Raw genomic sequence first — 115,343 nt, forward strand, 5'->3', positions numbered from 1 at the left:
CCCTCGGTGAGGCGGCCGGCGCCGACGACGGCTCGGACGGGCAGCCCACAGGGCGCCGGCGCCGAGCCCTGGCGGCGGCGGCCGAGCGCGGCAGCGCGCAGGAGGCGGGCCCACGTCCGGTGTTCGCCCTGCCTCCGGCAGCGGCCGACCGGACGGACGAAAGTGCCGCGGCGCCCGCCGGGCCGGTCGACGACCGGTTCGACGACGGTGGCCGTCATGACGGGCTCATGCACGATCCCGACGACGACCACACCCCGCCCCAGCCTCACCCGACCTCCGCGCCGACCGGTCGCCGCCGTGCGCGCCAGGCTCCGGAGCAGCCGACGGCAGTGCCGCCGGGCGGGATCCCCGGCCAGGCCGTTCCCGTTCAGGCCGTTCCCGTTCAGGCGGCTCCCGCACAGGCGATGGCCGCCCAGGCCGCCGCCGGTCCGCAGGGCGGTGTACCGGGGCAGGGGCAGGGGCAGGGCATGCCCGGTCAGGCTGTTCCCGCCGCACAAAACGCACAGCTCGCGCAGCCCGCCCAAGTCGCACAGGCCATGCCCGGACAGGCAGTTCCCGCGCAGGGGCTTCCCGCGCAACCGATGCTCGGACAGCCGGTCGCGCAGCCCGTCCCCGGTCAGCCTCTCCCCGGTCAGCCCGTCCCGGCACAGGGCATCCAGGGCCAGCAGGTTCCCCAGCAGGTCCCGCAGCAGGCCCCCCAGCCCGTTCCCCAGGCCCATCCGCAGCAGGTCCCGGCGCAGGGTACGGCGTCCCAGCCCGCCCTTGCCCAGGGTCTCGCACCCGGCCAGGCGATCCCCGCCCAGGCCGCCCAGCCTCAGCCCCAGCCCTGGCCCACGACCGACGACGAAACCCCGGACGCCGGCACCGCCGTAGCGCCGAACCCGAACAACCCGGCCGCTGTTCCTGCCGCTGCCCCCGCGCCTCAGGCGGCAGCCGTCCCCCTTCCTCCTGAGCGGGTCGCGCAGCCCCGGGTAGGGCAGGCGCTGCCCGCCGAGGCCGCCGCCGCGCCGGTAGACCCGAACTCGGCGCAGGGGCACGCGATCAGCGTGCGGACGCTCGGGCAGGGGGTGGCGTTCAGTCGGCAGGCGGCGCAGGTCCAGACACCGGGCCGGCCGCAGAACGCGACGCCTCCGCACGGCACCAACGGCTCGAACGGCTCCGGTCGTCGCCGCAAGCTCGGTACGCGCCCCGAGCCTGCCGGCCAGCCTGAGACGACGGGCCGCCCGCACCCGCAGACAGGCCAGGCCGCACCCGCCGCACCGGTGCCGGCCCAGCCTTCCCCGGCCGGCCAGGCACCTTTGCAGGGTCAGGCCTCCCTCGCCGGGCAGGCACCGCCCGCCCAGGTGGCGTCGCCCACGCAGCCCTCGCTCGCCGGGCAGACACAGCTCGCCCCGGGCACTCCGCGGCTGCCCGGGTTCACCGAAGGAGCCGGGCGCTCGTACGCCATAGGAGCACCGGACCAGAACGCCGCCGAGGGCCCGGAGCCGCTCGACGGGCCCGGCGGCGCCGTCGAGGTCTCCGACCAGCCGCAACCACAGCCCATGGACGACGAGCTGCCGCCGGAACCGCTGGACAACCCGCGCCGGCTGCTGGTGTGGCCCGCGCCGGACGTCAGCACGCAGCAGGCGCTCAGCGACCGCGGGTACCGGCCCGTCATCGTGAACTCGCGCGAGGAGGTCAGCGCGCAGATCGCGGCCTTCCCGGCAGCACTGTTCGTCGATCCGCTGACCGGGCCGATCACCCGGACCGCTCTCCAGTCGCTGCGCCAGGCCGCCGTTGCCGCCGAGGTTCCGGTGCTGGTCACGGCCGGGCTCGGGCAGGCGACGCGCGAGGCGGCGTACGGCGCCGACCCCGCCGTACTCCTGAAGGCGCTCGCCCCGCGTGACAGTGAGCAGCATCCGCCGCGGGTACTGCTCATCGAGGAGCACGCGGAGATCGCGCTCGCGCTGACGGCGACGCTGGAGCGGCGCGGGATGCAGGTCGCGCGGGCCGCGAGCGACGCCGACGCGGTCACGCTGGCCTCGCAGCTGCGACCGAACCTGGTGGTCATGGACCTGCTTCAGGTGAAGCGTCGCAGGGCTGGAATCGTGGACTGGTTGCGGGCGAACGGGCAGTTGAACCGCACCCCACTGGTCGTCTACACGGCCGCCGTCGACCAGGCCGACCTGCCGAGGCTCGCCTCCGGCGAGACGGTGTTGTTCCTCGCCGAACGGTCCACCAGCGCCGATGTGCAGAGTCGGATCGTCGATCTGCTCGCCCGCATCGGCACCAATTAGTCAGCGTTGATCGGCACATTCTGCATGTGTGGGGTGGGGCGATGTTTCACGTGAAACATCGCCCCACCCCACACATGTCACGCACGTATATCACCCACACGCGTCAGCCCCGGTCGGCCGTCAGAGCTTGGTGACGTCCAACTCGCCCTCCGCGTACTGCTTGCGCAGGACCTTCTTGTCGAACTTGCCGACGCTCGTCTTCGGGACCGACTCGATGATCGTCCAGCGCTCCGGGAGCTGCCACTTGGCGATCTTGCCCTCGTCGGCGAGGAAGGCGCGCAGTGACGCGAAGTCGGCGATGGAGCCCTCCGACAGAACGACCGTGGCCAGCGGGCGTTCGCCCCACTTGTCGTCGGGGACGGCCACGACGGCCGCCTCCATGACGTCCGGGTGGGCCATGAGGGCGTTCTCCAGGTCGACGGACGAGATCCACTCACCGCCGGACTTGATGACGTCCTTGGCGCGGTCGGTGAGCGTCAGGAAGCCGTCGGCGCTGATGGTGCCGACGTCGCCCGTCTTGAGCCAGCCGTCCTCGCTGAACTTGTCGGCGGGGCGCAGGGGTTCGTTGTCAGGGCCGTTGTAGTAGGAGCCCGCGATCCACGGCCCGCGCACCTCCAGCTCGCCGGCCGATTCGCCGTCCCAGGGGAGCCGTTCGCCACCGGGGCCGCTCAGCCGGGCCTCGACGCTCGCCGGGAAACGGCCCTGCGTGAGGCGGTACGTGAACTCCGCCTCCGTACCCACCGCATGGGCCGGCGGCCGGGCGATCGTGCCGAGCGGGGAGGTCTCCGTCATGCCCCAGGCGTGGCAGACGCGCATGCCCAGCTTGTCGAAGGCCGCCATGAGGGCGGGCGGGCAGGCGGAGCCGCCGATGGTGACCTGGGTGAGGGACGAGACGTCCCGGGGGCGCTCGGTGAGCTCCAGGAGCAGGCCCTGCCAGATGGTGGGGACTGCGGCGGCGTGCGTCGGCCGGATCTTCTCGATCATCTCGGCCAGCGGGACGGGTTGCAGGAACCGGTCCGGCATCAGCATGTTGACGCCGGTCATGAAGGTCGCGTGGGGCAGGCCCCAGGCGTTCACATGAAATTGGGGGACTACGACCAGGGAGGTGTCCTGGTCGGTCAGGCCCATGGACTGGGCCATGTTGACCTGGAGGGAGTGCAGGTAGATGGAGCGGTGCGAGAACACCACGCCCTTGGGGTCGCCCGTCGTCCCCGAGGTGTAGCACATGGCGGCGCCCGTGCGTTCGTCCAGCTCGGGCCAGTCGTAGCCGGTCGGCTTCCCGGCGACGAGGTCCTCGTACTCGTGCACCTGGGCGTGCGACCCGGCGAGGGCGGAACGGTCACCGGGGCCGGAGATCACGACGTGCTCGACCGTCTTGAGGTGCGGGAGCAGCGGGGCGAGCAGCGGGAGCAGCGAGCCGTTCGCGATGATCACCTTGTCGGCGGCGTGGTTGACGATCCAGGCCAACTGTTCAGGAGGCAGACGCAGGTTCAGGGTGTGCAGGACCGCGCCCATGGAGGGGATCGCGAAGTAGGCCTCGACATGCTCGGAGTTGTTCCACATCAGCGTGGCCACACGGTCGTCGCCGTCGACTCCCAGGTCGTCGCGCAGGGCGTGTGCGAGCTGTGCCGACCGGGCCCCGATCTCGGCGAAGGAGCGGCGCTGCGGTTCGGCCTCACCGGTCCAGGTGATGACCTGCGAGTCGCCGTGGATCGTCGACCCATGGGTCAGGATCCTTGAGATCAGCAGCGGTACGTCCTGCATGGTGCTCAGCACGGCGTCCTCCCGGGGCTTCATTGCCTACTCGGTGGTAAATGGTGTGCTGATTCTGCGCACATACCGAGCGGTACGTCACTAGGGGAGAGTGATCGATCAGATCACGTCGTGCCTCGGGAACTATCGGGGGTCACAAGAGGTTCCCATCCGGGAACCAACGGGCCGATTCACCGGTGGTTTCACCGGCGGAGCTACCAGCCGATCCACTGGCGGAGCTATCGGGCCAGCACCAGCTCAGGGTCCTCGCGCAGCTTGCCCAGCGCCCGTGAGACCGCCGACTTGACCGTGCCCACCGACACCCCGAGCACCTCGGCCGTCTGGACCTCGCTCAGATCCTCGTAGTACCGCAGCACCACCATCGCCCGCTGCCGCGCGGGCAGCTTCATGATCGCGCGCCACATCGCGTCGTGCAGCACCTGATGGTCCGCCGGATCACCGACCGGCGTCCCCTCGGGCTCGGGCAGCTCGTCGCAGACGAACTCGTCGACCTTCCGCTTCCGCCACTGCGACGTCCGCGTGTTCAGCAGCGCCCGGCGGACATAGCCGTCCAGCGCACGGTGGTCCTCGATCCGCTCCCACGCGACGTACGTCTTGGTGAGCGCGGTCTGCAGCAGGTCCTCCGCGTCGCTCGGATTCGCGGTGAGCGACCGGGCGGTGCGCAGCAGGACCGGGCGACGGGCCTTCACGTACGACGAGAACGAGGGGTACGTGGGGTACGAGGCCTGCGTGGGGTAGGACGCGAACGACAGGGTCTGCGTCGCCGGCGTAGCCGCGTTCGAAGCGCTGGTGCAGACGAGTGTGGTCATGGCTCTACGCTAGGTTCGCCCCCCGCTCGGGCGGATCGGCCGCAGGTCCCGAAGCCACGTCCGCCTCAGGTTGTAGGAAGGGGGCTGCCTCCACCTCCTGAAGGTGGAGGCCGGGTACGGGACTGTAAGGGTTCAACCCTGAGGGGTCGTACGGCGGTAGTACGGCGGCTGCTCCTCCGGTAGTAGGAGAAGCCGCGGGCCCAGCGGCCGGCCGCACGGTCGCGCTCATCCGGCGGCCTCCAGCACCAGCCCCGACGTAGGCACCCCCGTACCTGCCGTGACCAGCGCTCTTTCCGCGCCCGGCACCTGGTTGACGGAGTTCCCGCGGAGCTGTCGTACCGCCTCCGCGATGCCGTTCATGCCGTGCAGGTACGCCTCCCCGAGCTGACCCCCGTGCGTGTTCAGGGGCAGCCCCTCGGCCGCGACGAAATCCGCCGCCTCACCCGGTGCGCAGAAACCGAACTCCTCCAGCTGCATCAGCACGAACGGCGTGAAGTGGTCGTACAGGATGGCGACGTCGATGTCGGCCGGGCCCACACCGGCGGTCCGCCACAGCTGGCGGGCCACCACGCCCATCTCGGGGAGCCCGGTGAGGTCGTCGCGGTAGAAGCTGGTCATCTGCTCCTGTGCGCGGCCGGCGCCCTGGGCCGCCGCCGCGACGACGACGGGCGACTGCCGCAGCTCGCGCGCCCGTTCGACGGAGGTGACGACGACCGCCTGACCGCCGTCCGTCTCCTGGCAGCAGTCCAGCAGCCGCAGCGGCTCGGCGATCCAGCGCGAGGCCGCGTGGTCGGCGAGGGTGATGGGCCGGCCGTGGAACCAGGCGGCCGGATTGGTCGCCGCGTACTTCCGGCCACGAACGGCGACCTGCCCGAACGCCTCCGCCGACAGCCCGTACGCGTACAGGTAGCGCTGCGCCGCCATCGCCACCCAGGAGGCGGGCGTGAGCAGCCCGAACGGCAGCGACCAGCCGAGCGCCACCCCCTCCGCCGACGGCTCTCGCCGCTGCACCCCCGACCCGAACCGCCGTCCCGACCGCTCGTTGAACGCCCGGTAGCAGACGACTACCTCGGCCACCCCGGCCGCGACGGCGAGCGCGGCCTGCTGCACGGTCGCGCAGGCGGCGCCCCCGCCGTAGTGGACCCGTGAGAAGAAGGACAGCTCCCCGATCCCCGCGGCCTGCGCGACGGTGATCTCCGGGCTGGTGTCCATCGTGAACGTGACCATGCCGTCCACGTCGGCCGGCGTCAGCCCGGCATCGTCGAGCGCGGCCCGCACCGCCTCCACAGCCAGCCGCAGCTCGCTGCGCCCCGAGTCCTTCGAGAACTCGGTGGCCCCGATGCCGGCGATGGCCGCACGGCCGCCGAGGTCGTCACGCGCGTGCAGGGTCACGGGGTGCCTCCCGAGGCCGACGGGGGTACGGATGGGGGTACGGAGACGGTCACCGTTCCGGACACGTGCCGGCCGATCCCGTTCGACCCGAGGACGCGCACGACGGCCGTGTCGCCGTCGACGTCCTCGATACGGCCGGTCAACACCATGGTGTCGCCGGGGTAATTGGGGGCGCCGAGACGGATGGCAAGCTTGCGCAGTACCGCGGCCGGCCCGAAACAGTCGGTGACGTACCGTCCCACCAGCCCGTTCGTGGTGAGGATGTTCATGAAGATGTCGGGGGACCCCTTGGCCCGCGCCGACTCGGCGTCATGGTGCACGTCCTGGAAGTCACGGGACGCGATCGCCCCGGCGACGATCAGCGTGCGCGTGACCGCGATCTCCAGCGGCGGCAGCTCGTCCCCGGCCCTCATCCGCCCACCTCCGCGGGAAGGTCGCCCCGGAACACCGGAAGCGCCGGCTGCCCCTCCTCGTACCGTACGAATTCCAGCCGCACCGGCATCCCGATCCGCACCTTGTCGTACGGCACGCCCACCACGTTGCTGACGATCCGCACGCCCTCCGCGAGCTCGATCAGCCCGACCGCGTAGGGCGGGTCGAAGGCCGGGAAGGGCGGGTGGTGCAGGACGACGTACGAGAAGACGGAGCCGTCGCCGGACGCCTCGACGGTGTCCCACTCTCCGCCGCCGCAGGCGTTGCACCCCGGCAGCCAGGGGAAACGGAGGGTGCGGCACCCGACGCAGCGTTGGATGAGGAGCTGGCGGCGGTCGACACCGTCCCAGAATCCGGCGTTGTCACGGTTGATGACCGGCCGGGGGCGCGTGGGGGTAGGGGTGGGGGTGGGGGTGGGCTTGACCTGGGGTTTCTGCCCCACAGGGGTCTCAGATGTCTCAGGCACCTCAGGGGCGCGCGAGGGGGCGTACGTGCGTACCGGCGCGTACTTGAGGATCCGGAACCGGTGGGTGCCCACCGGATCACCGTCCACTCGCACATCAGTCCGGGTCGTGACGAAGTACCCGGTGCCGAGCTTGGTGGTCTTGGGCCCGGCGACGGACTCGACGACCGAGTCGAAGGTGACCTGGTCCCCCGGCCGCAGAGGCCGCAGATACTCCTGCTCGCAGTCGGTGGCGACGACCGAGGTGCAGCCCGCGCCGTCGAGCAGGGCGAGCAGTTCCTCGTACGCGGCCGAGCGGCCCGGATTCCCGGAGAGGCCGCCCATCGTCCACACCTGGAGCATGGCGGGCGGCGCGACGGCGTCCGGTCCGGCGTACGCCGCACTCGTGTCGCCCAGCGCCTCACACCAGTGCCGGATCATCGGCTCGTTGACCGGATCCTTGCCGACACCGTCGCGGACGGCGGGGCGCCCTTCGAACGCGGCCAGCCGCTCGGCGAGTTGATCGCCGGGCGGATCACCGAGTCGAGGACCGGGCCGGTCCCCGGGCTGATAACTGGGTAGGTGGGTCACGGTTTCTGACTGTCCGTCAGATGCTGGAGAGTGTCAATAGGATGCCGAGGGCTCGCAAAACGTCTGCGCGGCGGCACGAAGTACGTGCCGCCGCGCAGACGCGTTACCACCCCATGAAGCGCTCCCCCCAAGGGAGTTCAGGACCGCCGGGGACCCACACCCCCGTCGGCCCATGGCTCACCAGAGGTTGGTGAAGTTGACGACGGCGTTGGACTGGTCGATGGCCGTGAAGGCGGAGCCGTTCACCTGTGCCGTGTTGTTCTGGTTCGAGGCGCCGGAGCCGACCGCCTGTTGCTGCGAGGTGGACGAGTTGCCGTTGTTGTTTCCGCCCACGCCACTGCCGATGATGCTGGCGACGGCCGAGTTCGATCCGTCGTCCGCGAAGGCGCCGTTGTCCGCCGTGGCGACGCCGCTGAAGAGCGCGGCGGCGAGGGGCAGAGCCGAGACGGCGGCGAGAACGCGGGCGGTACGGATGCTTGCCATGTCTGTTCCTCCAGAACATGTACGCCCCGGCTACGTGCCGGACCGTACGAAGTACGTGTGATGCGTAGTGCATGTGACGCGTAGTACCTGTCATGCGTGAACTACCTCTAGCCCCAAGGCGGTTGGCCACCCGCCCCAGCGCTGCTTCGCCGCTGTGCACTGCGTCGCGAGATCAGGATTGCCCACCGAATCCCCGGCGAACCACCCCGGAACCACTCATTCCCCCTGAAGCGTGATGACAAGTCGATAAACCCTCTTCAAGTAACGGAAGTTGCAGGTCAGGCCAGTGAGGGTGATTCACGCCAACCAGTACGGCTGACACCCAAGGGACGCAAGGGCCGAAGCGTTCCCGCACATTTCCAGCCATTCCGCCAAGACGACTCCGGAGGGCCACATGCCCTTCCCTTTTTCGAACATGAGTACGAACATAGAGGCATGGCCACCACAGACCGGCAGGCCACGACGCTGGCCCTCGCCCACGCCCTGTCAGCCGCCGAACGCGGCCTGGCCGTCATCCCCCTGTCCCGCACGAAACTCCCGGCCCTGCGCTCCCCCCACCACGACGACCCGGCCCCGGCCCCGTGCCACGGCGAGTGCGGAAGCATGGGCCACGGCGTGTACGACGCCACGACCGACCCGTCCCGCATCCGCGAACTCTTCGCCGCCGCCCCCTGGGCCACCGGCTACGGCATCGCCTGCGGCCTGCCCCCGCACCACCTCATCGGCATCGACCTGGACACCAAGTCGGGTACGGACTCCTCCGCCGCCCTACGCGAACTGGCCCTGCGCCACCTCTTCACGATCCCCGAGACGGTCGTCGTCCTGACCCCGTCCGGCGGGCGCCACCTCTGGCTGACCGGCCCCGCGGACGCCGTGGTCCCCAACTCGGCTAGCAGGCTGGCCCCCGGCATCGACATCAGAGGAGCCGGCGGCTACCTCGTCGGCCCCGGCTCCCGAACCGAACACGGCGTCTACGGCACCGCCCCAGGCACCGCCCACCTGACCCCGGCCCTCTGCCCACCGTCCCTCCTGCGCCTACTCCTTCCGCCGCCGCGCACGCCCTACTCCACGTCCCCCACGCCGGGCGAACACGGCCAGGGCCTGGTCCAGTTCGTCCTCGCGGCCCACGAGGGCCAACGCAACACCCGCCTCTTCTGGGCAGCCTGCCGCGCGTACGAGAACGGCCTCGGGCCCGCCCTGCTGGCCCCCTTGGTCGAAGCGGCCGTACAGACGGGGCTGACGGAACGGGAGGCACGGGCGACGATTGCTTCGGCGGCGAGGATGACGGGGCGGCGGGGGTGAACCCCGGGGCGGGGCTGCCAGCCTGAGGGAGCGGACACACAGGAGGGGCGCCCCCGGTGTCGGGGCGCCCCTCCTGATCGGCTCACGCACTGAGCCACTGCGGAAGCGGTGAGATTCGAACTCACGGTGACATCGCTGCCACGGCGGCCCGACCGACCGTTTCAAGGTGAGGCAGTCATGGCCGAGGCAATGGTGTGGAGCGCGCAACGCGGAATCCCACGTCGTCGATCCGGAAGGTCGGGTGGCTGCGCCGCCGCACCGACGCCCGGCAGCTCCAGTGCTCGTCGGCCCATCCACCACCGCGGAGCACCCGGTAGGTGCCGTACACCTCGGCGTCGTAGACGTCCCAGCACCAGTCCCACACATTGCCCAACATGTCGTACAGACCCCATGCGTTGGGTTGCCTGCCGCCGACAGCATGGATCCGCCCATCGGAGTTGCCCTGGTACCAGGCGACCTCGTCGAGCGGGCCGTACCGCGCGCCAGTAGTCCCCGCACGACAGGCGTGCTCCCATTCGGCCTCGGTCGGCAACCGGTATCCGTCCGAGGAGGTGTCCCATTCGGCCGTGCCGGCGTCGACGCGCAGGTCATACGCGGGGGCCAGCCCCTCACGCCGGGACAAGACGTTGCAGAACTGGACGGCGTCCCACCACGAAACACCCTCAACCGGTAGCCGCTCGCCCTGGGTGCTACTCGGCCCTCGGCCTGTGATCAGTGCGTACCAGGACTGAGTGACAGGGAACGCCGACATCTGAAACGGCGCCACCTCGACCGGCCAACTGCTCTGCGTCCGCCGGTCCGACAGCGTCACCCGTCCCGACGGGACGGCGACCATCTCGTTTACTGTCCCCACGTCCACAACGGCCACCCTAGTGGCGCCTTCCCCACTCCGCCGATCTCTCGGAGGCGGCAGCGAAGCCGTTGTCGGACCAGGCCCAGCACCTCCACCCCCTCAACGATGGGGCCAGATCAACTTCGCAAGCTGTGGCGCCACTTCGCAAGCCGGAGCGGCTTCTCGTCCGTGCGGTGAAGCCCAAGGACGCCCTGACGAATGAGCCAGGCGTCCCAGCCCCGTCGACCTGGCCTGTGACGCGATCCGCACACGTGCCATCATCCTGTTCGCCGGGACGACAAGGAGGGGTGATGGCTGGTGTAACAGTGACGGTCTGCCTGCCGGCCGAGGCCGCGGACGATGTCGAAGGGGCGCTCACGAAGGCTCTTGCGCCCTTCGACTCCGATTCAGGAAACAACCCTGTCAGTCGCGGCATGTGGGACTCCCGCCGAATTCGCGGCGGCAGCAACGGCATGGGCTTCGCCGTCGCCTCCGGACACGCGGACGACCCCCGGCTCGTCCATGACAACCCTGCACCCGGCGGCACACCCCGCCCCAGCCCTCCGGGCGTCTGCGCCGGAGGACCACGCGCACTGCTGGATTTCTCCCAACCGCATCTTGCTTCCGAACGTGCCGCCGCCGCGTCGTGGGACCTGTGGCACAGCCTCTCCGCTGTGCACCCTGCGGCCGTTCCCCTCGCGGACTACGTGGACCGCTGGCAAAACGACCCCACCGCATTCGGCGGTGACGGGTACGCAGACGCGATGTTCTCCGCCTACCGGGCCCAGCCGCTGATCAAGGCTTACCTCGACCACCCCTTCAGCCTCGACTCGGGCTTCCTGGGCTTCATCGGCGACAGCGATCCTTCGGAGCACCCGGTCATCGGCTACGCGGGAACCCGTGCCGAGTACATCCGAGAGCACACGTGGACGAGGTCGGCGAACACCGATGTGCTCACTCTGGATGGCTGGTGGCTGGAGGTGTACGAGCACGGCATGCAGGCCATCCACGCCTTCTGCGAACCCGAGCTGTGCCCGCACGACGCCCCGCGTCCCGCCATCTGGCCGGACAGCGAGGCATACCTCGCGGACCTTCCCGGCGACACGATCCTCGTCCGGGTCCACTGCCACTGCTGACGTGACCTATCGGGCCGGCTTCGCATGCGGGGTGGCCGATCCTCAGAACCTCACTCGCCCAAGCACTGAACAGACCCTCATCCAGCAAAAGCGCTCCCCCATCCGACAGAGGGTCCAAGCGCGGCACGGACCGTGGTCCACGTCTGCCCCACACACTGATCAACAATGCGACAGAGCCCGCGTCAAGGTTAGACAAGGTGAACGCAGGTGGGGTGTCCCTCACCGAGAGACACCCCACCTGACCTGCAAACTCTCCGACCTGGCGGAAGCGGTGAGATTCGAACTCACGGTGACATCGCTGCCACGACGGTTTTCAAGACGGTTCGCTTGGGCCGGTCGGGGAACCTGGCTACGGCCCGTTCACCAGGGGCGGAGCTGGTAGAGCGTGCCGGGCGCGGGTGCTACTCGGGGGGCGTGGTCCAGACGGGGTCCACTGGGTCGGTTCCGCTCCCCAGGGATGCCGCTGAACGGTGGTGCCGGCGCCACGACGGCTCCTCGGCCGCCCCGCCTACACCGACCTAGCGCGTCCCACCGGCAGCCGCAGACAGCAACCCGGGACCGGAACCGTCAAGCGTGAAGCGTGAAGCGACGTCAACGCGTAAAGCATCAACCGAAGTATGGCATAAGTCACATATTGAACTATGTACAACTGCATCTACGGGCTCACGGAGATTCGCTCCACTCCCTGCGCGCGGCCCGACCAGCACCGGGCCGACTCATCATCGAGCAGCTGATTTTTGCGGGGAGATGAGCGACAATCCCACACATGACCGATGCGCACTCCACTACCGGCGATCCCACAGACGTGAGAGACAGCGGAAGAGGCCTAATCACTCAAGCCTTCGAATCCGCCAGAAGGAGCGGTCGACCTAACTGGACAGAAATGACCACGGCCGTCCTTAAGAATCGTCTCCTAGATATCACAAACCGCGCCTTCAAAGAAACCGATTACGGGGCCCGCGATATTGCCGCATTCGTCAAGGCATACCCAGACCTGCTAGCTCTCGACAGCTCCACCATTCCACCAAAAGTTAGGTTGATTGACACTTCACTCACCGATAGCAAGAATGCCCCCGCTGCAATCCGAGGGCGAATCCGCCCAGACTTGTGGCGCGCCACGATGGATTACCGTTCAGGGAACATTTACCACTGGGACGGCAAACAGGCGATCGCCGTCCACCCGACCGCTCCCAGCACCGACAGTACTCTTCCCGAAATGCCAACCATTTCCAGCGAGGACATGGACCAATGGCGGCACAATTTCCAAGAAACACTCCCCGAGCAGATCTTGATCGATGAACAAGAAAGTGAGCAGGTTGCAATTTGGGCCGCTAGAGGGCTGGCCACAAACAACCTACCAATTCGCACAAGGAACATTTGGAATGAGTACCTCAACAACCGTGTCGTGAAGCTCCTGGCGGAATGGTTTCGCGATAATTCACTTCCGGTACCTGAAGATCTAGTACAGCATCGAAATCCAATTCGCAGTAACGCTCCTGTGGGAGTGGCTCAACTTCGAGAATTGATTTTGCGCTGCGTTAGGAACATGACGGAGGAAGAGCTTAAGGCGATCAGCCTGCCTCCCTCTGCTGTGCTGCGTGCGTACGGCGGCGGGGAGGCTGGCCTCCGAATCGGCCTCACCAAGCAGGTAGAGCTGTGAACGGGGGAGCACGCCCGCAGTCCGACGAGCAGGTTTCCGTATACTTCTTTTCCCCACCAAACGGTCGCGAGAGCAGAGACCAAATCGAGATTCGAAAAATCGTCGAAAAGAAGTGCAAAGCGGAAAGAGCTGAATTCATTGTCCGCCGCACAGAGTTGGTCAAAGTGGCGGGCGGCCCTAACTCTGGAAGGCCTTTCAATCTAGTTGGAATCGAGCACGCCAGAGATCTATATACACAAATTCACCGGATCCCTGTGCTCGCGATGTCCAATATTGGATGCTTCATCAGACGCGACCCAAGTAGTATCCCTGTGAGAAAAAAGCAACTGATTAGCCTAGAGGGTTTCGTCCGATACAAGGCCTACTTCCGCGTTTTTCGATCACCTGCTGAATGCGCACAATTCGTTGACGAACTCGGGCAATTGAAGGCAAGCTATTGTGCAACTGATGTGCACGATCCGCGCATGCTCCCGCTACATATTTTTGATACAGAGAAGGATTGGGAGCATCTAGAGGAAGAAGCCCAGCTGCGCGATTTTCGCACTCTCTTTGGTGGAAGCTCAACACGTCTTGATCGGTCCCGCCGGGAGTGGGCAAAGGCGAAGGCGATGCATGGGGGAGACGTGCTGTGCGTAAACGGCGTCGAAATACCTAAGGGATACCACTGGGATGTGACGCGCAAAAATGGGGACGAGCGAATCACTACCACCCATGAGGTCTGGAAACTTCCCGGAAGTAGTTCGTACTGCAACATCTACCCCGACGGATATGTCAGGCCTGGCCAGGGAAGCGGCAAGAATAAGAGTAAAAAGGTTTGGCCTTAAGTTTTACTGGCATAAAAATGCCTCACCATAAATTATGATGAGGCATTCACATAAGATTTGAAGTTGTCGAGCGCTCTCACTTAGCACGGCTCGTAAGCAGTGGTACTGGTAGACCGCAACCGAAGTGAACTTCGGGGCTCGACCAAAGTAATCGCGCCACCTAATCACTGCCAGCGCCGAGCGAAGCTGGGTTGATTCGGATGCCTCCGAGCCAACCCCTCCGGTGGGCTTGCGCCCCGCGGATCAAGTACAGGCTACAGCCTTAAAGCCGCCGGGCTCTAGTGCAGCGCATCACGTACGTGCCCACTCAAGCCAGGAACAGCGGCTAGCCATGCTGTGAGCATACGAGACAGACGGTACTTCGCTCCGACGTTCGTCGAGGTCAGCCCCCGAGCTGGCCACAGCCCGAACAGACGCAAATTGATCCAGCCGACGACCCCAGTAGCGTGGCTGTGGCCGGTGGGGGTACAGGGGGAACACCGGGGAACCCATTGACCGCCGACCATGTTCCAACGCAGCGCCGTCGCAGGTCAGGACTGGAAGAAGCCCTGGATACTCTGAGCTCCTCAAGCTGATGGCTCCGTACCTGAAGCCTAGAACTCCCGTGTAGTAGTTGCCCCAGTCGGCCCCCTGCCCGCACAGGCCCTGTCAGACTCAGTTCATGGGGCGTTGTGCTGGTGTGACACGGCAAGGGCGGGCGTGTGGAAACCAGGCCGGATGGAACGGCTACTGCCATGTGCACGGTAGTGGCGGCCCACGACGCCAAGGCCCGCGCGTCTCTGCCCCTCCCCGATTTCCACGTTTGCCGACAAGTCCGGAACCACAAGGCGGGCGCCGAGGCTGGCGGTGGCGGCTGCGGTGGCTTCTCATGAGTTGGTTCGAGACACTGCGCAACGCGGTCAGCCGACACTAATGACGGTGTTGGTTGAGCCGTCCGACGCCGCTCAGCAGTGAACGACGACGACCGCTCGGCCGGTTGATAGTCACCTGTCACCCTCTCCTCCTCCTACCGATTGACCGCTCACTCAGCTGCGGGGCGCGTGAGGAACATCTCGTCAAAGTGACGCGAAAAGAGCCGAACGGGCGCCCCCCTCCACCTCGGTCTGAGATCCTGGAGACCGATCGAGAGGGGCCGAAGGCATGGAGTGGAAGACCCACGGTGAGCGACAGATCTACACGAACAAGTGGGTGAACCTGTGTCTGGTCGACGTCCAGCAGCCTGACGGGCGCAGGTGGGAGTACCACGTCGTTCGGCTCCGGCACCTGGCCGTGGCCGCTGTGGTCAACGACCGCCAGGAGGTGCTGATGATGTGGCGGCACCGCTTCATCACGGACTCGTGGGCCTGGGAGTTGCCCATGGGCCTGGTCGAGGAGAACGAGACACCCGAGGAAGCGGCGGCCCGTGAAGTCCTGGAAGAGACAGGCTGGCGCCCCGGCCCCATCAAGCCCCTGATCTACGCCGAGCCGGCCAACGGGATCACCGACTCGCAGCACCACGTCTTCCGCGCGGACGGCGCGACCTACGACGGGCCGCCCACGGAGAAGAACGAGTCGGACCGCATCGAGTGGATCCCCCTCAGCGAGGTGCGCGGAATGATCGACCGCCGCGAGATCGTGAGCAGCGGATCCCTCGTCGGCCTCCTCTACGTGCTCATGGACGAAGCGATCCGCTGACCGGTGGGAGGAGTTCCCGTAGCCGTGCCTCGAAGGCCAGGGCTACGGGCTCCCGCCTGTGCGGGGCCAACTGCTCGTAGAACTCCCGGAGATGGCCCGACACTCGCTCGGAGGACACTGCCGAGGCGGGCTCCAGCGCTTGTGTGGCGGTGTGGCACGCCTGGGCGAGTTTCCCTTGGTCCAGTTGTGTGCGGGCCAGCCAGAAGGCGTGAAACGCGCGCCCGCGGTGGTTGGTGCTGTTCTCCCGCCGCAGAGCATCCGCGATCAAGGGCTCGGCAGTCGCCGCCTCCCCCAGTCGACCGTGAGCAATGCCGGTGTCCACTATGAGCTTCAGCTCGTCGAAGTAGGTCACCCACGACGGGTCCGGGTCGTTCGCCTCGATCTGCTCGAAGTGGCGGTGCGCTTCTCCGATCGCCCGGTGCGTGGAGTCTCGGTTGCCGAGGGTGGCGTGGGCGAAGGCCTCGCGCATGGACAACATCGACATGACGCGCGGCGTGGTGCCGAGAGCTGGGCGAGCCTGGTCCTGAGCGGCGGTCACGAGTGCCAGAGAGTCCCCCGGCTTGTCCTGGTACGTGGCCTGCAAGCTCATGCAGGCCAGGACGTTGGCCATGAACTGACGGTCGTCGATTTCCTTGGCCAGTTGCAGGGCCTCGGTGAAGTATGCGCGGGCCTGGTTGTACTGGCGGGCGTCGAAGTAGGTCCAGCCGGTGAGGCGCGCCAACTCGGCCGCGATTCCGTACAGGCCGTTCTGGATCGACGGTGGTCGACTCTCCTTCAGCAGGCCCACCACATGCCGCAGCTGACCGACGATGGCCGGCCTCAGAGCCTCGCCGCCATGCTGGTCGTCCCGTCGCCAGTAGTCCTCGATGGAGGATCGGAACGCGTCAAGTGTGGCTGTGCTGAGGCTCGTTCGGGTTGCCAGAGCCAAGATGCTGTCTACGTCCGGCCCTGGCAGAGACGCGGGGGTCGGCTGTGCTGGCTCCGGCTCTTGCGGTGCCTCGCGCTCGGTGACCACGAGAGCCTGGGGCGTCTCCCAGGGGCGACGGGCAAGTCCAAGCATGTGCCCTGGGATGCGCAAGCCGTCCGCGATGCGCTCGACGACGTCCATGTGGAGCAACTGACGTCGCCCAGCGATCACTTCACCGACTCGGCTGGGTGTCAGCGCGCATCGCCGGGCGATCATCGACGGATAGATGCCCGCCCTGGTCTTGAGCAGCCGGAAGACTCTGCCGAAGTCCCGTACCCGGCACGCGTTGATCATCTCGGGATCGGTGAGCAGCCTGGCAGGCAGTTCCTGCGGCCGGTCGGCGTCGGGCATCGGGCAAGCTCCCACACTGCGAGGGCTACGCAACGTCGCTGATTCTCTACTTCCCGCGATGTTACCCAAGTTGGGTAATCAGCCTGACCTTTTGGCGGGGGTACCCGGTTCGCGATGCTCGTGTGCATGGCGAGCAATCAGCAGACCAGACCAGACATCGGTGAACTGGCCAAGGACAGCAACAGGGACCGAATCGGCGTCGTCATGGGCGCGTGCGGGGGCCGTGTGCAGATGCGGCCGATCCGTGGCGGCCTGGAGTGGGATGCCATTCCGGACGACGTGGTGGCGCTCAGTGCGCGAGAGGAACTGAGCGCACGTCTGACCATCAAGAACGGCAACAGTCTGGGTGGGTTGTGATGCGAGCCATCGGACGGTACGCGGGAGTCCTTTTCATCATCTGCATCAGCGGTTCGTGCGGCCTGGTGATCGGCGCGACCCTCGGTATCCGCCAGTAGACCGGCCGCCCCGGACGGGTGCCAGTTCCCGGCTCCCCCGTCCCCGTCCGGGGCTGGCCCTTCCAAACCTGCCCCCTGATCGTCTGCTAGAGCCCAGCTCGGCGATCAGGGCGGCATGTCCGTGCCACGCACCACTTCACACCGGGAGATTGCACATGACGGCAACGGCGAACGATCAGCGGACCGGTCGCGCGGTGGCTGGTGAGGAATTGTTCGAGAGCCTCGCCCACTTCGTGGTCATCCACAATGGGCAGTCTGCCGAGCGCGCGGAGCGGATCGCGGATCAGGCGGTTGCGTTCCTGGTCGCGGCGGCCACCGCCACCGTTCCCATGGTCCCGTCCGATGACGTGGACCTCGGTCTCCATGCGCTCATCCTGCACACGAAGGAGTACGCAGCGCTGTGTGAGCAGTACGCGGGCCGCTTCCTGCACCACAACCCGAAGCTGGGTGGAGGTGCCCGCGACGCGGAGATGGTCGCCGCCTCGGCACGCGCCATGAAGGCGGCCGGGTTCATGGTCTTTGACGACCTGTGGACCGTGAACGGCGTGAATCTCGCGCAGTGCGACTCGGACTGCGGCCGACCGTACGGTCAGGCGTAGCACACGACAACAGCGACGCGGCCGGCCTCAGCTCGTGGTCGGCCGCGCTCGCCTGGAAGGAGAAGAGACGTTGCCCGGCTCAACCCCTGAACTGCCGATCGTGGTGCTCGACGCACTCATGCCCACGACTCAGCGCATGGTCATCAACCGTCGGGGCTCCACGGTGTGGGAGGTGGAGAGCCACCGGGGCCACTACGCCGTGAAGATCGGCTATCCGATCGAGGCTACGGCCGACTGGCCTGCCCAACCTTGGACCGCGCTCGCGCCCGCGCGTGAGGGTGCCGTTCTGCTTCGCCTCGGCATCGAGGGCATCGCGTACGGCGAATGGGAGCACGGCACGTGGAACTACCAGCCGTGGCACGAAGGGCCGGACCTGTACCGGCTGTGGGAGCGCTGCCGTAGGAAGGACTCGTCCATCGCGCCGGACACCAGCGAGGCGCTGGAATGCGTCACCGCACTGGCCGAACTCCACGCCAAAGGCTGGGCACATGGCGACGTGCAGCCCGCCCACTTCATCATCGGGCCGGAACGAACACACCTCATCGACCTCGCCCTTGCCCGTGGCGGCCATGTACCCGAGGGGCACGACTTCCCGTTCCGCGGCTGCCTCGTCCACTACGAAGCACCGGAGATCGCGCGCAGTGTGCTCGACACCGGGGAAGCGGAGCCGACACCGGCAGCCGACGTCTACGCGCTCGGGGCCTCGCTGCTCATCTCCGCCACGGGCTGGCGGGCGGTCGATTACCCGGACGACGCTCCGCGCCCCGTGCAGCGAGAGGCAGTGGCCAACGGCCGACGTCGGCCCGTGAAAGTGCCCGGTGAGCTGGGCGAATTGGTCGACGCGATGCTCAGTCATGCACCAGGGGATCGCCCCACCATCTCCGAGGTGGTCAAAGCCCTGACCTGATCCCGAAAACCCGGTCCGCCTCGCGTCAGCAGAGCGCGCGGACGCCAACAACAAAAGACCGGACCACCCCTCAGCCTGGACAGCATTCCGGGTGGTCCGGTCGTGGAAGCCCTGATCAGGACCCCGGTGCCGATGGTACCGGGGCGGTCGGCGTGCTCGGATTCGGGTGCGGCGACAACCCCCGTCAGCTGTTGTTGAGTTAGAGAGGACGGCGGTTGAACGCGGTCATTGGAAGCGCAGTTCTGACCTGCACCACCGAAAGTGAGCCAAGACGGCGAGTGCGCCGAACAAGCACCCGTCACGTATGTCTCCAGCAACCCCGTACCGGCATCAGCCACGCTTCCCGGTTTCGAAACGACGGTCACCCGGACGGCGAGGTCGTGCGCGCTCGGGCTCGGCCTGGTCCTGGTCGTGGTCCTGGTGCTCGGGCTGGGCGAGTTGCTACCTGGCCTGGCTGTCTGCCTTGGCGTTGCTGCGCGCTGAGTGGCCGGGGGCCGCCGCAGCGGTGGCGGAGACAGGGAGCGGCGGCGGCCCGTGGCCGCCAGCGCGCGCGGCACGCCGTAGGCGGGCCGCCTTGATCCAGTAAAGAAACTCTGAACAGCACGCTGGGCAGCAGTCGATCAACCTGGGAGAGGCACGGATGCCGTGGGCAAGCCCTCGGCGGTTCGAGCAAGTGCGGCACGGAACGACGGCACGTCGGCGAGCGGGGAGCGATGACCGAGCACATACCGGACAACGAAATGGGGTCGACCAGCATTCAGGTCGGGGACACGGATCAAGTAGTCGCGCTGATCGAGGAGATGCGGGCCATGGTCGTTCGCCTCAGTAGGGAGACCAGGGAGTTGCGAGAGGAAGTGGCCCAGCTCAGGACTACGGCTTCGGCTGCTGAGCTGCCTTCAGTTCCTCGACCTCGCGCCGCAGTTCCTGATGATCAGCGCTGAGGGCACGGATCTCGTCACGTAGTGCGGTGAGTACTTCGGTAAGGGTGGTCCCGGCGTCTGCGGCAGCTTCGGTGTCGTCGGGGCCACCCTCGCCCGGCTCGGCCTGGCCTGGCTTCTCGTCCCTGTTCGCCAAGTACCAAACCGGAGCGGTGTAGTTCGCCGAGGGCTCCCCGCCGGCGTTGTGGTCCGCAACGAAGCTGCCCCGACCATGGATCGTGTAGATCAGGCCTTCGTCCCGCAGCACGTTGAGCGCGGACCTCGCGGTCATGTTGGCCACGCCGAAGCGTTCCTGTAGCTCGCGGATGGACGGCATCTGCTCGCCCGGCTTGATCCGCCCCTGCAAAATGTCGCGCCGAATCTCGTCGGCAGCGTGCTGATACGGCGGCCGGCGGTCCTGCTTGCTCTCTGGCGCGGGGCTCATTGCCCAAGAGTAGCGATTTTTAGCACCCCTAGCACACCCCACTGACATAGGTGGCCTATGTCAGCTGACACCTAGCTCACCCGATTCACTTGACACTGCTAGGTCTGCTATGTTCAATGGAGAGCACGCCCCACCGCCCTGGTGGAGCGCAGTCGAGAGGAATCAACTCCCATGGCACGCATCCGTGTTGGCCTGCTCCCCACCTCTTCGTTCATGGTCGGCACCCTGCCGGTGCCGAAGTACGCGGACCAGGAGAAGACGCAGTTCGCCACCGACCGTGAGACCGGCGCGAAGCTCTACACGATCACCCTCTTCTTCATGGAGGAGGACCGCGCCGAGGCTCTGAAGATCACCGTTCCGGAAACCGGTCTGCCCAACGGGCTCCGGCCGGGTGTCCCGGTCATGCCGGTGGAGCTGTTCGCCACTCCGTGGGCGCGCATCTTCAACGGCTCGCTCTCGGACGGCATCGCCTACCGCGCGGGCCGACTGGACCTGGTGGCCCCGGCCGCTGAGGCTGCGTGAGCGGCAGCGCTTTCCGGTTCGGCGCTGAGCGCAGCTACCCGCTGCCTCACGCCGGGCCGGGTGCCCAGTTCACCGAATCACTCGTGACCTCGGTGGCGGCCCTGCTCGTCGCCTACGGCTACCCCCGCCTCGACACGTCGGCGGACCGGGCGGCCCTCGAATCGGCCCTCGCGGCCTTCCTCTACAACCCGCTGGAGAGTCACAGATGAAGGATCCGAACGCCCCTGCGCAAGGGATCTTCGGTCAAGTCCCGCTCGTCGTCGCCCTGGTGCTCGCCGTGTTCGCCGGATGGGCGGTCTGGTGGGTAGTCCGCTACGTTCGCGCCGACGCCATGACCCGGCAGTCCATACGGCAGGCCATACGCGTGCGGTGGGGCTGGAAGCGGCTCGCACCGATGCTCAAGCTGTCGGCCACGGACAAGACCCCAACCGCCCTGGCGTCACTGGCGAACACGAACGGCAAGCCCATCAAGCCGCGTGTCCTCATCCCCACTCTGAAGGTGAAGCACGACGCGTACGGAGTGATCGCGCGGGCACAGTGCCTGCCTGGCGTCGGTCTCCAGCAATTCCAGAAGGCGGCCCCGCACCTCGCGGACGCCTGGCGCTGCACACGAGTGGCGGTCACCCAGGACAAGCCTGGGCAGGTCCTCATCCGGGGTGTGCGACTGGACCCACTGAAGTTCCCCACCGAGCACCACCCGACGGGTGATCCTCCGGAGGAGACAGCCCAGTGGGATCTGGGCCTGGACGAGTACGCGCAACCCGTGTCCGTGAACCTCACGCAGGTCCCCGGTGTCACCGTGGCCGGCCTTCCCGGCTTCGGCAAGACCAGCCTGATCAACCGGCTCCTCTCCGACTGGGCACCCTCGCCCGCAGTGCAGTTCGCCTGCGCGGACGGCAAAGTGTCAGCTGCGTACGAAGGTGACTACGCGGACTGGGTCCAGCGCATGTTCGCCTTCGTGGGCGATGACCTGGAAGAGGCCAACAAGCTGTTCCGGCAACTCGTGGAGCTGCGCCGCGCCCGGTCGGCATCGGTGCGCCGGGTACTCGGGGTGAAGTCCATGTGGGACATCGGCCCTTCCGAGAGCTGGCCCCTGGTCGTGCTGATCGTCGACGAAGCGCACACCTACTTCCGCGACCACAAGGGAAGCGACCAGGAGACGAAGAAGCTGGCCGCACTCGCCGCCGAGAACGCCCGGCTCGTGGAAGACCTGGTGAAGAAGGGCCGGTCCGTAGGACTGCTCGTCATCCTCACCACTCAGAAGTCCACGGGCGACGCGATACCCACCTTCATCCGCGACGTGTGCCCCGTGGGCCTGAGCTTCGCCCAGAAGACCGCCGAAGCCGCCGTGGCCGCTCTCGGTGACGAGATCCGGGAATGGCCGGACGCCAACCCCATCAACCTCCAGGACCCCACCTACGTCGGCGTCGCGTCGATGAACCACCAGTCGCAACCCGGCTTCACTCGCATTCGTACGCCCTACGTACCCGACGCGGAAGCGGCTCGCATCGCCGAAGAGACGGCGAACCTCACCATCGACCCATCGACCCTGCTGGCAGCCTTTATCGGCCCTCGCACGACGGACGTGGATCTCACGAAGCTCGACGCCTGAGCAGGTCGCCCACCGCCTCGCACGTTCCCGACACCTCAGGAGAGGGGGTGAAAACTCATGACAGAAGACCGGATCACCCAGCGCACGATCACCGCCGTCATGATCGTCATTGCCGCGCTGGCGTTCGTCTTCTCCTTCGGCAACGTCTGGTCCCTCGCCCTGCGGCTCGGCGTCCCCGGCCCGATCGCACCGCTCATCGCCCCGATGGTGGACCTCTCCGTGGTCGGCCTTCTGGTCGCCCTGCGGTATCTCTCCCTGCGCGGACTGCCCGCCGAACAAATGACGGCCGCCAACCGACTCATGCACTTCTCCGGACTGCTGACCCTGGCCCTCAACGTCGCGGAACCGATCGTCGCCGGACACTACGGCCGCGCCGCAGTCGACGCGGTGGCCCCGCTGCTGCTCCTCGGCTGGGGTGCCGTCGGCCCGCAGCTCCTCCGCGCCTTCAACACCGTCGCTCACTCGGCCCTACCGGCTTCCATGCCGAACGAGATCGAGTCGGATCCTGAGACGGCTTCTGACGTACTCCGCCCTGCGGTGCCTCTCACCATTCCGGCCCCCGCCCCGGCCTCGGTCGCTCCTCACGTGGCCCCGACTCCTGCCTCGCCTGCGGTCAAGGTGCCTGAGCCGCTGCTGACCGAAGCACGCTCCATCGCCACGTCCCACCACACCGAGCACGGCGAACCGATCACGGCGGCCCAGCTCAAGGTGCGACTCGGGATCGGCATGCCGATGGCCACCGCGCTGCACGCCGCTCTTTAGCACCACCCCCTTCCGCCGGCCGCTCCGCCACTTCCCACCACCGCCCGCCCCTGGGCCCGCCTTGCCATGCCTGCGGGCAGCAGCCCGAGCGCACTGAATCGCTGCTGCCCGCAGGGCCCACCCTCGTGCCAGAAGGGACACCCCGCCACCCATGCGCCGCCCCCTCGACCTGCGCCACGTCATCAGCCCCGGTCTGCGGGACCTGGTCGAACTGGCCAACACCGACAACTTCGACCGAGTCACCGAACAGGTCCGCGACCTGCGGGGCTGCACCAGCCCGGTCAACCTGCACGGCTGGACGATCACCACCGACCAGACCACCAACCAAGTGGTCCGCTCCTACCGCTCCGAGGACGAACCCACCGGTCGTCTCCTCACCACCTGCGGCAACCGCCGTGCCTCCCGCTGCCCTGCCTGCTCCCGCCTCTACGCCGCCGACACCTACCACCTGATCAAGGCCGGACTGTCCGGCGGCAAGAACGTCGCCGAAACCGTCCGCGACCACCCCCGCGCCTTCGTCACCCTCACCGCCCCCTCCTTCGGCCCCGTCCACAACCGCCCCACAACCGACGCGGGCAAGCCCCGCCCCTGCTCATGCGGCGACAGCCACGCCCAGGACGCTCCCGAACTCGGCACCCCACTGCGCCCGGCACGCTACGACTACAGCGGTGCCGTGCTGTGGAACGCCCACGCCGGGGCCCTGTGGGCACGCTTCACAACCTACCTGCGCCGCGCCCTCGCCGAGCACCTCGGCATGACACAGAAGGCACTCAACACGGCCCTCCGTATCTCCTTCGCCAAGGTCGCCGAGTACCAACAGCGGGGCTTGGTCCACTTCCACGCGGTCGTCCGCTTCGACGGTCCCGACGGCCACACCACCGCGCCTCCGGCCTGGGCCACCTTCGACGCCCTCCGAGTCGCCGTCGGCCTGGCGGTCGAACGTGCCCGGCTCATCGTCGATTCGGACGCGGTCGGCGAACGCGTCATCCGGTGGGGCGACCGCTTCAAGGTGGATCAGATCTCGGCCTTGGGAGACGGCGAACTCACGGATGCCAAGGTCGCCGGTTACGTCGCCAAGTACGCCACCAAGAACGCCGAGGGCGCGGGCACCGTGGACCGCACCCTCGTATGCCGCCCCTGCACCGGACGCGGCTACGTACGCGGCCCCGACGGCTTCCGCGACCTGTGCGAGGACTGCGACGGCACCGGCCAAGCCGAACCCCTCACCAACCTCGCCGTCCAGCAACACGCCCGGCAGATGATCCGCACCGCCTGGGCACTCGGCCACCTCCCCGAATTCGCCCACCTCAAGCTCTGGAAGTGGGCCCACATGCTCGGCTTCCGCGGCCACTTCTCCAGCAAATCCCGCGCCTACTCGACCACCCTCGGCGCACTCCGCGACGTACGCCGCGCCTGGCGCACCGCTCAGGCCGCAGCCGCCCGCGTCCGGGCCGGCCTTCCGATCGACGACGAGAACACCACTCTCGTCACCGCCTCCTCGTGGACCTACCTCAGCAGCGGCTACCGCCCCGGCGAGGAACTCCTCGCCGCCCAGGTCCGCCACGACCGGGCCTATACCGAACACCTCAAGTCCGAAGGAGCACCCTGGCTGTGACCACTCCGACCACCGCCGACAAGCGAACGCTGACGCTGGTCGAAGCACTCGCTGAGATCAGGGTCTCCCGCGCCGCCTTCTACCGAATGCGTGCACGCGGCCAGGCACCAAGGCACCTGAAACTCCCCAACGGTCAGATACGTATCCGCCGGGCCGACCTCGACGCCTGGTTCGACGGCTGCGAGGTGCAGGAAGCGTGCTGACCTACGACGTTCAGATCTGGGGCATCCGGAAGCGGCCCAACCGTGCGGCGGCCCACCAACTCCGCTGGCGCGTCGGTCCCCGCCCCTTCTCCAAGAGCTACAAGATCAAGGCCCAGGCCGACGGGCGCCGTGCAGAACTGCTGACCGCCCTGCGCAACCGCGAGCAGTTCGACACTGAAACCGGCCTGCCTGCCTCGGAGGTCCAGGCGCTCAACTCCGCCACCTGGTACGCCCATACCCGCACGTACGCCGAGATGAAGTGGCCGAGCGCCTCGGCCAAGCACCGCGCGAGCATCGCTGACACGCTCGCCACCATCACGCCGAAGCTGGTCAAGGACCAACGCGGGGCTCCGGCTCCGAAGGTGCTCCGGATCGCGCTCTACTCGTGGGTCTATCGGTTCGTCCTCGGCGATGACGGAACACTGAGGCCGCGCCTCGACGTCGAAGAGCCGCCCGCCGACATCGTGGCCGCGCTGGACTGGATCGGCCGGAAGTCCGTGGACATCACCGACCTCAACACGCCCTCGGTGGTCCGTACGGCACTCGACGCGCTGAAGCTGAAGCAGGACGGCACGGCCGCTGCCGAGAACACGGTGAACCGCAAGCGGACGGTCCTCAGCAACTGTCTCCGGTACGCGGTAGAGCGGGAGTTGCTGACGACCCTGCCCCTCGACAAGGTCGACTGGACCCCGCCCCAGACTGACGACGAGATCGACTTCCGGTTCGTCCCCGGCCCCAAGCTGGCGAAGGCACTGATCGACGCTGTTGGCGAGCAGGGCGAACGCGGACGACACCTGATGGCGTTCTTCGGCTGCCTCTACTACGCGGCCAACCGCCCTGGTGAAGCGGCCGGTCTCCGTGCGGACGACTTCAGCCTTCCCGAGGACGGTTGGGGCGAAGTCCTGCTCTCCACAAGCATGGCCCGAGTCGGCTCCGGCTGGACGGACACGGGGGAGTCGTTCGATACGCGCGGCCTGAAGAAGCGGGCCCGCAAGGCGACTCGGCCAGTTCCGATTCCGCCGGTTCTCGTGCGCCTGGTCCGCGAGCACATCAAGGAGTTCGGCACCGCCGAGGACGGCCGGCTCTTCCGCGCCGCCCAGGGTGGCCATCTCCTCTCCAAGGAGTACGGCGAAGCGTGGAAGGCGGCCCGGCTCACAGCGCTGACGGAGTCCGAGGCGGCCTCTCCACTGGCTGGCGTGCCGTACTCCCTGCGCCACGCGGGCGTCTCGCTCTGGCTTGAGTCCGGAGTCTCCCCGGCCGAGGTGGCACGCCGGGCGGGCCACAGCATCGCGGTCCTGTTCCGCTTCTACGCCAAGGCCATTCACCGAAACCAGCAGCGCTCGAACGAACAAATCGAGCGGGCGCTTGAATCTGCGGAGAGGGTTGAAGGGCCGTAACTCTGGCACTCAGTACAAGGGGGCGTCCCATGCGGACGCCCCCTTCGTTGTCGTTCGCTAACCACGTACAGCAGAGATGAGAGCGGCCACAGAACCGATCAATCCCGCTGCTGCTGTCATCAAGACCACCCATCGGTTTCCGCACAGGTGCGGAGTGTCGTTACGCCCACCGGCAGGGGGTGTGTCGGGCTTCATCTAAGTCCTCCGAGTCACAACGATCACTACACAATCAGCTGTGACCGCCTCGTCGTGCGCCGCGCGGCAGGGCGGCCTGCTTGCTCCTTCAAGGAAACCTGTCCGGGTCGATACCACTTGCATTTGTGGCCGTTTCCGGTAAAGCCCGGACACTCGAGCCCCCTTGGACCTAGGCTTCCGAGGCATTGGCCGGACAGCACCGGACGCTTCCGGACAGTCTCAGACGTTGGCGGATAGACAGGAATTAGGCCGTGGATTTGACGTCTCGATTGCAAGATCTACATCACCGCGCCGGCAAGCCTTCCTATCGAACGATCGAGCGTCTGATTGCCCGGCAAGGTAGAGATCAATCAATGGCAAGATCTACCATTCAGGAAAAACTATCCGGGAAGTCGCCCGCCACATTGACTCAAATATTGAGTCTTGTCGAAGCTTTGGCAGAGCATGCCCGCTTGATCGAATCACCCATACCCGCTCAAGCAATCGACAAAGGATCATGGCGGGATGCTTATACGGCATCACTAAAGGGAGGGGAAAAATCAAACCCCAGCGCCACAGCAATCACAGAGCGGGAAGTTATTTCCGATCCCTGGAACGTAGAACCACTACGCCAGGCGCACATGTACGATCTGATCGAAATCATCAGTAGTTCCAGTGATGCTCCCGTATCCTCCTGGCTCCCAAGAGTGATCAGCCCTCTACTTCAAGCAGAAATGTCCTGCACAGATTTTCTCAGGAGAGCCGCCAAAGAGGGGCCGCGGGAGGTAGTCAGGATTACCGAGGCCCTCCGCAAGGCCTTTCCGCCGCTCAAGGATGACCCTTGGGCGGCGCCACAAGACCCCTGGGCGACCAGCGAACATGACAAGACCGTAAGCGTCTTCATCGCTCAAACCGCGCGCATACACGGCACTAGATCCACACCCGCAATTATCGCGGGCCTAAGGCGGGCGAATATCGGCGAATACACTGATCAATATCTACAATCCATCGCAAAAGTGCAGCCCGCATCAAATATCTCACGCATTGTGAGACATCTCCGATCCGCCACACTTTCCAGAGATTCCGACAAACTACTGCATTTCGTTGGCTCCGAACGCCAAGTAGGTCGCGTTCTAGAAGTCGTACATCACTTCACGGAATCCGGAGATGCGAACGATCGAACCAAAATCTTGAAGGGCGCAGCAACCAAGGGTTGGTATCGAATCAAAAACATTGCCGCCGAGATTAAGGATATCCGCTCAAAGGACGACCTACTTAAGGAAGTGCTTTGGGGTATTCCGCATGGTGAGCATCAAGATATCGCGGAGCAGTTGGCGCGCGCCGGCCACAACGAGCTGGCACAGCGAGTTTTAGTATCGGCCGATGAACCACCCTTTTGATGATCGCCGAGAGTCCTGTGCAACCCTTGCTTCCCATGTCCTCTCCCCGTTTCGAGGATGGGCTCTTGGTCCACACCTGGTCCACACACCCTGATCAACAACGCGACACAGCCGCCTCAAGGTGAGACAGCCCCACGCAGATGGGGTGCCCCTCACCGAGGGACACCCCATCTGACCTGCACACTCTCCGACCTGGCGGAAGCGGTGAGATTCGAACTCACGGTGACATCGCTGCCACGACGGTTTTCAAGACCGTTCCCTTAGGCCGCTCGGGCACGCTTCCCCGCGCCGGGCCTGATCAGCTCGGCGCGGGACAAGAGTAACGGGTCCTCACGTGGGCGCGTGGGTCAGCTGTCGCCCTCGCGGGAGCCCAGGGTCAGTTCGACCGTCTTTGACTTGCCGTCGCGTTCGTAGGTGATCTGGACCTTGTCGCCGGGCTTGTGGGTCCAGATCTCGCCGATCAGGGTCGGGCCGCTGTCGATCACGTGGTCGTCGAGCTTGGTGATGACATCGCCGGGCTTGAGGCCGGCCGCGGCGGCCGGGCCGCCCGACTCGACGGGGTCGGCGGCGTCCGTGCCCTTCTGGCTGATCTGCGCGCCGCCCGTGCCCTCGGTCAGGGTGACCGAGGCGCCGATCTTCGCGTAGACCGGCTTGCCGGTCTTGATCAGCTGCTGGGCGACGTACTTGGCCTGGTTGATCGGGATGGCGAAGCCCAGGCCGATCGAGCCGGACTGGCCGGTGCTCAGGCCGCCGCTGCTGGAGGACTGGATCGCCGAGTTGATGCCGATGACGTTGCCCGCCGCGTCGAGCAGCGGGCCGCCGGAGTTGCCCGGGTTGATCGACGCGTCCGTCTGAAGGGCGCTCATGTACGACGCCTTGCTGCTGGCGCTGCCGTCGCTGGAGGCAACCGGGCGGTTCTTGGCGCTGATGATGCCCGTGGTCACCGTGTTGGAGAGACCGAAGGGCGCGCCGATCGCGATCGTCGAGTCGCCCACGGCCACCTTGTCGGAGTCGCCGAGGGCGAGCGGCTGGAGGTCCGACGGGGCGTTCTTGAGCTTGATGACGGCCACGTCGTAGCCCTGTGCGTGGCCGACGATCTCGGCGTCGTACTTCTTGCCGTCGGGGAAGGTGGCCGTCAGCTTGCCGCCGTCCACCGCGTCCGCGACGACGTGGTTGTTGGTGACGATGTGGCCCTGGGTGTCGAAGACGAAGCCCGTACCGGTGCCGCCCTCGCCGCTGGAGCTCTCGGCCTCGATGGTGACCGTGCTCGGCAGCGCCTTGGCCGCCACGCCCGCGACCGTGCCCGCGGCGCGCTTCAGGTCGCCGCCGCTCTGCTGTGCGGCGGAGACCGTCGTGGACGTGGTGGAATCGTCGTTGTCCTTGGCCAGCGTGTAGCCGAGGCCGCCGCCCAGGCCGCCCGCGACCAGCGCGGCCACCAGCACCGCGGCGAACAGCCCGCCGCGCCCGGATTTCGGCTTCGGCGGCTGCTGGTCGTACGTGGCGCCCCAGGGCGTGCCCGTGCCGCCGCCTGCGCCGTCCGCGTAGGACGCGCCGCCTCCGCCGTCCATGTACGACGGCGGCGGGGGCGGCGGCCAGGCGCCTGCCTCGTGGCCCGGTCCGGCGCCCTGTCCTGTCTCCGGCGCTCCCACCGACGCGTACGCCGGTACCTGGTCCGCGTACGCCGGTTCCGGCTCCGGTGTGCCCGGGGCGCTCGAAGGCACCGGCGGGAGCGGAGTCGTCGGGGCCTCGGTGGCGGTGGCCTGCGGGGAGGCAGCAGGAGATTCCACCGGCACAGGAGGTGCGGACGGGGCCGGGGGTACCACAGTGCCCTCGTTCTCGGTGCTCACAGCTCTGTCTCCTCGATCCACGGCTGTCCTGGTCGGTCGCACTTGGTCACGTCCGATCACATATGTGGGTACCCATTTACACGGGTACGCGGTCGGTACGTTTCAGCTGTGCGTGTCCTTTTGTATGCCGCCAGCTTTTCCCACAGGCCGTCAGGGCACCATAAGCGGTGCCTGTGCGTCCGGGATCATCCTTTATATCTGACAAGTCACACAAACATGTATATCTGTTACGCGCGCGGGGTGGCCGCCACGCCACGACAGCCCTCCGACGGTGACACCATGACGCGGTGACCCACGCACGACAGCACCCGATCCAGGTCGTCGCCCACCGCGGAGCCTCCGAAGAGGCGCCCGAGCACACACTGGCCGCGTACAAGAAGGCGATCGAGGCCGGCGCCGACGCCCTGGAGTGCGACGTACGGCTGACCGCGGACGGCCATCTCGTCTGTGTCCACGACCGTCGCGTCAACCGTACGTCCAACGGCCGCGGCGCGGTCTCCGCCCTGGAACTCGCCGACCTCGCCGCTCTGGACTTCGGCTCCTGGAAGAACGGCGACGAGGCACCCGACTGGGAGCACCGCCCGGAGGACCGCGAGGACACCTCCGTACTCACCCTGGAGCGGCTGCTCGAACTCGTCGCGGACGCCGGGCGGCGGGTGGAGCTGGCCATCGAGACCAAGCACCCCACACGCTGGGCGGGCCAGGTCGAGGAGCGGCTCCTGTTCCTGCTCAAGCGGTTCGGGCTGGACGTCCCGGAGTCTCCGGCCGATTCACAGGTACGGGTCATGAGTTTCTCGGCGCGCTCGCTGCACCGGGTCCGCGCCGCCTCGCCGACGCTGCCGACGGTCTACCTGAACCAGTTCCTCTCGCCCCGGCTGCGCGACGGCCGGCTGCCCCTGGGGGTGCGGATCGCGGGCCCCTCGATCCGGATCGTGCGCAGTCACCCGGCGTACATCGAGCGGCTGAAACGCGCCGGCCACCAGGTGCACGTCTGGACCGTGAACGAGCCCGAGGACGTCGACCTCTGCGTCGACCTCGGCATCGACGCCATCATCACCAACCGCCCGGGCGCGGTCCTACGGCAACTGGGCCGCTGACCAGCCGCGCTCACCCCGACGACGAAACCCCTCGGCCACAAGCCGTCTCTTACCCGACTCCGACCCCGGTTCGCGCCAGGACTCTTGACCTGGCGCTCCCGGTGAGGAAACCTCCACCTTCGGCCATACCGTCGAAATCCGGCCACTCGGCTACAGGGAGTGCACCGGCGCGTTCGCTCCGTGTTCGATCACCGTGAGTGCGTCATACAAGGCGGAAGGGACGGTTTCCGGTACAGGCCAAGGGGGCATTCACACCGTGGCGTGGGGCAAAGGAGGTCTCGGGGGTGGCGTTGGTGGTGGCACAGGAGGTGCCCACGTCGTCGAGCATGGCCGTTCCCCATGGCCCTGCGGGCGTGGGCAGAGCAAGACACCGGATGCGCGATCAGTTGCGCACGGGCGGTGTGTCGGAATCGGTCATCGACGACGCGGTGTTGATCCTGTCCGAACTTCTCAGCAATGCGTGCAAACACGGTCGGCCACTGGGCGAGGCCCTGGCCGGTGACGGCGACGTCCGGGCCGCGTGGCGCGTGGACACCGGCGGCAGACTCACCGTCGAGGTGACGGACGGCGGCGGTCCGACCCGCCCGGTTCCGGCGACTCCTTCGGTGACGGCGCACGGTGGTCGCGGACTGAACATCATCACGGCGCTGGCCAACGACTGGGGTGTCCGCGACGACACCCGCGGCGAGGTCACGGTGTGGGTCGTCGTCAACAACGACGTCCACGACCCTGACGCGGGCCACCGGCGTACCGACTTCGCCACCCGCATCACGGCGCGCTCGATGTCCGCGATACCCGAGCTGGACTTCGCGGACGCGTTCGACGACATGGACTGACGGCACACCGGCGGCCGAACATGTCCACAGGTCCGGCCGCCGGTGTACGGTCCGTTGTCCACAGGGTCCCGTCGGCCGTCGTACGAGCGGCTAGGCTCGCGCCAGTACGAGACGAGCCGTAACCGGGAGACACCCACGATGGCCAAGAAGCGACCCCAGACCAAGGCCTCGCGGCCTCAGCTGTCCGACCGGGCCCGCGCCGGAGGCGCTGACGGAGACTTTCCGGTTGTCGGCGCCCGCGAGCCCTGTCCCTGCAACAGTGGCCGGCGCTACAAGGCCTGCCACGGCCGGGCCGCCGCGCACGCGGTGACCGAACTGGTGCACCGGCCCTTCGAGGGCCTGCCCGGCGAGGGCGACTGGGTGGCCCTGCGCGAGCTGGTCCCCGCCGCCACCGTGGAGCTGACCCTGAAGGCCGGCCTTCCCGAGGGGGTTCCCTCGGTCACACTTGCGACGGTCCTGCCAATGGCCTGGCCCGCCCTGCGCCGCGACGACGGCTCGGTCCTGCTCGGTCTGCAGAACGACACGGCGTCCGGCGACATCAGCCGCGACCTCGCCGACACCCTCAGCCGCGCGCTCGCCGCGGAGCCCGGTACGCCCGTCCAGGGCCGCCGCGCCCCGGCCGAGGGCCCGCGACTGCAGGACCTGCTCGACCCCGAAGGCGTGTTCGAGCCAGTTGTGCACACAGGGTTCGAGTTCTGGGTTCCGGACGCGGAGAACGCCACGGCGGACGTCACCGCTTCCCTGGAGCGGGCGAACGACGCCGCCATCCCGACCGTGAAGCTGACGGGCGTCGACGCCGCGTACTGGTGCGAGACCCCGGACAAGAACCATCTGCGCTGGGTGATGCCGCACGGCGAGGAGCAGTTGCTCGACGCCCTCGCACGACTGCACGCGGCCGGGCAGTCCAGCCTGGGCGAGGGGACCCGCCTGGTGGGTTCCTTCCGGGCGCACGGCCTCACCGTGCCTGTCTGGGACCTGCCGACCGGCGTCACCGCGGAGGACATCGAGAAGCCGGCCACCGAGTTCGCCGACCGTCTCGCCACCGCCCTGGCCTCCGACGCCCCGCTCACCCCGGAAGAGCGCCGCGCCCGCGGCGGCCTGACCAACCGACAGGTGACTCTCAGCTGACGCACAGTCGGATCGGCCCGCTCCGACCGGGGTGACTCCAGTCACAACTCCCCGTGAGAACAGCGGAATCGGTGTCCGAATAGCCAAGTTCGAATTTGCGAACTGCCGATCTCTTGTTAGCGTTGCAGTAGCCCGGTTGCTGGTGCATCCCCCGTCGCCAGCAACCGGGTCTTTCTGTGCCCGGAGATCCGCACGGCGTTCTGTACGGAACCGTGCCGTGCGTCAACTCCCTTCAGGCGCCCCGGAGTTGCTCCCCGATCGCAGCAGCAGCGGATTCTCTCCAGCGTCCGTCGCCTCCGGCGCGTCCCCCACCGAATTCCCGGCCGGATTCCCCGCCGCCGCGAACTCCGCGACCGCCGTGTACGCCTCCGGCTCGCCCGCCGTGCGCTCCCTGGGCGTCTCGCACACCCCCGGCTCGTCCTCCGCGCTCACCGCGCACCGCAGCTGAACGGTGCGGGCGTCGGGCCCCATGAGGCTCAGTACGGACGTGAGCGCACGGCCGGTCGCGTTGCGGTAGTAGGCACGCGCCCAGGTCTCCTCCCCCTGCGACAGCACACAGGTCTGCGCCTCGATGCCGTCGGGGGAGGTGAGTTCGGGACCGCAGCGGGCGGCCGTGGCGAGCCCCAGGCCCAGCAGCAGTGGGGAACCGGTGGGATCGGCGGCCTCCCGCGCCTTGCCGTCCACAGGGCCCTCCACAGTGCCCTCCTGAGGGCCCCCCTGGGAGCCTTCCTGCGGCGTCAGGGAAAGGAGGGCGGCGCGGTCCGCGTCACCCACGGGCCCCGCGGACGCCACGGCCAGCGGCAGGGCGACCGTGAGCGCCACGACGCCCGAGAGCGCGAGCAGACGGAGGTTCATGGAGGTGAAGATAACGACAGGGGACGGGCGCCCGGTTGCCCGCGCGCCCGACACCCCTACAACTCGGGCGCGCTCACACCCGTACGAGTGAGCGCCTCGACCACCGCGTCCACCACGGCCTCTACATCGGGCACCCAGGGCGAGGCCGAGCCGGGCAGCGGTGCGCGCTCCCAGCGGATCTGGCCCTGGCCGGTCTCGGACGGGGGCAGCGCGATGTAGCCGCCCTCGCTGTGGAAGCGGAGGGATCCGGGCACGAAGTCCTGCGCGTACAGCAGTTCGCCCAGCTGTTCCATCGTGTACGGCTTCACAAGCAGCGACCAGCGGGTGGGCGCCGCGACGACCGGACCCAGGCGCATGCCCTTGCGGTCCAGTGCCTCGAGGGCACGGGCCGCGGCCAGGGCCGGCAGGCTCACCGCGCACGGGGCCGCGCCGCCGGTGGCGAGGATGATGGGCGCCGTCGGCCGGTTCGTCCACCACCAGCGGACCATGCGCTCGTCGGTGGTGGCCGCGAGCAGACCGGGTTCGAACGGGTGAGCGCCGGGGACCGTGCACTCCGGATCCGGGCAGCCGCAACGGGCGCGCCCCTGTGGATCCGGTGCCACGCCCGGGAGTACTGGCCACTGCCATCCGGTCGCGAACGTCAGAGCCGCGCCGAGCACCTCAGGCTTCCCGCCGTCACGCCGGGACAGGAGCCTGCGTCGCCTTCCGAGCCTTCCGAGGATCTCGCGCATGAGCGCTCGTTCCTTTCCGTTGCACGCCTGGCAACACCGTGGGCCACATCACGTCATGTGCAGATCACTTCACTGTGCGTACCTTCTGGCGCATCCCAACCTGTGGGAGACAAGGGGCAGCCCCCCTGTTGCGCGCCGAGCGCCGAGCGGTGGTTACGTCCGCATCCATACAGCGTTCATCTAAAGCATGGGCATGGCGCGGGGTGGCGGAGTCTGGCGTTTTGCCGTCCCGCGTGTTCTCTCCGCCTCCACCAAGGGAGGATGGGGCACGGTCGTCGATGGTTAAGACGCCCGGGTCCGTCGCCAGGTTCCGGGAGGTTCCACAACCACCCCTGGCCTTCACGCCTTCACCGAGAACGTACCCGCCAAGACCGCTGTGACGCTCCGTCGAACCAGGCCAGTCGACCGCAATAACCCGCTACCCGAGTCAGTTTTAAGCCAACTTCGCATTTCCGCAAGGGGACCCCGGCAAACCCACGGACACCAGGAATCCCGGCAGGACAATGCTGGACATCCCCTCACGAGTGCGTGTACATGTGGAGACACTGCTAGCGGCGCAGAATCACATGGGGGTTTGCGATGCTATTGAGCAATAAGAGCCGGTCGGAAGGCCGGACGCCATGAACGCCCCTCACCTCCCGAAAGTGGCTGGAATCGATGCCACGGTTCCCTCGCCCGCACACACTGTCGCGCCCGCGCCCGTATCCCCGGACGCCCCAGCAGCCACACCCGCGCTGACCTGCCCGAACGGCCCCGGCATCCTCCTTCAGGACCGCCTCGCCGGCTGGGTGTCCGACCTCACAACGCTGCACGAGCTCACCGAACGGCTGGCACGCACGGCATCACTCTCCGACGCGCTCCAGGAGCTGTTGCGCGCCGGAGCCGCTCTCGTGGGCGCCCGGCGTGGTCTCGTCGTCCTGGAACCCGGTGACGGCCTGGGCCCCGACACCACCATTGGCCTGGGGCTTGCCCGCGCGGACCTCGGGCACATCGAGACGATCCCGCGCGGCGCGATGCCGTACGGCCGGCTCCTCGACACGGCCGCCGGGCTGCCCGGCGGGGAGAGCGAAATCACACACCCGGACCTCCTCGCCGAGGACGGTCTCGACCCCCGCCACCGCGAGGTGGCCGCCCGCCTCGGCTACGGGGCGAGCTACTCGCTCCCCCTGTCCACCGAGTCCGCGGGCCGCCTCGGCGCGGCCGTCTGGCTGTACGACGAACCCGCGGAGCCGGTCGAACGCCAGCGCCACCTCGTCGGTCTGTACGCGCGGTTCGCGACCGAGCACCTGGCCCGGCTGGTCGAAGTGGAGCGCACGCGCGCGTGCGTGCGGACGATCTCCGAGGAACTGCTGCCCGCCCGCCTGCCCCGGACGGCCGGCGTCCAGCTCGCCGCCCGGCACCGCACCGGCCCGCGCGGCGGCGGCGACTGGTACGACGCGCTGCCGCTCCCGGACGCGGCCCTCGGCCTGGCCGTGGGCGCGGTGACCGGCTCCGGGCCCAGCGCGATCGCCGCGATGGGCCGGCTGCGGGCCTCCCTGCGCGCGTACGCGGTGATGGAGGGCGAGGACCCGGTGGCGGTCCTCTCCGACCTGGAGCTGCTGCTGAGGCTCACCGAACCCGCCCGCTGCGCCACCGCCCTGTTCGCGTACTGCGAGCCCGCGCTGCGCAAGATCACCCTGGCCGGTGCCGGGCACTGCCCCCCGCTGGTGATCGGCGAGAGGCGCACGGAGTTCGTGGAGACCACCGTGTCGGCGCCGCTCGGGATGCTCGCCTGCTGGGAGGCGCCCAGCGTGGAGTTCCGTACCGAGCCTGGAGAGACGGTTCTGCTCTACACCGACGGGCTGCTGCACCGTACCGGCGCCTCCGTGGACCGGGCCTTCTCCCGGCTGCACGCGGCGGCGGCGAGCGTGCCCAGGCAGCTGCGGGACGATCCGGGCGCGATCGCGGACCACGTCCTGCGGAGCATGCTGCCGGACGAGCTGGACGCGTCGGACGGTCAGGAGGACGTCGTACTGCTGTCGGCTCGGTTCGAGTAAGCGCCCGGACACCCGGCCGGACACCTATCCATCCATCCGGCCGGGTGTCCGGTGGATCGCCTCCGCGCCCCTGGGCCCCGTCCCGTACGACCGTACGATGGACGGGGTCCAGTGCCGTTTCAAGGAGGATGACCGTGGCGGACGAGCTCAATCCGGTGACCCCGGAAACTGAGACCGAGCCCGAAGAGCCGATCAAGCAGCGGAAGAACGGCCTTTACCCGGGCGTCTCCGACGAGCTTGCCGAGAACATGAAGTCCGGCTGGGCCGACACCGAGCTGACGGGCCTGGAGCCCATCGCGCAGGCCGGTCACACCGCCGCCCGCCGCGCCGCGCTCTCCGCCCGCTTCCCGGGCGAGCGCCTGGTGATCCCCGCGGGCAACCTGAAGACACGTTCGAACGACACGGAGTACCCCTTCCGCGCGTCGGTCGAGTACGCCTACCTGACCGGCAACCAGACCGAGGACGGCGTTCTCGTCCTGGAACCGGTCATCGACGGTCACCGGGCGACGATCTATCTCCTCCCGCGCTCCGACCGCGAGAACGGTGAGTTCTGGCTCTCGGGGCAGGGTGAGCTGTGGGTCGGCCGCCGGCACTCGCTCGCCGAAGCCGAACAGGTGTACGGCATTCCGGCCTCGGACGTCCGCGAGCTCGCCGCCACGCTCACGGAGGCCACCGGGCCGGTACGGGTCGTACGCGGGTTCGACGCCGGTATCGAGGCCGCGCTGACCGACAAGGTCACCGCCGAGCGCGACGCCGAACTGCGGGTCTTCCTCTCCGAGGCGCGGCTGGTCAAGGACGAGTTCGAGATCGGTGAGCTGCAGAAGGCCGTCGACTCGACGGTGCGCGGGTTCGAGGACGTGGTGAAGGTCCTCGACAAGGCCGAGGCGACCTCCGAGCGGTACATCGAGGGGACGTTCTTCCTCCGCGCGCGGGTCGAGGGCAACGACGTCGGCTACGGCTCCATCTGCGCCGCCGGCCCGCACGCCTGCACGCTGCACTGGGTGCGCAACGACGGGGCCGTGCGCTCCGGTGAGCTGCTGCTGCTGGACGCGGGCGTCGAGACGCACACGTACTACACGGCCGACGTCACCCGGACGCTGCCGATCAACGGCACGTACACCGAGATCCAGAAGAAGATCTACGACGCGGTGTACGACGCCCAGGAGGCCGGGATCGCCGCGGTGAAGCCTGGCGGCAAGTACCGGGACTTCCACGACGCCGCGCAGCGGGTGCTGGCCGAGCGGATCGTGGAGTGGGGGCTTGTCGAGGGGCCTGTGGAGCGGGTGCTGGAGCTGGGGTTGCAGCGGAGGTGGACGCTGCATGGCACCGGGCACATGCTCGGCATGGACGTTCACGACTGTGCGGCGGCTCGGGTCGAGTCCTACGTCGACGGGACGTTGGAGCCGGGGATGGTGCTGACGGTTGAGCCCGGGCTGTACTTCCAGGCCGATGATCTCACCGTGCCTGTGGAGTACCGGGGTATCGGAGTTCGGATCGAGGACGACATCCTGGTGACGGAGTCGGGGAACCGGAATCTGTCGGATGGGCTTCCTCGGCGTTCTGACGAGGTCGAGGCTTGGATGGCGCGTCTCAAGGTTTGAGTTTCGGCTGCGGGTCCGATGTGGCTTGTCGCGCCCACGCGGCGGTAGCCGCAAATTCAACACAGCCCCGCGCCCCTAGGGGATCGGTGTGGACCTGCATCTGGAAGTGATCGCCGCCGCAGGGCGCCGGGCGGGCCTTGAGCGCACCCTGCGGGATGCCGTGCGGGACGGGCGGCTCGCGCCCGGGGCCCTGCTTCCCGCCACTCGGCGGCTCGCCGACGAGTTGGGGGTCTCTCGGGGGACCGTGAAGGCGGCCTACGACCAGCTTGTCGCCGAGGGGTATCTCCCGCTCGGCAAGGGGCCGGCACACAGGTCGCCGCACTGCCCTCTGTGGACGCCGAACCGCCGGAGGCACACGCACGCGCGCGTGTGCCCCGGTTCGATCTGCGGCCCGGGAGCCCGGACGTGGGGACCTTCCCGGCGGACGCCTGGCTGCGGGCGCTGCGCCGGGCCATCGCGACGGCGCCCTCCCTGGCGTACGACTACGGCGATCCGCGCGGCCGGATCGAGCTGCGGACGGCGCGACGATCGCCATGGAGGACCCGGGGCTGCCCTTCCACCGGGAGGTCGTACGGCGGGCCGGCGGACGGGTCGTACCGGTGGGCGTCGACGAGCGCGGCGCCCGTGTCGAGGAGCTGGCCGCCCGGCAGAGGGTCTCGGCTGTCGTCGTCACGCCTGCCCATCAGTACCCGACCGGCGTCACCCTGCACCCGGAGCGGCGCCGGGCGCTCACCGACTGGGCACGCGCGCGTGACGGGCTGATCGTCGAGGACGACTACGACGGGGAGTTCCGGTACGACAGACAGCCCGTCGGCGCTCTTCAGGGCATGGCTCCGGGGCAGGTCGCCTATGTCGGCACAGCCTCCAAGACGCTCGGGCCCGCCCTGCGCCTGGGCTGGATGGTGCTGCCGCCCCACCTCGTCGACGCGGTCGCCGACGCCAAGCTGCACAGCGACCACCACACCGAGACCATCGGCCAGCTGGCCCTCGCCGAGCTGATCACCAGCCACGCGTACGACCGGCACGTGCGCGCGTGCCGTCTGCGGTACCGGCGCCGCCGGGACCGGCTCGTCGAGCTGCTGGGCGCCCGTCGGAACGTGCGCGGGATCGCGGCGGGGCTGCACGCCCTGGTGGAGGTGACCGACGAGGCGGCGGTCCTGGCGCGGGCCGAGGAGGCCGGGCTCGCGGTCGGGCATCTCGGGGAGCACTGGCACGCCCCAGGGGTGGCAGAAGGCCGGGCGCAGGGGCTCGTCGTGGGGTACGGGACGCCTCGGGAGCGGATGTATCCGGCGGCGCTGGAGGTGCTCGGGCGGGTTCTCGAGGGCGGCTGAGCGCGGTTTGCCCGGAGGGAAATTGGACCACTGAATAGCGCGACTATTGGGCCTGCCTATCGGTCCACCGTGCTTCTAACGTCGTCCGTATGAACAACTCCCTCGTCCCGCCCGCAGGCCCGCAGCGCGTTCTCGCCCTGGCCCAGCTGACCAACTCGGTCGGCGACGGGGCGTACTACGTCACCTCCGCCCTCTACTTCACCCACGTCGTCGGGCTCGCCCCCGCGCGTGTGGGGCTCGGGTTGACGCTCGCCTGGGCGGTCGGGTCGCTGGTCGGGGTGCCGCTGGGGAGGCTCGCCGACCGGCGTGGGGCACGCGGAACCGCCGTACTGCTGGCGCTCGCCACGGGGGCCGCGGTGGCGTCCTTCCTCGTCGTGCGGGGCTTCGTGCCGTTCGTGATCGCGGCCTGTGTCTACGCGTCCGCGCAGTCGGGGCTCGCGGCGGCCCGGCAGGCGCTGCTCGCCGGGCTGGTGACCGCCGGGGACCGGACGCGGCTGCTCGCGCACCTCCAGTCCACGCTCAACGCCGGTCTGGCGGTCGGCGCCGGGCTCGGCGGCCTCGCGCTGAACGCCGGGACGCGGGCCGCGTATCTCGGGGTGTTCGCGCTGGACGCGGTGAGTTTCCTGGTGTGCGCGGGGCTGCTGCTGCGGCTGCCGTCGGTGGCGCCCGTCGCCGTGACCAAGTCCCAGGGGCTCGGTGTGCTGCGCGACCGGCCGTACGTCGTCGTGACGCTGCTCAACACGGTGCTGCTGCTGCGTATGCCGCTGCTCAGCCTCGGTATCCCGCTGTGGATCACCGAGCGGACCGACGCTCCGGCCTGGGTCGTCTCCGCGCTGTTCATGCTCAACACAGGGGCCGTGATGGTGTTCCAGGTGCGGATGGCGCGCGGAGTGTCGGGGCTCGCGTCGGCCACGCGCGCGGTACGGCGCTCCGGGTGGGTCATGCTCGCGGCGTGCGCGGTATTCGCCCTGTCGGCGGGGCTGAGCCCCTGGGTGGCCGTCGGTGTCCTGGTGGTCGGCGCGGTGCTTCAGGTCGTCGCCGAGATGGGGCAGTCGGCGGGGTCCTGGCAGCTGTCGTTCGAGCTGGCCCCGGCCGACCGGGTCGGCGAGTACCAGGGCTTCTTCGGCACCGGCGTCACCGTGGCCCGTACCGCGGGACCCCTCGTCCTCACCACGCTGCTGGTGGGCTGGGGGACCCCCGGGTGGCTGCTGCTGGGCGGGGTCACGCTCGTGGCGTCGTACGCGATGGGGCCGGCGGCCCGGAAGGCAGCCGCCGCCGGCCCGGCGGGCGCGGCTGTCAGGCAGCCCGCGTCAGTGAGCTGACCGGCAGGGAGTCCAGGAACAGAGCCCCCGCGAAGAGGCCGGCGCTGCCGCGGGGGCTCCAGGCGCGCGCGTGGAGGTCGTCGTCGAAGGCGGTCAGGGCCGCGGCACCCGCCTGTGTGGACGTGCCGCCCGCCTCCAGGATTCCGCGGGCACCCGCCTGGACGTGGCGCAGGCCGATCGGGCCCGCCGTGTACAGCAACTCGGTGTCCTGGAGCGTCGACATGACGGTCAGGAGGGCGTCGAGGCGGGCCTGCGCCTCCGTCGCGCCGGTCGAGCGGGCGGTGGCCAGGGCGTCCAACGCGCGCCGTACGTGCGGGAATCCGGCCCTCGCCTCGCCCCGGGCGCCGGCCGCGCCGTACTTCGCGGACACCGAGGAGCCCCGGGATGGTCTGCGCGGGGCGCGTTTGTCGGGGTGGGAGGCGATGCGCTTGGCGGCTGCGGCGACGTCGAGCGCCTTCGCCCGGGGGTCCAGGGCGGCTGCCGCGACCAGCAGGCCGAGCGCCCACAGGGCTCCTCGGTGGCCGCCGCCCGCGAGCGCCACCGAGTGCTCGGTGGACCGGCCGATCGCGCCGAGTTCCGTACGGAGCCCGGGTGTCGGTTCGCCGGTGCGGCGGGCCGCGGCGGCCATCGCCGCGAGGCCGGGCGCGAGCGCCTTGGCCGACCAGCGCAGGGCGAGTTGATCCTTGCGCGTGGCGCGGGCGTCGAGATCGCGTGGGTCGGGCAGGCCCGGCTTGGGAGCCAGGGCCAGCTGCCCGGTCAGCGCGTCCACGGCGGCCAGCGCCAGCACCTCGTCCTCACGGCTGCTCATGGCCGCAGCCTACGAGGATGCCGAGGCGGATGGGGAGGCGCTGTCGGTCGGGGCGTCCGTCGGCGGCTCGCCACTCGGGGGCGTACCACCGCCGCCTCCGCCGCCGCTGCCCGCGCCGGTGTTCTCGGCGTCCGGGTCGATGCCCAGGGTGATGAAGCCCTTGTAGCCCTTGGAGACGTCCTTCTTGTGGACCGGCTTCAGGGTGAGCAGCCCGCTGGAGGAGCCGCCGCCGTCGTACACCATGTCGTTGTCGAGGGTGGTGTAGCTGCCGGAGTGCTTCGAGTAGGGCTCCAGAGCAAAGATGGCCTCGGCCGCGTCGTCGGGGAAGAACAGCTGGCCGGTGTAGTTGACCTTGCCGCCCTCGTAGGTGCCGTCCTCCTTCTGGCCGCCGGTGTGGACCTTGAGGTGGATGTGGCAGGTGCGCGGGGTGTACCAGCCGGGGAAGATCGTCTCGAACTTGACGACCCCGTTGGCGTTGGCGACCTGGTAGCCGCGCAGGCACGTGTTGTCGTCGGCGGTGGAGCCGTCCTCGCTCTCGGCGGGGGCCGAGCCGCCTGGGTTGGCAGTGGTGTAACCGGAGTAGTAGCCCCAGGCGTCGCAGTGCCAGATCTCCACGGCCGCGCCGGCGACCGGGGCGCAGGACTCGGTGGTGTCCTGGACGGTGATGCGCAGGGTCAGCGGGACACCGGACTTGCCCTCGGTGATGTCCTTTCTGACCAGCGCGTTGTCGAGGTAGTACGGCCCCTCGGTCACGCTCGACATGAGCACGCAGGCGCCGCTGCTCCCGCTCGCCGTGGCGGACGCCGTGGCGTCGGCGGTGGCCGTGGTCGTCGCCTCGTCGGCGAAGGCCGACTGGTAGCCCGCGACCACGAGCCCGCCGGCGGCGACCGTGCCTCCGGTCACCGCGAGTGCGCGGCGCCGGCTGATCGATGTGTCCTTGTGGTTTCCCGTCATGATCAGGAAATTAGGGACACCGGCCGTCAGGAATATAGGCAGGGGCTGTGAGCGGCCTGAGAATGCCAAGAAAGCTGAACGCCTGCCTTCGGATGTCCACCTTCGGGTGAAGGGGACGCCGCCTCGCACCGAGGCGACCCCGGACAAGGCGGTCGCGTGTGCCCACTCACCCGCCCGTTGGGCGTAGAAAACCCGGTCGGGGCAGAGGGGAGTGCTGGGCTTCGAAGGCCCGGCCCGAGTACGCCTTAAGTAAAATCCTGACAAAAATCTCCAGGCCGGAAATGACGGCTTCTTCCCACTGGCCTGCGGTGTTGCGCGAGAGGGGTCACCGGACCCTGCCTGCCGGTCTTGCCGACCGAGGCCACAGGATGACGGGACGAGAGACGATCGGATGATCGAATTCGCTTATGTTTAAAGCCAGTTGGTCTTCAGCGAACCGCTGGCTTGCACTGCGCGCGCGCCTGTACGCTGCCGCTCTCGACCACTGGCTGGCGGGACACCCGATGGTCCGCTCGTCGGCCAAGTGGAAGCGCGCGACAAACATTTCGTTTCGGCGTCACGTCACCGAAATGAGCGTATGCAACGCGAGTCAACTCGAATTAATCAGGTGCACGTGAGCCACTGGTGGAGGTTTGCCCACGCCGGGCCCCTATGCGGCCCCATGGACTTATGAAGAGGTTCCCATGAACGCCTCCTTTGACACCGCGGCCGAAGAACCAGGGAAGACCGCGAGCGCGGCCGGCCCGGAGCGGGTGCCCCTGGTGAGACTGGCTCGTGTCTCCGCCGGGTCGTTCGCCCTCACCCGGAACGTGTCGAACGGTAGCAACCAGCGGGGACCGGGCAGGGCCCCGGAAGGGTCCTTCCAGTCCTGCTTGTGACACGGAGACAAGGACCGACAGCACTCTCATGGGCCGCACGCCACAACCGCTGAGTCAGTTCGTTCTGAAGGTGCACAGTCGCTGTGACCTCGCTTGCGATCACTGCTATGTGTACGAGAAGGCTGACAAAAGCTGGCGCGGCAGACCGGCGGTGATTTCCGAGGAAGTCCTGGAAGTCACCGCCCGGCGCATCGCCGAGCATGCCTCCACCCACAGCTTGGACACCGTTTCCGTCGTGCTGCACGGCGGGGAACCGCTGCTCGCCGGCCGCGCCCGCCTGCGCAGGACGGCCGAGGCGTTACGTACAGCCCTGGACGGTGTGTGCGAGCTCGACCTGCGCGTCCACACCAACGGAGTAACGCTCGACCAGAGGTTCTGTGACCTCTTCGCGGAACTCGACATCAAGGTCGGCATCTCCCTGGACGGCGACAAGGCCGCCAACGATCTGCACCGCGTCTACCGCAACGGCCGCAGCAGTCACGACAAGGTCCTGCGCGCCGTGTCCCTGCTCAGCCGGCCCCGCTACCAGCACCTCTTCGCGGGCATCCTGTGCACCATCGACCTCCGCAACGACCCGGTCGCCGTGTACGACGCCCTGGCCGCCCTGGAGCCCCCTCGCATCGATTTCCTCCTGCCCCACTCGACGTGGGAGGACCCCCCGCTGCGGCTGCCCGGCGACACGTCCCCCACTCCCTACGCGGACTGGCTGCTGACCGTCCACGACCGCTGGAGCGCGGATGGCAGACCGATGGACGTGCGGATCTTCGACTCGGTGGTGCGCACCCTGCGCGGCGAGAGCAGCCTGACCGAATCGCTGGGACTGGCTCCCGCGGACCTGGCGGTGATCGAGACCGACGGGACTTTCGAACAGGCGGACTCGCTGAAGACGTCGTACGACGGCGCGCCCGCCACCGGCATGGACGTCTTCCACAACACGCTCGACGACGTGGCCGCGCATCCCGGTGTGGTCGCCCGCCAGCAAGGACTGGACGGGCTCTGCGCGACCTGCCGCACCTGCCCCGTCGTGCAGTCCTGCGGCGGCGGTCTGTACGCCCACCGGTACCGCGTCGACAACGAGTTCGACAACCCGTCCGTCTACTGCGGTGATCTCGAAGGTCTCATCGTCGGAATCCGCGACCGGGACCGGGCCGACCAGGCGACGTCGGTCAGCACCCGGGCAGCCGATCCGGCCCCTGTTCTCGCTGCCAGCCACCTCGACGAGCTGGCCGCCGGCGCCGGTGGCGGCGCGGTCGCAGATCTGTTGGTGCGCCACCAACTCGGCCTGCACCGCGAACTCCTGGCTCTGGTCTGGCAGCAGGCCCACCCCGACGCCGCCGGGGCGCGGGCATGGGAGACGCTGGCCGTCCTGGACGGGACCGCCCCCCACGTCGTGGACTCGGTCCTGGCACACCCCTACGTACGCCCCTGGGGGCTGTACTGCCTCGACGGCGACGCGACACAGGCGCGAGCGCAGGCCGCGATGCGCGGGGTGGCCGAGATCGCCGCGGTCGCGGCGCTCCTCGCCGGACAGCCAGGCACGGTCGCCGTACCGGTCGTCCACGGGGTGCTGCGGCTGCCGACGCTGGGCACGCTCGCGGTCGGCGACGCGACCGAGGCCCACGTGTCCGGCGATGCCGATGGCTTCACCGTCGAGGCCGGTGGCACGGCCTACCGAATGGAGTGGAAGGGCGTCGACGACCCCGCATGGTCCACGCGCCGACGATTCGAACTGGACGGCTGGGCGGTCGCCCTGGAGGATACGGATCCCTGGCGGAACTGCCACGACCACCCGATGCACCCCCGGCTGACCGAGCCCGAGGCCGAGGAGTGGCACACCTGTCTGAAGGCCGCCTGGGAGTGGATCCGGCGGGAACTCCCCGCCTACGCGCCGGCCATCACCGCCGAGCTCGGGGTCGTCACCCCCCTGTCGGCCCCCCCGCACACGGACAGCATCGGCTCCGTCGGCCGGGGCGTCTTCGGTGCGGTGGGCATTGCCCGGCCGGCCACACCGGAAAGCCTGGCCCTTCTCCTCGTACGCGGGTTCCAGTACGGGAGGATGAACGTACTGCTCGACCTGATGGACCTTCAGGATCCGTCCTGTGAAGCCTTGTTGACATCGCCCGGCGGTTCTGGCCCACGCCCGGCGCGAGACGTGCTGCTGGAGTCGTACGAACACATCGCGGTGATCGACTTCTGGCACGCCCGGCGGCGCGGTACGACGGGAGAGGTTGCCCGTACCGCGGACGCCTCACTCCGGCGACATCTGGACCACGCGACCGGGGCGATCGCCTGCCTGATGGCCTCCGGCACGCTCACTCCCGTCGGCTCACGGTTCGTCGCGGGGCTGCGGGAGGCGGTGCGGACGCGCGGCGGCGCGGTGCGAACGGCCGGCTGAACCGACGCGCGCGGCGCGAACCATCGAGACGGTGCCCTTCGCCCTGCTTCCGCGCGGCAGGAGCAGTTCCTACACTGGGTATCCGGTCGCGGCACACTCCGGGGGGCATGCGTGCGTGGTGACGCGAACAGTTCTAAGGGTGAACGCCCTTATTTCTTCCTCAGCTACGCGCACACTCCGAAGAACAGTTTCAGTGACGCGGACCCGAACACCTGGGTGAAGAAGCTCTACGACGGTCTGTGCGCGGACATCATGCAGATGACCTCGCTGCGGCCCGGCGCCAAGGCAGGTTTCCTGGACCAGGGCATGGCGGTCGGCGCCAAGTGGACCGACGAACTCTCCGAGAACCTGGCGCGCTGCCAGGTTTTCGTCCCGCTCTATTCACCCCGTTACTTCCTCTCTGAGCAGTGCGGTAGGGAATGGTGGGCGTTTTCCCAACGGCAGATCAACCACCGGGCGCACCACGGCGAGAACGGCGAGGGTGGGATCATCCCGGCGTTATGGGTGCCGGTGGAACCGGCACAACTCCCGCGGGCGGCACAGGACCTGCAGTTCAACCACGCGGACTTCGGCAACGACTATGCGGCCGAGGGCTTCTACGGGCTGACCAAGCTCAACTACCTCAAGTACGACTACCAGAAGGCGGTCTACCGACTTGCGCAGCGCATTGTCCGGGCCGCGCAGACCACGCAGTTGGAGGAGGGCCAGGTCTACAAACAGTACGAGTCGCTGCCGAGCGCGTTCGGGTCCGGCGGGCATGCGGCAGAGTTCGACATCTCGGTACTCGCCTGCTCCCGCACCAGCCTGCCCAACGGCCGTGTGCCGGACTACTACGGGGAGACGCCCCAGGACTGGAACCCATATCACCCGGTGTCGACCCGCCCCCTGAGCGAGCATGCCGCCGACCTCATCCGAACCATGAACTACCGGGTCAGCATCGGCGACTTCGAGAGCGACGCCGACCAGTTGCTGAGCCAGGAATCGCCGAGAGCGCCGGGCCTGGTGCTGCTGGACCGCTGGGCGCTGGACACTCCACGAGGCCAGGAGCTCATGAGACGGCTGTGCGACCGAAAGCGTCCCTGGATCAGCGTGATGGTGCCGCAGTACACAGGCGACATCCTTCCGCACGAGCGCGAGCGGCAGTTGCAGCAGCTCACCGAGCACATCCTGGCGCCCCGTCGTCACGAGAACGCGGGCCACCGGTCGCCCCGTGACGGCATCCGCTCCCTCGATGCCTTCGGCGCCGACCTGCAGAAGGCCGTCGGAATGTCCGTCGCCCACTACGAGACCCACGCGAGGACCTACCCACCGGAGGGGCCGCCGGTTCAACGCCCACGGCTGGGAGGGCCCGCGTATCCCGGCTAAGCGCGGGCCCTAGGACTCCCGGGGCCCGGACCTGTGGCCCCCCGGCACGAACTGAACGCAGGAAGAGCAAGGCCGACTAAGCGGAGGGTTTCCGATGACCGAGAACCGCAACGGCACTGTGATCACGTTCTATTCATACAAAGGTGGCACCGGCCGGACCATGGCGCTGGCGAACGTGGCCTGGATCCTGGCCGCGAACGGCCATCGGGTGCTCACCATCGACTGGGACCTCGAAGCACCGGGGCTGCACAGGTTCTTCCACCCATTTCTGAAACCCGCTCTGCTCCGGGCGACCCCGGGTCTGATCAACATCATCGACGAGTACCGCCGGGAGGCGCTGCGCGATCTGCCCGACCGGGAGCCTGACTGGCACCGCCACTACGCCCGGGTCAGGCCGCACGCCATCTCCCTCGACTGGTCCTTCCCCGAACCCGGCAGCCTCGACTTCCTCTCCGCGGGCATGCGGCACCGCGACTACCCGATCGTCGGCAACATGGACTGGGACCGCTTCTACACCAGTTACGGCGGCGGCCAGTTCTTCGACGCCATGCGCGCCGACATGCAGCGCTACTACGACTACACCCTGATCGACAGCCGCACCGGTCTGAGCGACCTGGCCGACATCTGCACCGTCCAGATGCCGAGCACCCTCGTCGTCTGTTACACCCTCAGCGACCAGAGCATCGAAGGCGCGGCCGGCGTCGCCCAGGACATCGAGGACCGGTACGGCAGCAAGGGCATCCGCATCCTGCCGGTCGCCATGCGCATCGACGACGGCGAGAAGGACAAGGTCGACGCCGGGCGCGCGCTGGCCCGGGAGCGTTTTGCCGGCCTGCCCGGCGACATGGACACCGAGCAGATGGTCGAGTACTGGGGCTCGGTGGAGATCCCGTACCGCCCCTACTACGCCTACGAGGAGATCCTTGCCGCCTTCGGAGACCCCCCGCCCAGGGTGGCCAGTTCCCTGCTGGCCGCCTGCGAGCGGCTCACCTCCGTCATCACCGACGGCCGGGCCACCACGCTGCCGCCCATCGACGACCTGAAACGCGGCGAGTATCTCGCCGTCTACACCCGGCGCCGCCCGGTACCCGCGTCCAAACTGCTGCTCTACTACGTCTCCGAGGACCGGATGTGGGTGGACTGGCTGGAAGCGGTGCTGCGCGACGCCGGTTTCGAGGTCGAGTGCCAGGACGTCCGGTCGATGACGGCAACCGAACTGGGCGCCGAGGCGGTGTCGGGCCGTAAGCACCAGGTGCTCGCCGTGGTCTCCCCGGCGTTCGACAACTCCCGCCGGGCCAGGGCCATCTGGGAGACAGCCGTGCACTCGGGCGCCACGGAGGACACCACCAAGGCGGTGTCGGTGCGGGTGGGCGACGTACAGCTCGGTCTCCCCTACGCCGGCAGGGGGGTGATCGACCTGGTCAGGCTGGACGAGGTTTCGGCCAGGCGAGTGCTCCTGACCGGTCTGGACCGGCCCGAGGCTGTCGCGTCGGTCACACACACCCATGGACAGGTTCGCTACCCCAACACCGGCACGCCCGTGTCCAACATCCAACCCCGCTATCCCTGGTTCACCGGCCGCGCCCCGATTTTGGACACCCTTCGGCGGCAACTCGTCAGCAGCGTCTCCGGGCAGCGGCTGCCGCAGGTGCTGCACGGTCTCGGCGGGGTGGGAAAGACCCAGCTGGTTCGTGAGTACGCCCACCGTTTCAAGGCGGACTACGACCTGGTGTGGTGGGTCGACGCCGAACAACCGGACCTGGTCGCCCCGAAGCTCGCCGATCTCGCCCGCCGGCTCGACCTCAACGTGGGCGACGACGTCGCCGATTCGGCCTGGGAGGCCGTCCAAGCACTCCGGGACGCGGCGCCGTACGCACGCTGGCTGCTGATCTTCGACAACGTCGAGAACCTGGACCGGATTCTGGAGAACTTTCCCGAGCAGACCGCCCCCGTCCCGGACAGCCTCTACGGCCACCTCCTGGTCACCTGCCGGGCCAAGCCCACCTCGACCCGGGTCCAGTCGGTGGAGGTGGAGGTCTTCACCAGGGACGAGAGTGTCGAGCACCTGTGCCGCCGCGTGCCCGGACTGAGTGTCGAGGACGCGGGCGAAGTCGCCGACGCGGTCGGTGACCTGCCGCTCGCCATCGAGGTCGCGGCCGCCTGGCTGGAGGCGACGGCCACACCCGTGCGGGAGTACGTCGAACAGCTCCGCGAGCAGTCCACCCAGGTGCTGTCGGTCCCGGCAGCCGCAGGCGCGGTGGAGTATCCCTCTTCCGTGGGCGCCACATGGAACATCTCCGTCGCCCGCCTGCGCGAGGAGTCCCCGGCCGCAGCCCGCCTGCTCGAACTGTGCAGCTTCTTCGCGGCGGAGCCCATCTCTATGAACCTGATCAGCAGCGATGCGATGATCAGGGCGCTGCTCCCGCACGACCAGGACCTGCGCGCCCGCTACATGCTGGGCAAGGTCACCCAGGCGCTGAACCGTTTTGCCCTGGCCAAGGTCGACGCCACCGACAACACCATCCAGGTGCACCGGCTGGTGCAGGCCGCGGTCCGCGAAAGTCTGGACGCGCAGAAGCACGAGGACACGATCCACGAGGTGCACCGGATCCTGGCGACGGCCCGGCCCGCCAAGGACACCGAGGACGCCGTGGACGACCCCGCCGAGTGGCCCAAGTTCGAGGCGATCTGGCCGCATCTGGTCCCCTCCAACGTCCGTGAGTGCTCGGAGGAGGAGCCTCGGCAGTTGATGGTCGACCGAGTCCGCTATCTGTCGAAACGCGGTGACCTGCACGCCGCCCGTCTGCTGGGCACCCAACTCAACGAGTTCTGGACCACCGAGTTCCCGGACGCCAACGACGAGCAAATCCTCAACCTACGATTCGAACTCGCCAACACGCTGCGGTTGCAGGGCGAATACCAGGACGCCTGGTCGATGGACGAGAGCACCCTCGCCCGGCAACGGGAACTGCTCTACGAGGGACACCCCAGCCTCCTCATCACCTCCGGAAGCCTGGCCGCCGACCTACGCGCGCTGGGCCGCTTCAAGGAAGCGCTCGAATTGGACCTGCGGGTCTACAACGGGTTCCGGCAGACCTTCGGCGAAGACCACAGGCGGACTCTGATCTCCGCCAACAACCTCGCCATCGACCACCGGCTCGCCGGTGACAGCGAGGCCGCCCGCCGACTCGACGACGACACCGTCCGGCGCCGCACCGTACTCCTTGGGCCGCTCCACCCGTACACCCTGACCACCAAGGCCCACTACGCCCGCGACCTGCGGGAACTGGGCGACTACAAAGCATCGGTCCAGATCCTGCGCGAGGCGCGCGAAGGCTTCGAGCAGATCCTCAACCTCTATGTGCCCCAGGTGCTCCAGGTCGACAAGAGCCTGGCGGTGTCCCTGCGCAAGGCCGGCAGCCTGACCGAGGCGCTACGGATCAGCGAGGCGACGTGGGAGACGTACGCGCGCTACCGCGACCGGTACGGCAGCACCATCCCCGACGCGCTGGCCTGCGGCCTCAACCTCGCCGCGGACCTCTTCGCGAACGACCCCGACCGCCGGGGCGCTGAACGAGCCGTCACGCTGCTCTCCGAGGTGCTGGAGGGATACAAGGAATCCTTCGGCGCCGAGCATCCCTTCACCATGCAGTGCATCAACAATCTCGCCATCTACCAACGAGGGCTGGGTGACCTGGACAAGGCGGCCGAACTCAGCGCGCAGGCCCACGCGGCCCTCACCAACGCCTTGGGCGAGACTCATCCGGCCACCCTGTGCGCCGGGATCAACCTCGCCAACGTCCACGGCGACCTAGGCCGCTACGAGGCGGCCGAGCACCTGGAACGGATGGCCGTTGCGGGACTGCGCGAGCGGTTCGGGGCCGGCCATCCGGACACACTGGTCAGCATGGCCAACCTGGCCATCACCCTGCGGGACTCGGGACGGCAGGCGGAGGCGGCCCGGCTCCGGGAAGAGGCGGAGGCCCAATTGGTGGATCACCTCGGTGAACTGCACCATGTCACCGAGTCGGTCCGTTCCTGGCACCGGGTCACCCGGGATCTGGAGCCACAACAGCTCTGACGACGGAGGGGCGGCCCTCTTCCGGGTCGCCCCGGACCACCTCACTGATGACCCGGGTCATCACCCGCAGCGCGCCGAAGTGGGCGGCGCCCGGCTCGACATCGACCCGGGCGCCAGGAATGTTCCGGCCCAGCCAGCGGGTGTGCCCGACCGGTGCGAAAATGTCGTCCTCCCCATGCCAGAGCAGCACCGGAGTGGTGATCCCTGCCACCTCGAATCCCCACCCGGTGCTGAACGCCATCACGTCGTCCACCCAGCCGTCGGCCGAGGTACGCAGACCCTCGGTGAAGTTCCGCTCCAGCATGTCCTGGATCCCGGCGTCCGCGACGATCCAACGGTCGGACTCGGGCAGTTCGGCGCGCATCTCGTCGATGGAGGCGGCGGGGTCGGCGAGGATCGACATCGAGCGGCGTCCCAGGGCCGCGGTCACGCGATGCCTGCTGATCGCTGCGTTGACGTACTCCCTCACGTTTGAATCGATCATGCCCTCGAACCAGTCGAGATCGGGAGCGTCCTGAGGGGCGAGTCCCACCAGGGCCGCCGCCCGCGTCGTCCGCTCCGGCAGCAGTGCCGCGCAGGCCAGCGCGTGCGGAGCGCCCCCCGAGCGGCCGACGACCGCGAAGCGGCCGATCCCCAGGGCGTCGGCAATGACCCTGACGTCGTCCGCTGCGGCACTCACCGTGCGTCCGGGCATGCGGTCCGAGTCCCCGTATCCCGGCCGGTCGAAGGTGATCAGACGAACGCCCATCCGGTACAGGAGCGAGGGACGAGGTGCGGGTCCCAGACGGCTGCCCGGAGTGCCGTGCAGCAGGAAGACCGGTCTGCCGTCAGGGTGCCCTCGCTGTTCCACCGACAGCCGCCGACCGTCCGCGGCACTCACCGTTCGCGGCACTGGCAGTCCCCCCTGTCACTCGCGACCGGCGCCCGGCTCGTCCGCACCCGGCGCCCCGATGGGAGCTGCGAAGACTCGACACCTCGTGTCCCGCGCATTTCCGGGTGCCTCGCGATCGGACCGTCGCCACCGGCCAGTGCCCGTCGGAGCCGTCGGGGCTCCCCTCCCGCATGTACGTGCCGTGCCGCTCGGGTACAGGGGGAGTCCGGCGAGCGCGACACAGCCGTGAAGACGCGGAGGGACACCCCTCCGGCGCCCCTGGACGGTCGGCAGTCGCCGGTGTCCCGTCACCGGCGGCGGCTGTCCTCGATGTGCTCCGGCTCCCCCATCCGGCAAGTATGCAGGCGGACGGCCGCCCCGCCCAGACCGTTTCTGGCAGAGGTTGGGACCACGGAATCACACCGCCATCAGCGGAGCGTCCTTCTGCCACTTGAGGATCTTGTCGAAGCTGACCACCGCACCGCCCCGGCCCGGCTTGTTGCCGATGGTGACGTGATCGGCGAGTTCCTCGATCAACGACAGACCCCGGCCGCTCTCCGCGTCGTACGGGACGGCGGCCACGGGCACCGGCCGGCGCGAGACCTCCGGGGCCTCGGGGACCGCCGGGCTCGCCGAGTTCGCCGGGAAGCCGGGCCCCGAGTCGGTGACCTCGATGCGGCACTTCTCCCCGTCGAGGTACGCGGTGACGCGATAGGCCCCGCGGGAGTCGTCGCCGTGCCCGGTGTGCCCGCCGTGCTCGACGGCGTTCGCACAGGCCTCGCTGAGCGCGATGGAGAGGTCGAAACAGATGTCGGGGTCGACCCCCGCGGTCTCCATGGTGCCCAGCAGCAGGCGCCGGGCGAGCGGAACGCTCGCGGCCTCACGCCGAAGATGGAGTGACCACCAGATGCTCATGCTCCAGCCTCCAGGCCGCGGCTCGACATACCTGTACGTATTGCCGCCAGTGGCGGTGTGTAAGCACGCAGTTGACGTGATGCCGCCCATACGGGGGATGCGCCTCGGGCTCCAACCGGTGTATGTAGTGCATCAACTGACAGAAGCGATCTTCCGGTTGTACATGGTTTTACCTGGCGGTAACCGGCCGTAATCCACCTTGTGGACCTGCCGTACGGGTGACGTGGGGCCAGTGCGATGATGAGCCCGCCATGACTGCCCGCCGCCGGCGCACAGCGCCCTCCGGAAGCGCCTTCCGGATGCTGAGGGCCGCGGTGTTCTCCGCGGTCTGTGTCGTGCTGGCCGGGGCCGGTCACACCCTCGCCTCCTGCGCCTCCGTTCCGCTGTGGACACTGGGCGCCGGTTTCCTCGGGGTCCTCGCGTGCGCGGCACCGCTCGCCGGACGGACCCGCTCGCTGCCGGGCATCGTCGCCCTGCTGGCCGTCGGCCAGACCGTCCTGCACACACTGTTCGGGCTGGGGCAGCACACCGCGTCGTCGGCGGTGGCCTCCACGGCGGCCACGACAGCCGTGACGGACACAGCCCTGGTCGCCCGGGCCGCCCGGCTGCTGTGCGGTGTGCCGCTCGCGGCGATCAGTCCGGCCCAGGCCCAGCGGATCCTCGCCGACGCGCGGATCGGTACGGGCGGTACAGGGGCGGGCACCGGTAGCGGTAGCGGTATGGACATGGGGTCCATGAGCCATTCGGCTGACGCCCTCGCGTCCGGCGGGTCCGTCACCTTCCCCTCCTCCCTCGTCTCCCTTCTGCCGACGCTGCCCATGCTGCTCGGTCACGTCCTCGCGGCCGTCGCCACCGGCTGGCTGCTGCGCCGAGGGGACCTGGCTCTGCTGCGGCTGATGCGGCTGTCGGCGCACGGGGTGGCCGAGGGGGCGCTCGTACGATCCCTGCGCGGGGCGCTCGCGCTGGCGCGCGCACTGCGTACTGGCCTTCCGGGTACGCCCGGTACGGCACCGCACGCACCGCGCGCGTGGACCCTCGTACCCCTCGGGCCGTCCGCCACGGAGCTCCAGCACACGGTGATCCGGCGCGGTCCGCCGGCCGCCCCGCTCGTGCTCGCCGCCTGACACGACGCGACCGCTCCCCATCGGGTGACCAGGGTCTTCGGATCCGAGGGTCCGAGTCCGAGGAAGGACCGCCGTCGTGCGGCACACGCGCGTGTGCGCCGTTTCGCACCCGCGTCCCTCTTTCCTCTTTCCTCCCCGGTCTGCCGGATCCTCTCCGGCCCGTCGGGTCGGAGCTCACTCGAAGTGGAGCGCCTTCCGCATGAAGGTTTCCCGTATCGCCGCCACCGGCGTCCTCGCCGGTGCCACCGTCCTCGTCCTGTCCGGCCCCGCCTTCGCGCACGTCAGCGTGTCGGCCGAGGGCACCGCCGCCAAGGGCGGCTACGCGACCGTCAACTTCAAGGTGCCGAACGAGCGCGACAACGCCTCGACCACCAAGCTCGAGGTCAGCTTCCCGACCGAGCACCCGCTCGCCTCGGTGATGCCGGAAGTGATCCCCGGGTGGACCGCCAAGGTCACCAAGGCGAAGTTGGCCAAGCCCCTCGAAATGCACGGCGAGAAGATCACCGAGGCCGTCTCCAAGGTCACCTGGACCGCCGACGCCGGCAAGGGCATCCAGGCAGGCTTCTTCCAGAAGTTCCCGCTGTCCCTCGGCCAGCTGCCCGAGGACACCGACGAGCTCGTCTTCAAGGCGCTCCAGACGTACTCCAACAAGGAGGTCGTCCGCTGGATCGAGGTCCAGAAGGACGGCGCCGAGGAGCCCGACAACCCCGCCCCGGTGCTCGCGCTCTCCGCCGCCACCGAGGACCACCACGGCGGCTCGGCGGCCTCTGCGGAGCCCACCGACCAGGCCGAGCAGGCTGCCGCGAAGACCACGACCACCGTCGCCGAGCCCGCCGACAGCAGCGACACCACCGCGCGCGTGCTGGGCGTCGTGGGCATCGTCGTCGGTGTCGCGGGCGTGGCGTACGGCGTGGCCGGCCGTCGCCGCACCACCGTCTGACACCCGCTCACCTCAGGTGCGCGCCGGGGCGTGCGGTTGTGCCGTACGCCCCCGGTGTCCCTTACACCCTTGGGTGCGCGCCTGACCTTCCACGAACAACACCTTCGGGAACTCTCCTTATGCGCAAGAAGCTGTTCGCCGCGTCCGCCCTGCTCGTCGCGGCCACCCTGACCCTCTCCGCCTGCGGCAGCGGCGACGACTCCAACCAGTCCGTCGCCGATGTCTCCGTCGAGGCCGGCTCCGACAAGGCAGCCACGATCCTCGACCAGCCGTTCGAGAAGCCCGACCTCGTCCTCACCGACACCCAGGGCAAGCCGTACGACCTCCGCGCGGAGACCAAGGGCCGGCCGACGCTCATCTACTTCGGCTACACCAACTGCCCCGACGTCTGCCCGCTGACGATGAGCAACATCGCCGTCGCCAAGAAGCAGCTGTCCAGGGCCGACCAGGACAAGCTCCGCATCGTGTTCGTCACCACCGACCCGAAGCGGGACACCCCGGCCGCGCTCGGCAAGTGGCTCAAGGGCATCGACCCCCAGGTGGTCGGCCTGACCGGCGACTTCGCCACGATCCAGGCGGGCGCCCGCACCCTCGGCATCTCCATCGAGCCGACGTCGAAGGACAAGAACGGCAAGACGATCTCGATGCACGGCACCCAGGTCATCGCGTTCTCCCCGAAGACCGACGGCGGCTATGTCCTGTACGGCGAGGACGCCACCGTCGACGACTACATCAAGGACCTCCCCAAGATCATCAAGGGGCAGAACCCGTGAGGCGCCTCCCCATGGTGACGGCCGCGCTGCTCACGGGGGCGCTCGCCCTCACCGCGTGCGGCGGTTCGGAATCCGGGTCCGGCGACGACAGCGACGCCGGTCTGTCCGTCGGCTCCGCCTACATGCCGCAGCCGGTCTCGGACTCCATGGCCGCCGGGTTCCTCGTCATCACCAACAAGGGCGCCGCCGGTGACGTACTCACCCGCGTCACCAGCGATGTCGCGGGCGATGTCACCGTGCACAAGACCGTCGGGCAGACCATGGAGGAGGCCGAGCGCCTAGACATCCCGGCCCACGGCGAACTGGTCCTGCAGAGCGGCGGCGACCATCTGATGTTCGAGCGGCTCAAGCGCAAGCCGCGAGAGGGCGAGAAGATCTCCGTCCAGCTGCACTTTGCCAAAACCTCGCCGATCACCGTCGAGATGCCGGTGAAGTCCGCGACGTACAACCCGAAGACCGGACACTGAGACCGAGGGAGGGATCACCGTGACACAGACCATCACCCCGCGCGTGCGGCCCCTGGTGCTGCTGTTCCTCGCGGTCGCCGCCGCGCTGCTCACCGGGCTGGCCGGCGCCGCGCCGGCCTCCGCACACGCCGCGCTCACCGGCAGCGCCCCGCAGCAGGGTGTGGTGGTCGACAAGGCCCCGACCCAGGTGACGCTGACCTTCTCCGAGAAGGTCGCGCTGTCCGACGGCGCGTTCCGCGTGCTCGACCCCAAGGGCAAGCGCGTCGACACCGGCAAGGCGACCGAGTTGAGCGGCACGACATACGGCGTCCCGCTCCACTCCGGGCTGCCCGACGGCACGTTCACCGTCGCCTACCAGGTCGTCTCGGCGGACAGCCACCCCGTCGCCGGCGCCTTCACCTTCTCCATCGGCGCCCCCTCCGTCACCTCCGTCTCGGTCTCCGACCAGACGGCGGGCGGCGGGATCGTCGGCGCCCTCTACGGCTTCGGCCGGTACGTCTCGTACGCGGGCTTCATCGTCATGGTCGGCGGCGCCGCCTTCGTCCTCGCCTGCTGGCAGCGCGGCTCCGGCGTACGGGCGCTCCAGCGGCTCGTCGTCTCCGGGTGGCTCGCGATGACCGCGGCCACACTCTCGCTGCTGCTGATGCGCGGCTCGTACACCGGCTCCGGCAAGGTCGGCGACATCTTCGACCTGGGCCTGCTCGCAGACGTCCTCCAGACCAAGACGGGCGCCGCCCTCGTCTCCCGGCTGCTGCTCCTCGCGGCCGGCGCGCTGTTCATCGCGGTCCTCTTCGGGGCGTACGCCCGGCCCGAGACGGAGTCCACAGAGGAACACGACGCCGGGGACGGAGACGGAGAGGAGCTGGACGACAGTTCCGCGAGGCGGGACCTCACCTTCGGGCTCGGCATCGGCGGCGGTGTCGTGGCGATCGGACTCGCGGCCACCTGGGCGCTGGCCGAGCACGCCTCGACCGGTCTCCAGCCCAACATCGCGATGCCGGTCGACGTGCTCCACCTGATCGCTGTCGCCGTCTGGCTCGGCGGACTCGCGGCGCTCCTGGTCGCACTGTTCCGGGCGCCCGCCGACGCCCCGATCGAGGGTTCGGCCGTACGCCGTTTCTCGCGCGTCGCCTTCGGCAGTGTGCTGACGCTGGTCGCGACCGGCGTCTACCAGTCCTGGCGCCAGCTCGGCTCCTGGTCGGCGCTCACCGACACCTGGTACGGACAGCTACTGCTCATCAAGATCGGGCTGGTGGTCGTCCTCGTCGGCATCGCCTACATCTCGCGCCGCTGGACCAGCCAGCTGCCGGAGACCGCCGCGGCCGAGGCGGCGGCGGGTACGGAGGGTACGGAGAGTGCTGAGGACCAGGCCGACGATCCCGAGAAGGAACCGGTCGCCGCAGCCGCCAAGGGCGGGGGTGCCAAGCGGGCCGCCCAGCTCGCCCGGCAGCGCGCCGCCGTCGACACCGCGCGGCTGAAGCGGCTGCGCAACGCCGACCCTCTGCGCTCGGGGCTGCGCCGCTCGGTGCTCGCCGAGGCGGGCGTCGCCGTCGTACTGCTCGCCGTCACAACCGTGCTGACGTCCACCGAGCCGGGCCGTACGGAGGAGGAGGCCAAGGCCGCCACCTCGACGTCGTCCTCCTCGTCGTCCTCTTCCTCCTCGGACTCGGACGGGACAGGCGCGCTGACCCTGGACATGCCCTTCGACACCGGCGGCCAGGACGGCAAGGGCCTCGTGCGGCTCGACATCAACCCCGCCCGCGTCGGCGGCAACGTCATGCACGTGTACGTGGAGCGGCCCAACGGCAGGGCGTTCGACGTGCCCGAGGTGAAGGTCGCCTTCACCCTCACCGCCAAGAGCATCGGGCCGCTGCCCGTGAACCCGGACCGCGTCGCCACCGGACACTGGACGGCGAACGAGGTCCAGATCCCCATGGCCGGCGACTGGAAGATCGCCGTGACCGTGCGGACCTCCGACATCGACCAAGTGACCGTCGACAAGAACGCGCAGATCGGCTGAATCGCACCATGGCTGACCAGTCCACCAAGGAAAACAAGAAGGAAAAGGCCGTGGGAAGCGACCAGGAGAACGGCGAGCACGGCATCTCGCGTCGACGGCTGCTTGGCACCGCCGGCGCCACCGGGCTCGCGCTCGGTGCGGCGGGCGGGGCCACCGGCTATGCCGTCGGCTCCTCCGACGACTCCGGCTCCTCCTCCGGCGCCTCCAGCCCGTCCCCGGCGCTCACTTCGGTGGGCGCGGACATGGCAATGTTTCACGGGAAACATCAGCCGGGCATCACCGAGGGCCTCCAGGCCAGCGGCCATCTCGTCGCCTTCGACCTGGCGGCCGGCGCCGGCCGCACCCAGGCCGCCGCGCTGCTGCGCCGCTGGTCCGACACCGCCCAGCGGCTCATGGCGGGCGAAGCCGCCGCGCACGACGACACAGATGTCGCCCGGGACGCGGGCCCCTCGTCCCTGACCGTCACCTTCGGCTTCGGATACGGCTTCTTCGCCCGCACCGGCCTGGAGAAGCAGCGCCCGGTCGCGCTCGATCCGCTGCCCGAGTTCTCCTCCGACCACCTCGACAAGGCCCGCAGCAACGGCGATCTGTGGGTGCAGATCGGCGCCAACGACGCCCTGGTCGCCTTCCACGCCCTTCGCGCGATCCAGCAGGACGCGGGCAGCGCAGCCAGGGTCCGCTGGCAGATGAACGGCTTCAACCGGTCGCCGGGCGTCACCGGCCGGCCGATGACCGCCCGCAACCTGATGGGCCAGATGGACGGCACCCGCAACCCGAAGCCGTCCGAGGCCGACTTCGACAAGCGCATCTTCGTGCCCGCCTCCGGCGAACCGTCCTGGATGGCGAACGGCTCCTACGCCGTCGTACGCCGTATCCGCATGCTTCTCGACGACTGGGAGCAGCTGTCGGTCAAGCAGCAGGAGGACGTCGTCGGGCGGAAGAAGTCGAACGGGGCGCCGCTCAGCGGCGGTTCCGAGACGACCGCGATGGACCTGGAGAAGGTCGACGCCAACGGCGATCTGGTGGTCCCCATCAACGCGCACTCCCGGATCACCCGCCCCGACGAGAACGGGGGCGCGGCCATCCTGCGGCGCCCGTTCTCCTTCCACGACGGGATCGGAGCGGACGGGACGCCCGACGCGGGACTCCTCTTCGTCTGCTGGCAGGCCGACCCGCTGCGCGGTTTCGTCCCCGTCCAGCGCAAGCTCGACCGGGGCGACGCGCTGTCGCAGTTCATCCGCCACGAGTCGAGCGGCCTGTTCGCGGTACCGGGCGGGGCGGGCGAGGGGGAGTACGTGGGGCAGCGGCTGCTTGAGGGGTGACGCGCGGCCGGTTCCCAGGCGGTGTCCGGGGCCACAAGCACGCTTGCTGGGCCCCTGTCACCCCTTGGAGCGGCAGGGCCGGGAAGCGCGCACCGGGTTCTGCAAGGGCCATTAGGGTGAGGTCATGCCAGCCAGCTACGCGTATCTCGGCCCCGAGGGCACCTTCACCGAGGTTGCCCTGCGCACGCTTCCGGAGACGGCCACCCGAGAGCTGATTCCGATGGTGTCCGTGCCCGCCACGCTCGACGCGGTGCGCAGCGGTGAGGTCGAGGCCGCGTTCGTGCCGATCGAGAACTCCGTCGAGGGCGGTATCACCACCACGCTCGACGAACTGGTCGCGGGCTCCCCGCTGATGATCTACCGCGAGGTGCTGCTGTCGATCACCTTCGCGCTGCTGGTCAGACCGGGCACCAAGCTGTCGGAGATCAAGACCGTCACCGCCCATCCGGCCGCGCAGTCCCAGATCCGCAACTGGATGAAGGTCAACCTCCCGGACGTGGTCTGGGAGTCGTCCGCCTCGAACGCGGACGGTGCCCGGCTGGTGCAGGAAGGCCGCTACGACGCCGCCTTCGCGGGTGAGTTCGCCGCCGCCCGGTACGGCCTCACCGCGCTGGAGACGGGCATCCACGACGCGGAGAACGCGCAGACGCGGTTCGTCCTGGTGGGCAGGCCCGCCCGGCCCGCCGCACCGACCGGCGCCGACAAGACGTCCGTCGTCATCTGGCAGCGCGACGACCACCCCGGTGGACTGCGTGATCTGCTGGGCGAGTTCGCGGTGCGGGGCGTCAACCTGATGCTGCTCCAGTCCCGGCCGACCGGGCAGGGCATCGGCAACTACTGCTTCGCCATTGACGCCGAGGGCCACATCTCCGACCGGAAGGTCGCCGAGGCGCTCATGGGGCTGAGGCGGATCTGTCTCAAGGTGCGGTACCTGGGTTCGTACCCGCGTGCGGACATCGGCGTCGAGGACGTGCGGGCGCCCCTGCCGGGGACGTCCGACGAGGAGTTCGTGACGGCCGCCGACTGGGTGGCCCGTTGCCAGGACGGCCGCTTCTAGCCGGTCCGTCAGCCCTTCCGCTGGCCTTCCGGCCGGTCTGCGGTCCGGTGCTACCAGCCGATTTCCGTTATCCACAGAAGTTATCCACAGGCTGGCTTCTCGACCTGGGGACAAGTCGACAACGGAACACCGGCCTGTCGACAAATCGCCCTACGGGCCGTCGACTCGTCCACAGCCCGGCATGCCACCCTTCGTCCACTCGTTTCCCTGGCGTAACCCCCGGGGGTTACGCATTTCCACTCGAAAGTGGGCGTTAGGGTGGTTTGCTTCGGGAATTGGCCATCTCGCGGACACCTTTCGAAACGATCACTTCAGTAATCCACAGATCTTTCGCACAGCCTGTGGATAACTTTCCCCGGGTGTGGATTACTGTGGACGACCCCGCCCCCAAGTCCCCTTCACCGCAAGGGATTCGAGTCAACCAGGCACTGCCGCCCGACTCGTTCAGGGAAACCGGCCACCTTTCTTTGACGCCCGTCCGATACATCAACATTTCGGGCAAATGGCTACACAAGGTGTGTATGGAAATACCGAGTAGTGAGCGTCGACCCGGCACCGGTAGCCTTGGAGGGTGATTGACCTTCGCCTGCTCCGTGAGGACCCCGACCGTGTGCGCGCTTCGCAGCGCGCCCGTGGAGAGGACGTCGCGCTCGTCGACGCTCTCCTGTCCGCCGACGAGCGGCGCAGGTCGTCCGGCGCCCGCTTCGACGAGCTGCGTTCCGAGCAGAGGGCGCTCGGCAAGCTGATCCCCAGGGCCTCGGGCGACGAGAAGGCCGAGCTGCTGGCGAAGGCCGGGCAGCTCTCCGCCGACGTCAAGGCGGCCGACGCCGAGCAGCACGAGGCGGACGAGGAGGCCAAGAAGCTGCTCGTCCAGCTCGGCAACCTGGTCCACCCGGACGTCCCCGTAGGCGGCGAGGAGGACTTCGTCGTCCTGGAGACGCACGGCACGATCCGCGACTTCGGCGCCGAGGGCTTCGAGCCCAAGGACCACCTGGAGCTGGGCGAGGCGCTGGGCGCCATCGACGTCGAACGTGGCGCGAAGGTCTCCGGCTCGCGCTTCTACTACCTCACCGGTGTCGGCGCGCTCCTCGAGCTCGCCCTCGTCAACGCGGCGATCGCGCAGGCCACGGAGGCCGGCTTCATCCCGATGCTGACCCCGGCGCTGGTCCGCCCGCGCGCGATGGAGGGCACCGGCTTCCTCGGCCAGGCCGCGGAGAACGTGTACCACCTGGAGAAGGACGACTACTACCTGGTCGGCACCTCCGAGGTCCCCCTCGCCGCGTACCACATGGACGAGATCCTCGACGCCGACAAGCTGCCGCTGCGCTACGCCGGCTTCTCGCCGTGCTTCCGCCGCGAGGCCGGCACCTACGGCAAGGACACCCGGGGCATCTTCCGCGTGCACCAGTTCGACAAGGTCGAGATGTTCTCGTACGTCAACCCCGAGGACGCCGAGAACGAGCACCAGCGTCTCCTGGACTGGGAGAAGCAGTGGCTGACCGCCCTCGAACTGCCCTTCCAGGTCATCGACGTGGCCTCGGGCGACCTGGGCGCCTCCGCCTCGCGCAAGTTCGACTGCGAGGCGTGGATCCCGACCCAGGGCAAGTACCGCGAGCTGACGTCGGCCTCCAACTGCGACAGCTTCCAGGCCCGGCGCCTGTCCGTGCGGATGCGCGACACCAGCGACGGCAAGAACAGGGTCCAGCCGCTCTCGACGCTGAACGGCACGCTGTGCGCCGTACCGCGCACGATCGTGGCGATCCTGGAGAACCACCAGCTGGCCGACGGCTCGGTGCGCGTACCCGAGATGCTGCGCCCGTATCTCGGCGGCCGGGAGCTGCTGGAGCCGGTCGCCAAGTGACCGACGCCGCTGGGTCGTTCCCGTACCGGCTCGTCGCGACCGATCTCGACGGAACGCTCCTGCGCTCCGACGACTCGGTCTCGGCGCGCACCCGCGAGGCACTCGCCGCAGCCACCGCGGCGGGCGCCGCGCACATCGTCGTCACCGGCCGGGGGGTGCGCTGGACGCGGCACGTCCTCGATGAACTGGGCTACGAGGGACTCGCGGTCTGCGGCCAGGGCGCACAGGTCTACGACGTAGGGGCGCATCGCCTGCTGACGTCGATCACCCTGGACCGGCAGCTGGCCTCGCTCGCGCTGGCGAAGATCGAGGCGGAGGTCGGCCCGCTGTTCCTCGCGGCGAGCCGGGCGGGCCTCGACGGCGAGGTGTTGATCGGGCCGGGCTACGAGAGCGTGGGCTCGCTGCCCTTCGTCCCGCTCACGGAACCGTCGGACCTCTGGACCGAGCCGCTGGGCAAGATCTACATCCAGCATCCGACCCTGTCCACCGACGAGCTCACCGAGGTCGCCGCCCGGACCGCGGGCGGCTTCGTCACGGTCACCATGGCCGGCGAGGGGATCGTCGAACTCCTCCCCCTGGGCCTGACCAAGGCGAAGGGGCTGTCCCTGGCGGCCCGCCGGCTCGGCCTGAAGTCCGCGGACACGATCGCCTTCGGCGACATGCCCAACGACATCCCGATGCTCAACTGGGCGGCACGCGGGGTGGCGATGGCCAACGCCCACGCCGAACTGCGGGCGGTGGCGGACGAGGTGACGTCGTCGAACGACGAGGACGGCATCGCGGTGGTGCTGGAGCGGTTGCTGGCGTAGGCCCCTGCGGGGCTGGGCCGGGGGTCTGGGAGGACGGCCCGCGCGGAGTGAATCGCGCGCTCGAAGTGGCCGCCCCGGGCAGCTCCCCCCGCAAGGCGGGCCCGCCGGAGGTAGTGACTGCTCCGGAACCCGCCGCGGGCTGCCCTGAAGGAAGCCGCGCGGACCGCCGTGCATCGGCGTCGCCCGGCTCCACTCCCAGTACCCGACCCAGAACACCGGACAGATCCGGCGTACTGGACACAACTACTGTGCCTGTACGCCGAGTCGGGCGCCACCGAATAAACCGGCGAACGGGTTCCGGGGCGGTGGACCGGAACGTCCACCGCCTGCCCTACTTGCGGCGCCACCTGCGGCGACGCGACTTGCTGAAGAACCAGCCCGCCGGGGGTTCGTCCGACCGCCAGGGCTGCGGCTCAGGTGTCTCGTTCCGCCACCGCGCTGTCAGCATCCGGGCACGGGCGGACGGTTCGGCGGTTTCGGCAGAGCGTATGAAGTCCTCGTCGAGGACCAACTCGTCCCAGGTCTCCTCGGAGACCTTCCCATAGGCCTCCCCGGACTCTGCCGGTCCGTCACCCTGGCCCCGGCCGTGCCCCTGGCCCCGTACTGCCTTGCCTGCCATCCCCGTCCTCCTCGCCCAGCGTCCCGCGTCCCCGTTTGTCCAGTGTGCCCGGGCACGTGTGAAGTCCCTGTCAGAAATCCCTGTCAAGAGCGGGCCGCGCGCCCGGGGTCGGTCCGCCTACTCGTCGCCGGTGGGTGTCAGCGTGCGCAGCTTCTGGCCGGCGTACCAGGTGGCGAGGACGGTGACCGCGATCAGCAGGACTGTCGCCGTGGTCAGGCCGACGTCCGAGGTGATCAGCTCGCCGCCGGTGACCTTGTGGCCGACGGCGAGGGCCCACTGCTGGACGCTCAGTGTGCGCGCCCCGGGCACCAGGGAGCCGAACAGTGCCTCCCAGACCAGGGCGTAGACGAGCCCGAAGACCACGGCGTGCCGGGACACCGTGCCGAGCAGCAGGAAGAGCGCGGCATAGGCGATGGAGGCGACCAGTGCGGCGACCGTGTAGGAGACGGCGACCTGCTGGCCGTTGCCGTTGAGGATGAGGCCGGCGATGAACGTCGGCACCGCCGAGAACGCCATGGTGACGCCGATCGCGACGATCAGCTTGGTGTAGATGATCTTGTTTCGCTTGAGCGGCTTCGCGAGCAGGTAGACGACGGAGCCGTCGTCGATCTCCGGGCCGATCGCGCCGGTGCCCGCGATGACGCCGATGAGCGGCACCATCGTGGCGAGGGCGAGGCCGCCCAGCACGTCGGCCGCCGTCTGGTCGTCGGCGCCGACAAGGAGGCGTACGACGACGGCGATCACGATGAGCAGCAGGGGCAGCGCGCCCAGGATGAGGGCCCGGCGGCGGCCGAGCAGGGCCCGGTAGGTGAGCCGGGCGACTGTGGGGTCGTACATTTTCGGCCTCCTACGCGGCGACGAGATACGAGAACACGGATTCGAGGGACTCGTCGGACGGCGAGACCGTGAGCAGCCGGATGCCGTGATCCCTGGCAACGCGGGGCAGCAGGGCGGTGAAGCGGCCGAAGTCGACGGCCTGGATGCGCAGCGCGCCCTCCGCGAGGTCCACCTCGATGCCGGAGGTCGACGGGTCGGCGATCAGCGCGGCGGCGAGGGCCCGGTCGTCGCTGGAGCGGATGAGGTAGCGGTGCGGGCGGTCGGTCATCAGACGGCGGATCCGGCGGAAGTCACCGCTGGCCGCGTGCCGTCCGGCGACGACGACCTCGATGTGGGCCGCCAACTGCTCGACCTCTTCGAGGATGTGCGAGGAGAACAGGACCGTGCGGCCCTCGGCGCCCATGCGGCGCAGCAGGTCCATGAGCTGCATGCGCTGGCGCGGGTCCATGCCGTTGAAGGGCTCGTCGAGCAGGAGCAGCGACGGGTCGTGGACGAGCGCGCTCGCCATCTTCACGCGCTGGCGCATGCCCTTGGAGTACGTCGAGATCTTGCGGTCCTGCGCGTACTCCATCTCGACCGTGGCGAGCGCCCGCTGTGCCGCCTTGGCACCGAGGCCGTGCAACTCGGCGTTGGCTACGACGAATTCCTTGCCGGTGAGGAAGTCGTACATCGCCTCGCGCTCGGGGACGATGCCGATGTGCTTGTAGATCTGCTCGTTGCGCCACACGGGCTGTCCGTCGAGGGTGACGGTGCCGGTGGAGGGGGGCAGGAAGCCGCCCATCATGTTGATGAGGGTGGACTTCCCGGCGCCGTTGGGGCCGAGGAGGCCGGTGACGCCGGGGCCGATCGTCATGGTGATGTCGTTGACCGCCACCACGTTGCCGAACCAGCGCGAGACATGGTCGATGTTGAGCGTGGTCACAGTCCGACCTTTCGGTAGCGGCGCATCAGAAGGCCGTAGCAGCCGGCGATGAGACCCAGGACGGCGAGCAGGAAGACCACGCCTTCGCCGGCGCTGGGGCCCACCCCTCCGGGGTAGGAGGACGTGGCCCCCAGGAAGGCCGTCTGCACCCCGTCGATGAGCGTGATGGGCGAGAAGAGGCCGATCCAGGAGGCGGCGCTCGAACTGCCCTGCCCGTCTCCCATGGTCTGCGCGTCGGCGATGGCCTGGAGCGTGGACACCGCCCCGTAGGAAATGGTCAGTACGGCGATGACCGCCGCGATACCGAAGCCCCGGCGCGGGGTGACCGCCGAGATGACGAGGCCGATACCGGCGAACAGCAGCGAGAGCAGTGCCACGGAGACGAGCCCCTGAAGGAAACCCTTGGTCTGGTCGGTGAAGTCGAGCTTGGCCAGCAGGGCGCCCGCGTAGAGCACGATCAGCGGCACCGCGGTGATGAGGAACAGGGCCGAGGCCAGCGCCGCGAACTTCGCCCGGACGTAGTCCGCGGTCTCGATCGGGCGCGAGAAGTACAGGGGTACGGTCTTGAAGCGCAGGTCGCGGGAGACGGCCTGGGGTGCCTGCGAGGCGACGTACAGGCCGATGACCGCCTGCATGATGATCGCGTAGTTCGTGTACTCGACGGGCAGTTTGGTGGCCTTGGTGGCGACCGCGACCGCCACCATGATGGCCGCCGGGACGCACATCACCGCGAAGAGCACCATCGGCAGCACCTTGGACTTGGCCGAGCGGCCAAGTCCGTAGGAGCCGCGCAGTGACTGCGAGTAGAGCGAGCGCCGGGCGTACGCACGGCCCAGGCGCTGGCCGTCGTACGAGCGGTAGCCGATGTTGTGGATGCGGGACTGGGCGCCCGTCTGTGCCGGGGTCTGCTCAACCGCCATGGCCGACCGCCTCCTTTCCCGCGCTGTGCTGTGCGGTGTTCTGTTGTGCGGTGCTCTGCTGTTCGTCGCTGTCGGTGAAGACCTCGGAGATGTGGTGCCTGCGCTGTTCCATGCGCACCAGACCGAGGCCGAGGTCGGCGACCGTGTCCCGCACGAGGTCGTAGGTGTCCTCGCCCTGGGCGGTGAGCAGCAGGATGTGTCCGGCGCCGGGCAGGCCGCTGCCGTCGTGGGTGTCCACCCCGCGCGCGTGGAGCGCGTCTCGCACCGCGGCGGTGCCGTCCGGGTGTTCGTCTGTGTCGGTCACCTCGATGGCGAGGATGGCCGTGGACTGGGTGAAGTCCGTGGTGGAGCTGGACCGCAGGAGCTTCCCGCCGTCGACGACCACCACGTGGTCGCAGGTCCGCTCCAGCTCACCGAGCAGGTGCGAGGTGACCAGCACCGAGATGCCGAAGTCGGTGTGGATCCGGCGGATCAGGCCGAGCATCTCGTCGCGGCCTACCGGGTCGAGGCCGTTGGTCGGCTCGTCCAGGAAGACCAGCTGCGGGTCGTGGACCAGCGCCTGGGCGAGCTTGACGCGCTGCTTCATGCCGGTCGAGTAGCCGCCGATGGGACGGTAGCGCTCCTCGTACAGTCCGACGTGGCGCAGGGTGTCCGCGGTGCGCTCGCGGGCGGCGGCAGGCGGGAGCCCGGACATGCGCGCCATGTGCACGACGAACTCGGTGGCCGAGACGTCGGGTGGCAGGCAGTCGTGCTCCGGCATGTAGCCGACGCGCTCACGGATGGCGCCGCCCTCGGTGGCGACGTCGAGTCCGAGCACGGCGGCCCGGCCCTCCGTGGCGGGAGACAGACCCAACAGGATCTTGATCAGGGTGGATTTGCCGGCGCCATTGGCGCCGACGAGTCCGGTCACACCGGGTCCGATGTCCATGGAGAGCCGGTCGAGCGCGGTCACCCGGGGGAACCGCTTGCTCAGGCTTTCGGTCGCGATCACAGTCACATCCATGACGGTAGTGGCGCACACCACATCGGTCGTCAACCCGAAGAGCTGTCTCGGCATCCACCTTCAGTCGTACGGGCCCGTAGGGGTCCCCCTCAGGTCGAACAACCGACGGCGGGCCGTCCGCATCGGCGCCGTTGTCCACAGACAGGCGTTCGACTGTTGACGCGGGCTCTAACAAGTGTCAGATTCGCGAGGGTCAAGTTACGGGCGCGTAGCGCGGTCGATGGGGACGGTGGGCGGCGGCAATGACGACGGCGGAGGCAGGCGGACTCACCAGCGAGTCGGCCGGGGAACTGGCCGGGTTCAGACGGGTGCAACGGCTGGCGTACGAGTGCGCGGAGGCCGTCGCGGATCGGCTGGAGCCGGGGATCACCGAGCGCGAGGCGGCCCGGATGCTGCGGGAGTGGCTGCGCGAGCGGGGCGTGCGGGACTGGTTCCATCTGCCCTTCGCCTGGTTCGGGGACCGCACGGCGTTCGTGAACTTCCGCCTCCCGCTCCAGTTCTTTCCGACCGGCCGCCGGCTGGAGCCGGGGATGCCGTTCATCCTGGACCTGGCCCCGGTCCACCGGGGTTTCGCGGCTGACATCGGCTACTCCGGCTCGCTCGGCGCCAACCCGGTGCAGGACCGGCTGATGGCCGACCTGGAGGCGCACCGCGAGCTGATCCTGCGCGAGGTGCGCGAGCGGCGCCCACTGCGCGAGATCTACGAGGACGTGGACCGCCTCATGGTCCGCCAGGGCTATGCCAACCGGCATCGCGCGTATCCCTTCGGGGTGATCGCGCACAAGATCGACCGGGTACGCGAACGGCCGTGGTCGCCCCGGCTGTTCGGGTTCGGTACGCAGTCCCTGAAGGGGCTGGCCGGCGACGCGCTGCGCGGCCACCGCGAGGGCTGGTCGCCCCTGTGGTCGCCGTACCGCTTCTCCGACCACCCGCCGCAGCCTGGTCTGTGGGCGGTGGAACCGCATCTCGGATTTTGGGGCACAGGGGCTAAGTTCGAGGAGATCCTGGTCGTCACGGACTCCGCGGACCCGCGGGAGAGCGCGTTCTGGCTGGACGACGATCTGCCGCACGTGCGGCGCTGGGCGGACGCGAAGTGACGATCGTGACCCTTGAGACGGAGGACGAGTGACTCTCGACGGGGCGCGTGAGCGCCGGGTACGGACGGGCGGGATCGAGCTGTGCGTCGCCGAGTTGGGGGACCCCGCGGACCCCACGGTGATCCTCGTGCACGGCTATCCGGACACCAAGGAGGTGTGGTCGGAGGTCGCCGCGCGGCTCGCGGACCGCTTCCATGTCGTGCTGTACGACGTGCGGGGCCACGGTGGTTCGACGACGCCGCGTCCGTTGCGGGGCGGCTTCACCCTGGAGAAGCTGACGGACGACTTCCTGGCGGTCGCGGACGCGGTCAGCCCGGAGCGGCCGGTGCACCTGGTGGGGCACGACTGGGGCTCGGTGCAGTCCTGGGAGTTCGTCACCGTCGCGCGTGCCGAGGGCCGGATCGCGTCCTTCACGTCGATGTCCGGGCCGTCCCTCGACCACCTCGGCCACTGGACGAAGGGGCGCCTGAAGCGGCCCACCCCGCGCGCGGTCGCCCAACTCCTGGGCCAGGGACGCCGGTCCTGGTACGTGTACGCGCTGCACACGCCCGTGCTGCCCGAACTCGCCTGGCGCGGCCCGCTCGGCAAACGCTGGCCGAAGCTGCTGGCCCGCCTGGAGAAGGTCTCCGGGGACGGCTACCCGACCGCCTCCCTGCCCACGGACGCGGCCAACGGCGCCTGGCTGTACCGGGACAACGTCCGGTCCCGGCTTCGCAGGCCGCGCCCGGACGCGCACGCGCACGCGCCCGTGCAGCTCATCACGCCCCTGGGTGACGCGTTCCTCTCCGAGCGGCTGTACGACGGACTGGAGCGGTGGGCGCCCCGGCTGGTGCGCCGCACCCTCGACGCCAAGCACTGGATCCCGCGCACCCGGCCCGACCAGGTGGCCGCCTGGATCGGGGAGTTCGTGACCGCCAACGAGGGCGGGCGGCTTTCCGCGGCGCCAACGGGCGCGTACGCGCAGCGTTTCGGCGGTCGGCTGGTCCTGGTCACCGGGGCGGGCAGCGGCATCGGACGGGCCACGGCCTTCGCGTTCGCCGAGGCGGGCGCCCGCGTGGTGGCCGTCGACCGGGACGCCGAAAGTGCCGCCCGCACAGCCGAGTTGGCCCGCCTTGTCGGCGCCCCCCAAGCCTGGGCGGAGCCTGTCGACGTCACGGACGAGCAGGCGATGGAGAAGCTCGCCGAGAAGGTCGCCACCGAGTACGGCGTGGTGGACGTGCTGGTGAACAACGCGGGGATCGGGCTCTCCGGTTCCTTCTTCGACACGACCCCGGAGGACTGGAAGAAGGTCCTGGACGTCAACCTGTGGGGTGTGATCCACGGTTGCCGGCTCTTCGGGAAGCAGATGGCCGAGCGCGGGCAGGGCGGCCACATCGTGAACATCGCGTCCGCCGCCGCGTTCCAGCCCTCAAAGGTGCTGGCCGCGTACGGCACTTCGAAGGCCGCGGTGCTGATGCTCAGCGAGTGTCTGCGTGCCGAGCTGGCGGGCCAGGGCATCGGTGTCTCGGCGATCTGCCCAGGGATCGTCAACACGAACATCACAACGACCGCGCGCTTCGCGGGAGTCGACGCCGAGGAGCAGGCCCGCCGGCAGAGGCGGACGGCTCGGCTCTACGGGTTGCGCAACTACCCGCCGGAGAAGGTGGCTTCGGCGATCCTGCGCGCGGTGGTGCGCAACGAGGCGGTCGCACCGGTGACACCGGAGGCCCGGGGCGCGCATCTCATGTCCCGTTTCCTGCCGGGGGCGTTGAGGGCGCTGGCGCGGATGGACCCGCCACTGTGACCAGCCCCTCCAAACAGCAGTAAATCTACCCAAGTTGACCAAAAGCCTTAAAATGCCGACCGGTTGTCCACAGTTTCTTCAATTCCCCTGTGGATAACCGCACTTGGCTGTGGATCAAACCTCCGCACCAAAATCAAATGCGTGATCACCGTCTCACCCGGCACCCTTACGGGATGACCGACGAAAGAGATGGATGAAAGAGATGGATGAAAGACGCACCGTGAAGGTGTCGAAGTACCTGTCGAAGCATCTGCGGCACCAGCCGGAGCGGATCGGGCTCGCACTCGACGAGGCCGGCTGGGTCGAGATCGACACCCTGATCACGGCTGCCACGGCCCACGGCTTCCGGTTCACCCGGGACGAGCTGGACCATGTGGTCGCCGCCAACGACAAGAAGCGCTTCGCGATCGACGGAACCCGCATCCGCGCCAGCCAGGGCCACAGCGTCGAGGTCGACCTTGGGCTGCCCCCGGCGACCCCGCCGCCGTACCTCTACCACGGTACGGTGGACCGCTTCCTGGACGCGATCCGCGCCGAGGGCCTGCGGCCCATGAACCGGCACGCCGTGCACCTCTCGGCCGACCGTGAGACCGCGACCCGGGTCGGCGCCCGCCGAGGCCGGCCCGTCGTGCTCCCGGTCGACTCGGCCGCCATGCACCGCGACGGCCACCTCTTCCACGTCAGCGCGAACGGCGTGTGGCTCACTGAGACCGTACCGCCGCGCTATCTGCGGTTCTCCGGGCCGCACTGACACCGCACGGCACTGACACCCCACGGCACTGACCATGCACTGACCGCCCGGTGACTGTTTCACGTGAAACATGAACGGCGCCTAGGCTCTGGAGCATGAGTCTGCATCTGAGCACCGCGATCCTGCCGTACCGCCGTTGGCACGAGGGCGGCCGTTCGACCTGGCAGCGCGCGGAGCAGCTCGGGTTCCACACCGCGTTCACGTACGACCACCTGTCCTGGCGCACCTTCCGGGACGGCCCGTGGTTCGGCGCCGTGCCCACGCTCACGGCCGCCGCCGCTGTCACCGACCGGCTGCGCCTGGGCACCCTGGTGACCTCGCCGAACTTCCGGCACCCGGTGACGCTGGCCAAGGACCTGATCTCCCTCGACGACGTGTCGAACGGCCGGATCACCCTCGGTATCGGCGCGGGTGGCACCGGCTTCGACGCCACCGCGCTGGGCCAGGACCCGTGGACACCCCGGGAGCGCGCCGACCGGTTCGGCGAGTTCGTGGCCCTCCTCGACAAGCTGCTGACCGAGGACGGCAAGGACGGCGTCTCGTACCAGGGCGACCACTACTCGGCCCACGAGGTGCGCAACATCCCGGGCTGTGTGCAGCGCCCCCGGCTGCCCTTCGCGGTGGCCGCCACCGGGCCGCGTGGGCTGAAGCTCGCGGCGCGGTACGGGCAGGCGTGGGTGACGACAGGTGACCCCCGGCTGTTCGAGAGCGGGACGCCCGAGCAGTCGGTCCAGGCCCTGCGCGGGCAGACCGAGAAGCTGGCCGACGCCTGCGCCGCGATCGGCCGGGACGTGAGCGGGCTCGACAGGATCCTGCTCACCGGGTTCACCCCGGATCGGGGGCGTCCGCTGGAGTCCGTGGACGCCTTCGTCGACTTCGCGGGCCGGCACCAGGAGCTGGGCTTCACCGAGATCGTGATCCACTGGCCCATCCCCGACTCCGACTTCGCGGCCGACGAGCGGGTCTTCGAGCGCATCGCCCAGGAGGCGCCGGCACAGCTGCGCTGACCCGGCACCGGTCAGGGCGGCCACTCACCTGGGCGGACCGCCGCACGGGCGTGCGCGGACATACGCGAGAATGGGCGGGTGACCTCAGCGACCAGAGAGCCCGAGACCCCCGCCGCCGCCCTCCCGATCCGGCTGATCGCCACCGACCTCGACGGAACGCTGCTGCGCGACGACAAGTCGGTGTCCCCGCGCACGGTCGCCGCCCTGGCCGCTGCCGAGGCCGCGGGCGTCGAGGTCTTCTTCGTCACGGGCCGCCCGGCTCGCTGGATGGACGTCGTCAGCGAGCACGTCCACGGTCACGGACTGGCGATCTGCGGCAACGGCGCCGCCGTGGTCGACCTGCACGGCGGCCCCGGCGCCCACCGCTTCGTGAAGGTGCGGGAGCTGGCCAGGGAGAACGCGCTGGACGCCGTACGGCTGCTGCGCGAGGCCGCGCCCGGGACCGTGTACGCCGTGGAACAGACCTACGGCTTCCACCAGGAGCCGGAGTATCCGAAGCTGCACATGGAGCTGCCGGACAATCTGGCGCCCGCCGAGAAGCTGCTGGCCCCGGGCGGGCCGAGCGACGGTGAGCCCGTGCTCAAGATCCTCGCCTTCCACCACACGATGGACCCCGACGCGTTCCTCACCACCGCCCGGCTCGCGATCGGCGACCGTGCCACCGTGACCCGCTCCAGCCCCAGCGCCCTGCTGGAGATCAGCGGCCCCGACGTCTCCAAGGCGAGCACCCTGGCCCTGTGCTGTGCCGAGCGGGGCATCTCGGCCGAGGAGGTCGTCGCCTTCGGGGACATGCCGAACGACGTCGAGATGCTCACCTGGGCGGGCCGGTCGTACGCCATGGGCAACGCGCATCCCGACGTCCTCGCGGCGGCCTCGGGGCACACAGCGCCCAACAACGAGGACGGGGTGGCCGTCGTGATCGAGCGGCTGCTCGCGGAACGCCTCTGAGCAAGCCGCCGTACGGGGACCGCGTCCTACAACCGCACCCCGCGCGCCGTCAGCCACGCCGCCGGGTCCACCCCCGACCCCAGTTCCGGTGTGACGCGTACCTCGAAGTGCAGGTGCGGGCCGGTCGAGTTGCCGGTCGTGCCGGTCTGACCGATCCACTGGCCCGGAGTGACCTGCTGCCCCTGGTCGACGGTGACGGCGGCGAGGTGCGCGTACTGCGTGTAGTAGCCCCCGGGGTGCTCGATCACGATCTCGATGCCGAAGGCGCCCCCGCACGACACCGACACCACCGTGCCCGCACCGACCGCGCGCACCGGAGTGCCGATCGGTACCGCGAAGTCCTGCCCGGTGTGCCCGTTCGCCCACCGGTCGCCGCCGCTGCCGAAACTCGCGGACAGCTCGTACGTCTCCACCGGCGTGACGTACTCCGGCATGGTCCCGGGATCCGGCTGGTCCAGCCGGACGGCGCCCCGGCACGAGCCCGCCGCGACCGAGGCGTCGGCCCGGCCCTGGAGCGTCCAGCGGGCCTCTTCGAGCTTCGCCTCGATGGACCGCTTCAGCTCGGCGAGTTCACTGTTCCGTCGCTCCAGCTTCTGCCACTGGGCAGCTGCGTTCGCCTCGTCGGCGGCGAGCCGGGCCTCCGCGCGCCGGCTCTTGTCGATCGCGTTGTTGACGGCGAGATCGGCCTGCCACACGGCCCGCTGACCGCGCATCAGCTCCTCGGGGTTGTCCGCGAGCAGCATCTGCGCGGTGAGCGGCAGGCCGCCTCCGCTGCGGTACTGGCCGCGTGCGATCCGGCCCAGGTCCTCGTGCAGGACGGCGATATCGCGCCTTTCGCGGACGAGGAGTTCCTCGTACCGCCGGGCCCTGGCCCCCTCCACCGCGGACTCGCGCCGTCCGGCCTCGTACTGCTGCGTCACCACGGCGGCATCCGCGTACAGCCGGGTCACCTGGGTGCTGAGGCCCGAGTCCGTACCGGTGTCCGATCCGGGGTCCGTGTCCTCGCCCGAGGCTGCCGTGGGCCGGGCTACCAGGACCGCGAGCGCGCACAGCAGTGCCGGAACGAACAGCGGATGACGGCGATGTGAGCCCATGTCAGCGATCGTGTACCGCAAACCGGTCCGGTGGCCTGTTCAAGTCGTACGCCTGGGGGACGCCTTGCCACGAACGGCTCAGCAGCGGGGTCCGCGGCAGTCTCAGTACGGGGCCTGCCACACGACCGTCGTTCCACCGCCGTCCGGGCCGCTGCCGGGTCCGTGGCGACTGTCGCCGCCCAGCGACTCGGCGCGCCGTTTCAGGTTCCTGAGGCCGCTGCGCCGGCCGCCCTCGGGGATGCCGACACCGTCGTCGGCGACGGTCAGCCGTACACCCGGCCGGCCGTCCGCCAGGGTCACGTCCGCGTCGACCACCACATCGATCCGGGACGCCCCGGCATGGCGGAAGGCGTTGGACAGACCTTCGCGCAGAGCGGCGACGAGGTTCTTGCCAGTCAGTTCGCCGACGTCCGTGTCAACCGGGCCGACCACCCGAAGGGAGGGCTCGAAGCCGAGGGCCACGGCGGCCATGTGGATCTCCCGCCGCACCCGCGTGGACAGTTCGGACGGGATCTCGCCGGGGTCGTCCTGGAGCGCGAAGATCGCGGTGCGGATCTCCTGGATGGTGACGTCGAGTTCGTCGACGGCCCTGCCGACGCCGTCCCGCACCTCGGGCGCGACCGGTCCGCGCTGGGCGCTCTCCAGCATCATCCCGGTGGCGAACAGCCGTTGGATGACGAGATCGTGCAGGTCACGGGCGATCCGGTCGCGGTCCTCGTACACCGCGAGCCGTTCCCGGTCGCGCTGTGCCTCGGCCATCATCAGCGCGAGCGCGGCCTGCGCGGCGAACTGGACGGCGAGCGCGCGCTCCGTCTCCGTGAACGCGCGCTCCCCCCGCGCGCGGGGCATGGCGAGGCTGCCGACGAACCGGCCGTCGCTCTGCAGGGGCAGCAGCATGGTGGGCCCGTAGTCGCGGGTGAGGCCGTCGCCGAGGGCCAGCCGGGGGTCGGTGGCCGCGTCCGCGACGAACACCGGCTCGCCGTCGAGGAGTTCGGCGACGACCTCGCTCTCCGGCGGGATGACGAAACCGAGCGCGTCGGAGGGGCGTTCAGCGTCCACGGCGACGATCTCCAGGCCGCCCTCGTCGGCGGGCAGCAGCACGATCCCGGCTACGGCTCCGGAGAGCCGGCGGGCCTGTTCGGCGACGATCCGGAGGGAGTCGCCGATGTCGCCGCCCGAGAGCAGCGCGGTGGTCACGGCCACGGACCCGTCGATCCAGCGCTCGCGCTGTCTGGCGGCCTCGTACAGGCGGGCGTTGCCGATGGCGATGCCCGCCTCGGTGGCCAGCACACGGACCAGGGTCAGGTCGTGCTCGGTGAAGGGGCCGCCGCCGCGCTTGTCACCCAGGTACAGGTTCCCGAAGACCTCGCCGTGCACCCGGATCGGCTCGACCCACCGGACGGTCTCCTCGTCGACACCGTGGTGGACGAAGTCGGCGAAGCCGATGCCGTCCTCGGCGAGGACCCCGATGGCGACGCGCCCGGCGTCCACCAGGGCGGTCGCCGTCGCACAGATCCGCTCCAGCGTGGCATGCGGTCCGAGCCCGCTCCCGACAGCCCGCATCGCCTCCAGCAACTGCGGCACACACGGCTCAGGACGAAGCGGCAGGTCGGACATCCCACGAGCCTAATTACTCCCGTTTGTCCCCGAAAGCCGAGCGGCGACGACTCCCCTGACGAACAGAGGACTGAGGAACAGAGAACTAACGCACCGCCGCCGCCGACGCCGACTGCTCGGACGCCGCCTCCCGTTCCGCCATCCGTCGCAGTGGTCCCTCGACGGCGACCAGCTCCGTGTACGTCCCCCGCTGCACGACCTGCCCCCCGTCCAGCACGATCACCTCGTCCACGGCGTCGAGTCCGGCCAGCCGGTGGGTGATGAGCAGCGTCGTACGGTCCTCGGTCGCGGCCAGCAGATCGGCGGTGAGCGCGTCGGCGGTCGGCAGGTCCAGGTGTTCGGCGGGCTCGTCGAGCACGAGCACCGGGAAGTCCGCGAGCAGTGCCCGGGCGAGCGCCAGCCGTTGGCGCTGTCCGCCGGACAGCCGCGCCCCGTGCTCGCCGACAAGCGTGTCGAGCCCGTCGGGCAGCGACTCGGCCCAGTCCAGCAGCCTCGCCCGCGCGAGGGCTCCCCGAAGATCGTCCTCGGTCGCGTCCTTCTTCGCCAGCAGCAGGTTCTCGCGCACGGAGCTGTCGAAGAGGTGCGCGTCCTGGGCGCACAGCCCGACCAGCCGCCGTACGTCGTCGCCGTCCAGCGCGTACGCGTCCACGCCGCCCAGCGTGTAGGAACCGGCGTCCGCGTCCAGGAACCGCAGGAGCACCTGCGCCAGCGTCGTCTTGCCGGACCCGGACGGGCCGACGACGGCGATCCGGCGCCCTTCGTCCAGGGTGAGATCGAGTCGGGTGAGCGCGTCCCGGTCCTGTCCGGCGTGGCGGGCGGCCAGGCCGTTGACGACGACCGGGAACGGCGACAGAGGCGCGGGTAGCGGCTCTTCGGGTTCGCGTACGGGCTCGGGCGCGTCCAGGACCTCGTACACGCGCTCGGCGCTCCTGAGCACCCGCTGCCGGTACCGCACGGCGAGCGGCAGCCCGAGGACGGCCTCGAAGGCGGCCAGGGGTGTGAGGACGACCACGGCCATCACCACTCCGCCGAGCCGCCCGTCGGCGACTCCTTGGGCGCCCACGAGAGCGGTGGCCGCCACGGTCAGCCCGGACACCAGCGCGGTGAGTCCGTCGCCGAGCGCGGTGGCGGTGGCGGCGCGCGAGGCGATCCGGGTGAGCGCGGAGTCTGCTCGCCGTACCTGCTCGGTACGTCCGTTCAGAGCGCCCGCGACCGTCGACTCGGCGGTGCCGGTGAGCAGGTCGGTCACATGCGTGGCGAGTGTCCCGCGGGCCGGGGCGAGCCGGCGTTCCGCGCGCCGCGCCACGGCACTGGTCACGAGGGGGACGCCGACGCCGGCCGCGAACAGTCCGGCCGCGAGGACAGCCCCGGCCTCCGGCAGCAGCCACGCCGTGAACCCGACGGAGGCGGCGGAGACGACGAGGGCGGCCCCGGCGGGCAGCAGCCAGCGCAGCCAGTAGTCCTGGAGGGCGTCCACATCGGCGACGAGCCGCGACAGCAGGTCCCCGCGCCTGGTTGTCCGCAGTCCGGCGGGCGCCAGCCGCTCCAGGCGCCGGTAGACGGCGACACGGGTGTCGGCCAGCATCCGCAGCACGGCGTCGTGCGACACCAGCCGCTCGGCGTACCGGAAGACGGCCCGTCCGATCCCGAAGGCGCGTGTGGCCGTCACGGCGACCATCAGATACAGCACGGGCGGCTGCTGCGAGGCCCGCGAGATGAGCCACCCGGAGGTCGCCATGAGCCCGACGGCACTGCCCAGCGCGAGACTCCCGAGCAGCAGCGCGAGTCCGAGCCGCCCGCGCCGGGCCCCGGACATGGCCCTCACCCGCGCGAGCACACCAAATCGTCCCGCAGACGCGCCGGGCACGCTTACTTCCTCGTCGGGCACAGGGAACCGCGCACTCTGCGGACCGCCCACGACAAGCCCGTCGCCGCCGAAGGACCCGTCGGCCTGCTCGGCCCCAGGCAGGTGAGCGGGGCGGACAGCCTCCGCCAACCGCACCACCCGGTCCGCCACCGCCAGCAGCGCCGGCCGGTGCACGACCAGGAGCACCGTCCGTCCGACGGCGAGGCGCCGTACGGCGGCCACGACCTCGGCCTCGGTCTCCCCGTCCAGCGCGGCCGTCGGCTCGTCGAGCAGCAGCACAGGCCGGTCCGCGAGGAACGCCCTGGCCAGCGCGAGCCGTTGCCGCTGCCCGGCGGAGAGCCCGGCCCCGTCCTCACCGAGCACCGTGTGGACACCGTCCGGCAGCGCGTCCACGAACTCCAGCGCACCGGCGTCGGCCAGTGCCCTCCGTACGGCCGTGTCGTCGGCGTCGGGCCGGGCCAGCCGTACGTTCTCGGCGATCGACCCGGCGAACAGATGGGGCCGCTGCGGCACCCAGGCCACCCGGGAACGCCACTCCTCCAGGTCGATGTCGACAAGATCGGTGCCCCCGACCGACACCCGCCCTTCTGTCAGCCGTACGAACCCGAGCAGCGCGTGCAGCAGCGTCGACTTGCCCACGCCGCTCGGCCCGACGAGCGCGACCGTCTCGCCGGCCTCGACAGCGAAGGACGCGTCCGACACCGCGTCCACCGACCGCCCGGGATACCGGACGGTCACGCCCTCGAAGGCCAACCCACCCTCCGGCACCGGCCCGGTCCCGGATTCCGGCACCGGCGTCTCCAGTACGGCGAAGATCTCCTCGGCCGCGGCCAGTCCCTCCGCCGCCGCGTGGAACTGGGCGCCCACCTGCCTGAGCGGCAGGTAAGCCTCAGGCGCGAGGACGAGAATGACGAGCCCGGTGTACAGGTCCATCTCGCCGTGCACGAGCCGCATACCGATGGTCACCGCGACCAGCGCCACGGACAGCGTCGCCAGCAGCTCCAGCGCGAAGGACGAGATGAAGGCGATCCGCAGAGTCCCCATCGTCGCCTGGCGGTACTCGCCGGTGATCCGCCGGATCGACTCGGCCTGCGCCTTGGCCCGTCCGAACACCTTCAGCGTCGGCAGGCCCGCCACGACATCGAGGAAGTGGCCCGACAGCCGGGACAGCAACCGCCACTGACGGTCCATGTGGGACTGCGTGGCCCAGCCGATCAGCACCATGAAGACCGGAATGAGCGGCAGGGTGCCGACGATGATCGCGGCAGACACCCAGTCCTCGGTGACGATCCGCGCCAGCACGGCCACGGGCACCACCACAGCGAGCCCCAGCTGCGGCAGATAGCGCGAGAAGTAGTCGTCGAGCGCGTCGACCCCCCGCGTGGCGAGGGCGACCAGCGACCCGGTCCGCTGCCCGCTCAGCCACCCGGGCCCGAGCGCGACGGCCCGCTCCAGCAACCGCCCGCGCAGCTCCGACTTCACCGCCGCGCTCGTCCGGTGGGCGGCCAGCTCGGTGAGCCAGGAGACCACCGCCCGGCCACCGGCGACGGCCACCAACAACAACAGGGGCGTACGGAGGTCAGTGACCGGCAACCCGTGCTGGAAGGCGCCGACGACCACCTCGGCAATGAGCATGGCCTGCGCGATGACCAGCCCCGCGCCGACGGCACCGAGGCCGACGACCGCCAACAGGAAACGGCGGGTGGCGCCGGCGTACCGGAGGAGCCGCGGATCGATTGGTTTCACGTGAAACATGCCCTTCGGTCCAGCGAGGTGGTTTCGCGATGTTTCACGTGAAACATCGCGAAACCACCTCCCACAGACAGAGATGACGCAGACAGCGACAGCGCGGACAAGGACGACTCAGTGCGAGGCCTCGGCGAGATGCTGCGTGCCGATCCGCTTGCGGAACACCCAGTACGTCCAGCCCTGGTAGAGCAGGACCATGGGGGTGGCGATCCCCGCACACCACGTCATGATCTTCAGCGTGTACGGGCTCGACGAGGCATTGGTGACCGTGAGGTTCCAGTCCGGGTTGAGCGAGGACGGCATGACGTTCGGGAAGAGCGTCAGGAAGAGCATCGCGACGGCGGCCACAATGGTGACCCCGGAGAACGCGAACGCCCAGCCCTCACGCCCCTTCCGCGCCGCCCCCAGTGCGGCGACGAGCGCGAGCACGGCCACGACCGCCGCGACCAGCGAGCCACTGTCGCCCTTGTCGGCCTGGGTCCAGCTCAGGAACACGAGCGCGACGACGGCTGTCACCAGCCCGACGCGGACCGCCAGCTTCCGCGCCCGTTCCCTGATGTCTCCGACGGTCTTGAGGCCGACGAACACCGTGCCGTGGAAGGTGAACAGCGACAGGGTGACCAGGCCGCCGAGCAGGGCGTACGGGTTGAGCAGATCGGAGAGATTCCCGACGTACTCGAAGTCCGCGTCGATCTTCACCCCGCGCACGATGTTGGCGAAGGCCACACCCCAGAGGAACGCCGGGAGCAGCGAGGTCCAGAAGATCGCGGTCTCCCAGTTGCGCTGCCAGTTCTCCTCGGGTCGCTTCACGCGGTACTCGAAGGCGACGCCCCGCACGATCAGGCACACCAGGATGAGCAGCAGCGGCAGATAGAAGCCGGAGAAGAGGGTGGCGTACCACTCGGGGAAGGCAGCGAAGGTCGCACCGCCCGCGGAGAGCAGCCACACCTCGTTGCCGTCCCAGACGGGTCCGATGGTGTTGATGAGGACCCGCTTCTCGGCCCGGTCGCGGGCGAGCAGCTTGGTGAGGACACCGACCCCGAAGTCGAAGCCCTCCAGGAAGAAGTAGCCGGTCCACAGGACGGCGATGAGAACGAACCAGACGTCGTGAAGTTGCATGGCGATTCCAGCTCCCTGGGCCTAGTAGGAGAAGGCCATCGGCTTGTCGGCGTCCTGTGGGTCGCCGCCGATCTTCGTGGGCGGGTTGAGGTCGGCCTCGGTCAGTTCGGGCGGCCCGGCCTTGACGTACTTCACGAGGAGTTTGACCTCGATGACGGCGAGGATCGCGTAGAGCGAGGTGAAGACGATCATCGAGGTGAGGATCTCCCACTGCGAGACCCCGGGGGAGACCGCGTCCCGGGTCTGGAAGATGCCGTAGACGACCCACGGCTGACGGCCCATCTCGGTGAAGATCCAACCCCAGGAGCTGGCGATCAGCGGGAAGCCCAGAGTGAGGATCGCGATGCGCCAGTACCACTTGGTGAGCGTCGGGCCGAGCGCCTTCCCGGGGAGCAGCGAGAGGTGCGGCACCTCGTCGTCGCCGACCCGCAGATGCTGCGGCAGCATGAACTTCTTGCGGGTCAGCCAGAGTCCGGCGAGCCCGATCGCGAAGGACGTCATGCCGAAGCCGATCATCCAGCGGAAGCCCCAGTAAGCGACCGGGATGTTGGGCCGGTAGTCGCCGGGCCCGAACTTCTCCTGCTCAGCCTTGTTGACGTCGTTGATACCCGGGACGTAGGAGCTGAAGTCGTCGTTGGCGAGGAAGGACAGCAGGCCGGGGATCTCGATGGCGACCTTGTTGTGGCCGGCCTCGACGTCGCCGTAGGCGAAGACGGAGAAGGGCGCGGGCGCCTCGCCGTCCCAGAGGGCCTCGGCGGCGGCCATCTTCATCGGCTGCTGCTTGAACATGACCTTGCCGAGGAGGTCACCGCTGACCGCGGTGAGCAGGCCGCCGATGACGACGGTGACCAGGCCGAGCCGCAGCGAGGTCTTCATCACGTCGATGTGCTTCTTGCGCGTCAGATGGAAGGCGGCGATGCCGACCATGAAGGCGCCGCCCGTGAGGAAGGCCGCGGTGAGGGTGTGGAAGACCTGGGTCAGCGCGGTGTCCTGGGTGAGGACCAGCCAGAAGTCGGTGAGCTCGGCGCGGCCCTTCTGCTCGTTGATCCGGTAGCCGACGGGGTGCTGCATCCAGGAGTTGGCCGCCAGGATGAAGTACGCCGACAGGATCGTGCCGATCGAGACCATCCAGATGCAGGCCAGGTGGATCCTCTTCGGCAGCTTGTCCCAGCCGAAGATCCACAGCCCGATGAAGGTGGACTCGAAGAAGAAGGCGATCAGCGCCTCGAAGGCGAGCGGGGCGCCGAAGACATCGCCGACGAAGCGCGAGTAGTCGGACCAGTTCATGCCGAACTGGAACTCCTGCACGATGCCGGTGACCACACCCATCGCGATGTTGATCAGGAAGAGCTTGCCCCAGAACTTGGTGGCCTTGAGGTACTTCTCCTTCTCCGTGCGCACCCAGGCGGTCTGCAGGCCGGCGGTGAGCGCGGCGAGGGAGATCGTCAGCGGGACGAACAGGAAGTGGTAGACGGTGGTGATGCCGAACTGCCATCGAGCCAGAGTCTCGGGCGCCAGAGCGACGTCCACATCTCCTCCTAACGTGCATGGCCATTGCGACGGTCTGTCCCGGTTGCCGCGCTTCACGAGAGGGACAAACAGGATGCGCTTGTGAACGCGTTCACATTCACAAGCAATTATGGCGCATGCTCGTTCGAACTTGGAGGGGTGGGGGGTCCCTAAACGAGGCCTGACCGGCCCTTGACGGAAAAGGGCCGGTCAGGCGGAGGTACGGACATCCATGGGCGGGTCTGGTGCCAAGACTCGGGAGCTCGGACTACAGCTCCTTGCGGAACACCTCCGCCGCCTTCAGAAAGACGTCGTTCGCCTCGGTCTCACCGACCGTCACCCGGACCCCCTCGCCCGGGAACGGCCGGACGACCACCCCGGCCCGCTCGCACACCGCCGCGAAGTCGACCGTGCGCTCCCCCAGCCGCAGCCACACGAAGTTCGCCTGGGTCTCGGGCACCGTCCAGCCCTGCCCGCGCAGCCCGTCGACCACCCGCGTGCGCTCGGACACCAGCGAACCGACCCGGCCGAGCAGCGCGTCCTCGGCCCGCAGCGAGGCCACCGCCGCGTCCTGGGCGAGCTGGCTCACCCCGAACGGCACCGCCGTCTTGCGCAGCGCCGCCGCCACCGGCTCATGGGCGATCGCGAACCCCACCCGGAGTCCGGCGAGGCCGTACGCCTTGGAGAAGGTCCGCAGCACACAGACGTTCGGCCGGTCACGGTAGAGCACGACCCCGTCCGGCACCTCGATGTCGCGGACGAACTCCTTGTACGCCTCGTCGAGCACCACCAGCACATCACCGGGCACCCGGTCCAGGAACCGCTCCAGCTCGGCCCGCCGTACGACGGTCCCCGTCGGGTTGTTGGGGTTGCAGACGAAGATCAGCCGGGTCCGGTCGGTGATCGCGTCCGCCATCGCGTCCAGGTCGTGCACGTCCCCGGGCGTCAGCGGGACCTTGACCGACGTGGCGCCGCTGATCTGCGTGATGATCGGATAGGCCTCGAAGGAGCGCCAGGCGTAGATCACCTCGTCGCCGGGCCCGCTGGTGGACTGGATCAGCTGCTGTGCGACGCCGACCGAGCCGGTTCCGGTGGCGACATGGGAGACCGGCACGGCGAAACGTTCTGCCAGCTCGCTCATGAGCTCCGTGCAGGCCATGTCCGGGTAGCGGTTGAAGGCCCCCGCCGCGGCCGTCACGGTCTCCAGCACACCGGGCAGCGGCGGGTACGGGTTCTCGTTCGAGGACAGCTTGTAGGCCACCGGACCGCCGGCCGCGGCCGGCCTGCCCGGCTTGTAGGTGGGGATCCCCTCCAGCTCGGCGCGCAGCCTCGGGCTCGTCTCGCTCACCGCAGTCCTCCTCGTGACCACCACCGGCTCAGCACGGCCATCCGCTGCCGGTTACCGGGTACCAATGCTTCACACCTTATGAGGATTCGGCGCCGCCGCGTACGGGTCGGTCGTGCCCGAGTGCCTCCGACGCGCTCCGTGCGTCCACCTCACCTGTCCCATGGGCATCAGGGGTATCACCGTACAAAGTTGTACGAATCGGGGGGCGCACTGCACTTCTCAGCACGCGCCGGTGGCTCACGCCGTGGCGCGCATCCCCCGTAGAGGTGAGTTGAGACCTCTTCGAAACATCGGTCACTTGGCAGGCCTGCGCGTGCCGACAAGTCAGGTAGGGCAGTAATATCGTTCAACTGACTTCTTTTCTAAGGCAGTTGGCAACTTTTGACCATGCAGAAACGTGCCTGTCAACGACTGCATATGCGTCCGCACTACCCCACCGCATGAGCCCTACTATCGGCTCGCCATGACAGCAGCAGGGAAGCACCAGGTGAGCCGAGCGGAGACAACCCGACGAGCCAGCCGGCCAGGCCGAGCAGGCATCAGAGACGTGGCCGCCGCCGCCGGCGTCTCGATCACGACCGTCTCCGACGCCCTCAACGGAAAAGGCAGGCTCCCGGACGTCACCCGACGCCATGTCCGTGAGGTCGCGGACCGGCTGGGCTACCGCCCGTCGGCCGCGGCCCGAACCCTCCGTACCGGCAAGTCCGGGCTGATCGGTCTGACCGTGACGACATACGGGGATGAACCTTTCACCTTCACCGAGTTCGCGTACTTCGCGGAGATGGCGAGGGCCGCCACCTCGGCCGCGCTCGCCCGGGGCTACGCCCTGGTCATCCTCCCCGCGACCTCTCGCCACGACGTGTGGTCGAACGTCGCCCTGGACGGCACGGTCGTCATCGACCCGTCCGACCAGGACCCGGTGGTCACCGAACTCGTCCGGCAGGGGCTGCCCGTCGTCTCCGACGGCCGCCCGGCCGGCTCGCTCCCGGTCACCGCGTGGGTCGACAACGACCACGAGGCGGCGGTCCTGGGCATCCTCGACCACCTGGCCGCCGCCGGCGCCCGCCGCATCGGCCTGCTGACGGGGACGACCACCGACACCTACACCCATCTCTCGACCACGGCGTACCTGAACTGGTGCGAGCGGGTCGGCCAGGACCCGGTGTACGAGTCCTACCCGGCCCACGACCCGTGCGCGGGCGCCGTGGCCGCCGACCGGCTGCTGGCCCGCCCGGACCGTCCGGACGCCGTCTACGGCCTCTTCGACCCGAACGGCACCGACCTGCTGGCCGCGGCCCGGCGCTACGGTCTGCGCGTCCCGGAGGACCTCCTGCTGGTCTGCTGCAGCGAGTCCACGGTGTACGCGACCACGGAGCCGCCGATCACCACCCTCTCGCTGAAGCCGCGCCGCATCGGCACGGCGGTGGTCCAGCTCCTGATCGACGCGATCGAGAACCTCGACTCGGACCTGCCGTTCGAGCAGGTGATACCGACCGAACTGATCGTGCGGACGTCCTCGCAGCGCCGTCCGCCGCGCACGACGGTCAGTCCTCCGAGGTCGCCCGAGGAAGGGTGATCCGGGGGCGATGGTGAGGGCGGGGAAATCGGGCTTGTGCGGGGCCGGTTCCCGGAGAGCGGGGCCGTACGAGGGGTCGGCCCCGTAGGGGGAAGCGGGAATCCGGCCCCGTTCAGGAAAACGCGGGACACCGGCGTCCGGTCAGTTCACGGGCGCCGGTGTCATGATCGTACGAAGCATCGGTGTCCGAGGTTCGGGGCAAGGTACGAAGCGGGCAAGTCCGGGGCGGGACGATACGGGAAATCCCCTCTGAATCGGGGTGAAAGCCGCGCGGAACCGGGCTCCTTCGCCGATTCACCACCCCTGGGTCATCACATGGCGCGATCCGCATTCCTATGATGGGCCCACGACACCGCGGGCCGCTGCGACCAGGCAGTCCGATGCGGTGCAGATGCGGCGCGATGGTGGAGGGGTCGATGACTCAGGGGGCCGGTCAGGTACCCGAGGTGACGCGGACGGCGACGTTGCGCGACTTCCGGGTGCCCGCTTACGTCCATGAGGCCGGTCCGCACACCGACGGCACGGCCCCCGGGGACGTCACCGCCGGGGCGGCCGACACCGAGGTCCAGGAGCCCGCCGAGGGCTCGCAGACCCTGTCCGACCTGGAGGAATACCCCGACGGGTACACGCCGACGCAACGGGACCTGCCCGTCATCAACCGCGGTGACACTCTTCAGGTGACCGTCGATCCCGAGGCCCTGGCCGCCGACGGCCCGGGACCTCTGTTCGTCGTCGGCGACGTCCACGGCTACCTCGACGAACTGGTGGGCGCCCTCCAGGAACAGGGCCTGATCGACAGCGCGGGCGACTGGTCCGCGGGCACCGCCCGGCTCTGGTTCCTCGGTGACTTCACCGACCGCGGCCCGGACGGCATCGGCGTCATCGACCTGGTCATGCGGCTGTCCGCCGAGGCAGCCGCGGCCGGCGGCTACTGCAAGGCCCTCATGGGCAACCACGAGCTGCTGCTGCTGGGCGCCAAGAGGTTCGGCGACACCCCCGTCAACTCGGGCGCGGGCACGGCCACCTTCCAGGCGGCCTGGTTGCTGAACGGCGGCCAGAAGACCGACATGGACCGGCTCCAGGACCACCACCTCCAGTGGATGGCCCGCCTCGACGCGATCGAGGAGGTCGACGGCCACCTGCTCGTGCACTCGGACACCACCGCCTACCTCGACTACGGCGACTCGATCGAGGCGGTCAACGACACCGTCCGCGAGACGATCACGCGCAACGACGCGGACGAGGTGTGGGATCTGTTCCGCAAGTTCACCAAGCGCTTCTCCTTCCGCGACGAGGGCGGTGCCGAGGCCGTACGCTCCCTCCTCGACACGTACGGCGGCAGCCGCATCGTTCACGGCCACAGCCCCATCCCGTATCTGGTGGGCGACGTGGGCACCGAGGACGACGGCGAGGACAACTCCCGGCCGAACATCGAACATCCGCATGTCTACGCCGACGGACTGGCCATCGCGATGGACGGCGGCGTGACCATGGCCGGAAAACTGCTGGTCCAGGAACTTCCACTGGAACTCTGACGGATATCCGCGCGTTTCCCGGGCAGGCGTCCTCCGACTGTGAACCGCGTCGGACGGGGGACAGTCGCACGGCGAATTCTTCAAACCCCCTGTCACCGCGCGCCGTCGCCGCTCTACCATCGGCTTATCCGTAGCAGGCTCCCCTCCGTTTCTGCCCGACGGCTCGTCAGCATGCCGAGCCCCAAGCCCTACGGAGCATCGGGGGATGCACATGAACAGCGTTCCGCAGCACCTGTTGAACGAGGACCGCCAGGAATACGAGCGGATCCTCGATGAGGCGCTGCGCTCCGCCCCACACCGCCCGGAACTGGCCGCCGCCGGTCAGCGTCTGAACCCCGAACAACTGCGCACCATGGCACTCAACGCCACCGCGCTCATCACGGTCGCCGCGGCGGCCGAATACCAGCACTACGTGAAGGTCCGCGACGAACTGCGCCACCCGGCGCCGGCCGCTCCGTCCTCATTCCACGAATCCGGCTCCACCGAGCCGGGCACGGGCGGGATGGGGCTCGCCGGCCTGGGCGAGGTCGCCGCCGAGACCGCCGGGGCGGGCGCCGTCGCCGTCGTCGCGGTCCTGGCTCCCGTCCTCGCGGGCACGGCCGCGGCGATCTTCCTGCTCGTGGGCTACATCCTCAAGATGCTCGACCCCGAGCCGGCGTTCGCCCGGACCATGCTCACCACCGGATGGGTGTTCGGTGCGGTGACCGCGGCAGCGATACTCGTCGCTGCGGTCGGCCTGCTCCTCACCGCCCTGCGCAACAGCCCGGATGCGGAGGAGACCGGGGCGTACGGCGAACTGACCGGGGAGGTCGCGCAGGCCAGGGACGCCTGGCGCGAGGCCCTGCTGGAGCGCGGCATCATGCCGTTCCTCCGCGACGCCCTTGCCGATCCCGGTACGGCGGCCATGAACCGCAAACCGGCCCCGGAACCCACCACCAGTCGCATGCCCCGACTCGGCTACAACCGACCCGGCTTCAGCAGTCCCGATGACGGCGCGACGACGGGCCACCGCCCCAGCTTCTCGAGCCCGGACTTCAGCAGCCCGGACTTCGGAGGCCCGGACCACCCGCCGGAGTGACCGGCCGGTCCGGACGCGGGGCCCATGACTCAGGTGGAGCGGGCGGCTACTGGAGCCGCCTGACCACCTGGGCTTCCACACGCTCCACCGGCGTACGGCCATGCACATGGACCAGGGCCAGGTGGTACAGGGCCGGGGCGACCGGTGCCCACCGGTGGATCCGGTCGGCGTGCAGCATGTACCGGACGACGTCGGCCGACCGGAACGGCACATAGTCGATCGTCCGGTGCTCCCGGCGGTCGGCCGCACCTCGGCTCATCCGAGCCTGCAGACCCTCGCGGGTGATGTCCTTGAGCCGGGCGTGGAAGTGCGCACTCCACTGCCGCCGTTCCACGTCGACGACGAAGGCCGGCAGCACGAGGGAGTACTCGTGGGGCTCCGGCGAGAGCTCCTCGCGCATACCGCGGCGGGCCACCGCGTGCAGCTCCGGCGCGCTTCGGCCGGCGGAGTCGACGTGGCGTGACATCCCTTCGTTGACGGACGAGTTCCACAACCCCTGGCCCGTCCGGACCCGGTTGCTGCGCCGGCTGACGACCAGCATGTCGTCGGCCGTCACCACAGCGATGTTCATCCCGACGCCGCACTGGAGGAACGCGGGCGCGACCAGTGGATCGTCCGGGTCGAGGTGGCGGCTGCGAGGTGTCGTGCCGTCCGGCAGCCGGCGGTCGAGCTGCTGGGTGGCGAGGAACGTGTAGGAGCGGTGGGACGCAGGCGTATGTGGACCTCCGGATGCTCGGCCAGGGGCGTGCGGGAGATGTCGAACGACTCGACGTGTAGCGGGGGCCGTTCCACACAGGTGTCCGCCCCTCCGCCCGCAGCCGCTCGTTCTCCACCTCGATCTCGTCCCGCCAGCCGGCCATCTCCGCGGGGAGCGTGACCTCCTTGTCGAGCACATGCACGTGCACGTCCTCGGGGGCGATCGCCACATCACCGTCCCCCTTCGGCGATCAGCGCGGAGGTGTGCAGCGGCCCGAGGGAGAACGTCTGCCCCGCCCATGGCACGGAGTTAGACAGAACGATCAAGGAACGGAGGTTCTTGTCCCTGCCGTTACCGCTCGTCCCGGGAAAATCGGATCACATGATGCCCGCCTGGCCGGCGGCAGTGATCCAGGTCGGGAACTCGGAGAGGAGCCGGTCGTACAGCTCCTGGTCAGGGACGGTGCTGACGTCGTCCACGGCGAAGAATCCGACGTTGTCCACGCGCCGGCCGGGCAGGGTGTCGAAGCGTTCCAGCACTCCGTAGTTGGCCCGTCCCAGCCCCACGAACTGCCAGAAGATCGGTTCCTCGACGGCTTCCCGCAGCTCTCGCTCGATCACGGCGTCGCGATAGACGCCCCCATCGGAGAAGAACAGCACCAGGGTGGGGGCGGCAGCGGGATTTTCCCGGACATACGTACGAACTTGAGCGATCGCCTTCTGTTCTTCGTTCTGGATGCCGACCGTCCGCATGTCGACCTGACCGGATTCCAGGCCCCTGGCGGGCTTCTTGCTGCGACGGAAGAGGCTGATCTGTCCCACCCGGACGTGCAGTCGCAGCCATTCCGGAAGATCCCCGAGTCGCAGATCAGGGAGGCGTGCCGCGTTCGAAGCGAACGTCCAGGCCTGCATGTCACCGTCGTCGTCCAGCTGCGCGGCAACCGCTGCCATACGCTCCACGACATCGGCGACGACGCCCTTGGAGTAGAGAAAGGACATGGATCCGGAGGCGTCGAGGACCAGGATGACGCGCGCGGTCACCCCGGTTGCTCCATGCTTCCTCAGACTGACCGCCACCTGTTCCTTGCGCAGAGACAGCCGCTTGCGCATGTCTACGGGCAACTGCTCTTCGCCCTTACGGAGGCGCGGGCCGGCAGATTCTGCGGCCGGGGCCGGGGCCGGCGATGCCGGAACCGGTGTCGCCGGGAACGCGGACGGATCCGAGGGCGCATCGTCAACGGTGATGCCGAAGTCGGTGGCCAGCCCGGCGAGCCCGGAGGCATAGCCCTGACCGATTGCGCGGAACTTCCACTGCCCTGCCCGTAGATACAGTTCGCCACCGATGAACGCGGTCTCCGGCCCGGCCTCCATGGGAAACCGTGCGATCTCGGTCCGCGTCCCGGCGTCCAGTAGCTGCAGAGTCAGCCCGGGCACCTGCCCGAACGTTCCCCCGTCGGCCGAAGCGCACAGCACGACCCGCTCGACGGCGGGGTCGAGCAAGCGCAGATCCACCTCGACCGTGTCGGTGAGGACACCGCCGACATTCTGCTTTCCCAGGTGGGTGACCGCGTTCGACGCATGGTGCGGCTGGTTGTAGAAGACGAAGTCACCGTCGTCGCGCACGCGTCCGGCACCGGTGAGCAGCAAGGCCGAGGCATCGACGTCGGGCACGTCAGGCTTTTCCTGCCAGACGAACTCGACGCGTACCGCAGGAGAATCGACGGGAAGGTTCGCGCCCTTGCTCAGTGCTCTCGCTGTCATGGGGGCAGTCTGCCCGCCTGGGGAGCAGGAGGGCAGCCTTGCCGTGGTCCCGAGGGGAGCGATGCCCGTGAGCGCCGGGGCATCGCTCCCCGGTTCTCATTCCGCGAGCGGGAGGTAGACCCGGTTTCCACTCGCCGCGAACTCCTTCGACTTCTGGAGCATCCCCTCGGCGACCTCCTCGGCCGTCGCTCCCGCAGCCGCCGTACCGCCGAACCGCTCCGTGATGCTCTGGCTGATCTTCATCGAGCAGAACTTCGGCCCGCACATCGAGCAGAAGTGGGCCGTCTTGGCGGGCTCGGCCGGCAGGGTCTCGTCGTGGAACTCCCGCGCCGTGTCCGGGTCGAGAGCCAGGTTGAACTGGTCCTCCCACCGGAACTCGAAGCGGGCGTCGGAGAGCGCGTCATCCCAGTCCTGCGCACCTGGGTGCCCCTTGGCGAGGTCGGCTGCGTGGGCGGCGATCTTGTAGGTGATGACGCCGGTCTTGACGTCGTCACGATTGGGCAGACCCAAGTGCTCCTTGGGTGTGACGTAGCAGAGCATGGCCGTGCCCCACCAGGCGATCATCGCGGCACCGATGCCGGAAGTGATGTGGTCGTACGCCGGCGCGACGTCCGTCGTCAGCGGGCCGAGCGTATAGAACGGAGCTTCATCACAGATCTCCTGCTGCAGGTCGATGTTCTCCTTGATCTTGTGCATCGGAACATGTCCCGGGCCTTCGATCATCGTCTGTACATGGAAACGCTTCGCGATCTTGTTGAGTTCCCCGAGCGTCCGCAGCTCCGCGAACTGTGCCTGGTCATTGGCGTCCGCGATCGATCCGGGCCGCAGACCGTCACCGAGGGAGTAGGTGACGTCGTATGCGGCGAGAATCTCGCACAGTTCTTCGAAGTTCTCGTACAGGAAAGACTCCTTGTGGTGCGCCAGGCACCATGCCGCCATGATCGATCCACCGCGCGAGACGATGCCGGTCTTGCGGTTCGCGGTGAGCGGTACGTACGCGAGGCGGACGCCCGCGTGCACCGTCATGTAGTCCACGCCCTGCTCGGCCTGTTCGAGGACCGTGTCCTTGTAGATCTCCCAGGTCAGTTCCTCGGCCCTGCCGTCCACCTTCTCCAACGCCTGGTAGAGCGGCACCGTGCCGATGGGAACGGGGGAGTTGCGCAGGACCCATTCACGGGTGGTGTGGATATTGCGGCCGGTGGACAGGTCCATGACCGTGTCGGCGCCCCACCGCGTCGCCCAGGTCATCTTCTCGACCTCTTCCTCGATGGAGGAAGTGACCGCGGAGTTGCCGATGTTGGCGTTGACCTTCACCAGGAACCGCTTGCCGATGATCATCGGCTCGATCTCCGGGTGGTTGACGTTCGCGGGCAGTACCGCACGTCCGGCGGCGATCTCCTCACGGACCACCTCGGCGTCCACATGCTCCCGGATGGCGACGAACTCCATCTCGGGCGTGATCTCCCCGCGGCGGGCGTACGCGAGTTGCGTCACCGCCTGCCCGTTCCGGCTCCGGCGTGGCTGCCGGGGCCTCCCCGGGAACACCGCGTCGAGGTTCCTGAGCCCGCCGCGCGGCGAGGTGTGCTTGATCCCGTCGTCCTCCGGACGGATGGGGCGGCCCGCATACTCCTCGGTGTCGCCTCGGGCGATGATCCAGTTGTCACGCAGCGGCGCGAGCCCCCTGCGGACGTCGGTGTCGGTCTGCGGATCGGTGTACGGACCCGATGTGTCGTAGAGGGTGACCGACTTCCCGTTGGTGAGGTGCACCTGACGGACCGGCACTCGCAGGTCGGGGCGTGAGCCGCCGACATACCCCTTGTGCCAGCCGACGGACTTCCCGGCCTCCTGGGACCGGTCGCCCTGGATGGGCTGTTCGTCCTGGTTGGAGGCAGGCGTGCGTGTGTCCTTGTTGGTCATGAGACCTACTCCCTACGCCGGCATTACCCGGTAACAGGTTCAGCGGTCGACGCAGCGGATTCCGTCTGTCGATGTTTCATGTGAAACATCACTCGTTCCACATGTTCCACGTGAAACATCGCTAAGACGGAGGTCAGCGCCCTCTCAGCCCGGTGCTCCGAGCTCCCGCGTGTGCAAAGGTGCCTCCACGCTAGCGTCAATTTGGGCGAGGTGAACAGAGGGCCCCTGACGTTCTTGCGATGATCGGGCGGTGACCACGACGCAAGGACCCCCATACCCGTCCTCCGAGCCACCGCGCGGAAGCGGTACCGGGCCGGGCAGCGGAACCGGCGACAGCACCGGCCCGCAGCGCAGGTTCCGGCTGGGCGACGGCCCTGGCGGTCCCGGTGGACCCGGCGGTGTGCTCGGAGCCAGAACGGGAGGCGCCGGCGGAGCAACCGGACCGAGTGACGGTCCCGGATACGGACCCGGTCAGAGGGTCGAGCGCAGCTATGGGCCGGGGGTCGGTCAGGGCGGGCGAACAGGCCCGGGCGGCCAAGACCCTGGGTTCGGTGCCGAGGGGCCCGGGACCGGCCAGTTCGGCCCGATTCCCGTATCCGAAGGCGGGCGGGGTCCCGGCCCCGGAGCGGGCGGCGGGCACGATCACGGCTCCGGTCCGGGGCACGGCACGGGCCCTGGGCACGGAAACGGACCCGGTGGGAGGTCTCGCGGCGGTCCCGGTGGCAGTGGCGGGCATGGCCCCGGACCGGGGGGCGGGCAGGGGGGCGGACACGGACCTGGGCCCGATGACGCCCACGGACCCGATGACCACAGCGGTCACTCGCACGGCCACAGTCACAGCCATGGCCCGGCGGCCCCTGTCTCCGTCCACCTGCGGAAGATCATCGGGGCGATTCTGATCCCCTTCGCCGTTGCGGTCGTGGTCGGGCTCGCGGTGCTGTGGCCCGGAGGCGCCCCGGCGCACCAGCGCACCGGCGTCGGCTTCGACCGGCAGACCCAGGAGGCCACAGTCACCAAGGTCGTCGCGGTGGACTGCAAGTCCGTCAACGCCTCGGGGGAGACCCCGACCGGCGACACGTCCACCGCCGAGGGTTCCTCGGCACAGCAACAGGCGACCGGCGACTGCAAGCGGGCGACGATCCGGGTCGACACCGGTGACGACAAGGGCCGTACGTTCACGGAGATCGTCCAGCCGGACCAGTCACGGCAGTTGCACCAGGACGAGAAGGTCGTCGTGGCCTACGAGCCCTCGGCACCGAAGGACCTGCAGTACTCGGTCGCCGACGTCAACCGCAGGTTCCCCATGGCCCTGCTGGCCGGCATCTTCGCACTCGCCGTCGTGGTCGTCGGACGCATGCGCGGTGTGATGGCGCTGATCGCACTGGCCGTCAGCTTCATGATCCTGACCTTCTTCATCCTGCCGGCGGTCCTCCAGGGCTCGAATCCGCTGGTCGTGGCGGTGGTCGGGGCCAGCGCCATCATGCTGATCGCGCTCTACATGTGCCACGGCCTCTCGGCCCGTACGTCCGTGGCGGTGCTCGGCACCCTGATCTCGTTGGTGCTGATCGGCATCCTCGGCTCGCTGTTCATCGGCTGGGCCGCACTGACCGGCAACACCGACGACAGCACGGGCCTGATTCATGGCCTGTATCCGTCCATCGACATGAGTGGTCTGCTGCTCGCGGGCGTCATCATCGGTTCGCTCGGCGTCCTGGACGATGTGACGGTGACGCAGACATCGGCGGTCTGGGAACTCCACGAGGCGAATCCGACGATGGGATGGCGCGGGCTGTACCGGGCCGGCATCCGCATCGGCCGCGACCACATCGCGTCCGTCGTCAACACTCTCGTCCTCGCCTACGCGGGCGCCGCGTTGCCGCTACTGCTGCTCTTCTCGATCGCGCAGAGCAGCGTCGGGGCCGTCGCCAACAGTGAACTCGTCGCGGAGGAGATCCTGCGGACCCTGGTGGGCTCGATCGGTCTGGTCGCGTCCGTGCCGGTGACCACGCTCCTGGCCGCTCTGATGGTCTCGGCCGACCGCCCGGGCACGGCACCGCCGGCCGCAGGAGCGGCAGCGGGGGCTGGACCGGGAACAGGCACTGCGGCAGCAGGGACAGGGGCGGAGGCGGCGACCCAGGCAGCCCCGGCCCGTGCCGGGAAGGGCCGTCGCCGCAAGCACTGACGGAGGCTGGGCACTGGCTCCGTCAGCGCTTGCGGCGAAGCAGGGCTGCGCGCGAAGTACGGCTGTAAGGCTTCTCCTCACGCCGAGGAGAAGCGTTACAGCACTGTCGGGAGCTCCGGCATGATTCCGCTCACCCCGCGCTCTGTTCCTCCGCCAGAATGCGGTCCAGCGCCTCATCGAGGTGAGCGTCGAAGTCGGCGAGGGAACGCTCCTGCCCCAGCGGCACGAGCTTGTCCGTGCGGTCGAGGAAGGCCACCAGCGGCGCCGCACCGGAGCGGAACAGCGCCTGATCGGCGCCGACCTGCAGCCGGATCAGCACCTCGCCCAGGACATCGCTGTCGGCGGGCGAGATCCGCACATCCCCGTCCCCGCAGGGCCGTCCCACGCCGTCGATCAGCAGCTCGCGTCCGAAGGCCCAGGTCACCGGTGCGTCGCCGGGAAGATGGAAGGTCAGCCGGACGGCATACGGATCACGGGTCTCGTAGCGCAGCTCCACCGGAATGCGGAAGGAGAGCTCCTCCGAGACAAGAAAGCTCATCATGACTTCTGCCTGCACCGACTCGCGCATCGCCTAACCCCGTCAGTTGCCGTGGACTGGCCTGTAATCATCGCTCTGATACTGCTCGAATCTTGCTGAAAGTACACGGTGAATCACAAGGAGTGAGTTTTCAGATACTGATAGAGATCGCGAGGGACCCCAGCAGTCTTCCGACCTCTGCCTGCAACTGCTGTGCTGCAACTAGCAGTCGATCGGCCTGATGAGAAGGGAGAGAAATGGCCAATGTGGCAGCGGTGGAGCCGATGGTGATCGGAACCGCCGCACAGACCGTCCCCAGCGCGTACTCCTGCCGCTCCACGACCAGTTCCATCCGCCGCATCCGGTCAAGACGGCGCAGCAGTGTGTGGCTGTCACGCACCGTGTAGGGGGTGACAGCCTGTACGGGGTGCCGGTCGAGGTGGTCCCGGCGGCACTGCTCGTCCAACTGGGAGAGCAGGCACTGTCCGATGGCGTGCGCGTGGCCGGTCTCCCGGAAGTCCGCCCACTCCTCGACCGCCGGGTTGCCGGGGGTGTCGGAGACGCACATGACCTCGATCTCACCGTCGCGGTACACCGCGTAGTACACGGGCACGCCAATCGCGTCCCGCCAGTGCGCGAGCGCGTCCACCACCGTGCTGCGACGTTTCTGCCTCGCACCGCTGCTGCCCAGCCGCTCGGCCGCCTCACCGAGGAAGAACAGCCCTTTCTCGCGCCGCAGATAGCCCTCGAAGACGAGCGTCCGCAGCAGGTGGTAGGCGGTCGGGAGGGCGAGGCCGGTCTCGCGGGCCAGTTGCTTGGCCGGTGCGCCGTGCTCGTGCGCGGCGACGGATTCCAGCAGACGCATCGCTCGTTGTACGGAGCCGATGAGGGTCGCCGTCGGATGCGATTCGCCGGGCGGCACGGTGACGAGGGCGGGCACGGGGGCCGACACGGATCTCTCGGTGAGTCGGTCGCGATTCCTCGGGGAGGGCGCGGTCCGCTGTTCGGGCCGGCGCTGTACGGGTGGAGCCTGTGGTTCCGCTGGTGCGGTGTCGACCATGGCGAGGGTCACTCTCGAGGGCGAGGGAGGGCTGCCCGTACGGAAGCGCACGGGAGGAGGGGGTACGCCGTCCGCGAGGGTTGTCCCCGCGTCGAATTCCGGACTCTAACCGCCTGTCACCGCGTGCAGACGGCCCGTACGGGAAACTTCCCCCGCCCGAGGGAACCGGTGTTTTCTGTTACCGGCGCCCGCGCCGTCGCGCCCACCGGCTCCCGTGCCCCCCTCGCCCCACAGCTCTCACCAGTCGCTGCGCGACGACGAACTCGACATGAACTTCCGTACGACGTAGATGAGTCCGCCGACCAGGGCGACGAAGACCAGCGCCTTGAAGAGCAGGCCGATGACGAACCCGACGACGGTCGCTATCAGCCCACCGAACACGACGAGGGCGATGACCGGCACCGCGACCCACTTCACCCACCACGGCATTCCCGCGAAGATCTCTCGCATCGCCCTTTTCCTTACTTCTCGGCCCGTCGCATCCGCCGGGGCCTGTGCCCTTCGCTCGTGCCGGGACATTCGATGTTCCGCCTTCGATGCTAGGGCCGACAGGAGGCCCGGCGGGGGCCTCGCATCCCTTGTCCTCCCCTGATCCATCCCCTAGGGAACCCTGAGGCAGCGGGTCAGCTCTCAGGCGGAGAGAAGACCACCATGACCCGCAGATCCTCGCTGATGTGGTGGAACTTGTGGGCCACCCCGGCCGGCACGTACACGACGCTGCCGCGTGCCACCTGGGTCGTCTCCATGCCGACCGTGATCGCGGCCCGCCCGCTCACCACGAAGTACACCTCGTCCTGACGATGAGGCTGCTGCGGGTCCTGCTCGCCCGCGTCCAGTGCGTACAGGCCGACCGACATGTTCCGTTCGCGCAGGAACTGCAGGTAGGCACCGTCGTTGGCGGCACGTTCCGCCTCCAGTTCATCCAACCGGAATGCCTTCATCGCCCTCGCCCACGCTCGTAACCGATCTCTTCTGCCACGATCAGACACATGAAGAATTTCGTAGTCAAGACACTCGCCAACGCGGGTGCCCTCGGCGTGGCCGTGTGGGTCCTCGACAAGATCACCCTGACCGGTGACAGCACGGGCAAGAAGATCGGCACGCTGATCGTCGTCGCCCTCCTGTTCGGTCTGGTGAACTTTCTGGTCAAGCCACTCGTGCAGGTGCTCACCTTCCCGCTGTTCCTCCTCACGCTCGGCCTGATCACCCTCGTGGTCAACGCCCTGATGCTGCTGCTCACCTCGTGGCTGGCCGACAAGTTCGACCTGAGCTTCCACGTCGAGGGCTTCTGGACGGCCGTCCTGGGCGGCCTGATCATCTCGGTCGTCTCCTGGGCGCTGCACATCGTCCTTCCCGACGAGGACTGAGGACGCCCGATGCCTTACCGCGTCTGTTTCGTCTGCACGGGCAACATCTGCCGCTCCCCGATGGCGGAGTCCGTCTTCCGCGCGCGCGTGGAGGAGGCCGGGCTGGCCGGCCTGGTCGAGGTCGACAGTGCGGGCACAGGCGGCTGGCACGAGGGCGACGCCGCCGACCCGCGCACGGTCTCCGTGCTGGAGGCGGCCGGTTACGAAGGCGATCACGCGGCCCGCCAGTTCCGGGCCGCGTGGTTCGCCCGCCTCGACCTCGTCGTCGCCCTGGACGCAGGCCATCTGAAGGCCCTGCGCCGTCTGGCGCCCACTCCGCAGGACACGGAGAAGGTCCGCCTGCTGCGCTCGTACGATCTCGCCGCGGGCACCGATCTGGACGTCCCTGACCCGTACTACGGAGGTATGGACGGCTTCGAGGAGTGCCTTGAGATGGTGGAGGCGGCAAGCGTGGGCCTGCTCGCCGCGGTACGGACAGAATGGGAAGGACGAGCGGCATGACTGATTCGGCTGCGAACGAGAGTTCGAGCGTTCACGCGAACCCGGCTATGGGCGACGGCACGCGCGCGGTACGGGCAGGACTGCCCGAGCCGGTCAAGCACGCGCCCGCCCTCCCCGGCCCGGTGTTCGCGGCCCACTACCACCTGCCGGGTGACCCCACCGGCCCGTACACCTACGGCCGTGACGAGAACCCGACCTGGACGCTGCTGGAGCGCGCCATCGGTGAGCTGGAGGCGCCGGAGCGGGAAGGCGTCGAGACGCTCGTCTTCGCCTCCGGAATGGCAGCCGTCTCGTCGGTGCTCTTCTCCCAGCTGCGCACCGGGGATTCCGTCGTCCTGCCCGTCGACGGCTACCAGGCGCTGCCCCTGGTGCGGGCCCAGCTGGAGGCGTACGGCATCGAGGTGCGCACCGCTCCGACCGGTGGCAACGCTCAGCTCGACGTTCTCGACGGCGCGCGGCTGCTGTGGATCGAGACCCCGTCGAACCCCGGGCTCGACGTGTGCGACGTACGACGGCTCGCCGAAGCGGCACACGCGCGTGGCTGTCTCGTGGCCGTCGACAACACCCTGGCGACACCGCTCGGCCAGCGCCCGCTGGAGCTGGGCGCCGACTTCTCCGTGGCCAGTGGAACCAAGCAGCTCACCGGGCACGGCGACGTACTGCTCGGTTACGTCACCGGTGCGGACGCCTCCGCGATGGCCGCCGTACGTCGGTGGCGCAAGATCGCCGGGGCAGTTCCCGGGCCCATGGAGGCCTGGCTCGCGCATCGGTCGATCGCCACCCTCCCCTTGCGTGTCGACCGGCAGGACACCACCGCGCTGGCTCTCGCCGAGTCTCTGCGCGGGCGGCCCGAGGTAACCGGGCTGCGTTATCCGGGGCTGCCGGAGGATCCCTCGCACAAGATCGCTTCGCGGCAGATGCGGCGCTATGGGTGTGTGGTTTCCTTCGTGCTGCCCACGCGCGCGCGTGCCGACCGTTTTCTCGACGCGCTGCGGCTCGTGGACGACGCCACGAGCTTCGGTGGGGTCCGGTCCACGGCCGAACGGCGCGGCCGGTGGGGCGGGGACGCCGTGCCGGAGGGCTTCATTCGCTTCTCGGTCGGCGCCGAGGACCCGGAAGACCTGGTCGCGGATGTGCTGCGCGCGCTGGAGGAGTCGACGGATTGACCGGTGCGCAGGGGCCAAGAGGTACTCCGCCACGCCTGGTGGCGGTCCGAGCCTCCCCCCTCGTGGCTCGGACCGCCGCGGTTCCATGCGCGAAGAACCGCGCGCACAAGGCTAGTTGACTCTGTGTCAGTGTCCAATCACCGTAGCGACAGGGTCCTATCGACTTATTTATAGTTGGACAGGGCCGGGAGGTCGAAAGAAGGGCACAGAAGGGGGAGCGCGTAATGGACCTGGCCCTGCTGCGCACCTTCGTGACCGTCCACCGAGCCGGCTCCTTCACTCGTGCCGCCGCCCTGCTCGGCCTCTCGCAGCCTGCTGTCACCTCGCAGATCCGCACCCTGGAACGACAGCTGGGGCGCCCTCTGTTCCTGCGTCAGGCCCGTGGAGTGACCCCCACGACCATCGGCGACGAGCTCGCACACAAGGCCGCACCGCATCTCGACGCGCTCGTGGAGATCACCGAGACCGGGCTGGACGAGGACTCCTCCGTACGCACGCTGCACCTCGCCGGGCCACCGGAGTTCACCGCGGAACGCGCGCTGCCCGCGCTTACCGAGCTGACCGGGGACGACAGCCAGGGCTTCGCCCTTCGCGTCTCGTTCGGCAGTGCCGAGGAAACCCTGGAGGGCCTGTCCGCCGGGCATCATGATCTGGCCATCACGACGACCCGTCCGCGCGGCACCCTGCTCACGGCGACTGCGCTCTGCGACGAGGAGCACGTCCTGGTCGCCGCTCCACGCTGGGCCGCCGAAATCGACACCGAAAAACTGCGCCACCAGGGGACGTCCGCCCTGCAGAACCTCCCCCTGCTGGAGGTCCACGAGTCGCTGCCACTCGTCGCCCGCTACTGGGCCTCCGTCTTCGGCTCCCACCCCGCCGCCTCGGGCACCGTCATCGTGCCCGACCTGCGCGCGGTACTCGCTTGCGCCGCCGCGGGTGCGGGACTCGCGGTACTACCCCGGTATCTGTGCGCGCCCGCGCTGGAGCACGGTGAGGTGGTTGCTCTGCTCGATCCGGCTGTGCCTCCGCTGCGGACGTATTTCCTGGTGGTTCGCACCGGCACGCTGGCGATGCCGCACATCACACGGGCGCACGAATGGCTCCAGCACGCGGCGGCCGACTGGGGCTGAGCATCCGTAGGGCCTGGGACCCCTCTGCGGCCCTCTCCGATGTTTCACGTGAAACAGGCATTTCACCTCGTGCGATCCACCCTCTTTGCTTCAACGAGAACACTTCGTGGAGGTCCGACATGTTTCACGTGGAACCAGCCGGGCCACATTCCTCCCATGACCGTCCGACCCGTGGTCAAGCGCACCGCACGCGCCATCCTGCTCGATGGCGACGATCTGATCCTCATCAAGCGGACCAAGCCGAGCGTCGATCCCTACTGGCTCACTCCAGGTGGCGGCGTCGAACCGGACGACACGACCGTCGTCGACGCCCTGCACCGTGAAGTACACGAAGAGCTGGGAGCCAAGATCACCGACGTGGTGCCCTGCTTCGTGGACACCGTCGAGCACATCGGCGCGGACGGCGGCGCTACGGGCGTGAAAGTGCAGCACTTCTTCGTGTGCCGTCTGGAGACCATGGACCCCGCGCTGCGACACGGCCCCGAAGTCGACGAGCCCTGCGGCGAGTACGAGATCGTGCGCATCCCCTTCACCCGGGTCGGCATCGCATCCGTCCATCTCGTGCCGCTGTCGCTGCGCCACTATCTGGACGGGAACATCGAGGGCGTGCGGGCGATGCACGCGCCCGACCTGGGCTGACACCACACAGTGGGTCAGTTCCCGGTGACGGCCAGTTCCTCCACCGAGTCGTGGCGGATCCGCTCCGCGGGGAAACCGGTGCGCAGCAGCGCGTCCACACCGCTGCGGATCATCCCGGGCGGGCCCGACAGATAGGCGTCGTACTCGTACCAGGGCCCGTACTCCCGTACGGCGTCGGGGAGCTGCAGATGCGTCTGCTGGTCTATGACCGCGCGGACCGCCAGCCAGGAGTGGCTCTGCTGGAGCCGCAGCATGGCGTCGATGTCGTACAGGTCGAGATCGGTACGGGCGCCGTAGAAGACCTCGACCCGCCGCCGGTCACCGTGCTCGGCGACGTCCTCGACCAGTGCCTTGATGGGCGCGATGCCGGTGCCGCCGCCCAGACAGAGCAGCCCGCCGTCGGTGGTGTGGTCGACGGTCATCGTGCCGGCTGGCGGGCCGAGCCGGACGATGTCGCCGGGCCGGGCACGGTGCACCAGTGCGTTGGAGACCCAGCCCGCGGGCACCGCCTTCACATGGAACGACAGCAGACCGTCGGAGCGGGGCGCCGAGGCGAAGGAGTAGTGCCGCCAGATGCGGGGCCACCACGGCGTCTCCAGGCTCGTGTACTGCCCGGCGAGGAACGGGTACGGCTGGTCGGGCCGGACGGTGATGACGGCGATGTCCGGGGTTCTGAGGTCGTGCGAGACCACCTCCGCGTACCACCAGGCAGGAGCGCGCAGTTCGTCGACGGCCGCAGCGTCGATCATCACCTGCGACATCGTCGTGTACGCCCGTATCCACGCCGCCTCGGTCTCCTGGTTCCAGATCGCGGCGGCGTAGCGGCTCAGCGAGCCGATGAGGCACTCGCCGACGGCCGGGTAGTGCTCGGGCCGGGTGCCGTACTTGCGGTGGCCGCGGCCGAGGTTCTTCAGATACGCGACGAGGACCTCGGTGTTGTCGATGTGCTCGGCTGCGGTGAGCAGCGCCTTGAGCAGCCGGTCCCGCTGGGTGTCCATCGCGGCCGGGAAAAGTGAGCGCAGTTCGGGATGACGAACGAAGAGGAGCGCGTAGAAGTACGAGGTGGCCTTGTCGGCGACAGGACCGACCACTTCCATGGTCCGCCGGATGAGCACTGCGTCCGGAGACGCCTGCTGGAGCGGTTCGGAGTACGACACGGGAGGTGTGCGGGGAGCCTCGGAGGTGGTGGCCGCGCGGGCCGGCACAGGGTGGAGGGGTGGCGCGGGGGGAGCAGAGGGAGCGGGCTCGGGTGCCCCCGCCGACGTGTCGGAAGCCGGCGGTACGGAAGCCGGGGTCACCGGGGCGAAGGGCGGGCGAACCGGGGCCTCGGAGACCGAGGGCGCGGGAGTGAAGGGCGCGGGAAGCGGTGACGCGGGAGCGAGGGGCAGGGGAGGCAAGGGCGCAGGAGTGGGCGCCGGAGGGGTCGCCGAGGGCTCAGGGGGCGGGGGCGCGGGTATTCGTTCTCGCGCCGTCGGAGGCTCGGCCCCAGCCGGACGGGCATCGGCATCCGGCGAGAAGCCCGGGGCGGCGCCCGGAGTAGGCCTGCCCACGGGACGCAGCGCGGCCAGCCGATTGCCTTCCGTTGCCTCCTGCTCGCCGCCCGGGGGTGCCTCCGGCTGCTTGTGCGGCTTGAACCAGCCGCCTCCGCCGCTGCCGCCGGTAGTGCCGTTGTCGGCCGACGTGGTGGTCGGAGCGTCCATGGTCTGCCTCGCCTCGAACATCTTTCGGTCGGTCTGCGCATTTCCTGGGTCGGAATATGCTCGCGTTCCCCCGCTGACGGCTGGTTTCCCCGTTCGCCCCCCTGTCCAATGCGGCCACATCCAACCCGGACCTCCGTCGTGTAACCGGAAATGTGAGTCTTCGATCTCTCCGTCCCGTTAGGCTGCATTGCCCTGCTCTTGCCTCGTGCGCGGGATACGCACCCCCGCTCGGACAGGAACCGGAGTCGACCATACCGGCCGTTGCCGAGCGCACAAGTCCCGCCCTTATTCACCGCTGACGAGCAAGGGGGCGAACCATCGATTCCCTCAACTACCGGGCGCCGCACACCAATTCATAGGCATCCCACAAATCCTGCCCCGCGTAGGTGTGCGTCGCGAGGCCCGCCAGATGACGATCGGCGTTGACCGCGACGGAGACCGGTACCGCCGCGAAGAGCTCCGCGTCGGAGAGCGAATCGCCGTACGCGACACAGTCCGCCCGGGTCAGCCCGAACTGCCCGCAGAGCCGGTCCGCGATCTCCACCTTGGCCGCGGGTGTCAGGATTCCGGTGGGATCCAGCGGTTCCGTGAAGGGCACCGCCGGGAAGCGCGAGCCAAGCGCCGCATGCGCGCCCCACCCCTCAGCCGTTCGACGAAGAACGAGGGCGACAGAGAGACAACGGCGCAGTACTCCCCTCGGTCCCGGATCGCATCCCATGTCTCCCTGATCCGGCGCAGCCAGGGCGCTTCCGCGAAGGCCGCGTCGACATGGGCCACAGTCAGCTCCGCCCATAGGAGGTGCACGCGCCGCGCGTACTCCGCAGGCTCGACACGCCGTGTCACGAAGTCCCGCTCCAGCTCGGCGATTTCGCGGTCGAGGCCGAGTTGCCGGGATATCTCGACAGGGGCGGCAGAGCCGTGCAGCAGTGTTCCGTCGAGGTCGAAGAGATGCAGACGCGTCATGAGTGCCGACGCTAGGGCCTGTCGCCCGACGACCGTTGCTCGACGTTTCACGTGAAACATCTGTCCACGCGCTGTACGGACCGGCGCGACATGGCCAAAAGAGCATGTGGCCGACCACAAACAGGTGGACGCAGGGGGTGCCGGTCGGACAGCCTGACCTGCGTGCCGATTCCTTCCCCCGCTGATCTGCCCATCCGCCGTCTGACGCATCGCGATCTCACTGCCTGCGCCGACTTGTCCGAGGACCGGGCTTGGCCCCGCGAGGAGCACAAGTGGGGTCTCCTGCTCACAGCCGGGAAGGGCTACGGGATCGACGACCCCGGCGGCGGACTCGTCGCCGCATGCGTCGTCACCGAGTACGGACCGTATGGCAACCCCGAGTTGGGGGCCATCGGCATGGTGCTGGTCGCCGAGCGGCATGCCCGCCAGGGCCTCGGGCGGCGGCTGATGCGGCACGTCGTCGCCGCGATGGGCACCACGCCACTGACGCTGTACGCGACCCCGAACGGCCGCCCGCTCTACGAAGAACTCGGCTTCAAGGTCATCGGCAGGTCCGAGACGTTGCGCGGTCACTTCACGTTTGACGAACCGGAGCCCGAAGTCGGCACGCGCGCGGCCACGGCCGAGGATCTCGCCGGAATCATCCGGCTCGACGAGGAGGTGTTCGGCATCGACCGCACCCCCGTCATCACCCGGCTGCCCGCTTTCTCCGACCAGTTGCGCGTCGCCGAGGAGAACGGCCGGATCATCGGCTACGCGGCGGCCTGGCCCAACATGGACACCCATGTCGTCGGCCCGTTGATCGCCCGCGACACGGAGACGGCGAAAGCCCTTCTCGCCTCCCTCGCCGTGCGCACCGACCGTCCGCTGCGCACGGACATCGACGTGAGACACGAGAAACTGCTGGCCTGGGTGAAGGAGCGCGGGCTGGCGGCGGTGGGCCTCAACGCGGTGATGACGTACGGAATCCCCGAACTGCCGGGTGACTGGACGCGGCGGTTCGCGCCTCTGACGGTGGCCGCGGGCTGAGGGTCTGCGGCAATCGACGCACACGCGGCTCTCGGCAGACGCGGCGGCGACTCCGACCCCGTGTCTCCTTTGCCCGGGTCACCTGCGGAGGGCTGCCTGCTGCCTGACAGGCGTGCCGCCGGCGACGACTGGACCGGGTGTCCCGGCGCGGCGCTCCAGAGCAGCCGGCAGAAAGGCCAGGAGCAGGGCGCCAGTGGCGAGGGCGGCGCCGACCCAGTTGGGGGCGGTGTAGCCGAGACCCGCCGCGATCACCATGCCCCCGAGCCAGGCGGAGAGTGCGTTGCCGAGGTTGAAGGCCCCGATGTTGACGGCCGAGGCCAGTATCGGCGCACCGTGCGCCTGGTCGAGGACCCGCTTCTGCAGGGGCGGGACGGTGGCGAAGCCCAGTGCACCGATCAGCGCGATCGTGACGGCCGCGAGGACCTTGTGGTGGGCGGTGACCGTGAAGAGGCCGAGTACGACAGCCAGGGCGCCCAGGGAGACGTACAGCAGGGGCATCAGGGCGCGGTCCACGTACCTGCCGCCGACCAGCTTCCCCCCGACCATGCCGAGGCCGAAGAGGACCAGCAGCCAGGTGGCAGAGCAAGCACGGGCTGAGCGTGCGCGAGTACTCGCTGCTGGACGTTCCTCAGCCGACAGCACGACGGCGCGGGCGGCCATCTGCAGATGAAGGCGGTCGCCGACACGGTCGTCCTCAGCCAGAGCGCGACGACACGACTGGTCACCAGACTCGAGGACCGCGGACTGCCGGCCCGCTATCTGTGCCCCACCGATCGCCGCGGGATCTACACGAACGTCAGCGAGGCGGGACTCGAGCTCCTTGACGAGGCACGTCCCACCAATGACATCGCCCTCCGCGAGGCCCTCGACGAGGCGGCCAGGAATCCGGAGCTGGCTCCGCTGGTCCGGGTCGTGGAGTCGGTGAACCTCCCCGCATAGGGTGCGGCCATGGGAGATTTTGAGATACGGCCCGCGACCACGGAGGACGTTCCCACGATCGTCGGCATGCTCGCCGACGACCCGCTGGGCGCGCAGCGCGAGTCACCGGACGACCTGACCCCGTACCTGACCGCACTGGCCCGTCTGACCGCCGACCCGAACCAGCACCTGGTCGTCGCGGTCCGCGAAGGTCGCGTGGTCGGCACGCTCCAGCTCACGGTCGTTCCCGGGCTGTCCCGCAGAGGCGCGACCCGGTCGATCATCGAGGGTGTGCGTGTTCACGCCGCCGAACGCGGCAGTGGCCTCGGCGGCCGGCTCATCGAGTGGGCGATCGACACGTCACGCCGGGAGAACTGCCAGTTGGTTCAGCTGACCTCGGACGTCACGCGCACGGACGCCCACCGTTTCTATGAGCGGCTCGGCTTCACGCCTTCACACGTGGGCTTCAAACTCCAGCTCTGAACACCCGGAAGAAGCGTCATGTTTCACGTGAAACATGACGCTTCTTCGCAGCCGGCGCCTACCTGATCCCGCGCCACCCTTCCGGATCCACCCCACCCGGCACGGATGCCCCCTCCTCGTACGGCTGACGCACGAAGACGAACGACCCGAGGTCCAGGTGGCCCGCTACTCCGTTCGGCCGCCGTACGGCCCGCAGAAGCTCTCCCGCGAAGTAACCGTCGAGACCCGTCCAGGTGCCGTCACCGTTGGACCTGAAGCGCGAGCGGCGGCCAACGCCCGCCAAAGGCCCCAGCGAGACACCCCCATCAGCCGCCAGCCGCAGGGCATAAGGCGTGGTCCCCCAGTACCACTGGCCCGCCAACTCCAGTACGTCCCTGTCGACTTCGGGCAACGGGCGCCAAGGCTCGGGAATCCGCGGCTCAGCCTCCGCGACGATCTTCACGAGGTCGGCGGCGGTCGCGGACACCAGCGGACCAGAGGTGCAGTTGGCCAGGACGACAGCCGCAAGGTCGTCCGCCACGCTGATGGCGAGGCTCGCAAGGAACCCGGGCAGCGAACCTCCGTGCCCCACCAGCAGTCGGCCGTCCCGGTACTGGACCTGCATACCGAGGCCGTACGCCGCACCCGCGGCCACATCCTCAGGCTCGGCCGGAGCTGCCGGCGTACGCATCTCCGCGACGGACGCGGCGCTCAGCACCCGGTCGTCCCCCTGTGCGAGGAAGGCGGCGAAGCGCGCCAGGTCTCCCGTGGTGGACCAGAGCTGACCGGCCGGCGCCATCCGCCCGAGGTCCTCCGTCGGCTCCGGCAGCAGGACATCGGCCCAGGGATGCACCGCCCAGCCCCCGGCATGCGGTGCCTGCGGCTGCCCGCTGGTCCGCTCCAGCCCCAAAGGCTCGAGCACCTCGCGCCGCAGCACGTCCTCCCACGGAGCACCGCGCAACTCCTCGACCAGCGCGCCGAGAACGCTGTAGCCAGGGTTCGAGTAGTGGTGGCGTCGCCCCACGGGATGCAGCAACGGCCGCTTCCCGAGTACGTCGGCCAGCTCGGGCCGCAGGGATCCAGGTGTCCGCTCCCACCAGGGCGCGGGCGACTCGGCCGCCAACCCACCGGTGTGCGCGAGCAGTTCGGCGACGGTCGCCTCCCCCGCGCCGGTACCCGGCAGATGTTTCTCCAGCGGATCGACGAGATCGAGAAGCCCCTCGTCACGCAACCGCATCACCAGTACGGCGGTGAAGGTCTTGGTGATCGAACCGATCCGGTACTGCACATTGGCATCGGGCGCATGACCGTCCACCGAGCTCCGCGCCCCCGTCCACACTGTCTCCCCGCCGCGCACCACCGCCGCGACCAAGGACGGCGCCCGCCCTTCACTCTGGGCAACAGCGATCCGGTGCAGCAAAGCCCGCCGCGTGCCGGGAAGAAGCTCGTCCTGAGGTGTTGTCATGGGGCAAGTTCATCGGTCGTGCCGCGTTGCGTCGAGCCCATTTCCTCTCGGCCGAGGAGCACACGTCACGTCTGGGCCATGTCCACGAACCGCGAATAGTGCCCCTGGAAGGCGACCGTGATGGTCGCCGTCGGGCCGTTTCGGTGCTTGCCGACGATGATGTCCGCCTCGCCCGCGCGCGGAGACTCCTTCTCGTACGCGTCCTCGCGGTGCAGCAGGATCACCATGTCCGCGTCCTGCTCGATCGAGCCGGACTCACGCAGGTCGGAGACCATGGGCTTCTTGTCCGTACGCTGCTCGGGGCCACGGTTCAGCTGCGACAGCGCGATCACCGGCAGCTCCAGCTCCTTGGCCAGGAGCTTCAGGTTTCGCGACATGTCGGAGACCTCTTGCTGACGGCTCTCGGAACGCTTGCCGCCGGACTGCATCAGCTGGAGGTAGTCGATGATCACGAGCTTCAGGTCCGCGCGCTGTTTGAGGCGGCGGCACTTGGCACGGATCTCCATCATCGACAGGTTCGGGGAGTCGTCGATGTACAGCGGCGCGGCCGAGACGTCCGGCATACGGCGGGCGAGCCGGGTCCAGTCCTCGTCGGTCATCGTGCCGGAGCGCATGTGGTGAAGGGCCACGCGCGCCTCGGCGGACAGCAGACGCATGGCGATCTCGTTGCGGCCCATTTCGAGGGAGAAGATCACGCTCGGCATGTTGTGCTTGATCGAGCAGGCGCGAGCGAAGTCCAGCGCGAGCGTCGACTTACCCATGGCGGGGCGGGCCGCGATGATGATCATCTGACCTGGGTGCAGACCGTTGGTGAGCTGGTCCAGGTCGGTGAACCCGGTCGGCACACCGGTCATTTCCCCCGAACGTGAGCCGATCGCCTCGATCTCGTCGAGAGCGCCCTCCATGATGTCGCCGAGCGGAAGGTAGTCCTCCGTGGTGCGCTGCTCGGTGACCGCGAAGATCTCGGCCTGGGCGCTGTTGACGATCTCGTCGACGTCACCGTCGGCCGCGTATCCCATCTGGGTGATGCGTGTTCCGGCCTCGACCAGACGGCGCAGGACCGCGCGCTCGTGCACGATCTCCGCGTAGTACTCGGCGTTCGCCGCCGTCGGCACCGTCTGCACCAGCGCGTGCAGATACGGAGCGCCGCCGACCTTGGTGATCTCACCCCGTCTGGTGAGTTCGGCCGCGACCGTGATGGGGTCGGCCGGCTCGCCCTTCGCGTAGAGATCGAGGATCGCCGTGTAGACGATCTCGTGCGCGGGCCGGTAGAAGTCATGGCCTTTGAGTACCTCGACGACGTCGGCGATCGCGTCCTTGGACAGCAGCATGCCGCCGAGGACGGACTGTTCGGCGTCCAGGTCCTGGGGCGGTACACGCTCGAAAGACGTGCTCTCCCTTTCCCACTCGCCGTTCTCGCGACCGCGGTCGTGCTGTTCGTCGCGGCCCCGGCCTCCTTCGCGGCGTTGTCGGGAGGGGGGCAGACGATCGCTGGGACCGCTGTCGGCCCACGGATCGTCCAAGGGTTCGGAAATACTCACCGAGCCACCTCCTCCCGTCCGTCGAGCGGACCTCGCCGTGCCCCTCTTTTCTACGGCACGGCACTGACAAATAAGACGCCCAACTCCGGTTCCGGCGCGTCGGTTTTGTGACGTTTCCGAGGCTGGGAGAAGGAGCGGGCGCCGCACCACCGTAGGCCTGTCGGCACCGTCAGCCAATCTGGTTATCCACAGGCCATGTGGACGACGGCCCGGATGCTGTGGAGAACTCCGCAAAACCTGTGCACGACCCGGTGGACAGCCCTGTGAACAAGCTTTCGCGACTTTCGACACACCGCCTCTGACCAGCGCGTTTCCCATCCACCGGCTGTGCAGAAGAAAAACTTTCCACATCGGGCCAAGATCTCCACGAGCAGCAGCCCGTGACGTGCACCTCAAGAGGGCAGGTAATAGTCCCAAGCGGATTGTGTCTCTTACCTGTGGAAGATTAGATTGGTGGTCATGACACAGGCTCCCGCTGAACCCAGGGCGACCCGTCGCCGGCACGACCGAGAGATCGTCGCACTGGCTGTCCCCGCCTTCGGCGCACTCATCGCCGAGCCTCTCTTCGTCATCGCCGACAGCGCCATCGTCGGCCACCTCGGTACAGCGCAACTCGCCGGACTCGGCATCGCCTCTGTCCTGCTCACCACAGCGGTCAGCGTCTTCGTCTTCCTCGCCTACGCCACCACGGCCGCCGTCGCCCGGCGCGTCGGCGGGGGCGATCTCCAGGCCGCCATCCGCCAGGGGGTGGACGGCATCTGGCTCGCCCTACTGCTCGGCGCCGCGGTCATCGCTATCGTCCTGCCCTCGGCTCCCGCGCTCGTGGACCTCGTCGGCGCCTCGAACACTGCGGCCCCGTACGCGGTGACCTATCTGCGGATCTCCGCGCTCGGAATTCCGGCCATGCTCGTTGTCCTCGCCTCCACCGGCGTTCTGCGCGGCCTCCAGGACACCAGAACGCCGTTGTACGTCGCCGTCGCGGGCTTCGTCGCCAACGCCGCCCTGAACGTGAGCCTCGTCTACGGCGCGGACCTCGGCATCGCGGGTTCCGCCTGGGGCACCGTCATCGCCCAGTGGGGCATGGCGGCGGCCTACCTCACGGTCGTCGTCCGGGGCGCCCGCCGACACGGCGCCTCACTACGCCCCGACACCGCGGGGATACGGGCCTCCGCCCAGGCGGGCGCGCCGCTTCTCGTGCGTACCCTCTCCCTGCGCGCGATCCTCATGATCGCCACGGCCGTGGCCGCAAGGCTCGGCGACGCCGACGTCGCCGCACACCAGATCATCCTGTCCTTGTGGAGCCTGCTAGCTTTCGCGCTCGACGCAATCGCCATCGCAGGACAGGCCATCATCGGGCGCTATCTCGGCGCGAACGACACCAAGGGCGCCCGCGAAGCCTGCCGCCGCATGGTCGAGTGGGGTATCGCCACCGGAATCGTGCTCGGCCTGCTGGTGATCGTCAGCCGTCCGCTGTTCCTGCCGCTGTTCACCAGCGACGCCGTGGTCAGGGACACGGCGTTGCCGGCCCTGCTCATGGTCGCGCTGTCGCAACCGATCTGCGGGATCGTCTTTGTCCTGGACGGCGTACTGATGGGCGCGGGCGACGGCCCTTACCTGGCCGGGGCGATGTTGATCACACTGGCCGCCTTTGCACCGGTGGCCCTGCTCGTGCCGACTCTCGGCGGCGGCCTCACCGCCCTCTGGGGAGCGATGACGCTCATGATGACCGTCCGCATGCTGACTCTGTGGCTGCGAGCCCGTTCAGGCCGCTGGATGGTCACAGGCGCCACCCGCTGAAGGCACTGAGAGCGCCGTACTGCCCTGCTGCGCGTCCCTCTGTTTCACGTGAAACATCGACACGATTTCTGCCGTTTCACGTGAAACATCGGCGTGCTCAGTTCCGCTCACACAGAAGGGCCGCACCCCGGAGGATGCGGCCCCACAACTGCTTCAGTGAGCGCAGCGCTTAGGCGGCGACGACCTCGATGTTGACCTTGGCGGCAACCTCGGGGTGCAGACGCACCGACGTCTCGTGGGCGCCGAGCGTCTTGATCGGCGCGCCCAGCTCGATGCGGCGCTTGTCGACGTCCGGGCCACCGGAAGCCTTGATCGCCGTGGCGATGTCGGCCGGGGTGACGGAACCGAAAAGACGACCGGCGTCGCCGGAGCGGACGGCCAGACGGACCTTGACGCCTTCGAGGCGGGCCTTGATGTCGTTGGCCTGCTCGATGGTCTGGATCTCGTGGATCTTGCGAGCACGACGAATCTGCTCGACGTCCTTCTCGCCACCCTTGGTCCAGCGGATCGCGAAGTTCCGCGGGATCAGGTAGTTGCGAGCGTAGCCGTCCTTGACGTCGACGACGTCGCCCGCGGCACCGAGGCCGGAGACCTCGTGGGTGAGGATGATCTTCATTAGTCGGTCACCCTTCCCTTATCGTGCGGTGGACGTGTAGGGCAGCAGCGCCATCTCACGGCTGTTCTTGACAGCCGTGGCGACGTCACGCTGGTGCTGCGTGCAGTTGCCGGTCACCCGGCGGGCACGGATCTTGCCGCGGTCGGAAATGAACTTCCGCAGCATGTTCGTGTCCTTGTAGTCCACGTACTGGACCTTGTCCTTGCAGAAAGCGCAGACCTTCTTCTTAGGCTTGCGCACAGGCGGCTTCGCCATGGTGTCTCTCCTGTGTGATCAAGAAGTGTGGGTACGGCCCACCCCTCGGCCCGAAGGCCTAGAAGGGGGGCTCGTCCGAGTAGCCGCCACCGGAACCGCCGGAACCACCGGAGCCGCCGGAGTTTCCACCCCAGCCGCCACCACCAGCGCCACCCTGGTTGCCACCAGCGGGAGCGCCCGTTGCCCAGGGGTCCTCAGCCGGAGCGCTGCCGCCCTGCGGAGCGCCGCCGGAGTTTCCACCCCAGCCGCCGCCCTGCTGACCGCCACCACCCTGCTGGCCGCCACCGCCACCGCTGTAACCGCCCTGGCCACCTCGGCCGGCGGCCTTGGTGACCTTGGCGGTGGCACTGCGCAGGCTGGCGCCGACCTCGTCGACGTCCAGCTCGTAGACCGTGCGCTTCTCGCCCTGCGTGGTCTCGTAGGACCGCTGCTTCAGCCGGCCCTGCACGATGACGCGCATGCCTCGCTGGAGCGACTCGGCCACGTTCTCCGCCGCCTGACGCCAGACCGAGCAGGTCAGGAACAGGCTTTCGCCGTCCTTCCACTCGTTCGTCTGCCGGTCGAAGGTGCGGGGGGTGGACGCGACACGGAACTTCGCGACCGCCGCACCCGAGGGGGTGAAGCGCAGCTCGGGGTCATCGACAAGATTGCCGACGACCGTGATGACGGTCTCGCCTGCCATAGGGGAACCTCTCGGCGGGTTTGCTGCTGGCTGCTTTTGGTGCTGCTACTCGGATTCCCGAGATCAGCTGAGCGGGAGGCTCAGTGGGTCTCGGGGCGGAGGACCTTGGTCCGGAGGACCGACTCGTTCAGGTTCATCTGGCGGTCGAGCTCCTTGACGACCGCAGGCTCGGCCTGCAGGTCGATGACCGAGTAGATGCCCTCGGGCTTCTTCTTGATCTCGTACGAGAGACGACGACGGCCCCAGGTGTCGACCTTCTCGACCTTTCCGTTGCCCTCACGGACGACGGAGAGGAAGTTCTCGATCAGAGGGGCGACAGCGCGCTCCTCCAGCTCGGGGTCGAGGATGACCATCACTTCGTAGTGACGCATGTGGAACCCACCTCCTTTGGACTCAGCGGCCACGGTCGTTCCGTGGCAGGAGGGTTGTTATGCGTACGCCACGGTATCGGCAGCCACTGACAGTCGGAGGTCTCCGAAGGGATTCCTCGTCACGGCGTGGGCAGACACCGGTGCAGACGGTACAGAGTACCCGCACTGCGCTTCCGGTTGAAATCAGGCCCCGGTGACCGTCAATCTGTACACATCGGGTGTGTATGGCGCTACGATGCGCCGCCTTCCGCAGGAGGTGCCACATGGCACAGGCATTGCGACCCAACACCGCCGGATCTCTCTTCGCCACCGACGGCAAGCCCCATCCGCTCCAGGACAGCCTGCTCGCTGTGACACTGGTGCTCGGACTGACGGCCTTCGTCACGGCGATGTTCCACAGTCTGCATCTGCTCAGTTCCTGGACCGGTCTGGTGGGGATCCTCACCGGCGCGTACGGACAGTTCGTCTCGGAGACGACCCGCGAACGCTTCGGGCTGATCCTGGGCCTCGGCGCCGCCGCGGTCGGCTTCTTCCTCGGCATGGCGCACGGCGGTCTCTTCGGCGGCGTGATCGGCTGACGCGGACCACCCCTGGTGCCCCGGCCGAGGCAAGGCCGGGGCACAGGTGCCGTACGGCCAGTCGAGGCGCTCGCAGGGCGCAGTAGGCTTCGGCGCGAGAGCCGGAGCCCCTGTACCCATGGGGACACACCAGCCCGAGGAGCGCCCGGAATGAGCCTGACCCTGAGGACGATCAGCCGTGAGCAGCATCTGGCGTACATCCAGAGCCTGCCGTCGGCGAGCCACATGCAGGTTCCGGCCTGGGCAGACGTCAAGGCGGAGTGGCGCTCCGAGAACCTCGGGTGGTTCGACGACCGGACGGGCGAGATCGTCGGCGCCGGTCTCGTGCTGTACCGCCAGCTGCCCAAGATCAAGCGGTATCTGGCCTATCTGCCCGAGGGCCCGGTCATCAACTGGTTCGCGCCGAATCTCGACGACTGGATCCAGCCGATGCTGGCGCATCTCAAGCAGCAGGGCGCCTTCTCCGTGAAGATGGGCCCGCCGGTGATCATCCGGCGCTGGGAGGCCACGTCCATCAAGGCGGGCATCCAGAGCCCGGACGTGAAGCGGCTGCGCGACATCGAGGCCGACTTCATCGAACCGCGCGCCTTCGAGGTCGCCGACAAGCTGCGTCGTATGGGCTGGCAGCAGGGCGAGGACGGCGGGGCCGGCTTCGGCGACGTACAGCCTCGCTACGTCTACCAGGTACCGCTCGCGAACCGTTCGCTGGAAGAGGTCCACCAGAACTTCAACCAGCTGTGGCGCCGCAACATCAAGAAGGCCGAGAAGGCCGGTGTCGAGGTGGTCCAGGGCGGTTACCAGGACCTGGAGGAGTGGCAGCGGCTGTACGAGATCACAGCGTTGCGTGACCACTTCCGGCCCCGCCCGCTGGCGTACTTCCAACGCATGTGGACGGCCCTCAACACCGAGGACCCCAACCGCATGCGGCTCTACTTCGCCCGTCACAACGGGGTGAACCTGGCTGCCGCGACGATGCTGATCGTCGGCGGGCACGTCTGGTACTCCTACGGCGCCTCGGACAACATCGGACGTGAGGTCCGTCCCTCGAACGCCATGCAGTGGCGAATGCTGCGCGACGCCTACGCACTGGGCGCCACCGCCTACGACCTGCGCGGCATCTCCGACTCGCTGGACGAGACGGACCACCTCTTCGGCCTGATCCAGTTCAAGGTCGGCACGGGTGGGCAGGCTGCCGAGTATCTCGGCGAGTGGGACTTCCCGCTCAACAAGCTGCTCCACAAGGCGCTCGACATCTACATGTCGCGCCGCTGATGTACCGGAATTCCCCTTCACACCACTGATGCACCGCAGCCACGAGAAAGGTTCCAGGTCCCGGCCATGGCGCTCACGCTCTACGTCGACACCGCGCGCTGGCGTGCGCACCACAAGCACGTGTCCGAGCAGTTCCCGGGGCTCGTCCCGGTCTGCAAGGGCAACGGCTACGGCTTCGGGCACGAGCGGCTGGCGGAGGAGGCCACGCGACTGGGCTCGGACATCCTGGCCGTCGGAACGACGTACGAGGCCGCGCGGACCAAGGACTGGTTCAGCGGGGACCTGCTGGTCCTGACGCCGTTCAGGCGGGGCGAGGAGCCCGTGCCACTGCCTGATCGCGTCATCCGCTCGGTGTCGTCGGTGGACGGGGTGCACGGCCTCGTCGGAGCCCGTGTCGTCATCGAGGTCATGTCCTCCATGAAGCGTCACGGTGTGACCGAGCAGGAACTGCCCCAGCTGCACGCCGCCATAGAGGACGTGCGCCTCGAAGGCTTCGCGATCCATCTGCCGCTGGACCGCACCGACGGCTCGGACGCCGTGGAGGAGGTCATCGGCTGGATGGACCGGCTGCGCGCGGCCAGGCTTCCCCTGCACACCATGTTCGTCAGCCACCTCAAGGCCGAGGACCTGGCGCGACTTCAGCAGCAGTTCCCGCAGACCCGCTTTCGCGCCCGTATCGGCACCCGGCTGTGGCTGGGCGACCACGAGGCCACGGAGTACCGCGGCGCGGTCCTGGACGTCACTCACGTGGCCAAGGGCGACCGCTTCGGCTACCGGCAGCAGAAAGCGGCCTCGGACGGCTATCTGGTGGTCGTGGCGGGCGGTACGTCGCACGGGGTGGGCCTGGAGGCCCCCAAGGCCCTGCACGGCGTCATGCCGCGCGCCAAGGGTGTCGCCCGCGCCGGCCTCGCCACGGTCAACCGGAATCTCGCCCCGTTCGTCTGGGACGGCAAGCAGCGCTGGTTCGCCGAGCCGCCGCACATGCAGGTCTCGATCCTCTTCG

General features: G+C 68.9%; 97 protein-coding genes, 1 tRNA gene, 5 pseudogenes and 1 riboswitch (1 of these 104 running past the window's edge). Of the genes and pseudogenes, 59 read left to right on the forward strand and 44 right to left on the reverse strand.

What is annotated here, in order from left to right; genetic code table 11:
* Positions 1–2,276, forward strand: a pseudogene (locus G3I56_RS08170) (nickel transporter); the annotation flags it as partial.
* A gap of 120 nt (positions 2,277–2,396) precedes the next feature.
* On the opposite strand, the gene G3I56_RS08175 reads toward G3I56_RS08170, so the two are convergent.
* From G3I56_RS08175 to G3I56_RS08200, 6 genes are all read right to left on the reverse strand, one after another.
* Entirely contained in the window at positions 2,397–4,073 is a 1,677-nt protein-coding gene (locus tag G3I56_RS08175) for a long-chain fatty acid--CoA ligase (RefSeq protein ID WP_164408232.1), read from the reverse strand.
* A gap of 194 nt (positions 4,074–4,267) precedes the next feature.
* Positions 4,268–4,858, reverse strand: coding sequence for a SigE family RNA polymerase sigma factor (locus G3I56_RS08180; protein WP_164408233.1), 591 nt, complete (start codon positions 4,856–4,858; stop codon positions 4,268–4,270).
* A gap of 225 nt (positions 4,859–5,083) precedes the next feature.
* The gene (locus G3I56_RS08185; protein WP_164408234.1) at positions 5,084–6,250 is read right to left on the reverse strand and encodes a lipid-transfer protein; all 1,167 of its coding nucleotides are present in this window, start codon (positions 6,248–6,250) and stop codon (positions 5,084–5,086) included.
* Positions 6,247–6,663 (reverse strand): MaoC family dehydratase, encoded by a 417-nt coding sequence (locus G3I56_RS08190; RefSeq protein WP_164408235.1) that lies wholly within the window; start codon positions 6,661–6,663, stop codon positions 6,247–6,249. The genes G3I56_RS08185 and G3I56_RS08190 overlap by 4 nt, the downstream gene beginning before the upstream one ends.
* Positions 6,660–7,631 carry an OB-fold domain-containing protein gene (locus G3I56_RS08195; RefSeq protein WP_203689516.1) on the reverse strand — a complete coding sequence of 324 codons (972 nt, stop codon included), beginning with the start codon at positions 7,629–7,631 and terminating at the stop codon, positions 6,660–6,662. The genes G3I56_RS08190 and G3I56_RS08195 overlap by 4 nt, the downstream gene beginning before the upstream one ends.
* 261 nt (positions 7,632–7,892) lie before the next feature.
* A complete protein-coding gene (locus G3I56_RS08200; RefSeq protein ID WP_164316012.1) occupies positions 7,893–8,198 on the reverse strand; it encodes a hypothetical protein in 306 nt (101 codons plus the stop codon).
* 435 nt (positions 8,199–8,633) lie between these two features.
* Between G3I56_RS08200 and G3I56_RS08205 the strand changes: the two genes are divergently transcribed.
* Positions 8,634–9,500, forward strand: coding sequence for a bifunctional DNA primase/polymerase (locus G3I56_RS08205; RefSeq protein ID WP_164408237.1), 867 nt, complete (start codon positions 8,634–8,636; stop codon positions 9,498–9,500).
* Between the two features lie 175 nt (positions 9,501–9,675).
* Here G3I56_RS08205 and G3I56_RS08210 read toward each other — a convergent pair whose 3' ends face one another.
* Complete coding sequence (locus tag G3I56_RS08210) at positions 9,676–10,359, reverse strand: formylglycine-generating enzyme family protein (protein ID WP_343239903.1); 684 nt, start codon at positions 10,357–10,359, stop codon at positions 9,676–9,678.
* A gap of 284 nt (positions 10,360–10,643) precedes the next feature.
* On the opposite strand from G3I56_RS08210, the gene G3I56_RS08215 reads away from it, so the two are divergent.
* The 4 genes from G3I56_RS08215 (at position 10,644) to G3I56_RS08230 (ending at position 15,626) form a co-directional block, all read left to right on the forward strand.
* Complete coding sequence (locus G3I56_RS08215) at positions 10,644–11,468, forward strand: hypothetical protein (RefSeq protein WP_164408238.1); 825 nt, start codon at positions 10,644–10,646, stop codon at positions 11,466–11,468.
* Between the two features lie 883 nt (positions 11,469–12,351).
* Positions 12,352–13,128: a hypothetical protein gene (locus G3I56_RS08220; protein WP_164408239.1), complete on the forward strand. Its 777-nt coding sequence runs from the start codon at positions 12,352–12,354 to the stop codon at positions 13,126–13,128.
* The gene (locus G3I56_RS08225; RefSeq protein ID WP_164408240.1) at positions 13,125–13,952 is read left to right on the forward strand and encodes a hypothetical protein; all 828 of its coding nucleotides are present in this window, start codon (positions 13,125–13,127) and stop codon (positions 13,950–13,952) included. The genes G3I56_RS08220 and G3I56_RS08225 overlap by 4 nt, the downstream gene beginning before the upstream one ends.
* Before the next feature lie 1,140 nt (positions 13,953–15,092).
* Positions 15,093–15,626: an NUDIX hydrolase gene (locus tag G3I56_RS08230; RefSeq protein WP_164408241.1), complete on the forward strand. Its 534-nt coding sequence runs from the start codon at positions 15,093–15,095 to the stop codon at positions 15,624–15,626.
* Here G3I56_RS08230 and G3I56_RS08235 read toward each other — a convergent pair.
* Positions 15,604–16,944 carry a helix-turn-helix transcriptional regulator gene (locus G3I56_RS08235; RefSeq protein WP_164408242.1) on the reverse strand — a complete coding sequence of 447 codons (1,341 nt, stop codon included), beginning with the start codon at positions 16,942–16,944 and terminating at the stop codon, positions 15,604–15,606. The two genes, G3I56_RS08230 and G3I56_RS08235, sit on opposite strands and share 23 nt — an antisense overlap.
* 114 nt (positions 16,945–17,058) lie before the next feature.
* Here G3I56_RS08235 and G3I56_RS08240 point away from each other — a divergent pair, with 114 nt between their 5' ends.
* From G3I56_RS08240 to G3I56_RS08255, 4 genes are all read left to right on the forward strand, one after another.
* Positions 17,059–17,301, forward strand: coding sequence for a hypothetical protein (locus G3I56_RS08240; protein ID WP_164408243.1), 243 nt, complete (start codon positions 17,059–17,061; stop codon positions 17,299–17,301).
* A gap of 253 nt (positions 17,302–17,554) precedes the next feature.
* A complete protein-coding gene (locus G3I56_RS08245; protein WP_164408244.1) occupies positions 17,555–17,998 on the forward strand; it encodes a hypothetical protein in 444 nt (147 codons plus the stop codon).
* A gap of 70 nt (positions 17,999–18,068) precedes the next feature.
* Positions 18,069–18,905 carry a protein kinase gene (locus G3I56_RS08250; protein WP_164408245.1) on the forward strand — a complete coding sequence of 279 codons (837 nt, stop codon included), beginning with the start codon at positions 18,069–18,071 and terminating at the stop codon, positions 18,903–18,905.
* A 261-nt stretch (positions 18,906–19,166) separates the two neighbouring features.
* Positions 19,167–19,388 (forward strand): hypothetical protein, encoded by a 222-nt coding sequence (locus tag G3I56_RS08255; RefSeq protein ID WP_164408246.1) that lies wholly within the window; start codon positions 19,167–19,169, stop codon positions 19,386–19,388.
* A 387-nt stretch (positions 19,389–19,775) separates the two neighbouring features.
* Here G3I56_RS08255 and G3I56_RS08260 read toward each other — a convergent pair whose 3' ends face one another.
* Positions 19,776–20,267, reverse strand: a complete 492-nt coding sequence (locus G3I56_RS08260) for a GntR family transcriptional regulator (RefSeq protein WP_164408247.1) — start codon at positions 20,265–20,267, stop codon at positions 19,776–19,778.
* Between the two features lie 171 nt (positions 20,268–20,438).
* Here G3I56_RS08260 and G3I56_RS08265 point away from each other — a divergent pair, with 171 nt between their 5' ends.
* From G3I56_RS08265 to G3I56_RS08300, 8 genes are all read left to right on the forward strand, one after another.
* The gene (locus tag G3I56_RS08265; protein ID WP_006381100.1) at positions 20,439–20,789 is read left to right on the forward strand and encodes a hypothetical protein; all 351 of its coding nucleotides are present in this window, start codon (positions 20,439–20,441) and stop codon (positions 20,787–20,789) included.
* Positions 20,786–20,998 (forward strand): hypothetical protein, encoded by a 213-nt coding sequence (locus G3I56_RS08270; protein WP_164408248.1) that lies wholly within the window; start codon positions 20,786–20,788, stop codon positions 20,996–20,998. The genes G3I56_RS08265 and G3I56_RS08270 overlap by 4 nt, the downstream gene beginning before the upstream one ends.
* Positions 20,995–22,401, forward strand: coding sequence for an FtsK/SpoIIIE domain-containing protein (locus tag G3I56_RS08275; protein ID WP_164408249.1), 1,407 nt, complete (start codon positions 20,995–20,997; stop codon positions 22,399–22,401). Before G3I56_RS08270 ends, G3I56_RS08275 begins: the two co-directional genes overlap by 4 nt.
* A gap of 57 nt (positions 22,402–22,458) precedes the next feature.
* Entirely contained in the window at positions 22,459–23,163 is a 705-nt protein-coding gene (locus G3I56_RS08280; protein ID WP_164408250.1) for a DUF2637 domain-containing protein, read from the forward strand.
* Between the two features lie 151 nt (positions 23,164–23,314).
* A complete protein-coding gene (locus G3I56_RS08285) occupies positions 23,315–24,778 on the forward strand; it encodes a replication initiator (protein WP_164408251.1) in 1,464 nt (487 codons plus the stop codon).
* Positions 24,775–24,981 (forward strand): helix-turn-helix domain-containing protein, encoded by a 207-nt coding sequence (locus tag G3I56_RS08290; RefSeq protein ID WP_053746072.1) that lies wholly within the window; start codon positions 24,775–24,777, stop codon positions 24,979–24,981. Before G3I56_RS08285 ends, G3I56_RS08290 begins: the two co-directional genes overlap by 4 nt.
* The gene (locus G3I56_RS08295; protein ID WP_164408252.1) at positions 24,975–26,378 is read left to right on the forward strand and encodes a site-specific integrase; all 1,404 of its coding nucleotides are present in this window, start codon (positions 24,975–24,977) and stop codon (positions 26,376–26,378) included. Before G3I56_RS08290 ends, G3I56_RS08295 begins: the two co-directional genes overlap by 7 nt.
* Positions 26,379–26,824: 446 nt before the next feature.
* Positions 26,825–27,952 (forward strand): hypothetical protein, encoded by a 1,128-nt coding sequence (locus tag G3I56_RS08300; protein WP_164408253.1) that lies wholly within the window; start codon positions 26,825–26,827, stop codon positions 27,950–27,952.
* 193 nt (positions 27,953–28,145) lie between these two features.
* On the opposite strand, the gene G3I56_RS08305 is transcribed toward G3I56_RS08300, so the two are convergent.
* Both G3I56_RS08305 and G3I56_RS08310 read right to left on the reverse strand, forming a co-directional pair.
* Positions 28,146–28,235: transfer RNA gene (locus G3I56_RS08305), tRNA-Ser, on the reverse strand.
* Between the two features lie 64 nt (positions 28,236–28,299).
* Positions 28,300–29,799 (reverse strand): trypsin-like peptidase domain-containing protein, encoded by a 1,500-nt coding sequence (locus G3I56_RS08310; protein ID WP_164408254.1) that lies wholly within the window; start codon positions 29,797–29,799, stop codon positions 28,300–28,302.
* Positions 29,800–30,086: 287 nt separating this feature from the next.
* Here G3I56_RS08310 and G3I56_RS08315 point away from each other — a divergent pair, with 287 nt between their 5' ends.
* The 3 genes from G3I56_RS08315 to G3I56_RS08325 all read left to right on the forward strand — a co-directional run bounded on the left by G3I56_RS08315 (position 30,087) and on the right by G3I56_RS08325 (position 32,860).
* Entirely contained in the window at positions 30,087–30,896 is an 810-nt protein-coding gene (locus tag G3I56_RS08315; RefSeq protein WP_164408255.1) for a glycerophosphodiester phosphodiesterase, read from the forward strand.
* Between the two features lie 284 nt (positions 30,897–31,180).
* Positions 31,181–31,732, forward strand: a complete 552-nt coding sequence (locus tag G3I56_RS08320; protein ID WP_164408256.1) for an ATP-binding protein — start codon at positions 31,181–31,183, stop codon at positions 31,730–31,732.
* A gap of 138 nt (positions 31,733–31,870) precedes the next feature.
* Positions 31,871–32,860 (forward strand): DUF5926 family protein, encoded by a 990-nt coding sequence (locus G3I56_RS08325; RefSeq protein ID WP_164408257.1) that lies wholly within the window; start codon positions 31,871–31,873, stop codon positions 32,858–32,860.
* A 222-nt stretch (positions 32,861–33,082) separates the two neighbouring features.
* Here the strand turns inward: G3I56_RS08325 and G3I56_RS08330 are convergent, their stop codons facing one another.
* A complete protein-coding gene (locus G3I56_RS08330; RefSeq protein ID WP_164408258.1) occupies positions 33,083–33,715 on the reverse strand; it encodes a hypothetical protein in 633 nt (210 codons plus the stop codon).
* A gap of 56 nt (positions 33,716–33,771) precedes the next feature.
* Positions 33,772–34,446 carry a bifunctional DNA primase/polymerase gene (locus G3I56_RS08335; RefSeq protein WP_164408259.1) on the reverse strand — a complete coding sequence of 225 codons (675 nt, stop codon included), beginning with the start codon at positions 34,444–34,446 and terminating at the stop codon, positions 33,772–33,774.
* Between the two features lie 620 nt (positions 34,447–35,066).
* On the opposite strand from G3I56_RS08335, the gene G3I56_RS08340 reads away from it, so the two are divergent.
* The 4 genes and pseudogenes from G3I56_RS08340 to G3I56_RS08355 all read left to right on the forward strand — a co-directional run bounded on the left by G3I56_RS08340 (position 35,067) and on the right by G3I56_RS08355 (position 40,736).
* Entirely contained in the window at positions 35,067–36,482 is a 1,416-nt protein-coding gene (locus G3I56_RS08340) for a PP2C family protein-serine/threonine phosphatase (protein ID WP_203689470.1), read from the forward strand.
* Between the two features lie 134 nt (positions 36,483–36,616).
* Complete coding sequence (locus tag G3I56_RS08345) at positions 36,617–38,083, forward strand: aminopeptidase P family protein (RefSeq protein WP_164408261.1); 1,467 nt, start codon at positions 36,617–36,619, stop codon at positions 38,081–38,083.
* Positions 38,084–38,171: 88 nt separating this feature from the next.
* Positions 38,172–39,414: pseudogene (locus G3I56_RS08350) on the forward strand (PLP-dependent aminotransferase family protein).
* Between the two features lie 89 nt (positions 39,415–39,503).
* Positions 39,504–40,736 (forward strand): MFS transporter, encoded by a 1,233-nt coding sequence (locus G3I56_RS08355; RefSeq protein ID WP_164408262.1) that lies wholly within the window; start codon positions 39,504–39,506, stop codon positions 40,734–40,736.
* Here G3I56_RS08355 and G3I56_RS08360 read toward each other — a convergent pair.
* Positions 40,711–41,544: a triphosphoribosyl-dephospho-CoA synthase gene (locus G3I56_RS08360; RefSeq protein ID WP_164408263.1), complete on the reverse strand. Its 834-nt coding sequence runs from the start codon at positions 41,542–41,544 to the stop codon at positions 40,711–40,713. The two genes, G3I56_RS08355 and G3I56_RS08360, sit on opposite strands and share 26 nt — an antisense overlap.
* A 9-nt stretch (positions 41,545–41,553) precedes the next feature.
* On the reverse strand, positions 41,554–42,498 hold the full coding sequence (locus G3I56_RS08365; RefSeq protein ID WP_203689474.1) for an intradiol ring-cleavage dioxygenase: 945 nt from the start codon (positions 42,496–42,498) through the stop codon (positions 41,554–41,556).
* Between the two features lie 906 nt (positions 42,499–43,404).
* Between G3I56_RS08365 and G3I56_RS08370 the strand changes: the two genes are divergently transcribed.
* From G3I56_RS08370 to fxsT, 3 genes are all read left to right on the forward strand, one after another.
* Positions 43,405–45,771, forward strand: a complete 2,367-nt coding sequence (locus tag G3I56_RS08370; protein WP_164408264.1) for an FxsB family cyclophane-forming radical SAM/SPASM peptide maturase — start codon at positions 43,405–43,407, stop codon at positions 45,769–45,771.
* Positions 45,772–45,882: 111 nt separating this feature from the next.
* On the forward strand, positions 45,883–47,136 hold the full coding sequence (locus tag G3I56_RS44990) for a TIR-like protein FxsC (protein ID WP_164408265.1): 1,254 nt from the start codon (positions 45,883–45,885) through the stop codon (positions 47,134–47,136).
* 94 nt (positions 47,137–47,230) lie between these two features.
* The gene (gene fxsT, locus G3I56_RS08380) at positions 47,231–51,217 is read left to right on the forward strand and encodes an FxSxx-COOH system tetratricopeptide repeat protein (RefSeq protein ID WP_164408266.1); all 3,987 of its coding nucleotides are present in this window, start codon (positions 47,231–47,233) and stop codon (positions 51,215–51,217) included.
* Here the strand turns inward: fxsT and G3I56_RS08385 are convergent.
* Together G3I56_RS08385 and G3I56_RS08390 are read right to left on the reverse strand one after the other, a co-directional pair.
* Positions 51,186–52,109, reverse strand: a complete 924-nt coding sequence (locus G3I56_RS08385; protein WP_164408267.1) for an alpha/beta hydrolase — start codon at positions 52,107–52,109, stop codon at positions 51,186–51,188. The genes fxsT and G3I56_RS08385 overlap by 32 nt on opposite strands.
* Positions 52,110–52,505: 396 nt before the next feature.
* Complete coding sequence (locus G3I56_RS08390) at positions 52,506–53,003, reverse strand: ATP-binding protein (RefSeq protein ID WP_164408268.1); 498 nt, start codon at positions 53,001–53,003, stop codon at positions 52,506–52,508.
* 251 nt (positions 53,004–53,254) lie between these two features.
* On the opposite strand from G3I56_RS08390, the gene G3I56_RS08395 reads away from it, so the two are divergent.
* The 9 genes from G3I56_RS08395 to G3I56_RS08435 all read left to right on the forward strand — a co-directional run bounded on the left by G3I56_RS08395 (position 53,255) and on the right by G3I56_RS08435 (position 63,376).
* On the forward strand, positions 53,255–54,127 hold the full coding sequence (locus G3I56_RS08395) for a hypothetical protein (RefSeq protein WP_164408269.1): 873 nt from the start codon (positions 53,255–53,257) through the stop codon (positions 54,125–54,127).
* Between the two features lie 199 nt (positions 54,128–54,326).
* Positions 54,327–55,067, forward strand: coding sequence for a YcnI family protein (locus tag G3I56_RS08400; protein ID WP_164408270.1), 741 nt, complete (start codon positions 54,327–54,329; stop codon positions 55,065–55,067).
* Between the two features lie 119 nt (positions 55,068–55,186).
* Positions 55,187–55,840: an SCO family protein gene (locus G3I56_RS08405; RefSeq protein WP_164408271.1), complete on the forward strand. Its 654-nt coding sequence runs from the start codon at positions 55,187–55,189 to the stop codon at positions 55,838–55,840.
* Positions 55,841–55,851: 11 nt separating this feature from the next.
* The gene (locus tag G3I56_RS08410; RefSeq protein ID WP_164408507.1) at positions 55,852–56,307 is read left to right on the forward strand and encodes a copper chaperone PCu(A)C; all 456 of its coding nucleotides are present in this window, start codon (positions 55,852–55,854) and stop codon (positions 56,305–56,307) included.
* Between the two features lie 19 nt (positions 56,308–56,326).
* On the forward strand, positions 56,327–58,327 hold the full coding sequence (locus tag G3I56_RS08415) for a copper resistance protein CopC/CopD (protein ID WP_164408272.1): 2,001 nt from the start codon (positions 56,327–56,329) through the stop codon (positions 58,325–58,327).
* Positions 58,328–58,335: 8 nt separating this feature from the next.
* The gene (gene efeB, locus G3I56_RS08420) at positions 58,336–59,649 is read left to right on the forward strand and encodes an iron uptake transporter deferrochelatase/peroxidase subunit (RefSeq protein ID WP_164408273.1); all 1,314 of its coding nucleotides are present in this window, start codon (positions 58,336–58,338) and stop codon (positions 59,647–59,649) included.
* Between the two features lie 124 nt (positions 59,650–59,773).
* Positions 59,774–60,706, forward strand: coding sequence for a prephenate dehydratase (gene pheA, locus G3I56_RS08425; RefSeq protein WP_055534628.1), 933 nt, complete (start codon positions 59,774–59,776; stop codon positions 60,704–60,706).
* A gap of 571 nt (positions 60,707–61,277) precedes the next feature.
* Positions 61,278–62,567 carry a serine--tRNA ligase gene (gene serS, locus G3I56_RS08430; protein ID WP_164408274.1) on the forward strand — a complete coding sequence of 430 codons (1,290 nt, stop codon included), beginning with the start codon at positions 61,278–61,280 and terminating at the stop codon, positions 62,565–62,567.
* Positions 62,564–63,376, forward strand: coding sequence for an HAD family hydrolase (locus G3I56_RS08435; protein WP_164408275.1), 813 nt, complete (start codon positions 62,564–62,566; stop codon positions 63,374–63,376). The genes serS and G3I56_RS08435 overlap by 4 nt, the downstream gene beginning before the upstream one ends.
* A 331-nt stretch (positions 63,377–63,707) precedes the next feature.
* On the opposite strand, the gene G3I56_RS43665 is transcribed toward G3I56_RS08435, so the two are convergent.
* From G3I56_RS43665 to G3I56_RS08460, 5 genes are all read right to left on the reverse strand, one after another.
* The gene (locus tag G3I56_RS43665; protein WP_239134780.1) at positions 63,708–63,995 is read right to left on the reverse strand and encodes a hypothetical protein; all 288 of its coding nucleotides are present in this window, start codon (positions 63,993–63,995) and stop codon (positions 63,708–63,710) included.
* 117 nt (positions 63,996–64,112) lie between these two features.
* Positions 64,113–64,832: an ABC transporter permease subunit gene (locus G3I56_RS08445; protein WP_164408276.1), complete on the reverse strand. Its 720-nt coding sequence runs from the start codon at positions 64,830–64,832 to the stop codon at positions 64,113–64,115.
* Positions 64,833–64,842: 10 nt separating this feature from the next.
* Positions 64,843–65,754, reverse strand: coding sequence for an ABC transporter ATP-binding protein (locus tag G3I56_RS08450; protein ID WP_164408277.1), 912 nt, complete (start codon positions 65,752–65,754; stop codon positions 64,843–64,845).
* Positions 65,751–66,674, reverse strand: coding sequence for an ABC transporter permease (locus G3I56_RS08455; RefSeq protein ID WP_164408278.1), 924 nt, complete (start codon positions 66,672–66,674; stop codon positions 65,751–65,753). Before G3I56_RS08455 ends, G3I56_RS08450 begins: the two co-directional genes overlap by 4 nt.
* Positions 66,664–67,677, reverse strand: a complete 1,014-nt coding sequence (locus G3I56_RS08460) for an ABC transporter ATP-binding protein (protein WP_203689475.1) — start codon at positions 67,675–67,677, stop codon at positions 66,664–66,666. The genes G3I56_RS08455 and G3I56_RS08460 overlap by 11 nt, the downstream gene beginning before the upstream one ends.
* On the opposite strand from G3I56_RS08460, the gene G3I56_RS08465 reads away from it, so the two are divergent.
* From G3I56_RS08465 to G3I56_RS08490, 6 genes are all read left to right on the forward strand, one after another.
* Positions 67,676–67,837 (forward strand): hypothetical protein, encoded by a 162-nt coding sequence (locus tag G3I56_RS08465; RefSeq protein WP_164408279.1) that lies wholly within the window; start codon positions 67,676–67,678, stop codon positions 67,835–67,837. The genes G3I56_RS08460 and G3I56_RS08465 overlap by 2 nt on opposite strands.
* A gap of 82 nt (positions 67,838–67,919) precedes the next feature.
* A complete protein-coding gene (locus tag G3I56_RS08470; RefSeq protein WP_164408280.1) occupies positions 67,920–68,774 on the forward strand; it encodes a M24 family metallopeptidase in 855 nt (284 codons plus the stop codon).
* 28 nt (positions 68,775–68,802) lie between these two features.
* A complete protein-coding gene (locus G3I56_RS08475; protein WP_164408281.1) occupies positions 68,803–70,557 on the forward strand; it encodes an SDR family oxidoreductase in 1,755 nt (584 codons plus the stop codon).
* A 202-nt stretch (positions 70,558–70,759) separates the two neighbouring features.
* The gene (locus G3I56_RS08480; protein ID WP_164408282.1) at positions 70,760–71,308 is read left to right on the forward strand and encodes an RNA 2'-phosphotransferase; all 549 of its coding nucleotides are present in this window, start codon (positions 70,760–70,762) and stop codon (positions 71,306–71,308) included.
* 95 nt (positions 71,309–71,403) lie between these two features.
* A complete protein-coding gene (locus G3I56_RS08485; protein WP_164408283.1) occupies positions 71,404–72,315 on the forward strand; it encodes an LLM class flavin-dependent oxidoreductase in 912 nt (303 codons plus the stop codon).
* A gap of 78 nt (positions 72,316–72,393) precedes the next feature.
* Positions 72,394–73,263, forward strand: a complete 870-nt coding sequence (locus G3I56_RS08490) for a Cof-type HAD-IIB family hydrolase (RefSeq protein WP_164408284.1) — start codon at positions 72,394–72,396, stop codon at positions 73,261–73,263.
* 26 nt (positions 73,264–73,289) lie between these two features.
* Here the strand turns inward: G3I56_RS08490 and G3I56_RS08495 are convergent, their stop codons facing one another.
* From G3I56_RS08495 to hisC, 6 genes are all read right to left on the reverse strand, one after another.
* Positions 73,290–74,357, reverse strand: coding sequence for a M23 family metallopeptidase (locus G3I56_RS08495; protein ID WP_164408285.1), 1,068 nt, complete (start codon positions 74,355–74,357; stop codon positions 73,290–73,292).
* Between the two features lie 102 nt (positions 74,358–74,459).
* Positions 74,460–75,974 (reverse strand): GAF domain-containing protein, encoded by a 1,515-nt coding sequence (locus G3I56_RS08500; RefSeq protein ID WP_164408286.1) that lies wholly within the window; start codon positions 75,972–75,974, stop codon positions 74,460–74,462.
* Between the two features lie 85 nt (positions 75,975–76,059).
* Entirely contained in the window at positions 76,060–79,596 is a 3,537-nt protein-coding gene (gene cydD / locus G3I56_RS08505; RefSeq protein ID WP_164408287.1) for a thiol reductant ABC exporter subunit CydD, read from the reverse strand.
* A 108-nt stretch (positions 79,597–79,704) separates the two neighbouring features.
* A complete protein-coding gene (cydB, locus tag G3I56_RS08510) occupies positions 79,705–80,709 on the reverse strand; it encodes a cytochrome d ubiquinol oxidase subunit II (RefSeq protein WP_164408288.1) in 1,005 nt (334 codons plus the stop codon).
* Positions 80,710–80,730: 21 nt separating this feature from the next.
* Entirely contained in the window at positions 80,731–82,239 is a 1,509-nt protein-coding gene (locus tag G3I56_RS08515; RefSeq protein WP_164408289.1) for a cytochrome ubiquinol oxidase subunit I, read from the reverse strand.
* A gap of 247 nt (positions 82,240–82,486) precedes the next feature.
* Positions 82,487–83,566, reverse strand: a complete 1,080-nt coding sequence (hisC, locus tag G3I56_RS08520) for a histidinol-phosphate transaminase (protein WP_164408290.1) — start codon at positions 83,564–83,566, stop codon at positions 82,487–82,489.
* Between the two features lie 463 nt (positions 83,567–84,029).
* Here hisC and G3I56_RS08525 point away from each other — a divergent pair, with 463 nt between their 5' ends.
* From G3I56_RS08525 to G3I56_RS08535, 3 genes are all read left to right on the forward strand, one after another.
* Positions 84,030–85,142, forward strand: coding sequence for a LacI family DNA-binding transcriptional regulator (locus G3I56_RS08525; protein ID WP_164408291.1), 1,113 nt, complete (start codon positions 84,030–84,032; stop codon positions 85,140–85,142).
* 416 nt (positions 85,143–85,558) lie between these two features.
* On the forward strand, positions 85,559–86,677 hold the full coding sequence (locus tag G3I56_RS08530) for a metallophosphoesterase (protein WP_164408292.1): 1,119 nt from the start codon (positions 85,559–85,561) through the stop codon (positions 86,675–86,677).
* Positions 86,678–86,882: 205 nt separating this feature from the next.
* Complete coding sequence (locus G3I56_RS08535) at positions 86,883–87,755, forward strand: hypothetical protein (RefSeq protein WP_164408293.1); 873 nt, start codon at positions 86,883–86,885, stop codon at positions 87,753–87,755.
* A 46-nt stretch (positions 87,756–87,801) separates the two neighbouring features.
* Here G3I56_RS08535 and G3I56_RS43670 read toward each other — a convergent pair whose 3' ends face one another.
* From G3I56_RS43670 to thiC, 3 genes are all read right to left on the reverse strand, one after another.
* Positions 87,802–88,326, reverse strand: coding sequence for a hypothetical protein (locus G3I56_RS43670; protein WP_239134781.1), 525 nt, complete (start codon positions 88,324–88,326; stop codon positions 87,802–87,804).
* A gap of 503 nt (positions 88,327–88,829) precedes the next feature.
* Positions 88,830–90,212 carry a VWA domain-containing protein gene (locus G3I56_RS08545; protein ID WP_164408294.1) on the reverse strand — a complete coding sequence of 461 codons (1,383 nt, stop codon included), beginning with the start codon at positions 90,210–90,212 and terminating at the stop codon, positions 88,830–88,832.
* Positions 90,213–90,308: 96 nt separating this feature from the next.
* Positions 90,309–92,129, reverse strand: coding sequence for a phosphomethylpyrimidine synthase ThiC (thiC, locus tag G3I56_RS08550; RefSeq protein WP_164408295.1), 1,821 nt, complete (start codon positions 92,127–92,129; stop codon positions 90,309–90,311).
* Positions 92,122–92,308, reverse strand: a riboswitch (TPP riboswitch). Its footprint overlaps the gene before it by 8 nt.
* A 407-nt stretch (positions 92,309–92,715) precedes the next feature.
* Between thiC and G3I56_RS08555 the strand changes: the two genes are divergently transcribed.
* Positions 92,716–94,311, forward strand: coding sequence for a YibE/F family protein (locus tag G3I56_RS08555; protein WP_164408510.1), 1,596 nt, complete (start codon positions 92,716–92,718; stop codon positions 94,309–94,311).
* Between the two features lie 130 nt (positions 94,312–94,441).
* Here the strand turns inward: G3I56_RS08555 and G3I56_RS08560 are convergent, their stop codons facing one another.
* The 4 genes from G3I56_RS08560 to G3I56_RS08575 all read right to left on the reverse strand — a co-directional run bounded on the left by G3I56_RS08560 (position 94,442) and on the right by G3I56_RS08575 (position 96,829).
* The gene (locus G3I56_RS08560) at positions 94,442–94,879 is read right to left on the reverse strand and encodes an SsgA family sporulation/cell division regulator (protein ID WP_164408296.1); all 438 of its coding nucleotides are present in this window, start codon (positions 94,877–94,879) and stop codon (positions 94,442–94,444) included.
* A gap of 100 nt (positions 94,880–94,979) precedes the next feature.
* Positions 94,980–95,888 (reverse strand): IclR family transcriptional regulator C-terminal domain-containing protein, encoded by a 909-nt coding sequence (locus G3I56_RS08565; protein WP_239134782.1) that lies wholly within the window; start codon positions 95,886–95,888, stop codon positions 94,980–94,982.
* A gap of 237 nt (positions 95,889–96,125) precedes the next feature.
* The gene (locus tag G3I56_RS08570) at positions 96,126–96,338 is read right to left on the reverse strand and encodes a DUF5326 family protein (RefSeq protein ID WP_006373816.1); all 213 of its coding nucleotides are present in this window, start codon (positions 96,336–96,338) and stop codon (positions 96,126–96,128) included.
* 173 nt (positions 96,339–96,511) lie between these two features.
* Positions 96,512–96,829, reverse strand: coding sequence for a cupin domain-containing protein (locus G3I56_RS08575; protein WP_164408297.1), 318 nt, complete (start codon positions 96,827–96,829; stop codon positions 96,512–96,514).
* Positions 96,830–96,877: 48 nt separating this feature from the next.
* Between G3I56_RS08575 and G3I56_RS08580 the strand changes: the two genes are divergently transcribed.
* The 5 genes from G3I56_RS08580 to G3I56_RS08600 all read left to right on the forward strand — a co-directional run bounded on the left by G3I56_RS08580 (position 96,878) and on the right by G3I56_RS08600 (position 100,691).
* Positions 96,878–97,255, forward strand: a complete 378-nt coding sequence (locus G3I56_RS08580) for a phage holin family protein (RefSeq protein ID WP_164408298.1) — start codon at positions 96,878–96,880, stop codon at positions 97,253–97,255.
* A gap of 9 nt (positions 97,256–97,264) precedes the next feature.
* Entirely contained in the window at positions 97,265–97,756 is a 492-nt protein-coding gene (locus G3I56_RS08585) for a low molecular weight protein-tyrosine-phosphatase (protein ID WP_164408299.1), read from the forward strand.
* Entirely contained in the window at positions 97,753–98,922 is a 1,170-nt protein-coding gene (locus tag G3I56_RS08590; protein ID WP_164408300.1) for a cystathionine gamma-lyase, read from the forward strand. The genes G3I56_RS08585 and G3I56_RS08590 overlap by 4 nt, the downstream gene beginning before the upstream one ends.
* Positions 98,923–99,146: 224 nt before the next feature.
* Complete coding sequence (locus tag G3I56_RS08595) at positions 99,147–100,052, forward strand: LysR family transcriptional regulator (RefSeq protein ID WP_164408301.1); 906 nt, start codon at positions 99,147–99,149, stop codon at positions 100,050–100,052.
* Positions 100,053–100,208: 156 nt separating this feature from the next.
* On the forward strand, positions 100,209–100,691 hold the full coding sequence (locus tag G3I56_RS08600; protein ID WP_164315909.1) for an NUDIX hydrolase: 483 nt from the start codon (positions 100,209–100,211) through the stop codon (positions 100,689–100,691).
* A gap of 14 nt (positions 100,692–100,705) precedes the next feature.
* Here G3I56_RS08600 and G3I56_RS08605 read toward each other — a convergent pair whose 3' ends face one another.
* Together G3I56_RS08605 and G3I56_RS08610 are read right to left on the reverse strand one after the other, a co-directional pair.
* On the reverse strand, positions 100,706–102,391 hold the full coding sequence (locus tag G3I56_RS08605) for a globin domain-containing protein (protein ID WP_203689476.1): 1,686 nt from the start codon (positions 102,389–102,391) through the stop codon (positions 100,706–100,708).
* A 331-nt stretch (positions 102,392–102,722) separates the two neighbouring features.
* A pseudogene (locus G3I56_RS08610) lies at positions 102,723–103,354 on the reverse strand (HAD-IB family phosphatase).
* Between the two features lie 162 nt (positions 103,355–103,516).
* On the opposite strand from G3I56_RS08610, the gene G3I56_RS08615 reads away from it, so the two are divergent.
* A complete protein-coding gene (locus G3I56_RS08615; RefSeq protein ID WP_164408302.1) occupies positions 103,517–104,383 on the forward strand; it encodes a GNAT family N-acetyltransferase in 867 nt (288 codons plus the stop codon).
* 78 nt (positions 104,384–104,461) lie between these two features.
* On the opposite strand, the pseudogene G3I56_RS08620 reads toward G3I56_RS08615, so the two are convergent.
* Positions 104,462–104,959, reverse strand: a pseudogene (locus tag G3I56_RS08620) (MFS transporter); the annotation flags it as partial.
* A 2-nt stretch (positions 104,960–104,961) separates the two neighbouring features.
* On the opposite strand from G3I56_RS08620, the pseudogene G3I56_RS08625 reads away from it, so the two are divergent.
* Together G3I56_RS08625 and G3I56_RS08630 are read left to right on the forward strand one after the other, a co-directional pair.
* Positions 104,962–105,322: pseudogene (locus G3I56_RS08625) on the forward strand (MarR family transcriptional regulator); the annotation flags it as partial.
* Between the two features lie 9 nt (positions 105,323–105,331).
* Positions 105,332–105,784, forward strand: coding sequence for a GNAT family N-acetyltransferase (locus G3I56_RS08630; protein WP_164408303.1), 453 nt, complete (start codon positions 105,332–105,334; stop codon positions 105,782–105,784).
* A 58-nt stretch (positions 105,785–105,842) separates the two neighbouring features.
* On the opposite strand, the gene G3I56_RS08635 is transcribed toward G3I56_RS08630, so the two are convergent.
* Positions 105,843–107,228 (reverse strand): serine hydrolase domain-containing protein, encoded by a 1,386-nt coding sequence (locus G3I56_RS08635; RefSeq protein WP_164408304.1) that lies wholly within the window; start codon positions 107,226–107,228, stop codon positions 105,843–105,845.
* 65 nt (positions 107,229–107,293) lie between these two features.
* Positions 107,294–108,769 carry a replicative DNA helicase gene (gene dnaB / locus G3I56_RS08640; RefSeq protein WP_164408305.1) on the reverse strand — a complete coding sequence of 492 codons (1,476 nt, stop codon included), beginning with the start codon at positions 108,767–108,769 and terminating at the stop codon, positions 107,294–107,296.
* 459 nt (positions 108,770–109,228) lie between these two features.
* Between dnaB and G3I56_RS08645 the strand changes: the two genes are divergently transcribed.
* On the forward strand, positions 109,229–110,566 hold the full coding sequence (locus G3I56_RS08645; protein ID WP_164408306.1) for an MATE family efflux transporter: 1,338 nt from the start codon (positions 109,229–109,231) through the stop codon (positions 110,564–110,566).
* A 169-nt stretch (positions 110,567–110,735) separates the two neighbouring features.
* Here the strand turns inward: G3I56_RS08645 and rplI are convergent, their stop codons facing one another.
* From rplI to rpsF, 4 genes are all read right to left on the reverse strand, one after another.
* A complete protein-coding gene (rplI, locus tag G3I56_RS08650; protein WP_053746021.1) occupies positions 110,736–111,182 on the reverse strand; it encodes a 50S ribosomal protein L9 in 447 nt (148 codons plus the stop codon).
* 18 nt (positions 111,183–111,200) lie between these two features.
* On the reverse strand, positions 111,201–111,437 hold the full coding sequence (gene rpsR / locus G3I56_RS08655) for a 30S ribosomal protein S18 (RefSeq protein ID WP_006381652.1): 237 nt from the start codon (positions 111,435–111,437) through the stop codon (positions 111,201–111,203).
* A 58-nt stretch (positions 111,438–111,495) separates the two neighbouring features.
* A complete protein-coding gene (locus G3I56_RS08660; protein WP_164408307.1) occupies positions 111,496–112,119 on the reverse strand; it encodes a single-stranded DNA-binding protein in 624 nt (207 codons plus the stop codon).
* A gap of 80 nt (positions 112,120–112,199) precedes the next feature.
* On the reverse strand, positions 112,200–112,490 hold the full coding sequence (gene rpsF, locus G3I56_RS08665; RefSeq protein WP_146481131.1) for a 30S ribosomal protein S6: 291 nt from the start codon (positions 112,488–112,490) through the stop codon (positions 112,200–112,202).
* Positions 112,491–112,753: 263 nt separating this feature from the next.
* Here rpsF and G3I56_RS08670 point away from each other — a divergent pair, with 263 nt between their 5' ends.
* From G3I56_RS08670 to G3I56_RS08680, 3 genes are all read left to right on the forward strand, one after another.
* Positions 112,754–113,068: a hypothetical protein gene (locus G3I56_RS08670; protein ID WP_006381651.1), complete on the forward strand. Its 315-nt coding sequence runs from the start codon at positions 112,754–112,756 to the stop codon at positions 113,066–113,068.
* Between the two features lie 150 nt (positions 113,069–113,218).
* Positions 113,219–114,340, forward strand: coding sequence for a peptidoglycan bridge formation glycyltransferase FemX (femX, locus tag G3I56_RS08675; protein WP_164408308.1), 1,122 nt, complete (start codon positions 113,219–113,221; stop codon positions 114,338–114,340).
* 66 nt (positions 114,341–114,406) lie between these two features.
* Positions 114,407–115,343: the 5' portion of an alanine racemase gene (locus G3I56_RS08680; protein WP_164315897.1), read on the forward strand. Its footprint extends 98 nt past the window's final position; 937 of the gene's 1,035 nt are visible here — the first part of the coding sequence; the start codon lies at positions 114,407–114,409; its stop codon lies off the right edge, out of view.

This window comes from Streptomyces sp. SID12488 (assembly GCF_010548275.1).
Taxonomy (GTDB): domain Bacteria; phylum Actinomycetota; class Actinomycetes; order Streptomycetales; family Streptomycetaceae; genus Streptomyces.

Coding starts and splice junctions, on each gene's coding strand:
- G3I56_RS08400 (WP_164408270.1), top strand. CDS start 54,327: ATGAAGGTTTCCCGTATCGCCGCCACCGGCGTCCTCGCCGGTGCCACC.
- G3I56_RS08340 (WP_203689470.1), top strand. CDS start 35,067: ATGAACGCCCCTCACCTCCCGAAAGTGGCTGGAATCGATGCCACGGTT.
- G3I56_RS08175 (WP_164408232.1), bottom strand. CDS start 4,073: ATGAAGCCCCGGGAGGACGCCGTGCTGAGCACCATGCAGGACGTACCG.
- rplI (WP_053746021.1), bottom strand. CDS start 111,182: ATGAAGATCATCCTCACCCACGAGGTCTCCGGCCTCGGTGCCGCGGGC.
- G3I56_RS08455 (WP_164408278.1), bottom strand. CDS start 66,674: ATGGCGGTTGAGCAGACCCCGGCACAGACGGGCGCCCAGTCCCGCATC.
- G3I56_RS08245 (WP_164408244.1), top strand. CDS start 17,555: ATGACGGCAACGGCGAACGATCAGCGGACCGGTCGCGCGGTGGCTGGT.
- G3I56_RS08395 (WP_164408269.1), top strand. CDS start 53,255: ATGACTGCCCGCCGCCGGCGCACAGCGCCCTCCGGAAGCGCCTTCCGG.
- G3I56_RS08480 (WP_164408282.1), top strand. CDS start 70,760: ATGGATGAAAGACGCACCGTGAAGGTGTCGAAGTACCTGTCGAAGCAT.
- pheA (WP_055534628.1), top strand. CDS start 59,774: ATGCCAGCCAGCTACGCGTATCTCGGCCCCGAGGGCACCTTCACCGAG.
- cydD (WP_164408287.1), bottom strand. CDS start 79,596: ATGTTTCACGTGAAACCAATCGATCCGCGGCTCCTCCGGTACGCCGGC.
- G3I56_RS08275 (WP_164408249.1), top strand. CDS start 20,995: ATGAAGGATCCGAACGCCCCTGCGCAAGGGATCTTCGGTCAAGTCCCG.
- G3I56_RS08410 (WP_164408507.1), top strand. CDS start 55,852: ATGGTGACGGCCGCGCTGCTCACGGGGGCGCTCGCCCTCACCGCGTGC.
- G3I56_RS08200 (WP_164316012.1), bottom strand. CDS start 8,198: ATGGCAAGCATCCGTACCGCCCGCGTTCTCGCCGCCGTCTCGGCTCTG.
- G3I56_RS08600 (WP_164315909.1), top strand. CDS start 100,209: ATGACCGTCCGACCCGTGGTCAAGCGCACCGCACGCGCCATCCTGCTC.
- rpsR (WP_006381652.1), bottom strand. CDS start 111,437: ATGGCGAAGCCGCCTGTGCGCAAGCCTAAGAAGAAGGTCTGCGCTTTC.
- G3I56_RS08545 (WP_164408294.1), bottom strand. CDS start 90,212: ATGACAGCGAGAGCACTGAGCAAGGGCGCGAACCTTCCCGTCGATTCT.
- G3I56_RS08205 (WP_164408237.1), top strand. CDS start 8,634: ATGGCCACCACAGACCGGCAGGCCACGACGCTGGCCCTCGCCCACGCC.
- G3I56_RS08285 (WP_164408251.1), top strand. CDS start 23,315: ATGCGCCGCCCCCTCGACCTGCGCCACGTCATCAGCCCCGGTCTGCGG.
- G3I56_RS08660 (WP_164408307.1), bottom strand. CDS start 112,119: ATGGCAGGCGAGACCGTCATCACGGTCGTCGGCAATCTTGTCGATGAC.
- G3I56_RS08575 (WP_164408297.1), bottom strand. CDS start 96,829: ATGAAGGCATTCCGGTTGGATGAACTGGAGGCGGAACGTGCCGCCAAC.
- G3I56_RS08590 (WP_164408300.1), top strand. CDS start 97,753: ATGACTGATTCGGCTGCGAACGAGAGTTCGAGCGTTCACGCGAACCCG.
- G3I56_RS08265 (WP_006381100.1), top strand. CDS start 20,439: ATGGCACGCATCCGTGTTGGCCTGCTCCCCACCTCTTCGTTCATGGTC.
- G3I56_RS08530 (WP_164408292.1), top strand. CDS start 85,559: ATGACTCAGGGGGCCGGTCAGGTACCCGAGGTGACGCGGACGGCGACG.
- G3I56_RS08460 (WP_203689475.1), bottom strand. CDS start 67,677: ATGGATGTGACTGTGATCGCGACCGAAAGCCTGAGCAAGCGGTTCCCC.
- femX (WP_164408308.1), top strand. CDS start 113,219: ATGAGCCTGACCCTGAGGACGATCAGCCGTGAGCAGCATCTGGCGTAC.
- G3I56_RS08630 (WP_164408303.1), top strand. CDS start 105,332: ATGGGAGATTTTGAGATACGGCCCGCGACCACGGAGGACGTTCCCACG.
- thiC (WP_164408295.1), bottom strand. CDS start 92,129: ATGACCAACAAGGACACACGCACGCCTGCCTCCAACCAGGACGAACAG.
- G3I56_RS08645 (WP_164408306.1), top strand. CDS start 109,229: ATGACACAGGCTCCCGCTGAACCCAGGGCGACCCGTCGCCGGCACGAC.
- rpsF (WP_146481131.1), bottom strand. CDS start 112,490: ATGCGTCACTACGAAGTGATGGTCATCCTCGACCCCGAGCTGGAGGAG.
- G3I56_RS08465 (WP_164408279.1), top strand. CDS start 67,676: ATGACGGTAGTGGCGCACACCACATCGGTCGTCAACCCGAAGAGCTGT.
- G3I56_RS08235 (WP_164408242.1), bottom strand. CDS start 16,944: ATGCCCGACGCCGACCGGCCGCAGGAACTGCCTGCCAGGCTGCTCACC.
- G3I56_RS08180 (WP_164408233.1), bottom strand. CDS start 4,858: ATGACCACACTCGTCTGCACCAGCGCTTCGAACGCGGCTACGCCGGCG.
- G3I56_RS08325 (WP_164408257.1), top strand. CDS start 31,871: ATGGCCAAGAAGCGACCCCAGACCAAGGCCTCGCGGCCTCAGCTGTCC.
- G3I56_RS08495 (WP_164408285.1), bottom strand. CDS start 74,357: ATGGGCTCACATCGCCGTCATCCGCTGTTCGTTCCGGCACTGCTGTGC.
- G3I56_RS43665 (WP_239134780.1), bottom strand. CDS start 63,995: ATGGCAGGCAAGGCAGTACGGGGCCAGGGGCACGGCCGGGGCCAGGGT.
- G3I56_RS08330 (WP_164408258.1), bottom strand. CDS start 33,715: ATGAACCTCCGTCTGCTCGCGCTCTCGGGCGTCGTGGCGCTCACGGTC.
- G3I56_RS08485 (WP_164408283.1), top strand. CDS start 71,404: ATGAGTCTGCATCTGAGCACCGCGATCCTGCCGTACCGCCGTTGGCAC.
- G3I56_RS08405 (WP_164408271.1), top strand. CDS start 55,187: ATGCGCAAGAAGCTGTTCGCCGCGTCCGCCCTGCTCGTCGCGGCCACC.
- G3I56_RS08220 (WP_164408239.1), top strand. CDS start 12,352: ATGACCACGGCCGTCCTTAAGAATCGTCTCCTAGATATCACAAACCGC.
- fxsT (WP_164408266.1), top strand. CDS start 47,231: ATGACCGAGAACCGCAACGGCACTGTGATCACGTTCTATTCATACAAA.
- cydB (WP_164408288.1), bottom strand. CDS start 80,709: ATGCAACTTCACGACGTCTGGTTCGTTCTCATCGCCGTCCTGTGGACC.
- G3I56_RS08635 (WP_164408304.1), bottom strand. CDS start 107,228: ATGACAACACCTCAGGACGAGCTTCTTCCCGGCACGCGGCGGGCTTTG.
- G3I56_RS08585 (WP_164408299.1), top strand. CDS start 97,265: ATGCCTTACCGCGTCTGTTTCGTCTGCACGGGCAACATCTGCCGCTCC.
- G3I56_RS08230 (WP_164408241.1), top strand. CDS start 15,093: ATGGAGTGGAAGACCCACGGTGAGCGACAGATCTACACGAACAAGTGG.
- G3I56_RS08355 (WP_164408262.1), top strand. CDS start 39,504: ATGAACAACTCCCTCGTCCCGCCCGCAGGCCCGCAGCGCGTTCTCGCC.
- G3I56_RS08360 (WP_164408263.1), bottom strand. CDS start 41,544: ATGAGCAGCCGTGAGGACGAGGTGCTGGCGCTGGCCGCCGTGGACGCG.
- G3I56_RS08190 (WP_164408235.1), bottom strand. CDS start 6,663: ATGAGGGCCGGGGACGAGCTGCCGCCGCTGGAGATCGCGGTCACGCGC.
- G3I56_RS08560 (WP_164408296.1), bottom strand. CDS start 94,879: ATGCGCGAGTCGGTGCAGGCAGAAGTCATGATGAGCTTTCTTGTCTCG.
- G3I56_RS08580 (WP_164408298.1), top strand. CDS start 96,878: ATGAAGAATTTCGTAGTCAAGACACTCGCCAACGCGGGTGCCCTCGGC.
- G3I56_RS08215 (WP_164408238.1), top strand. CDS start 10,644: ATGGCTGGTGTAACAGTGACGGTCTGCCTGCCGGCCGAGGCCGCGGAC.
- efeB (WP_164408273.1), top strand. CDS start 58,336: ATGGCTGACCAGTCCACCAAGGAAAACAAGAAGGAAAAGGCCGTGGGA.
- G3I56_RS08565 (WP_239134782.1), bottom strand. CDS start 95,888: ATGGTCGACACCGCACCAGCGGAACCACAGGCTCCACCCGTACAGCGC.
- G3I56_RS08335 (WP_164408259.1), bottom strand. CDS start 34,446: ATGCGCGAGATCCTCGGAAGGCTCGGAAGGCGACGCAGGCTCCTGTCC.
- G3I56_RS08595 (WP_164408301.1), top strand. CDS start 99,147: ATGGACCTGGCCCTGCTGCGCACCTTCGTGACCGTCCACCGAGCCGGC.
- G3I56_RS08500 (WP_164408286.1), bottom strand. CDS start 75,974: ATGTCCGACCTGCCGCTTCGTCCTGAGCCGTGTGTGCCGCAGTTGCTG.
- G3I56_RS08605 (WP_203689476.1), bottom strand. CDS start 102,391: ATGGACGCTCCGACCACCACGTCGGCCGACAACGGCACTACCGGCGGC.
- G3I56_RS08240 (WP_164408243.1), top strand. CDS start 17,059: ATGCTCGTGTGCATGGCGAGCAATCAGCAGACCAGACCAGACATCGGT.
- G3I56_RS08365 (WP_203689474.1), bottom strand. CDS start 42,498: ATGACGGGAAACCACAAGGACACATCGATCAGCCGGCGCCGCGCACTC.
- G3I56_RS08670 (WP_006381651.1), top strand. CDS start 112,754: ATGGCACAGGCATTGCGACCCAACACCGCCGGATCTCTCTTCGCCACC.
- G3I56_RS08260 (WP_164408247.1), bottom strand. CDS start 20,267: ATGAGCCCCGCGCCAGAGAGCAAGCAGGACCGCCGGCCGCCGTATCAG.
- G3I56_RS08525 (WP_164408291.1), top strand. CDS start 84,030: ATGACAGCAGCAGGGAAGCACCAGGTGAGCCGAGCGGAGACAACCCGA.
- G3I56_RS08535 (WP_164408293.1), top strand. CDS start 86,883: ATGCACATGAACAGCGTTCCGCAGCACCTGTTGAACGAGGACCGCCAG.
- G3I56_RS43670 (WP_239134781.1), bottom strand. CDS start 88,326: ATGAACATCGCTGTGGTGACGGCCGACGACATGCTGGTCGTCAGCCGG.
- G3I56_RS08370 (WP_164408264.1), top strand. CDS start 43,405: ATGGGCCGCACGCCACAACCGCTGAGTCAGTTCGTTCTGAAGGTGCAC.
- G3I56_RS08470 (WP_164408280.1), top strand. CDS start 67,920: ATGACGACGGCGGAGGCAGGCGGACTCACCAGCGAGTCGGCCGGGGAA.
- G3I56_RS08390 (WP_164408268.1), bottom strand. CDS start 53,003: ATGAGCATCTGGTGGTCACTCCATCTTCGGCGTGAGGCCGCGAGCGTT.
- G3I56_RS08570 (WP_006373816.1), bottom strand. CDS start 96,338: ATGCGAGAGATCTTCGCGGGAATGCCGTGGTGGGTGAAGTGGGTCGCG.
- G3I56_RS08445 (WP_164408276.1), bottom strand. CDS start 64,832: ATGTACGACCCCACAGTCGCCCGGCTCACCTACCGGGCCCTGCTCGGC.
- G3I56_RS08280 (WP_164408250.1), top strand. CDS start 22,459: ATGACAGAAGACCGGATCACCCAGCGCACGATCACCGCCGTCATGATC.